The organism is Sporosarcina sp. Y1011, from assembly GCF_057669885.1.
Map to the genome: position 1 here is coordinate 57,672 of NZ_JBYHFP010000004.1, position 115,343 is coordinate 173,014.

111 protein-coding genes, 4 pseudogenes, 2 riboswitches and 1 other annotated feature (1 of these 118 only partly in view) are annotated in these 115,343 nt (G+C 40.7%); of the genes and pseudogenes, 19 read left to right on the forward strand and 96 right to left on the reverse strand.

Annotated features, from left to right (window positions below; genetic code table 11):
* The 3 genes from AC25Y5_RS06430 to AC25Y5_RS06440 form a co-directional block, all read left to right on the forward strand.
* Window positions 1-13, forward strand: partial view of an N-acetyltransferase family protein gene (locus AC25Y5_RS06430; protein WP_488139607.1) — the 3' end only. It extends 485 nt beyond the left edge of the window; 13 of the gene's 498 nt are visible here — the last part of the coding sequence; its start codon lies off the left edge, out of view; its stop codon occupies window positions 11-13.
* Between the two features lie 53 nt (window positions 14-66).
* Window positions 67-270 (forward strand): hypothetical protein, encoded by a 204-nt coding sequence (locus AC25Y5_RS06435; protein ID WP_488139608.1) that lies wholly within the window; start codon window positions 67-69, stop codon window positions 268-270.
* Window positions 271-946: 676 nt separating this feature from the next.
* Window positions 947-1,069, forward strand: a complete 123-nt coding sequence (locus AC25Y5_RS06440; protein ID WP_488139609.1) for a hypothetical protein — start codon at window positions 947-949, stop codon at window positions 1,067-1,069.
* A gap of 1,183 nt (window positions 1,070-2,252) precedes the next feature.
* On the opposite strand, the gene AC25Y5_RS06445 is transcribed toward AC25Y5_RS06440, so the two are convergent.
* From AC25Y5_RS06445 to parE, 3 genes are all read right to left on the reverse strand, one after another.
* Window positions 2,253-3,464 (reverse strand): MFS transporter, encoded by a 1,212-nt coding sequence (locus AC25Y5_RS06445; protein ID WP_488139610.1) that lies wholly within the window; start codon window positions 3,462-3,464, stop codon window positions 2,253-2,255.
* A 117-nt stretch (window positions 3,465-3,581) separates the two neighbouring features.
* Window positions 3,582-6,011, reverse strand: coding sequence for a DNA topoisomerase IV subunit A (gene parC / locus AC25Y5_RS06450; protein ID WP_488139611.1), 2,430 nt, complete (start codon window positions 6,009-6,011; stop codon window positions 3,582-3,584).
* Window positions 6,008-7,984 carry a DNA topoisomerase IV subunit B gene (gene parE, locus AC25Y5_RS06455; protein WP_488139612.1) on the reverse strand — a complete coding sequence of 659 codons (1,977 nt, stop codon included), beginning with the start codon at window positions 7,982-7,984 and terminating at the stop codon, window positions 6,008-6,010. The genes parC and parE overlap by 4 nt, the downstream gene beginning before the upstream one ends.
* Before the next feature lie 305 nt (window positions 7,985-8,289).
* Between parE and plsY the strand changes: the two genes are divergently transcribed.
* Both plsY and AC25Y5_RS06465 read left to right on the forward strand, forming a co-directional pair.
* On the forward strand, window positions 8,290-8,892 hold the full coding sequence (plsY, locus tag AC25Y5_RS06460; RefSeq protein WP_482102563.1) for a glycerol-3-phosphate 1-O-acyltransferase PlsY: 603 nt from the start codon (window positions 8,290-8,292) through the stop codon (window positions 8,890-8,892).
* A gap of 38 nt (window positions 8,893-8,930) precedes the next feature.
* A complete protein-coding gene (locus AC25Y5_RS06465; protein WP_482102562.1) occupies window positions 8,931-9,224 on the forward strand; it encodes a HesB/YadR/YfhF family protein in 294 nt (97 codons plus the stop codon).
* Between the two features lie 23 nt (window positions 9,225-9,247).
* On the opposite strand, the gene AC25Y5_RS06470 is transcribed toward AC25Y5_RS06465, so the two are convergent.
* The 13 genes from AC25Y5_RS06470 to acnA all read right to left on the reverse strand — a co-directional run bounded on the left by AC25Y5_RS06470 (window position 9,248) and on the right by acnA (window position 25,154).
* Window positions 9,248-10,723 (reverse strand): AMP-binding protein, encoded by a 1,476-nt coding sequence (locus AC25Y5_RS06470; protein ID WP_488139613.1) that lies wholly within the window; start codon window positions 10,721-10,723, stop codon window positions 9,248-9,250.
* Window positions 10,724-10,745: 22 nt separating this feature from the next.
* A complete protein-coding gene (gene fabG, locus AC25Y5_RS06475; protein ID WP_488139614.1) occupies window positions 10,746-11,486 on the reverse strand; it encodes a 3-oxoacyl-ACP reductase FabG in 741 nt (246 codons plus the stop codon).
* On the reverse strand, window positions 11,483-12,382 hold the full coding sequence (phaZ, locus tag AC25Y5_RS06480; RefSeq protein ID WP_488139615.1) for an intracellular short-chain-length polyhydroxyalkanoate depolymerase: 900 nt from the start codon (window positions 12,380-12,382) through the stop codon (window positions 11,483-11,485). The genes fabG and phaZ overlap by 4 nt, the downstream gene beginning before the upstream one ends.
* A gap of 13 nt (window positions 12,383-12,395) precedes the next feature.
* Window positions 12,396-13,406, reverse strand: coding sequence for a 3-oxoacyl-ACP synthase (locus AC25Y5_RS06485; protein ID WP_488139616.1), 1,011 nt, complete (start codon window positions 13,404-13,406; stop codon window positions 12,396-12,398).
* Window positions 13,406-14,410, reverse strand: a complete 1,005-nt coding sequence (locus AC25Y5_RS06490; protein WP_488139617.1) for a branched-chain amino acid ABC transporter permease — start codon at window positions 14,408-14,410, stop codon at window positions 13,406-13,408. The genes AC25Y5_RS06485 and AC25Y5_RS06490 overlap by 1 nt, the downstream gene beginning before the upstream one ends.
* 4 nt (window positions 14,411-14,414) lie before the next feature.
* Window positions 14,415-15,275, reverse strand: a complete 861-nt coding sequence (locus tag AC25Y5_RS06495) for a branched-chain amino acid ABC transporter permease (protein WP_482102556.1) — start codon at window positions 15,273-15,275, stop codon at window positions 14,415-14,417.
* Window positions 15,276-15,287: 12 nt separating this feature from the next.
* A complete protein-coding gene (locus tag AC25Y5_RS06500) occupies window positions 15,288-15,995 on the reverse strand; it encodes an ABC transporter ATP-binding protein (protein ID WP_482102555.1) in 708 nt (235 codons plus the stop codon).
* Window positions 15,973-16,746, reverse strand: a complete 774-nt coding sequence (locus AC25Y5_RS06505) for an ABC transporter ATP-binding protein (RefSeq protein WP_488139618.1) — start codon at window positions 16,744-16,746, stop codon at window positions 15,973-15,975. The genes AC25Y5_RS06500 and AC25Y5_RS06505 overlap by 23 nt, the downstream gene beginning before the upstream one ends.
* 97 nt (window positions 16,747-16,843) lie before the next feature.
* Entirely contained in the window at window positions 16,844-18,091 is a 1,248-nt protein-coding gene (locus AC25Y5_RS06510; protein ID WP_488139619.1) for a substrate-binding domain-containing protein, read from the reverse strand.
* Window positions 18,092-18,252: 161 nt separating this feature from the next.
* Entirely contained in the window at window positions 18,253-21,348 is a 3,096-nt protein-coding gene (locus AC25Y5_RS06515; RefSeq protein ID WP_488139620.1) for an AfsR/SARP family transcriptional regulator, read from the reverse strand.
* A gap of 234 nt (window positions 21,349-21,582) precedes the next feature.
* Complete coding sequence (locus AC25Y5_RS06520) at window positions 21,583-21,894, reverse strand: hypothetical protein (protein ID WP_488139621.1); 312 nt, start codon at window positions 21,892-21,894, stop codon at window positions 21,583-21,585.
* Complete coding sequence (locus AC25Y5_RS06525; RefSeq protein WP_482102550.1) at window positions 21,894-22,319, reverse strand: acyl-CoA thioesterase; 426 nt, start codon at window positions 22,317-22,319, stop codon at window positions 21,894-21,896. The genes AC25Y5_RS06520 and AC25Y5_RS06525 overlap by 1 nt, the downstream gene beginning before the upstream one ends.
* A gap of 120 nt (window positions 22,320-22,439) precedes the next feature.
* Complete coding sequence (acnA, locus tag AC25Y5_RS06530; RefSeq protein ID WP_482106165.1) at window positions 22,440-25,154, reverse strand: aconitate hydratase AcnA; 2,715 nt, start codon at window positions 25,152-25,154, stop codon at window positions 22,440-22,442.
* Window positions 25,155-25,709: 555 nt separating this feature from the next.
* Here acnA and AC25Y5_RS06535 point away from each other — a divergent pair.
* Window positions 25,710-25,964 carry a GlsB/YeaQ/YmgE family stress response membrane protein gene (locus tag AC25Y5_RS06535; protein ID WP_482102548.1) on the forward strand — a complete coding sequence of 85 codons (255 nt, stop codon included), beginning with the start codon at window positions 25,710-25,712 and terminating at the stop codon, window positions 25,962-25,964.
* Window positions 25,965-26,017: 53 nt separating this feature from the next.
* Here AC25Y5_RS06535 and AC25Y5_RS06540 read toward each other — a convergent pair whose 3' ends face one another.
* On the reverse strand, window positions 26,018-26,689 hold the full coding sequence (locus AC25Y5_RS06540; protein WP_482106166.1) for a lytic transglycosylase domain-containing protein: 672 nt from the start codon (window positions 26,687-26,689) through the stop codon (window positions 26,018-26,020).
* Between the two features lie 37 nt (window positions 26,690-26,726).
* Complete coding sequence (locus tag AC25Y5_RS06545) at window positions 26,727-27,320, reverse strand: SCO family protein (RefSeq protein ID WP_488139622.1); 594 nt, start codon at window positions 27,318-27,320, stop codon at window positions 26,727-26,729.
* A gap of 358 nt (window positions 27,321-27,678) precedes the next feature.
* Here AC25Y5_RS06545 and AC25Y5_RS06550 point away from each other — a divergent pair, with 358 nt between their 5' ends.
* Window positions 27,679-28,086 carry a DUF2621 family protein gene (locus tag AC25Y5_RS06550; RefSeq protein ID WP_488139824.1) on the forward strand — a complete coding sequence of 136 codons (408 nt, stop codon included), beginning with the start codon at window positions 27,679-27,681 and terminating at the stop codon, window positions 28,084-28,086.
* Window positions 28,087-28,137: 51 nt separating this feature from the next.
* On the opposite strand, the gene AC25Y5_RS06555 is transcribed toward AC25Y5_RS06550, so the two are convergent.
* The 4 genes from AC25Y5_RS06555 to AC25Y5_RS06570 form a co-directional block, all read right to left on the reverse strand.
* Window positions 28,138-28,644, reverse strand: a complete 507-nt coding sequence (locus AC25Y5_RS06555) for a CcdC family protein (RefSeq protein ID WP_488139623.1) — start codon at window positions 28,642-28,644, stop codon at window positions 28,138-28,140.
* 73 nt (window positions 28,645-28,717) lie between these two features.
* A complete protein-coding gene (locus AC25Y5_RS06560) occupies window positions 28,718-29,428 on the reverse strand; it encodes a cytochrome c biogenesis CcdA family protein (RefSeq protein ID WP_482106169.1) in 711 nt (236 codons plus the stop codon).
* A gap of 174 nt (window positions 29,429-29,602) precedes the next feature.
* Window positions 29,603-31,390 carry an ABC transporter ATP-binding protein gene (locus tag AC25Y5_RS06565; RefSeq protein ID WP_488139624.1) on the reverse strand — a complete coding sequence of 596 codons (1,788 nt, stop codon included), beginning with the start codon at window positions 31,388-31,390 and terminating at the stop codon, window positions 29,603-29,605.
* Window positions 31,390-33,144, reverse strand: coding sequence for an ABC transporter transmembrane domain-containing protein (locus AC25Y5_RS06570; protein WP_488139625.1), 1,755 nt, complete (start codon window positions 33,142-33,144; stop codon window positions 31,390-31,392). The genes AC25Y5_RS06565 and AC25Y5_RS06570 overlap by 1 nt, the downstream gene beginning before the upstream one ends.
* 190 nt (window positions 33,145-33,334) lie before the next feature.
* Between AC25Y5_RS06570 and AC25Y5_RS06575 the strand changes: the two genes are divergently transcribed.
* Window positions 33,335-33,793: a DUF4362 domain-containing protein gene (locus AC25Y5_RS06575; protein WP_488139626.1), complete on the forward strand. Its 459-nt coding sequence runs from the start codon at window positions 33,335-33,337 to the stop codon at window positions 33,791-33,793.
* Between the two features lie 6 nt (window positions 33,794-33,799).
* On the opposite strand, the gene AC25Y5_RS06580 is transcribed toward AC25Y5_RS06575, so the two are convergent.
* From AC25Y5_RS06580 to AC25Y5_RS06595, 4 genes are all read right to left on the reverse strand, one after another.
* A complete protein-coding gene (locus AC25Y5_RS06580) occupies window positions 33,800-34,135 on the reverse strand; it encodes a YolD-like family protein (RefSeq protein WP_488139627.1) in 336 nt (111 codons plus the stop codon).
* A gap of 77 nt (window positions 34,136-34,212) precedes the next feature.
* The gene (locus AC25Y5_RS06585) at window positions 34,213-35,469 is read right to left on the reverse strand and encodes a Y-family DNA polymerase (RefSeq protein ID WP_488139628.1); all 1,257 of its coding nucleotides are present in this window, start codon (window positions 35,467-35,469) and stop codon (window positions 34,213-34,215) included.
* 246 nt (window positions 35,470-35,715) lie between these two features.
* Window positions 35,716-36,501 carry an SDR family NAD(P)-dependent oxidoreductase gene (locus AC25Y5_RS06590; RefSeq protein WP_488139629.1) on the reverse strand — a complete coding sequence of 262 codons (786 nt, stop codon included), beginning with the start codon at window positions 36,499-36,501 and terminating at the stop codon, window positions 35,716-35,718.
* The gene (locus tag AC25Y5_RS06595; RefSeq protein WP_488139630.1) at window positions 36,455-37,399 is read right to left on the reverse strand and encodes an MBL fold metallo-hydrolase; all 945 of its coding nucleotides are present in this window, start codon (window positions 37,397-37,399) and stop codon (window positions 36,455-36,457) included. Before AC25Y5_RS06595 ends, AC25Y5_RS06590 begins: the two co-directional genes overlap by 47 nt.
* 169 nt (window positions 37,400-37,568) lie before the next feature.
* Between AC25Y5_RS06595 and AC25Y5_RS06600 the strand changes: the two genes are divergently transcribed.
* The 3 genes from AC25Y5_RS06600 to proC all read left to right on the forward strand — a co-directional run bounded on the left by AC25Y5_RS06600 (window position 37,569) and on the right by proC (window position 41,029).
* Window positions 37,569-38,708: an SPFH domain-containing protein gene (locus AC25Y5_RS06600; protein WP_488139631.1), complete on the forward strand. Its 1,140-nt coding sequence runs from the start codon at window positions 37,569-37,571 to the stop codon at window positions 38,706-38,708.
* Between the two features lie 24 nt (window positions 38,709-38,732).
* Complete coding sequence (locus tag AC25Y5_RS06605; protein ID WP_488139632.1) at window positions 38,733-39,854, forward strand: hypothetical protein; 1,122 nt, start codon at window positions 38,733-38,735, stop codon at window positions 39,852-39,854.
* Between the two features lie 70 nt (window positions 39,855-39,924).
* Window positions 39,925-40,138, forward strand: a binding site (T-box leader).
* An 81-nt stretch (window positions 40,139-40,219) separates the two neighbouring features.
* Window positions 40,220-41,029 carry a pyrroline-5-carboxylate reductase gene (gene proC / locus AC25Y5_RS06610; RefSeq protein ID WP_482102536.1) on the forward strand — a complete coding sequence of 270 codons (810 nt, stop codon included), beginning with the start codon at window positions 40,220-40,222 and terminating at the stop codon, window positions 41,027-41,029.
* A 236-nt stretch (window positions 41,030-41,265) separates the two neighbouring features.
* Here proC and AC25Y5_RS06615 read toward each other — a convergent pair whose 3' ends face one another.
* Entirely contained in the window at window positions 41,266-42,081 is an 816-nt protein-coding gene (locus AC25Y5_RS06615) for an aminoglycoside adenylyltransferase domain-containing protein (RefSeq protein ID WP_488139633.1), read from the reverse strand.
* A gap of 544 nt (window positions 42,082-42,625) precedes the next feature.
* Between AC25Y5_RS06615 and namA the strand changes: the two genes are divergently transcribed.
* Window positions 42,626-43,645, forward strand: coding sequence for an NADPH dehydrogenase NamA (namA, locus tag AC25Y5_RS06620; RefSeq protein WP_488139634.1), 1,020 nt, complete (start codon window positions 42,626-42,628; stop codon window positions 43,643-43,645).
* Between the two features lie 167 nt (window positions 43,646-43,812).
* On the opposite strand, the gene norA is transcribed toward namA, so the two are convergent.
* From norA to mce, 7 genes are all read right to left on the reverse strand, one after another.
* Complete coding sequence (gene norA, locus AC25Y5_RS06625; RefSeq protein ID WP_488139635.1) at window positions 43,813-44,976, reverse strand: multidrug efflux MFS transporter NorA; 1,164 nt, start codon at window positions 44,974-44,976, stop codon at window positions 43,813-43,815.
* 234 nt (window positions 44,977-45,210) lie between these two features.
* Entirely contained in the window at window positions 45,211-46,149 is a 939-nt protein-coding gene (gene rnz / locus AC25Y5_RS06630; RefSeq protein ID WP_488139636.1) for a ribonuclease Z, read from the reverse strand.
* A 16-nt stretch (window positions 46,150-46,165) separates the two neighbouring features.
* Window positions 46,166-47,350: a DNA polymerase IV gene (locus tag AC25Y5_RS06635; protein ID WP_488139637.1), complete on the reverse strand. Its 1,185-nt coding sequence runs from the start codon at window positions 47,348-47,350 to the stop codon at window positions 46,166-46,168.
* 74 nt (window positions 47,351-47,424) lie between these two features.
* Entirely contained in the window at window positions 47,425-47,901 is a 477-nt protein-coding gene (locus tag AC25Y5_RS06640; RefSeq protein ID WP_488139638.1) for a chemotaxis protein CheW, read from the reverse strand.
* A gap of 17 nt (window positions 47,902-47,918) precedes the next feature.
* On the reverse strand, window positions 47,919-49,040 hold the full coding sequence (locus tag AC25Y5_RS06645; RefSeq protein ID WP_488139639.1) for a M20/M25/M40 family metallo-hydrolase: 1,122 nt from the start codon (window positions 49,038-49,040) through the stop codon (window positions 47,919-47,921).
* A 13-nt stretch (window positions 49,041-49,053) separates the two neighbouring features.
* Window positions 49,054-50,601 (reverse strand): acyl-CoA carboxylase subunit beta, encoded by a 1,548-nt coding sequence (locus tag AC25Y5_RS06650; protein ID WP_488139640.1) that lies wholly within the window; start codon window positions 50,599-50,601, stop codon window positions 49,054-49,056.
* A gap of 4 nt (window positions 50,602-50,605) precedes the next feature.
* Window positions 50,606-51,016 (reverse strand): methylmalonyl-CoA epimerase, encoded by a 411-nt coding sequence (gene mce / locus AC25Y5_RS06655; protein ID WP_488139641.1) that lies wholly within the window; start codon window positions 51,014-51,016, stop codon window positions 50,606-50,608.
* A gap of 110 nt (window positions 51,017-51,126) precedes the next feature.
* Between mce and prli42 the strand changes: the two genes are divergently transcribed.
* Entirely contained in the window at window positions 51,127-51,222 is a 96-nt protein-coding gene (prli42, locus tag AC25Y5_RS06660) for a stressosome-associated protein Prli42 (protein ID WP_482102526.1), read from the forward strand.
* A gap of 126 nt (window positions 51,223-51,348) precedes the next feature.
* On the opposite strand, the gene AC25Y5_RS06665 is transcribed toward prli42, so the two are convergent.
* The 14 genes and pseudogenes from AC25Y5_RS06665 to AC25Y5_RS06730 form a co-directional block, all read right to left on the reverse strand.
* Window positions 51,349-51,789 carry a BrxA/BrxB family bacilliredoxin gene (locus AC25Y5_RS06665; RefSeq protein ID WP_482102525.1) on the reverse strand — a complete coding sequence of 147 codons (441 nt, stop codon included), beginning with the start codon at window positions 51,787-51,789 and terminating at the stop codon, window positions 51,349-51,351.
* A gap of 66 nt (window positions 51,790-51,855) precedes the next feature.
* Window positions 51,856-52,893 (reverse strand): methylmalonyl Co-A mutase-associated GTPase MeaB, encoded by a 1,038-nt coding sequence (meaB, locus tag AC25Y5_RS06670; RefSeq protein ID WP_488139825.1) that lies wholly within the window; start codon window positions 52,891-52,893, stop codon window positions 51,856-51,858.
* Between the two features lie 41 nt (window positions 52,894-52,934).
* Complete coding sequence (gene scpA, locus AC25Y5_RS06675; protein WP_488139642.1) at window positions 52,935-55,094, reverse strand: methylmalonyl-CoA mutase; 2,160 nt, start codon at window positions 55,092-55,094, stop codon at window positions 52,935-52,937.
* Window positions 55,081-56,763, reverse strand: coding sequence for a methylmalonyl-CoA mutase family protein (locus tag AC25Y5_RS06680; RefSeq protein WP_488139643.1), 1,683 nt, complete (start codon window positions 56,761-56,763; stop codon window positions 55,081-55,083). The genes scpA and AC25Y5_RS06680 overlap by 14 nt, the downstream gene beginning before the upstream one ends.
* A 127-nt stretch (window positions 56,764-56,890) precedes the next feature.
* A complete protein-coding gene (locus AC25Y5_RS06685; protein ID WP_488139644.1) occupies window positions 56,891-58,207 on the reverse strand; it encodes a dihydrolipoamide acetyltransferase family protein in 1,317 nt (438 codons plus the stop codon).
* A gap of 20 nt (window positions 58,208-58,227) precedes the next feature.
* Window positions 58,228-59,211: an alpha-ketoacid dehydrogenase subunit beta gene (locus tag AC25Y5_RS06690; protein WP_482102521.1), complete on the reverse strand. Its 984-nt coding sequence runs from the start codon at window positions 59,209-59,211 to the stop codon at window positions 58,228-58,230.
* Window positions 59,211-60,218, reverse strand: a complete 1,008-nt coding sequence (locus AC25Y5_RS06695; protein WP_482102520.1) for a thiamine pyrophosphate-dependent dehydrogenase E1 component subunit alpha — start codon at window positions 60,216-60,218, stop codon at window positions 59,211-59,213. The genes AC25Y5_RS06690 and AC25Y5_RS06695 overlap by 1 nt, the downstream gene beginning before the upstream one ends.
* A gap of 16 nt (window positions 60,219-60,234) precedes the next feature.
* The gene (lpdA, locus tag AC25Y5_RS06700) at window positions 60,235-61,662 is read right to left on the reverse strand and encodes a dihydrolipoyl dehydrogenase (protein WP_488139645.1); all 1,428 of its coding nucleotides are present in this window, start codon (window positions 61,660-61,662) and stop codon (window positions 60,235-60,237) included.
* A 28-nt stretch (window positions 61,663-61,690) separates the two neighbouring features.
* Window positions 61,691-62,791, reverse strand: a complete 1,101-nt coding sequence (gene buk / locus AC25Y5_RS06705) for a butyrate kinase (protein ID WP_488139646.1) — start codon at window positions 62,789-62,791, stop codon at window positions 61,691-61,693.
* Between the two features lie 57 nt (window positions 62,792-62,848).
* On the reverse strand, window positions 62,849-63,943 hold the full coding sequence (locus AC25Y5_RS06710; RefSeq protein WP_488139647.1) for a Leu/Phe/Val dehydrogenase: 1,095 nt from the start codon (window positions 63,941-63,943) through the stop codon (window positions 62,849-62,851).
* A gap of 37 nt (window positions 63,944-63,980) precedes the next feature.
* On the reverse strand, window positions 63,981-64,883 hold the full coding sequence (gene yqiS, locus AC25Y5_RS06715) for a phosphate butyryltransferase (protein WP_488139826.1): 903 nt from the start codon (window positions 64,881-64,883) through the stop codon (window positions 63,981-63,983).
* Window positions 64,884-64,919: 36 nt separating this feature from the next.
* On the reverse strand, window positions 64,920-65,930 hold the full coding sequence (locus AC25Y5_RS06720) for a sigma-54 interaction domain-containing protein (RefSeq protein ID WP_488139827.1): 1,011 nt from the start codon (window positions 65,928-65,930) through the stop codon (window positions 64,920-64,922).
* Window positions 65,907-66,266: pseudogene (locus AC25Y5_RS06725) on the reverse strand (PAS domain S-box protein); the annotation flags it as partial. The pseudogene AC25Y5_RS06725 and the gene AC25Y5_RS06720, both read right to left, overlap by 24 nt.
* A 51-nt stretch (window positions 66,267-66,317) precedes the next feature.
* Window positions 66,318-66,890: pseudogene (locus AC25Y5_RS06730) on the reverse strand (PAS domain-containing protein); the annotation flags it as partial.
* Between the two features lie 202 nt (window positions 66,891-67,092).
* Between AC25Y5_RS06730 and AC25Y5_RS06735 the strand changes: the two are divergent.
* Window positions 67,093-67,329 carry a DUF2627 domain-containing protein gene (locus AC25Y5_RS06735; protein WP_482102515.1) on the forward strand — a complete coding sequence of 79 codons (237 nt, stop codon included), beginning with the start codon at window positions 67,093-67,095 and terminating at the stop codon, window positions 67,327-67,329.
* A gap of 61 nt (window positions 67,330-67,390) precedes the next feature.
* On the opposite strand, the gene AC25Y5_RS06740 is transcribed toward AC25Y5_RS06735, so the two are convergent.
* From AC25Y5_RS06740 to AC25Y5_RS06860, 25 genes are all read right to left on the reverse strand, one after another.
* Window positions 67,391-68,110: a glycerophosphodiester phosphodiesterase gene (locus AC25Y5_RS06740; RefSeq protein ID WP_488139648.1), complete on the reverse strand. Its 720-nt coding sequence runs from the start codon at window positions 68,108-68,110 to the stop codon at window positions 67,391-67,393.
* Window positions 68,103-69,665 carry a flagellar assembly protein A gene (locus tag AC25Y5_RS06745; protein WP_488139649.1) on the reverse strand — a complete coding sequence of 521 codons (1,563 nt, stop codon included), beginning with the start codon at window positions 69,663-69,665 and terminating at the stop codon, window positions 68,103-68,105. Before AC25Y5_RS06745 ends, AC25Y5_RS06740 begins: the two co-directional genes overlap by 8 nt.
* A 146-nt stretch (window positions 69,666-69,811) precedes the next feature.
* Window positions 69,812-70,603, reverse strand: coding sequence for a sporulation transcription factor Spo0A (gene spo0A / locus AC25Y5_RS06750; RefSeq protein WP_482103089.1), 792 nt, complete (start codon window positions 70,601-70,603; stop codon window positions 69,812-69,814).
* Window positions 70,604-70,844: 241 nt separating this feature from the next.
* Window positions 70,845-71,813: a SpoIVB peptidase S55 domain-containing protein gene (locus AC25Y5_RS06755; RefSeq protein ID WP_488139650.1), complete on the reverse strand. Its 969-nt coding sequence runs from the start codon at window positions 71,811-71,813 to the stop codon at window positions 70,845-70,847.
* A 175-nt stretch (window positions 71,814-71,988) separates the two neighbouring features.
* Window positions 71,989-73,686 carry a DNA repair protein RecN gene (recN, locus tag AC25Y5_RS06760; protein WP_488139651.1) on the reverse strand — a complete coding sequence of 566 codons (1,698 nt, stop codon included), beginning with the start codon at window positions 73,684-73,686 and terminating at the stop codon, window positions 71,989-71,991.
* Between the two features lie 15 nt (window positions 73,687-73,701).
* On the reverse strand, window positions 73,702-74,151 hold the full coding sequence (gene ahrC / locus AC25Y5_RS06765) for a transcriptional regulator AhrC/ArgR (protein ID WP_482103086.1): 450 nt from the start codon (window positions 74,149-74,151) through the stop codon (window positions 73,702-73,704).
* 124 nt (window positions 74,152-74,275) lie between these two features.
* Complete coding sequence (locus AC25Y5_RS06770; protein WP_482103085.1) at window positions 74,276-75,097, reverse strand: TlyA family RNA methyltransferase; 822 nt, start codon at window positions 75,095-75,097, stop codon at window positions 74,276-74,278.
* Window positions 75,094-76,995 carry a 1-deoxy-D-xylulose-5-phosphate synthase gene (gene dxs, locus AC25Y5_RS06775; RefSeq protein WP_488139652.1) on the reverse strand — a complete coding sequence of 634 codons (1,902 nt, stop codon included), beginning with the start codon at window positions 76,993-76,995 and terminating at the stop codon, window positions 75,094-75,096. Before dxs ends, AC25Y5_RS06770 begins: the two co-directional genes overlap by 4 nt.
* A 96-nt stretch (window positions 76,996-77,091) precedes the next feature.
* Window positions 77,092-77,976: a polyprenyl synthetase family protein gene (locus tag AC25Y5_RS06780; RefSeq protein ID WP_488139653.1), complete on the reverse strand. Its 885-nt coding sequence runs from the start codon at window positions 77,974-77,976 to the stop codon at window positions 77,092-77,094.
* On the reverse strand, window positions 77,969-78,211 hold the full coding sequence (locus AC25Y5_RS06785; protein ID WP_482103083.1) for an exodeoxyribonuclease VII small subunit: 243 nt from the start codon (window positions 78,209-78,211) through the stop codon (window positions 77,969-77,971). Before AC25Y5_RS06785 ends, AC25Y5_RS06780 begins: the two co-directional genes overlap by 8 nt.
* Window positions 78,212-79,567, reverse strand: coding sequence for an exodeoxyribonuclease VII large subunit (xseA, locus tag AC25Y5_RS06790; RefSeq protein ID WP_488139654.1), 1,356 nt, complete (start codon window positions 79,565-79,567; stop codon window positions 78,212-78,214).
* A gap of 76 nt (window positions 79,568-79,643) precedes the next feature.
* Window positions 79,644-80,516: a bifunctional methylenetetrahydrofolate dehydrogenase/methenyltetrahydrofolate cyclohydrolase FolD gene (folD, locus tag AC25Y5_RS06795; protein WP_482105523.1), complete on the reverse strand. Its 873-nt coding sequence runs from the start codon at window positions 80,514-80,516 to the stop codon at window positions 79,644-79,646.
* 23 nt (window positions 80,517-80,539) lie between these two features.
* Window positions 80,540-80,920, reverse strand: a complete 381-nt coding sequence (nusB, locus tag AC25Y5_RS06800) for a transcription antitermination factor NusB (RefSeq protein WP_488139655.1) — start codon at window positions 80,918-80,920, stop codon at window positions 80,540-80,542.
* Between the two features lie 115 nt (window positions 80,921-81,035).
* The gene (locus AC25Y5_RS06805; RefSeq protein ID WP_488139656.1) at window positions 81,036-81,437 is read right to left on the reverse strand and encodes an Asp23/Gls24 family envelope stress response protein; all 402 of its coding nucleotides are present in this window, start codon (window positions 81,435-81,437) and stop codon (window positions 81,036-81,038) included.
* Between the two features lie 17 nt (window positions 81,438-81,454).
* Window positions 81,455-82,801, reverse strand: coding sequence for an acetyl-CoA carboxylase biotin carboxylase subunit (gene accC, locus AC25Y5_RS06810; protein WP_488139657.1), 1,347 nt, complete (start codon window positions 82,799-82,801; stop codon window positions 81,455-81,457).
* A 14-nt stretch (window positions 82,802-82,815) separates the two neighbouring features.
* Window positions 82,816-83,316, reverse strand: a complete 501-nt coding sequence (accB, locus tag AC25Y5_RS06815; RefSeq protein ID WP_488139658.1) for an acetyl-CoA carboxylase biotin carboxyl carrier protein — start codon at window positions 83,314-83,316, stop codon at window positions 82,816-82,818.
* A 247-nt stretch (window positions 83,317-83,563) separates the two neighbouring features.
* On the reverse strand, window positions 83,564-84,112 hold the full coding sequence (locus tag AC25Y5_RS06820; RefSeq protein ID WP_488139659.1) for a SpoIIIAH-like family protein: 549 nt from the start codon (window positions 84,110-84,112) through the stop codon (window positions 83,564-83,566).
* Window positions 84,099-84,569 (reverse strand): hypothetical protein, encoded by a 471-nt coding sequence (locus AC25Y5_RS06825; protein WP_488139660.1) that lies wholly within the window; start codon window positions 84,567-84,569, stop codon window positions 84,099-84,101. The genes AC25Y5_RS06820 and AC25Y5_RS06825 overlap by 14 nt, the downstream gene beginning before the upstream one ends.
* A gap of 197 nt (window positions 84,570-84,766) precedes the next feature.
* Window positions 84,767-85,666 (reverse strand): stage III sporulation protein AE, encoded by a 900-nt coding sequence (locus AC25Y5_RS06830; protein WP_488139661.1) that lies wholly within the window; start codon window positions 85,664-85,666, stop codon window positions 84,767-84,769.
* Window positions 85,667-85,682: 16 nt separating this feature from the next.
* Complete coding sequence (locus AC25Y5_RS06835; protein WP_488139662.1) at window positions 85,683-86,081, reverse strand: hypothetical protein; 399 nt, start codon at window positions 86,079-86,081, stop codon at window positions 85,683-85,685.
* Window positions 86,060-86,269: a SpoIIIAC/SpoIIIAD family protein gene (locus tag AC25Y5_RS06840; RefSeq protein ID WP_482103072.1), complete on the reverse strand. Its 210-nt coding sequence runs from the start codon at window positions 86,267-86,269 to the stop codon at window positions 86,060-86,062. The genes AC25Y5_RS06835 and AC25Y5_RS06840 overlap by 22 nt, the downstream gene beginning before the upstream one ends.
* A 119-nt stretch (window positions 86,270-86,388) precedes the next feature.
* Window positions 86,389-86,946 carry an elongation factor P gene (gene efp, locus AC25Y5_RS06845; protein ID WP_482103071.1) on the reverse strand — a complete coding sequence of 186 codons (558 nt, stop codon included), beginning with the start codon at window positions 86,944-86,946 and terminating at the stop codon, window positions 86,389-86,391.
* Window positions 86,947-86,971: 25 nt separating this feature from the next.
* Window positions 86,972-88,030 carry a M24 family metallopeptidase gene (locus tag AC25Y5_RS06850; RefSeq protein WP_488139663.1) on the reverse strand — a complete coding sequence of 353 codons (1,059 nt, stop codon included), beginning with the start codon at window positions 88,028-88,030 and terminating at the stop codon, window positions 86,972-86,974.
* A gap of 4 nt (window positions 88,031-88,034) precedes the next feature.
* Window positions 88,035-88,475 (reverse strand): type II 3-dehydroquinate dehydratase, encoded by a 441-nt coding sequence (gene aroQ, locus AC25Y5_RS06855; RefSeq protein ID WP_488139828.1) that lies wholly within the window; start codon window positions 88,473-88,475, stop codon window positions 88,035-88,037.
* A gap of 62 nt (window positions 88,476-88,537) precedes the next feature.
* Window positions 88,538-88,966: a hypothetical protein gene (locus AC25Y5_RS06860; RefSeq protein WP_488139664.1), complete on the reverse strand. Its 429-nt coding sequence runs from the start codon at window positions 88,964-88,966 to the stop codon at window positions 88,538-88,540.
* Between the two features lie 129 nt (window positions 88,967-89,095).
* Between AC25Y5_RS06860 and AC25Y5_RS06865 the strand changes: the two genes are divergently transcribed.
* The gene (locus AC25Y5_RS06865; RefSeq protein WP_488139665.1) at window positions 89,096-90,058 is read left to right on the forward strand and encodes a DUF1385 domain-containing protein; all 963 of its coding nucleotides are present in this window, start codon (window positions 89,096-89,098) and stop codon (window positions 90,056-90,058) included.
* A gap of 44 nt (window positions 90,059-90,102) precedes the next feature.
* Here AC25Y5_RS06865 and AC25Y5_RS06870 read toward each other — a convergent pair whose 3' ends face one another.
* Both AC25Y5_RS06870 and AC25Y5_RS06875 read right to left on the reverse strand, forming a co-directional pair.
* Window positions 90,103-92,664, reverse strand: coding sequence for a vitamin B12-dependent ribonucleotide reductase (locus AC25Y5_RS06870; protein WP_488139666.1), 2,562 nt, complete (start codon window positions 92,662-92,664; stop codon window positions 90,103-90,105).
* A gap of 205 nt (window positions 92,665-92,869) precedes the next feature.
* Window positions 92,870-93,706, reverse strand: coding sequence for a lipoate--protein ligase family protein (locus AC25Y5_RS06875; RefSeq protein ID WP_488139667.1), 837 nt, complete (start codon window positions 93,704-93,706; stop codon window positions 92,870-92,872).
* A 161-nt stretch (window positions 93,707-93,867) separates the two neighbouring features.
* On the opposite strand from AC25Y5_RS06875, the gene AC25Y5_RS06880 reads away from it, so the two are divergent.
* Together AC25Y5_RS06880 and AC25Y5_RS06885 are read left to right on the forward strand one after the other, a co-directional pair.
* The gene (locus AC25Y5_RS06880) at window positions 93,868-94,185 is read left to right on the forward strand and encodes a rhodanese-like domain-containing protein (RefSeq protein ID WP_482103121.1); all 318 of its coding nucleotides are present in this window, start codon (window positions 93,868-93,870) and stop codon (window positions 94,183-94,185) included.
* A 124-nt stretch (window positions 94,186-94,309) separates the two neighbouring features.
* Window positions 94,310-94,513 (forward strand): hypothetical protein, encoded by a 204-nt coding sequence (locus AC25Y5_RS06885; RefSeq protein ID WP_488139668.1) that lies wholly within the window; start codon window positions 94,310-94,312, stop codon window positions 94,511-94,513.
* A gap of 140 nt (window positions 94,514-94,653) precedes the next feature.
* Here the strand turns inward: AC25Y5_RS06885 and gcvPB are convergent, their stop codons facing one another.
* From gcvPB to AC25Y5_RS06955, 14 genes and pseudogenes are all read right to left on the reverse strand, one after another.
* Window positions 94,654-96,114, reverse strand: a complete 1,461-nt coding sequence (gene gcvPB / locus AC25Y5_RS06890) for an aminomethyl-transferring glycine dehydrogenase subunit GcvPB (RefSeq protein ID WP_482105515.1) — start codon at window positions 96,112-96,114, stop codon at window positions 94,654-94,656.
* Window positions 96,107-97,453 carry an aminomethyl-transferring glycine dehydrogenase subunit GcvPA gene (gene gcvPA, locus AC25Y5_RS06895; protein ID WP_482103064.1) on the reverse strand — a complete coding sequence of 449 codons (1,347 nt, stop codon included), beginning with the start codon at window positions 97,451-97,453 and terminating at the stop codon, window positions 96,107-96,109. The genes gcvPB and gcvPA overlap by 8 nt, the downstream gene beginning before the upstream one ends.
* Before the next feature lie 34 nt (window positions 97,454-97,487).
* On the reverse strand, window positions 97,488-98,585 hold the full coding sequence (gcvT, locus tag AC25Y5_RS06900) for a glycine cleavage system aminomethyltransferase GcvT (protein ID WP_488139669.1): 1,098 nt from the start codon (window positions 98,583-98,585) through the stop codon (window positions 97,488-97,490).
* Window positions 98,586-98,641: 56 nt separating this feature from the next.
* Window positions 98,642-98,719, reverse strand: a riboswitch (glycine riboswitch).
* 1 nt (window position 98,720) lies between these two features.
* Window positions 98,721-98,812: riboswitch (glycine riboswitch) on the reverse strand.
* Between the two features lie 225 nt (window positions 98,813-99,037).
* The gene (locus AC25Y5_RS06905; protein ID WP_488139670.1) at window positions 99,038-99,553 is read right to left on the reverse strand and encodes a shikimate kinase; all 516 of its coding nucleotides are present in this window, start codon (window positions 99,551-99,553) and stop codon (window positions 99,038-99,040) included.
* A gap of 30 nt (window positions 99,554-99,583) precedes the next feature.
* The gene (locus AC25Y5_RS06910) at window positions 99,584-99,763 is read right to left on the reverse strand and encodes a hypothetical protein (RefSeq protein ID WP_488139671.1); all 180 of its coding nucleotides are present in this window, start codon (window positions 99,761-99,763) and stop codon (window positions 99,584-99,586) included.
* Window positions 99,744-100,193 carry a competence type IV pilus minor pilin ComGF gene (gene comGF, locus AC25Y5_RS06915; protein WP_488139672.1) on the reverse strand — a complete coding sequence of 150 codons (450 nt, stop codon included), beginning with the start codon at window positions 100,191-100,193 and terminating at the stop codon, window positions 99,744-99,746. The genes AC25Y5_RS06910 and comGF overlap by 20 nt, the downstream gene beginning before the upstream one ends.
* On the reverse strand, window positions 100,178-100,477 hold the full coding sequence (locus AC25Y5_RS06920) for a hypothetical protein (RefSeq protein ID WP_488139673.1): 300 nt from the start codon (window positions 100,475-100,477) through the stop codon (window positions 100,178-100,180). Before AC25Y5_RS06920 ends, comGF begins: the two co-directional genes overlap by 16 nt.
* On the reverse strand, window positions 100,470-100,934 hold the full coding sequence (locus AC25Y5_RS06925) for a prepilin-type N-terminal cleavage/methylation domain-containing protein (RefSeq protein ID WP_488139674.1): 465 nt from the start codon (window positions 100,932-100,934) through the stop codon (window positions 100,470-100,472). The genes AC25Y5_RS06920 and AC25Y5_RS06925 overlap by 8 nt, the downstream gene beginning before the upstream one ends.
* Complete coding sequence (comGC, locus tag AC25Y5_RS06930) at window positions 100,927-101,193, reverse strand: competence type IV pilus major pilin ComGC (protein WP_488139675.1); 267 nt, start codon at window positions 101,191-101,193, stop codon at window positions 100,927-100,929. Before comGC ends, AC25Y5_RS06925 begins: the two co-directional genes overlap by 8 nt.
* Before the next feature lie 346 nt (window positions 101,194-101,539).
* Window positions 101,540-101,686, reverse strand: a complete 147-nt coding sequence (locus tag AC25Y5_RS06935; RefSeq protein ID WP_172372269.1) for a hypothetical protein — start codon at window positions 101,684-101,686, stop codon at window positions 101,540-101,542.
* Between the two features lie 427 nt (window positions 101,687-102,113).
* Entirely contained in the window at window positions 102,114-103,595 is a 1,482-nt protein-coding gene (locus AC25Y5_RS06940; RefSeq protein ID WP_488139676.1) for an aldehyde dehydrogenase family protein, read from the reverse strand.
* Between the two features lie 164 nt (window positions 103,596-103,759).
* Window positions 103,760-104,377: pseudogene (locus tag AC25Y5_RS06945) on the reverse strand (MBL fold metallo-hydrolase); the annotation flags it as partial.
* 147 nt (window positions 104,378-104,524) lie between these two features.
* Window positions 104,525-105,769 (reverse strand): YeeE/YedE family protein, encoded by a 1,245-nt coding sequence (locus AC25Y5_RS06950; protein ID WP_488139677.1) that lies wholly within the window; start codon window positions 105,767-105,769, stop codon window positions 104,525-104,527.
* Between the two features lie 390 nt (window positions 105,770-106,159).
* Window positions 106,160-106,369: a DUF4181 domain-containing protein gene (locus AC25Y5_RS06955; protein ID WP_488139829.1), complete on the reverse strand. Its 210-nt coding sequence runs from the start codon at window positions 106,367-106,369 to the stop codon at window positions 106,160-106,162.
* A gap of 947 nt (window positions 106,370-107,316) precedes the next feature.
* On the opposite strand from AC25Y5_RS06955, the gene gloB reads away from it, so the two are divergent.
* Both gloB and gloA read left to right on the forward strand, forming a co-directional pair.
* A complete protein-coding gene (gene gloB / locus AC25Y5_RS06960; protein WP_488139678.1) occupies window positions 107,317-108,018 on the forward strand; it encodes a hydroxyacylglutathione hydrolase in 702 nt (233 codons plus the stop codon).
* Window positions 108,019-108,754: 736 nt separating this feature from the next.
* A complete protein-coding gene (gloA, locus tag AC25Y5_RS06965) occupies window positions 108,755-109,135 on the forward strand; it encodes a lactoylglutathione lyase (RefSeq protein ID WP_488139679.1) in 381 nt (126 codons plus the stop codon).
* Between the two features lie 83 nt (window positions 109,136-109,218).
* Here the strand turns inward: gloA and AC25Y5_RS06970 are convergent.
* The 7 genes and pseudogenes from AC25Y5_RS06970 to AC25Y5_RS07000 all read right to left on the reverse strand — a co-directional run.
* Window positions 109,219-109,503 (reverse strand): annotated as a pseudogene (locus tag AC25Y5_RS06970) (23S rRNA (uracil(1939)-C(5))-methyltransferase RlmD); the annotation flags it as partial.
* 867 nt (window positions 109,504-110,370) lie between these two features.
* Entirely contained in the window at window positions 110,371-110,616 is a 246-nt protein-coding gene (locus AC25Y5_RS06975; RefSeq protein WP_488139680.1) for a YhjD family protein, read from the reverse strand.
* 308 nt (window positions 110,617-110,924) lie between these two features.
* Window positions 110,925-111,116, reverse strand: coding sequence for a hypothetical protein (locus AC25Y5_RS06980; RefSeq protein ID WP_488139681.1), 192 nt, complete (start codon window positions 111,114-111,116; stop codon window positions 110,925-110,927).
* A 1,083-nt stretch (window positions 111,117-112,199) separates the two neighbouring features.
* A complete protein-coding gene (locus tag AC25Y5_RS06985) occupies window positions 112,200-112,382 on the reverse strand; it encodes a hypothetical protein (RefSeq protein WP_488139682.1) in 183 nt (60 codons plus the stop codon).
* Window positions 112,383-112,396: 14 nt separating this feature from the next.
* Window positions 112,397-112,627: a DEAD/DEAH box helicase family protein gene (locus AC25Y5_RS06990; RefSeq protein ID WP_488139683.1), complete on the reverse strand. Its 231-nt coding sequence runs from the start codon at window positions 112,625-112,627 to the stop codon at window positions 112,397-112,399.
* 188 nt (window positions 112,628-112,815) lie between these two features.
* Window positions 112,816-113,016, reverse strand: a complete 201-nt coding sequence (locus AC25Y5_RS06995) for a hypothetical protein (RefSeq protein ID WP_488139684.1) — start codon at window positions 113,014-113,016, stop codon at window positions 112,816-112,818.
* Window positions 113,017-113,201: 185 nt separating this feature from the next.
* Entirely contained in the window at window positions 113,202-114,641 is a 1,440-nt protein-coding gene (locus tag AC25Y5_RS07000; RefSeq protein ID WP_488139830.1) for an MFS transporter, read from the reverse strand.
* Window positions 114,642-115,343 lie beyond the last annotated feature (702 nt).

Sequence of the window (115,343 nt, forward strand, 5' to 3'; positions counted from 1 at the left end):
TTTGTTTCTATGAATAATTAATAGTGATATGTGTCCGGAAATAAACAATCCGGGTAGTGCTAGTAAATGACTGAACTATCAAATGTAAATAATATATTTTTGTACAAGCTAGATAAAGATGAAATTAACCTCAAAGAACAAGAATTCAAAAAAGTGAAGATCGATTTTTCGATAAAGAGCGGGAAGGTAGTATTGCCGATACCGATTCGCGAGACGCTTAGAGAGGGGATTATCAAGGAATTTCTTGTATTAGGCGATATGTTTGATTGAAGAAGGGCAGTGGACAATCGTTAGTAGCTTTAGGTGGACAACATTTGATTTGCCAAACCGGCTGTTACACAAACTGCAGGAGATTACTAAGGAAAAAGACCTATAAATGAGTGAATATTTAGAAATAATTCTGCGGGAGAAGCTGGAAAGGGAAGGCATATGTAATATTATTAGACATCAACATTTTTCAATAGAAAAATTTATCGGACTGATTACACTGTATCTTCTGAAAACATAGTGTTATACTACAACTTACAAGAATGGGTAAGTGTAACAATCACATTTGAAAGGGGGTGGTTAAATAAGATCTGAAGCGATGACAGAGGTTTACACATCTGATTGAATCCTTGAAGCCTGTCCGATTATGAATCATTTATGGACACGCCGGGATGAACATGCAGCGTTAAAATTGGCGAATAAAGTACTAGAAAAAGATTATTTTCGATTGCTTGCATTGTAAAGCGAAGAGAAAATAGTTGCCCTTTTCCATACTGGAAAACCAATCGATCTAATTAAAACAAAAGGTCTAGTGATTCCGAGCTTAGTATTAATTATTGATGTTGTAAATCCACTCTTTTATAAGAGTCGGGGATGTCGGTGAGATAGGAAATTTTATTCTAAGAAAAAATATTGAGCTTGCTTATGGTCTTGCTTAAATAATTGGGAGGCAGTATATATGTGGATTATTACCCTATACGCAGAAGTTAGAATTAGAATGTTTGAATTCGATACGGAAAAAGAAGCAAAAGAAGTTTATAAGAATATGAAAGGCAACAAATATCTTTCGTATATTGTTTAAAAACATTCTTTGCTTACCGTAGATGGAAAAGAGCTTAAGCTGTTTATTTATAGTCGAATTTCGTTAAGCTCGAAATAATTTGAATTAGTTTCATCTTGACGCTTTTGCGTAGATTTATTGTTTAGGGTAAACGCCCGCAGAGTGGACTGTCCACTGTGAAGGAAAATAAGCAATTTATTATACCTTCAAAAAATAGTTCCTACTTAAAAGATTCATGTATATAAAAACCTCCTAAATAAATTGGTTTATCAGTATATTTCTCAGTACATCACTTTCCCAAGTGATGTACTTTTTTGGATTAATAATCGTGATTTTGCGTAGAAGATTTTGGATTTAGAAGGGGAACCAAGTATTCTGTAAACGAACGTTAATTGGCTTTTATCAAAATAAATAACGCTAAAGGACAAATACCACAACTTAAGCAGCAACCATCCGTAATAGGCTTCATGTTTTGAAGGCAACGAGTGCAGTTGGAATATGGAACGATTCTTGTTCAGAATGTTAGCTAGCAAAGCTGAATTAGAACGAGACAACGTTAGCGAAAGAACGGAATATGAATTGACGGTAGCTTGAACAAGGGGAAATAATAAGGTAAACCGAAAAGGTTGAATAAAAAAAGATCGTTCTCGCCAAGAAAATCTGAGAACTACTTATTAGCTGTTTGTCTTCCTACAAAAGGGGGGAATGTTCAAGAATGGACCCCTTTTCATTTAAAAATATTTTAGTTTACATAATATAAATTATCGGAAGTTGCGTATCATTATATAAGTATACTTGAAACAGTGAGATAAAACGAAAAATAGTGTATTATTTATTAATATTAGCATTTCTTGCAATTGATGAAAAACCTCTAAAAATATAGATATATTGATTTGTGTATTTATAATTCCAGTAATACTTACAATCGTGTTTGGTCCTATAAAATGATTAGCTCTGTTGTTCACTAATTCAAATACAATAAATTAATAACCACGTGTCCGGTTTTAGCTATTAGCAATAAAGCCATTCTTCAACTAAAATTTATAATGATCTTATTTCCTGCATTACGACCATCTGAACTTTCGGTTGTTTCTAATCCTAATTTAGACATATATGAAGTTATTTCAACTTAATCAGCTTCATTTGAGTAGTAAATTCATCGAATTACTAACCTCTATATAAAACAGAAAAAAACCGCAAAAAGTTAGTTACATACTTTTTGCGGCTGTTCTAATATGATATTTCTTTTTTTCATCTGGATAAAGAATATTCCCGTCAAACTTAAGCTAATAACTCCGAAAACAATCACCATCGACTGCAATCCAATAATATCTAGGAACGCGCCCGCTGTCAGTAAAACTACCTGGAACATAACCCGTTCCAACATATTACGGAATGAGAAAAATCGACCATGGTACTCTTTTGGCATTTGTTTTTGGAAAATGACCATTGCTGTTGGGAAAAAACAACCTAGAGCGAATCCTAGCACTGCAAAAGCACTTAATACAATAACCAAACTCTCTGTAAAATAAAGCATGAATTCTGCTACCGCTACCAAGGATGCGAAGGAAAATAGGATTGTCGTCGTTCGCCATTTATGAGATATGTATTTAACAGCAACCGTTCCGACCATGAATGCTATCCCTTCAAATGTATAAATAAGTCCTTTAATAGATGAAGATTCCTGTATTTCACTAATGTTAATAACGATTAAATTAAACGATCCAAGAAATAGCAATGGAATCAGTGTCATTATGAGCGTCATCCCAACCGCGGGATATGCTTTCAACACAGGAAATACTTCCATGAATCCACCTTTGTTCCCAACCGATTTAACCTCGGTCTCTGTTCCCTTCCCTTCATCAATCCGAAGCATCATAGTGAATAATAGAAGTCCTCCATAGGCTATCATCGATATCCAGTAAAGCGACGCGAGCGACCAATAAACGAGCATTAACCCAGCTAAAGCGGTTCCAAGAACTCGAGAAATCGTTGCAACGTTCATGTGCCAGCCATTCATAGACAGTAAATCATCATCTTTAACAACAAGCGGAATGGTCGCCTGCAGTGCAGGAAAGTAGAAAGTAGCAGATAGTTGAATACTAATCATAAATGCAACCATCCACCAAACAGATCCAGTTGAAATCGCGATGAGCATAAAGATTACACTGAGTAAACGGCCTGCTCCTGATATGAGAAGTACAGTTTTTTTCCTCGACTGGTCAATAACTTTACCAGCAAGTGGCCCTGCAATAATTCCTGCGAGTAGACCAACCGACATTATTAAGGCTTTAACAAAATCAGAAGGAATTTTTTCTTGCATAAACTCAAGATTACCGATAATCCCCGTCCATAATCCTAAACCAGCAATCATTTCTCCTGTTAATATAATCCAAATATTTCGATTTTTCCACATACACTATCCCCGTTCTCCTATTGATAGTCAATCAGACATTTATTTCGCTTATCGAATATTTTACGTTAGGGCAAATTAAAAGTCATGGGGAAAAACTCCCATGACTTTTAAAGTATTTTATTCGATTTCAGCTTTAGGGTCTTTATAAATAATTGTTATGTTTCCATCTTTTTTCTCATCTACTATGCTACTACCATTTGAATAACGGTCGACAGGTCGCAATGATCCCGCTACGATAGGAATTTTACTACCCTTTTCCGTTGTCAAAACAATAATTTCATCATTTTTCACCAATAAGGCCCCGATAACCCGGTATGGATTTGACTTTAGCTCTTTAAGAACAACAACACCACGTTGTGCCCTTGAAGCACTTTCAAGCTCTTTCAAGCCCATTCTTTTCACACTACCGCGCTGTGTTGCAATTAAAACAGAAGATCCGTCATCTTGATTGATTTCCATTGCAACAAGCTTATCAGCCTCTTTAAGGTTAATGCCACGCACTCCGGCAGTCCTTATGCCTGTTACAGATAACTCAGTAAGAGGAAAACGAAGAGCGTATGCCTGTTCTGTGAATAGAATGACATCCTCGTCTCCTTTGACAAGTCTCGCATCAATCATTACATCATCTTTTTTAATCCCCATCGCTTTAAATGTTCTGGAATAGCGTTGGACTTTGAAATCGACAAGTTTTGATTGTTTGATTAACCCATTTTGAGATGCTGTTACAATTAACGCTTCTTGATCGAAACTCTCAAGGCCAATTGCAGCAACAATCGTTTCATTCTGCCCAAGTGGAATGATACTTGAGATATGTTGCCCAAGATCTTTCCATTTAATATCTGGCAGCTCATAAACGGGCTGATATAGATAGTTCCCAGCTGATGTGAACAGCAAAAGATGATGTTGCGTGTTCATTGGCGCTTCTAATAGCGTGTAATCAGATTCTTTCATCTCGTGTCCCGAGCCGTTTGAAGCGCTATGAGAACGAACGCTCGTGCGCTTTATATAGCCGTCTTTCGAAACCGACACAATCACTTCTTCGCTTGGTACAAGAATGTCTAAATCGACTTTAATTTCTTCGATTTTTTCCTCAATTACAGAACGTCGCGGTTCAGCAAACTTTTTTCGGATTTCAAGAAGTTCTTTTTTAATGACAGCAGATAGCTTTTTATCACTTTTTAAAATTGCATCGAGCTTATCAATCAGTTTCCGAAGTTCGGTATCTTCTTGCTGCAACTCAGTAATGTCAGTATTCGTTAGTTTGTAAAGCTGTAGCGAAACAATTGCTTCAGCTTGTACTTCAGAGAATTCGAATTTCGAAATAATATTGTTTTTTGCATCGCGTTTATCTTTTGATGCACGTATCGCTATTATCACTTCATCCAAAATTGATAGAGCTTTCATAAGCCCTTCTACGATATGTAGCCGGTCTTGTGCGCGTCCTATATCAAATCGAGATCTACGTGTAATAACTTCTTTCTGATGTCCTATATAGGCGTCCAATAGCATTGGTAACGACATTAACGTTGGTCTGCGCCCAGAGATAGCAATCATATTAAAGTTGTACGTCACTTGCAAGTCTGTATTTTTTAGTAAGTATTGTAAAATAGCGTTGCCATCGATATCTTTTTTCAACTCGATAACAATCCGAAGACCTGTCCGGTCCGATTCGTCCCTGACATCCGCGATTCCGTCTAGCTTACGATCCAGACGTAGCTCGTCCATTTTCTTGACCATATTCGCTTTGTTGACGTCATATGGAATTTCCGTCACAACGATTTGCGATTTACCACCTTTTAACGGTTCGATGAACGATTTCGATCGAATGATGAAACGTCCTTTTCCGGTTTCATAGGCTGTTTTAATACCGCTCGTCCCTTGAATCGTACCGCCAGTCGGGAAATCAGGTCCTTTTATAACCGTCATTAATTCATCAACCGTAACGTTCGGATTGTCTATACGCATTAGGACTGCGTCAAGCGATTCGTGAAGTGCGTGTGGCGGGATATCCGTTGCATAGCCTGCGGAAATGCCTGTTGAACCATTGACGAGCAAGTTTGGGTATCTTGCCGGTAAGACAGTTGGTTCAGGTTCAGTTTCATCGAAGTTTGGTATGAAATCGACTGTATCTTTTCCAAGGTCTCGCATCATTTCACCCGAAATAGCAGAAAGACGTGCTTCTGTATACCGCATGGCAGCCGCAGAATCACCATCTACTGAACCGTTATTCCCTTGCATTTCAACTAACATATGACGCAATTTCCAATCTTGGCTCATCCGCACCATCGCTTCATAGACGGATGTGTCGCCATGGGGATGATAGTTCCCGATGACATTTCCGACCGTCTTTGCTGATTTACGGAATGCTTTTTCATACGTATTTCCCTCATGAAACATTGCATATAAAATACGCCGCTGAACAGGTTTTAAACCATCGCGCGCGTCCGGCAGTGCCCGGTCCTGGATGATGTACTTACTATATCTCCCGAATCGGTCACCGATTACTTCTTCCAACGGTAGGTCTTGGAAACGTTCCGTTAGTGTCATTCAAAATCCCCCTCGACATGTAAAAATTCATTATCCAAAATATTATGGTCTTCTTCCATACCAAAATCGACATTGTCTTCAATCCAGCGTCGCCTAGGCTCTACCTTATCACCCATAAGTGTCGTCACACGTCGCTCAACTATAGCACTGTCTTCAATAGTTACCCGAATCAATGTACGTGTTCCTGGGTCCATAGTCGTTTCCCATAACTGATCGGCATTCATTTCCCCAAGTCCTTTGTATCGTTGCAGCATATACCCTTTGCCTACTTTTTCTATCGCTTTTTCAAGTTCGGTGCCTTCCGTCCATGCGTATGCAAATTTTTCGCTCTTCCCTGTCCCTTTAAATACTTTGTAAAGTGGTGGCAAAGCGATGTATACTTTTCCAGCTTCAATCAGCGGTTTCATGTAACGGTAGAAGAATGTCAGTAACAGTACCTGAATATGAGCCCCATCTGTATCTGCATCTGTCATGATGATAACTTTATCGTAAGCGATGTCTGCGACTTCGAAGTCAGAACCTACGCCGCCTCCAATTGCATGAATGATCAGATTGATCTCTTCGTTTTTCATAATATCTTCCAGTTTCGCTTTTTCAGTGTTGAGCACTTTACCACGCAGTGGAAGAATAGCCTGAAAAACTCGGTCTCGTCCTTGTTTTGCTGAACCGCCGGCCGAGTCCCCTTCGACAAGATATAATTCATTCTTCGCAGCGTTTCTGGATTGTGCAGGTGTCAGTTTACCTGATAGAAGTGTTTCCGATCTTTTTCTTTTCTTACCTGAACGCGCATCTTCCCGTGCTTTTCTTGCCGCCTCACGTGCCTGGTGCGCACGGATTGCTTTACGAACAAGGGATGCACTTAAATCAGCATTTTCTTCAAGAAAATAAAGGAGCTTCTGAGATACAATTGAATCCGTGATACCACGTGCTTCACTCGTACCAAGCTTGCCTTTCGTCTGCCCTTCGAATTGTAAAATCTCTTCCGGGATACGTACCGACACAATTGCGGCTATTCCTTCACGAATATCCGAGCCTTCAAGGTTTTTATCTTTCTCTTTCAACAATCCGGTTTTTCTCGCATATTCATTAAATACTCGAGTCATTCCTGTCTTTGCCCCTGTTTCATGTGTTCCACCGTCTTTGGTACGGACGTTGTTGACAAATGATAGGATTGTTTCCGAATAACCGTCACTGAATTGGAATGCAAACTCGACTTCTATTCCATCTGACTCACCTTCCAAATAAGCGACCTCATGTAGAACATCTTTCTCTTCGTTTAAATAAGTGATAAAAGCCTCAATTCCGGTTTCATATTGGAAGATATCGTGTTTGTCCGTACCTTCTTCCTTTATCTCAATTTTCAAGCCCTTTAACAGAAACGCGGACTCCCGTAAGCGCTCACTAATGGTTTCATAATGATATTTTAAAGTTGAGAATATGGTCGCGTCTGGTTTAAAATGGATAAGCGTCCCTTTTTCACGTGTTGTTCCGATTTGTTCAAGCGTTGTAGACGGTTTTCCGCCTTTTTCAAAGCGTTGAAGAAATTTCTTTCCGTCACGAAAAATGGTCACTTCCAATTTCTCAGATAGAGCGTTTACAACAGATGCACCAACTCCATGAAGTCCGCCACTCGTTTTGTAACCGCCTTGACCAAACTTTCCTCCTGCATGAAGAACTGTCAAAATAACTTCCGTCGTTGGTTTTCCAGAAGAGTGTATCCCCGTTGGCATACCACGCCCGTAGTCGCGTACACTGACACTGCCATCTGTATGAAGTGTCACGTCAATCTCATTACCAAACCCAGCTAGCGCTTCATCTACCGCGTTATCCACAATTTCATAGACAAGGTGATGAAGCCCGCGAGAATCGGTAGATCCGATGTACATACCGGGACGTTTTCTTACAGCATCTAGGCCTTCAAGTATATGGATTGAATCATCATCATACGTATAGTTTTCTTGTTTTTTCGTCAAAATACAACCTCCATCAAACGAATGTTCTCTTTTATATGATCGTACCGCTTCCTTTAAAGGTTGTCAAATCAACGTTTTCAGAAGCTTGCTCAATTAATTGTATAGAAGAAAGCATTTTATTGCAATGAAGACAGGAAATTGTTAGTTACGGAAATCGGCTGTTTGAGACCCGGAAATTCGAAATCTGACTGCACCTCTTAACTTGGCTTGCCAATTCTCTACTCTCCACATGAAGCCCATTGTCGCAACTTCACGCTTCTGCTAAACTAGGTCTATACATAGACAAATTAAAAAAGGAGTACACAATGGAACTTATCATACTTTTAGTAATTGCTTATTTAATCGGCTCAATCCCTTCAGCACTCTGGGTCGGGAAACTTTTTTACAAAACGGACATCCGGCAACTAGGCAGCGGGAATTTAGGTGGCACGAATACCTTCCGTGTACTCGGTAAAACAGCGGGACTTACCGTAACAATTCTCGATATTTTAAAAGGGACGGTAGCTGCACTGTTACCACTACTCCCTGTTTTCGACAGCATTACAGTCCATCCTCTTATTCCGGGAATACTTGCGGTTGTGGGGCATATGTATCCCGTTTTCGCTCATTTCAAAGGTGGCAAAGCTGTCGCGACATCCGGCGGTGTGCTGCTTGCTTACGAATGGCCCGTTTTTATCCTTGTGCTCGTAACGTTTTTCATCGCTTTGAAAGTAACGAAAATGGTGTCCTTATCGTCAATGATTATATCTGTGGTAGGCTTTTTATACAGCATTTTTTACTACTTCCGAACAGGTGATATTTATCTAATGGTAATGATTGGTCTATTCGGTGCCTTCATCTTCTATAGACATCGAGCGAATATTGGCCGGATCAAGGCTGGAACCGAGCCAAAAGTGAAGTGGTTATAATACAATGAAAGCAGAAACGGAAAAGGTTGGTGTTTCCAATGAAGATTATTTTGTCGAACGAAGCGCTATTATGGTTTAAAGAAGAGATGGAAGTTGAACCTGGTGATGCCATCCGTTTTTTTGCAAGATATGGAGGATCCAGTTCACTACAACCGGGATTTTCCCTCGGCGTGACAAAAGAACAACCTGACGAAGTGGCAGTTGAAACGGAGCACGGCAGTGTACGCTACTATATTGAAAGCCGTGACAAATGGTATTTCACTGAACATGACTTGCATGTCAAAGTAGATCCTAAACTGCATGAACTTATTTATTTGTACGAAAAAGCGTGAAGGCATAATGCCTCACGCTTTTATTATTTTCCAACCATCTCTTGTAGTATTTTTTTATTAATTTTTCCGACGTGTGTTTTAGGCAATTCTTTTAGCTCAATTACTTTTTTGGGGATTTTATATAATCCAAGAAACTTTTTACAGTGCATGGTAATGTCGTCACAATCGAAAGGGTATCCGTCTGCCATGATGATAAATGCAACGATGATTTCACCCCATAAGTCATCCTTTACCCCGACGACAGCTACCTCTTTGACCCCATCAAACAGGACGAGGCATTGTTCGACTTCCTGTGGATAAACGTTTTCTCCACCTGTAATAATAGTATCTTTTTTTCTTCCGACAATATAGGTGTAGCCATCACTATCGCATTTGGCAAGGTCACCCGTACGCAGCCATCCCTCAACTAACGTTTCAGCCGTTGCTGTCGGATTCCGCCAATAATAACTGAAAACATGTGGCCCTTTTATAAATAATTCCCCGACTTCATCTATACCACAAGGCTTCATCTCTTCATTCAATACTTTTGTGGAATTGAATAGCATGCTCCTACCAACAGATCCTATTTTCAGACAAGCTTCTTCGCTTCGGATGTAAAAATTATTTGGGCCTGCTTCCGTAAGTCCGTACCCTTCTTTGAATTTTAAACCTTTCTCATGAAATGCATGATAAATCGTCTGTGGGCAAGGAGCACCGCCAGATAAAAACACTTTCATAGTAGGAAAAGAAGACTGTCGGAAATAGGGTGTGAGGATCATAGACTGATACATCGTCGGCACGAAAAGTGAAATTGTTGCAGCGTATGTATCAGTTGCGCTCAAGGCTTCCTCTGCATCGAATGAGTTACCGACAATTACCGTGCCGCCAGCCATGAGAATAGGTATGCTAAGTGCATTCATGCCTCCGGTGTGAAAAAGTGGCATATAATTTATCGTTATATCCTCTTCTGTTAATCCCCAGCTGACAATAGTGTTCAGCGCATTCCAATTGACAGCGTCAGCTGAAAGGACGACTCCTTTTGAAACCCCTGTTGTCCCTCCTGTATAGATCATCATCCATGGGTCTTCACCTATCAGCTGTTCTACCTTGAAATCTTGATAGTCTATAGCGTCAATGGAGATTAGTGGAACAGAATTAGGAAAACGCATTTCATCAATTACCGTTTTAAACTGCTCATGGTACAGAAGTATGGAGGGGGAGCAATCAGTAAGCAGGGTGACGAGTTCAAAACGACTAAGCCGCCAATTTAGTGGGACATACAGTAAACCTGTCATTTCACATGCAAATAGAATGGCGAACAACTCTGAGCTATTCGGCGCAATAATTGCGATACGTTCCCCTTTTTTATATCCTTGTCGTTTGAAATAAGATGCCCAATGAACAATTCGCTGTTGAAGCATTGCGTACGTCCAGCTATCTCCAGTATGGACGTCTACAAGTGCAGTCCGATTAGGAGAAAGAGCGGCTCTTTTCATGATCCATCCACGGTTTGTGAACATACGTCTCCGCCCCCTTCGTTTTTCACATCATAATACCGCCGTCGACATGCAAGATGTGACCGTGTATATAATCGGATTCTTCACTTGCAAGAAATAGATAGGCGTTCGCAATATCACGAGGTTTACCTAATCGACGCAATGATGTGGCGGCCTTCATTTCATCAAGAACCTTTTCCGGCATCTTACTGACCATTGCAGTCGCAGTGAATCCGGGGGCTACGGCGTTGACATTAATGCCTTTTCGCCCGAACTCCTTGGCCCAAGTTTTTGTCATTCCAACAATTGCCGCCTTTGTAGCGGCATAATTTGTTTGCCCGAAGTTACCATAGATACCACTCACCGAAGATGTATTAATGATTTTTCCTGATTGATTTGTGATCATATGTGGGATAACAGCTTGTGTGCAATTAAAAACACCTGTCAAGTTAACGTCAAGTACACGTTGGAAATCTTCCAGCTCCATTTTGACAAGTGTCGCGTCTCGTGTAATGCCGGCGTTATTGACCAATATATCAATCTGACCAAAACGTTCTAGCGTATTTTCTACCAATTGTGTCACACTCGTGCGATTTACGACATCGACTGGCAGAAAGGTCACGTCCAGACCTTTTTCTGTAAATTCCGCTTCTCGTTCTACTCCAATTGTCTCATCAAAATCCGCCATTATAACGTGTGCTCCTTCTTGCGCAAAACGTTCACATGCTGCTAGGCCAATCCCGTTTGCACCACCTGTAATGATAGCTGTTTTTCCATCTAATCTCATGTAGTCATCTCCCACTCCAAATATTTTTCAATCGTTTCCTTCAGGTTCTCCAAATCATCAATTAGCGGCGAATGGCCTACGTTGTCCAACTGGATATACGTCGCGTTGTCCCCAAGGTCCTCTTCAATTTCACGAGTCATCTGTTCCGTCACAACAAGATCTCGATTTCCTCTTAAAATGAGTACTGGAATTGTTAGGTCTTTTGCTTGATTTGTTCCCTCATGTAAACCGTTATGATGACCGCTAATATTAAATGTGTTCAATGCATGATAGACATCTGCCAGGTTTTGTTGTGTTAGCATATCATCGACATACTGTTCATATTTTTCTTCGTCTGGTTTGTTATGTGTATAAATTAAAGCGTTCCAAACCGCTTTCAAACCTTCGCGGTTGTTGGTGTCATATAAGTGTTGAATTGCTACTGTTTTACCTACGTCTTGTGCGACTTCTTCAATGGTCATTAAACGCCGCCTTAAGTCTGGACTGCCGTCTCTCTTTGTCCCGAAAAATGGGTAACCCCGGGTAGAAGCTGAAGCAAGCAGGACGAGTTTATCGCAATATCCGGGAAAGTCCGCTTCAAACTGCATACAGACTGCTCCACCCGTCGACCAGCCAACTAATGAGAAGTCTTTCAATTCAAGCGCATCGACAAAGCCTTTCAAGTCATCTGAAAAATCTTTAATACTTGTAACTCGGTTGGTATAAGAAGATTCACCGAATCCACGAAGGTCCAGTGCATAGACTTTGTACTTCTCGTCTAACACATCCATGAGAATATCCCAATGCTTTGACGAAGTCATATTTCCATGCACAAGAATGACTATCTTTTCACCGCCAGGTCTTTCCCGAAAAGCAATTTGTTCATTATTTAGAAGTGTAACCTTTTGAAGTTCCATCCACTTCACCCCTTTACTGTTTCCCCCATTTTACAGTGACTGCTCCCCAAGCGTAGCCGATTCCAGCACTAACAAGAACAGCAATATCCCCATCTGTCAATTTGCCTTCTTGTTCAGCTAGTTCGAGTGATAGGATTTGGTCTATTTGCCCGATATGGCCATATTCGTGTAAATAGATTGAGTCATCTTCATGAATACCCAGTTCTTGTATAATGAAGTCATGAGCGGATTTTTTCATATGCAATATAGCTAAGTAGCCGATTTGGTCTTCCGAATAGCCACTCTTTTCAAGTGAAGTACGAATCACTTTCAGGAAGTTTTGCATCGACTTTTTTTCGAGACGTGCTTTCATTCCAACCGGATCGAGTACATCAAGACGATAGAGACCGTTTTGTAAGTCTTCGGGCGTCAAAGGCGTTTTTGTTCCTCCAATCGGTACAACAACATCTTCCGAAAAGGAACCATCTGTCATAATGTCTGATTCCAAAATGACGTTTTCAAGATGGTTCCGTTTTAATATCATTGCAGCACCCCCCGCACCAAGGTTAAACATGAAACGTGTGCGTCTATTCGAATAATCGATAAAATCACTATTTCGATATCCACCAGCTAAAAGGACCATCTCGATGGAGGGATCGGCTTCCATCATACTTTTCGCGATTTTCATAGCTGTAATGGTTGTTCCGCACCGTTGTGCTACATCGAAACCCCATGCATGATAAGCGCCAATCTCCTCTTGAATTTTAATTGCTGCGGTCCATAGTGGATATTCTTTATGCTCTTCCCCGATATAAATGATCAAATCGATGTGTTTTGGATCAATATTACCTTTCCTTAATGCTTCTTGTGCAGCCCAAATTCCCATCGCAACTGTATGATCATTCGCTCCTGGGATCGACTTTTGCGTGATTCCCATTTTCTTTTTGACTATATCGACGGGCAATCCAGATTGGTCTGAGATTTCTTCGGCAGTCATTTTAGTTTCAGGAATATACACACCTATACTAACGATTCCAACGACCATCACAAGACCTCCTTTTTGCCTGCGTTTATTGTAGTTTGTGACTTGCGTGTATTACGCTTCCATAGTTTTTCGCGTATCGTACCGACAACACCTCTCGGGAAAAAGATGACCGCAATTATATAGACGATTCCGAAGAAAATAATCCATCTTTCGAAAATCGGATAGTCTTTTGCAAGTCCCGATAAATAGTGTTGTGTCAATTCGATAATTCCTGCTCCAAGAATTGGCCCTATAAGTGTTCCAACGCCACCGATAATCGTCATAAGAAGGGCATCAAGCGTTATATCCATTGTGAGAACACTTGTATTTACGAAACGAAGTGATATTGCATAGAACGAGCCTGCAAGACTTGCAACGACACCTGCAACTACAGAAGCGATTACTTTATAATGTAACGTATTGAATCCGAGTGACTTCGTTCGCTGTTCGTTTTCTCTAACGGCGACGAGGACCCTGCCAAGTGGAGAATTGACAAATCTCCGCAAGAAAATATAAACGAGAACTAGAAAAAGTAACACAACAAAGTAAAACATCATTCGATCTTTGAAAAAATCGGGCGCTTTAAACGTGAAACCATCATTGCCATGGGTCACGGTTCGCCACTTTTCCGCTAGGACTAGAAATAATCCAGAAACGGCCAATGTAAGCATCGCAAAGAAATGACTTTTCAAGCGTAATGTCAATAATCCAATAAAAAAACTAACGATACCCGCTAGAATCATACCTGCAGCAACCGACAGGATAAATACGCCCATTGTTGGCTCGATATTTTTCAGCATAACAGCTGTCGTGTATGCACCCATTCCGAAGAACATTGCATGACCAAACGAAACGATACCTGTATACCCGAGTAAGATGTCATAACTCATAGCTAGAATTGAGAAGATGAAGATTTGAGTCAGCAAAATCGTCCACGTTCTCGATTCAGACACGAATGGGAAGGCTACAAGAGCTAAGACAATGATTACGAGAAATAGGTTGTTCCACTGATATTTTCTCTTCATGCCGTCACCCCTTTGCTGTGAAAAGACCTTGCGGACGGAATATCAATACAATCGCCATTAGGATCATATTAACCGCAAGTGATAAAGCCGGTACGTAATACGCCATATAACTTCCCGCGAGTCCGACAAGAATAGCGGCAAGGAGTGAACCTGGAAAACTTCCCATGCCACCTATAACAACAACGATGAACGCTAAAATTGCAAATTCCATCCCCATTTCTGCATAGATAACACCTGAATAAGGAGCCATCAGCGCTCCGCCCAATGCAGCAAGTGCCGCACCAGTCATAAAGACGAGGAGGAATACACGTTTAATGTTAATGCCGAGTGCTTGCACCATGTCTTTATTGAGAACGCCTGCACGTACGATAAGTCCGATTTTTGTTTTCTTCAATATGAACTGAAATGCACCAAAGATAAGAAAACCAACAAGGATTATGAATATACGGTATTTAATTAGAAGGATATCTCCGAATTCCCAACTACCTGCCAAATAAGGAGGTACCTTTGCGGCAATCTGGTTCGGTCCAAAGACAACTTTCAACATTTCAGTAAGAACAAGCATGAAGCCCAGGGTAATGAGTATTTGCTGGACATGGTTGCCATAAACGGGTGTAATGATAATCTTTTCAGTAATGAAACCAAGAACGATTCCCGTAGCAATTGCACCTAAAATACCAATAAAAAAACTTCCGGAAATTCCATAAAACCAGACACTGGAAAACGCTCCCCACGCAAACAAGCCACCATGTGCAAAATTGAGGACGCTCATTAATCCGAAAATCAATGTTAGTCCGGAGGCTAGAAGAAAGATAAGCATGCCCGTTGCCAAGCCATTGACCGTCAAGTTAATTAGCAATTCCATCGCACAGCCCCCTTATCCTATTCCTAAATATTTTCTTTTTACTTCTTCGTTATGGACGAGTTCTTTCATCAGACCGGAATGGACTGTTTTTCCGTCGTCTATGAGTGTGTATGTATCTCCGATGCGACTCGCCATCATGAAATTTTGCTCGACAAGGATAATCGTCGTACTTTTTTTCATTTCTGTAATGGCTTCCATCACTTTTTCAATAACAATCGGTGCCAACCCTTTGGAAGGTTCATCTATTAGTAGCAACTTGCTGTCATTAACGAAAGCTCTTGCCATCGCGAGCATTTGTTTTTGACCACCTGATAAATGCCCTCCATCCTTTTTCCAAAAGGTTTTTAAATCAGGGAAAAGCTTCAGAACATATTCCTGTCTTTCTAAAGCTGCATCATCTTCCTTTTTCATCGCAACTTTGATGTTTTCCTCTACTGTCAAATCTCCGAAAATGCCTTGGTCCTCTGGAACGTAACCAATGCCTAGATTTGCAATTTCAAACGTCGCTTTTTTTGTTATGTTTTTTTCATTAAATGTGACTGAGCCCTTTGAAGCTTGCGTTAGTCCCATTATTGTTTTTAACGTAGTCGTTTTACCAGCACCGTTTCGGCCAAGCAAAACACTAACTTCTCCCACCGGAGCTTCAAACGAAATACCTTGAAGGATGTGGTATTGTCCGATGTACGTGTGAATCTCTTCAACCTTCAGTAAGGGGTTCATCGTAAAGCCCTCCCAAGTAAGCATTTTGGACTTGTTCGTTATCCATAATTTCCTGCGGACTTCCATCTGCCAACAGCTTGCCGTTAAATAGCACCATAATGGAATCGGAAAGATCGAGAATCATATCCATTTTATGTTCGATTAGTAAAATCGTTTTCTGACCTGTGCCTTTTATTTGACGGATAACATCCAAAATTGCAGGCACTTCTTCCAAAGACATGCCGGCGGTCGGTTCATCAAGAAGAAGCACTTCAGTGTCTAGTGCGAGTAGCATGGCTATCTCCAATTTCCGCTTTTCGCCGTGGGACAGTTGGCTCGCAATCGCATATTCTTTTCCAGTTAAGAGGACAAGATGTAACAGCTCGTATGCTTTTTCAGTTAATTTCGGATAACTGGTGAAGTGGCGCAACAACTGATACCTTATTTTCTCCTTCGATTGAACCGCGAGGCGAACATTTTCCAAAACCGTCAAGTTTGGAAAAACGTTTGTAATTTGGAAAGAACGGCCGAGCCCTTTCCGTGTTCTTGAAACCGCGGATGATTTAGACAGGGGTTCGCCTTTGTAATAAACCTCTCCTTCGGTCGCTTTCAATTCCCCACTAATCAAATTGAAAAACGTCGTTTTCCCTGCACCATTTGGACCAATAATTGACTTGAAATGATTTGCAGGCATTTCAAAATTCACATGGTCTATAGCTATATGACCACCGAAACGAATCGTCAAATTTTCCGTTCTTAGAATCGGCTCCATACATTTAGCCCCCTTTCATCTGTCCCTCTCCATCTGATGAAACTCGTTCATCAGATGGAGAGGGACAGATCCGTTTAACTGGACTGTCCCGTTTACTTTATTTATCATTCATAATTGGTGGCTCGGTTTCATCCGGCGTAAGTTCTCGGATTAGAACAGGTACTGGATAATCGACTCCCTCTTGCTTTTCAAGTTTTATGGAATAGAGTGTTTGCAATGCTTGATGATCTTCTTCTCTAAATGTCATCGTTCCTTTTGGCGTTTCGAATGACATACCTTCCATCAGTCCAATCAACGTTTCACCATCAGCGTCTCCACTGGATTTTTTCAATGCTTCAACGATTGCAATGGCCGCTGACATCCCTCCAGGCGTAAATAAGTCAGGAACTTCACCGTTGAACCGTTCTTTATGCTCTTTGACTAGCCAGTCGTTCACTTCATTATTCGGAAGCGTGTGATAGTAAACTGTGAAACCCTCCATGCCTACAAGCGGTTCCATAATCGAAAGTGCGGCAATGTCAGGTGCGCCTGTTGAAATTTTGATGCCTTTTTCCTGCATCTTCAAATCGGAAATCTGATTCCACGGGGAGTTTGCGCCTGCCCAGACGACAAACATGTAATCCGGTTTTGCTTCAACAATTTTTTGCAAATTGGATGTGAAATCTGTTGCTGCGGGATCTGCAAATTCTTCAATAATCACTTCAGCTCCTAGGTCTTCAGCAGCCTTTTTGAAAGCGGCTACTCCGTCCCAGCCGAATGAATAATCTGGAGCGAATGTTGCAATTTTGACGCCTGGTTTTGCAATGGCGGCAGCACCAGCTACGGCATCTTGAGATGAGTTACGAGCCGTTCTAAAAATGAACGGATTGAACTCAGAACCTGTAATACTATCTGCAACTGCAGGTTCGACAATCATGATTTTTTCGTATTCTTCCGCAAGAGGTAAAACAGCCAGTGTATCTCCTGAACTCGAAGAGCCAACAATGAAGTCCACTTCGTCATCCTCTAGCAATTTCGTTGCCTTTTGAACAGCAACTTCTGGTTTCGTTTCCGTATCTTCAAAAACAACTTCAATTTTCTTACCCGCTACTTCCATCGTGCCATCCGTCGCGTACTCTAATCCAAGTTCAAAGCCACGTTGTGTCTGTTTTCCATACGACTCTAGTGCACCCGTTAAGGAGGCAAGCACTCCGACTTTGATGGTTCCAACTTCCTCTACTTTTTTATCGCCTCCGTCACCCGGTGTGTCCGTTGTACCTGTTGAACTACCGCCGTCCTTGCTACAAGCCGAACTAAAAACCAACATAAGGGCAAGTAATGAAACCAACCAAGCTCTCCTTTTCATGAATAAACCCCTTTCTCTTATCGTTTGTAAACGCTTTCTAACTAACTATTACTCTACAAAATGGCAGTTACAAACCAGTTACAGGAACAAAAGCGCAAGCACTTTTTAAAGTCAACAAGTATAAGACAAAAAAAGGGATCGTCCACTTTAAGGACGTCCCCCTACAATTCATTCATAATCATCCTGTACATCTGTTCTGTCGTCTCCATCGGCTCGATATCCAGCTCATCCTTCAAAACCACCCTACATTTTTTATACCACTTAATGGATTGTGATCTATTTTGGAGCTGGTAATGGGCAAACATGAGGAGTCTGTATGCTTCTTCCCAAGTTTCATCAATACGCAGCAGTTTTTCTGCCCAGTATACAGTTTTACCGAAATCACGGAGCCGTGTATATGTTTGTGCGATTCGCTCAATCACATTGATATAGCGCTGTTCCGCCTGTTCACGTTCATCAGAAATCCAACCAATCGTTAGCTTCTCTTCGAATAACGGACCTTTATAGAGCGCGGCCGCTTTTAATAGTTGTTCAATAGCAATTAAAGGAAGACGTTCCGATACGCCGATTTCTGCATATTTTCTAAATTTATCCAAGTCCGTTCTGATTTCTGCATCTGGATTCAATCGATACATCGTCTGTTTACGAACGATAAAATAGGGATTTCCTCTTGCGCTACGATGCGGCTCTAACACTTTCAACAATGCATTCAACGCCACTTTGAAGTCTCTATCTGCACTTTTTTCATCAGATGTATCCCAAAGTTCACGCATGATTTCTTCTTTCGTGACAAATCTTTCCCGATTCAATAGTAAGTAAACAAAAAGTTCTTTGGCCTTATCTCTTTGCCAATTACGGTCGTTTACTTCTTCGATTCCTAGATGAAGATTAAACGGACCCAATAACCAAACTTCGATTTTGTATCCCGGGTGATTTGAAACGTCTGTTAAATTCAAGTGGCGAAGAATTTGTTGAATTTCATCATGATTACTGTTGTCACTTCCAGCCTTAATAAAGAGAGGATAGATCGATTGCCTATCAAAAGGTGAAAAGAGTGTTTCGCTCATCAAGAAAAAGAGATAGTTAGAGTTTATGCAAAGCTCGGAAAATGATTTTGCATGCTCTGAAAATCGGTCAACATCTTCCGTTTTATCATATATACACATGAGCCAAAACGATGTAACCATTTCGCCGTAAGTGTCTCCACATTCCTTAAAAAGGCGATTCGCGATGATTGAATGCTCCAGCGACTCCTTATAATTGCCGGCGTAATAATGAACAATCGAAAGTCCAATTCGAATAAGGCTTGAAAGCCAACTGTCGTAAACTTTTTCAGTCTCGCGCAAGCCTGCATCTCCAAAACGAATCGCTTCCGCAAATAAGCCTTGCCGAGCTTTTATTAAAGATAGTCCTAAATAAGGTTCCGCTTTCCCTCTTGATACTCGGAGCTCATCCATTCCATGTATTGCTTGTATATAATGGTGCTCAGGTATGTGTAATTCAGAGGAATCATGGATTGTGGTTGCATGCCCCATCCGGATTCGACCAACCGCTTCAACAAAACCAGATTTCCCCCTTTCTCCAACCTCAATGCCTTTTGACGCACTATCCATGGCCAACTTAGCTTGACCCATCAAAGAATAAATAAGGGATAAAAGTACGTCTGTTTCTCTATGTGAATCTGGCAAGAACGAATCGTCTGTAATTCGGTCTGTAAGAATCGCTTCGGCTTCCCTTAACTTCCCGGTTCGCAGTAAAATCCTTGCGTCCAGATTTCCTTCACGAAGAACTTTTTCATCTATTTCTTCATTTTCCACCCAAATTGCAGCATCTACAGCTTTCCCTAGATTTACAAGATTCTCCGCGAATTGCCGTTTTAATCTTTCCATATCGTTGAAATTTGTCTTTACACTTCTTTGGCCGAAAGAAATAGCCTCGCGTAAATAAGGCTCTGCCAGTCCGGGCTGGATTGTGTCCAAATAAATATGAGCAATTCCGGCATTTGCCCGACTTTGGTAATGAGCGTCATCATTTACTTTAGCTAGTTGTAGACAAGCCTCGTAAGCCTGTCTTGCCTTTTCATAGAACGCGCGATATCGATGGGCTTCTCCTTCATAATAATGAAGAGTATAATAAGAATCTCGCAATGTTTTCGGAAGTTCTTTAATCGTATCAAGAAGCCAGTCGAACTGACCTAGTTTCACTAATGCGATACCTGTGTCTGCTAATTTTTGAGCAATAAATAAATCATCTTTGCTTTTAATGGCATGGTGAATAGCCTGGACAGGATTATTTTCTGAACTGTAATAGTCCGCTGCTTTTTTTTGTAAGAATATAAAACGATTAGAATCCAACGGCTCCCATTTTGCTTCAAGAAATTGTTGAAATAAAGCATGATAACGGTATGTGCCATCTTCTCCTAAAGATTGTATAAAGACATGTCGCCCTGCAAGTTCTTGAAGTACTGAAGCCGCCTCTGCTCCGTAAAATTCTTTCACTAGGAGCTCGGAAAAAACAGGGAAAATGGAAAAAGCCAAAAGCCATTCTCTATGTTCTAACGCCATATTTTTAAATACTTCTTCCGATAAATAAGAAAATAAATCATGCAATGCGAGCTTCATCGCTGTTATGGAAGGGATTTCAGACTCTATCATATGCACCGCCACGAGATTGACCGCTATCGCCCATCCCTCAGTTAATTGGACGATGTTTTCCGTTTCTTCTTCCGTTAACACTTTGTTATAATAATCCTCGTAGAATACCGCAATTTCTTCATCAGAAAAAACGAAATCATTCTCCGTGATTTCACATAGTTGCGCGGTCATTTTTAACTTGATAAGACTTGACCATTTGGGACGGGTCCGAGTTGCGATGATTAAGTGAATATGAGGTGGAAGGAATTCAATGATTTTTTCCATCATATAAGTGATGTGGAAGACATGATCTACATGATGAAAGTCGTCGATGACAATCGAAAATGGTTCACCAATTTCGCAAATTTCATTTATAAATAAAGTAAGCCATCTATTAATGTCCTCCTCTTTCGGGTACATCGAAGGGCTTTCCCAATCGTCGAACGAATGACCGAAATTCGGAATTGTGCGCTGAATACTGTGAATCAGATAAGTGATAAAAGGTAGGATATCATCATCCTCTTCGGTAACGCTATACCATGAATGAATGGACCGGGTATCTTTGAAGTAAGAAGATAAGCCTGAACTTTTTCCAAATCCTGCCCCACTATGTAATAATGTCAATTTTACTCGTTCGGACGTTTTCATTTTTTTTATGAAGGAAGATCTTCGCATGTATGTTGAGGTTGGAATTGGAGGAATTAATTTTGATTGAAGCACGGGAGTATAGGTCATCTGTTTATCACCTTCCAATTATTTCTTTTCTATAAGTTTAGCATACTAATGTTCTGAATTGGGTGATAGTTCTTGTCGGAAAGAATCATAATTCAATAGAAAAAAGCGCGAAGGCTCAATGCCTCACGCTTTTTTGTTTAGATCAAACCGTTCTAACTGTTCAAACAGTCCTTCGTTTAGTAAAATGTCCCGTTCATGCTTACCGAACAGGTCAAAATGAGGGTAGTCTTTGCGCATATCAATCCATTCCGGCTTCAAACCATATTGTTTTCCCCATTCAACAAGTTTGTCCATATCTGCACAGCCTGCCTTTGTTACTGTTTTGCATCCCGGAAAGCGTTCATCGAGCCAGTAATGGGTTAAAAACGCCATTTCCCCTTCGCTGACTGCTTTTTTCCATGCCTGTAGTTCAGCTCGTCTAATTCCAAATGCCATTAGTCTTTGCACCGCTTAATTTCTGTATATAAAGCATCCCACTCTGGAGCGATTTTCTTTAAGGAAACTGGACGGAATGATTCTTTTTTCACGACGACATGTTCGGATTTTGCTGTTGCTGAAATTGTCCCGTCTTCATGAAGGATTTCATAGCCGTAGGTAGTACGCAACCTTCCGTGTGACTCTACCCACGTCCGTACAGTCGCTTTTTGACCGTATTTCATCGCAGCCTTATATTGAATGGATAAGTCCGTCACTGGCGATAAGAAGCCATCCGCCTCGAGTTGTGCGTATGTATAGCCCAAGTCCTCGATCAGTTTCGTGCGTCCAATTTCCATCCATACTAAATAGTTCGCATGATAGACGATTCCCATCTGATCCGTCTCGGCATATCTGATTTCAATTTCTTTTTCACTGATAAACATTACCATCACCTCACTACCTATTATACAAAAGCAAGTCTGAAAAAGCTGTCCCGAGATTGCAACAATTTTACAACAAAAAAAGGTGCCCGAATAAATCGGACACCTTCCTATTTATTGAAATTAGTTCGCCTTCATTTTATCACGAAGAACCATTTGTAGGATTCCGCCATGACGATAGTAATCAACTTCGACATCTGAGTCGAAACGCGCTAGTACGTCGAATTCTTTGACAGAACCATTTTTCGCTGTTGCTGTCACTTTCAGAATATCGCGTGGTTTAACGCCTTCAGCGATGTTAACACTGATTTCCTCTTCGCCAGTAAGACCAAGTGTTTCAGCACTTTCGCCTTTCATGAATTGAAGTGGTAGAACACCCATCATAACAAGGTTTGAACGGTGAATACGTTCGTAGCTTTCAGCGATAACTGTGCGGATACCTAGAAGTGAAGTACCTTTTGCAGCCCAGTCACGTGAAGAACCCATTCCGTAGTCTTTACCTGTGATGATAGCAAGTCCTGTGCCTTCTTCTTGATACTTCATAGCAGCATCATAAATTGGCATAATTTCTTTTGTAGGCCAGTAAGTCGTAAATCCGCCTTCTGTTCCTTTTGCAATCTGGTTACGAATACGGATGTTAGCGAATGTACCACGCATCATCACTTCATGGTTACCACGGCGTGAACCGTAAGAGTTGAAGAAACGAGGGCTTACGCCATTTTCAATCAAGTATTTACCAGCTGGCGTATCTTTACCGATTGCGCCCGCAGGAGAAATGTGATCCGTCGTAATTGAATCGCCAAATTTACCAATGACACGAAGCCCTGAAAGTGCTTGAATGTCAGCTGGCTCTGTTGCCAGACCTTCAAAGAACGGTGGATTTTGGATGTAAGTTGAGTTTTCATCAAAATCATATAGTGAATCATCAGTTGTTTCAATTGCATTCCACGCTTCGTTCTCAGTGAATACACGCGCATATTCTTTACGGAATAATTCAGGCGTAACTGTTGCTTTAACAACTGCTTGAATTTCTTCCGTAGTTGGCCAAATATCTTTGAAGAAGACATCAAAGCCGTCTTTGTCTTTACCAATTGGCTCTTTTTCGAAGTCGATATCGACTGTTCCAGCAAGTGCATAAGCAACAACAAGTGGCGGTGAAGCCAAGTAGTTTGCTTTCACAAGTGGGTGAATACGTCCTTCAAAGTTACGGTTACCAGAAAGAACTGAAGACATTAGCATATCGTTGCCCATGACCGCTTTTTCAATTTCAGGTAGTAGTGGCCCAGAGTTACCGATACATGTTGTACAACCGTACCCAACAGTATTAAATCCAATTTGATCCAAGAATACATTAAGACCTGAATCTTCCAGGTAGCCTGTAACGACTTTTGAACCTGGTGCAAGTGATGTTTTCACATAAGCAGGAGGTGTAAGCCCTTTTTCAACTGCTTTTTTCGCCACAAGTCCAGCACCTAACATAACATATGGGTTAGAAGTGTTTGTACATGAAGTGATTGCTGCGATTGCAAGGTCACCGGTTTTGATTTCGACAGAACGTCCGTCTGCGAATTCAATAGTAGCTGTTTTCTTCAACTCTTTTGGTGATAGACCAAAACCTTGGTTCCCTTCAGGTGCAACAACTGCTTCGTTGAATGAGCTTTGCATTTCTGTAAGAGGAATCAAATCTTGTGGACGTTTCGGTCCAGCAAGGTTAGCAGCAATACCAGAAAGATCGATTTCTACAACATCAGTGTATGTTGGTTCTTCATTCTCTACAGTGAAGAACATATCATTTTCTACTAGGTATTGCTTAACTACTGCAATGTCGCTTTCTTCACGGCCTGTTAAGCGCATATAATCTAGTGCTTCTTCATCTACTGGGAAGAATCCACACGTTGCACCGTATTCAGGTGCCATGTTTGCAATTGTTGCACGGTCTGCAAGTGGTAAGTGTGCAACGCCAGGTCCGAAGAACTCAACGAATTTACCAACTACACCGTGTTCACGAAGTGTTTGTGTCACTTTAAGTGCAAGGTCAGTTGCTGTTGTTCCGTTTGGAAGTTGACCAACAAGTTTTACACCAATAACTTCTGGAATCGGGAAGTATGAAGGCTGTCCAAGCATGCCTGCTTCAGCTTCAATACCACCGACACCCCATCCTAGAACACCTATACCGTTGATCATCGTCGTGTGAGAGTCTGTTCCAACAAGTGTGTCAGGGTAGGTTTCGAATGTACCATCTTCGTTTTCAACTGCATGAACAACGTTTGCCAAGTACTCAAGGTTAACTTGGTGGACAATACCTGTTGCTGGTGGGACTGCACGGTAGTTATCGTATGCTTTTTGTGCCCAGCTTAAAAATTGGTAACGTTCTGCGTTGCGTTCAAATTCAAGTTCCATGTTTAAGTTAAGTGCTTCTGCCGTTCCGTAACGGTCAACTTGCACGGAGTGGTCAATAACAAGGTCAACTGGAATTTCAGGGTTGATTTTGTTAGGGTCACCGCCCATAGCTGCCATTGCCGAACGAAGTGATGCAAGGTCTACGACAACAGGTACACCTGTAAAGTCTTGAAGAATAACACGTGACGGTTTGAAAGGTACTTCTGCATCAGCGTCTGCATCTTTCCCCCATTTCGCCAAGTTTTCAACATGATTGTCTTTGATGACATATCCGTCGTGTTGACGCAGGACGGATTCAAGTAATACTTTAATCGAGTAAGGTAGATTGGAAACTTTAGCGATGCCGGCTTCTTCGAGTGCAGCAAGACGATAATAGTTATACGTCTTTCCATTCAGGTCGAATGATGTTCGGCTGTTATGCAAATTGCTTTTTGCCATTGTTGAATTCCTCCTTTTATCTTAAAAAACTGCTGAAAAGGCTGTAAATAAGCGTCTTTTCTCTACTTCATCATATAATACCTACACACATAAGTAAAATACATTAACTTTATAGTCTATCATAAGTTAATGTTATGACCCTTTTGTTCTTGCAAAAACGCTTCATACATGAAAATAGATTCTAGATTCCTCCCCATAAAAATATTGTATGGTTTGTTAAATCCTTCATTTCACCAAAGTGCAGATGCCCATTGTATGAATGAAATTGACTGTTCGTGTCGATGCTAACTCTTCCTAACATACATACCCTATTTCAATCCTTTTGGAACTCTCTTTGCAAAAAAAATAGCTGGCTGCCGGTGTGCTAATATAGGTCCCCCAGGTAACACTACGTCATTTTAAAAACACGCTTTATGCTATTGTTCTACATTAATCCTCAAAAATTCTCAAAAAAATTGGTAATTTATTTCTTCTTGATGTTTAGGGTATTGTAATAAAGGTTATTACAAATACTGTAGAGGTAATCATAAATCACTAAAAAGGAGATGGACAGTTATGAGTTTCATTTGGTTTTTAATTATTGGTGGTATCATCGGTTGGTTAGCAGGTATGATTTTAGGGAAAGATATCCCAGGCGGAATCATTGGTAATATTATTGCCGGAATCGTCGGCGCATGGATTGGTGGAATGCTTCTAGGGGAATGGGGTCCAAGGGTTTCTGACTTCTATATTGTTCCAGCCATCATCGGAGCACTTATCCTTGTATTCATTGTGAGCCTAATCATGAAATCAATGCGTAAAGCTTCTTAAATCTAAGAAATAGACACTAAAAAGATGGACCCCATTCGTGGCGGTCCATCTTTTTATTCACTTTTTTCCATTTCAATTCGCTGGGCTTCAAATTCATCAAAGAACCAAAGAACATCCTCGACGTATTTGTCACTACGGTTATAGTTGAAAATTGCTTTTTCAAATTCCCCATCCGCTGCTCCACTCTTTGATAAGTAGTTAGCGGCACTATAAATTGCATCTTCCAAATCATATGGATCGGCAATGCCATCATTATTTGCGTCAACGCCATATCCACCATATTTTTTTATCACAACTGGATTAATTTTATCTTTTTCAGGAATTTCTCCCTTTCCAAGGTCTCCACATCCCGGGTAAGTCCAACCGACGAACGTACAAGGCATAAACTGCATATGTCCTTCAGCACCGACGGGTGACAGTAATGGATCCATCGTAGAAAACTTCGTTTCAATCCTATGGTGCGCTGCAAGTAACGTCCAGGGAATACCGTAAACTTCTGCTGCTTCTTTGTAGACTGGTATGTACTCTCCCGGTATTTCGTTAGCCGTGCGACGGTCTTGCATATCCAGCAATGCGCTAGCGGACTTCTTTATGATATCCGGATTTTTCAGACCTGTCCAAATGATAGCTGTTAGCGTGAAGACTGTAACAGCAATAGGGACAAGTAAGATAATGAACATTGCTTTCGCCTTCAAGGATATTCTTTTGTTTTTTCGCTTCTTCATCTCTTCACACCTTTAGTTACAGCCTTGCATTATCGAATTATGCACCTGCTTTATTTAGTGCTTTAATGTCTTTGACGATTTGATCGAATGGCACTTCTGTCATTCCGTTATATGATTTCACAACTTCCCCTTGTTGATTGACGAGGGAAAAAGTAACTGCGTGCATTACCTGGTCCGAATCGGGAATATCTGCAACAAGCGTTTTGAATGATTTTGCTGCGAAGTCAGTGATTTCCTCTTGTTTATAGCCCGTCAGCATTTCCCATCTACTCTGATCTCGGACATCATACGCATCAACGTATTCTTGCATAGCTTCTGGAGTATCAACTGCAGGATCAATACTGAATGATACAATCTTGTAGTCATCAACGCCTTCATCCCCAAGTTGGTTATCAAGCTCCGCCATGTTCATCATCATCGGTGGGCAGGCACTCGTACATTCGGTGAAAACGAATTGTGCTATCCAAACATTCCCTTTCAAATCATCCAATGAAACCTGTTCATTTTGTTGATTCGTAAATTCAAAAGGTGCAACTTTATAATTGTGATCTTCTTTGAAACCACCACCGGTACACGCACTCAAAATGACCGTGACTAGTAACATATAAATCAACAATAACTTTTTACTCATTTTATATCCTCCATTATTTATTGATACGTTTATCATATCGGAAGTATAGGGTTCAAACAAGCATGTGATGTTTGAACCCTCGTCGAACCTATGACGGTTTTGTGAAGTTAACTTCATCGTTGACGACCAGAAGTTTCGATTCGAATCGGAGCAAGGGATAATGCTTGTCATCTTTAGTAATTCATTCATCGAAATAGACTAGTCCTGTTGCATTTTATATTCGTTTTTTACCAAGTCAATCACCTCCTTTCATCCGAAATAGAAGAAAGGAATACATTGTCCGTGTGTTTTTTCACGGATGCTCTTATAATGGTAAATAGAACGGAAGAGGTGAAGATTGTTGCAACAAGACTTATTTATGTGGTTCATCATTTTCTGGTGCGTTGTTCTCATTGGACTTTTCGGTATCGGCGGTTTCTTCATGTTCCGAAAGTTTTTAAAAGTGTTTCCGAAAGCGGATGGCAAGTCTACACTCGACTGGGAAGAACATTACGTGGAGAGCTCTCTTCACCTATGGAATGATAAAGCTAAACTCTTACTGAATGAGCTGGTCGTCCCAGTACCGGAATTATTCCGGCCGGTAGCGAAACAAAAAATCGCAGGAAAAATCGGTGAAATTGCACTTGAGGAAAATGCAAAAGCAATTGATACCGATCTAATTATCCGTGGATATATACAAGCGACACCGAAACGCGACCATAAATTCCTGCGCAAGAAATTGGCTGAAATGAAGTTCGATTTAGCCCCGTACGAACATCTTTTTTAGTCGAATAAAAACGTTAGGCGCTGAAGCCTAGACGGCAAAAGGTGTCCGCATTTAACTGCGGACACCTTTTATGTGTTTATATTTAGTCAGCATACCTATCCGCCATGGAACAATCATTCCAAATGCTAGGATCCAGAACATTCCGCCCAGTTCACCTACGTCAATGGTACTGCTAAGAAGCAGTTTCCCAACAAGTCGGATAATGAGCAACCCTAGCAGTATAAATAGGAAGGTTTTGGATCGCTTCATATAAATATCGTCATCTCTACGTTCAAAATGCGTTGTCTTTATGAGGATAATCGAGAATAGTAGCCCAACAAAGATGGCCTCGAATATTTGAGGCAACGACACTCTGAATTCCTCGAATATGAACATCAGTGCACCCGTTGACATAAAAAGGGGTGGCAAGATGATTTTCATCGGCGTTACAGGCCTTTTCGCCGCTTTCGTTCTGACAATCAGCGCCATTGTCCCCATGAATAGTGCAAGTATGGTTGAACCGGTTATGAGATAAACCGAGGGTACCTTTGTAAAAACGGTTTCAATTAATTCGTTCATTGTATTTCCTCCAACCGACGCTTCAGTTATTCCATCCATTCATTCATTGAATGAACTGATTTGCTTTTTCAACTTAAAAACCTTGGAAGTCGCCAAATATTGGGCTTAATATGCTTGTTAAATATGTCAATCCATCGAAGAACAACAAAATTCCGAAAGCAATCATGATGATGCCTCCAATTTTCATTATTAGGCCACTGCGTTTTCGAATCCATCCAAGACGTGTGACAAAGAACGATAAGACAAAGAAAGGTATTGCAAAACCTAACACGTACATTAACATATAAATGACGCCCGACCCCGGATTTGTCGCAGCAAGTCCCATGATTACTCCAATTATTGGTCCCGAACATGGTGTCCAGCCAGCAGCAAATGCAAGCCCTATCACTGTGCTTCCTAAGTAACCCGAAGGACGGTTTTTAAATTGCAATCTCTTTTCTCCCATAAGGAATTTGGGTGTAAATATACCAGCAATCATCAATCCAAACAAGACCATAAAGATTGCTCCAACTTGTCTTAGTATTTGTTGGTTTTCTTGGAAAAATGTCCCAACAAGCGATGTAGCAAAACCAAGTACAACAAAAATTATCGAAAATCCGATTAAAAAGAATAGTGTATGTAGCATGCCGTTTCTGTTCATACGTTTCGAATCCGATTTTAAATCATCTAGTGACATGCCCGTAATATATGATATGAATGCTGGATATAACGGTAATGTACACGGTGATATGAAACTTAAAAAACCAGCGCCGAAAGCGAGAAATAAATTTATGTCTGTTCCCACATTATTCTCTCCCCTTCATTTTTCTTTCTTAATCTTATCAAAAATAACATTAAACTTCGCCTATTCTGTCTGTGAACAGTTTATGACTTTTAAAGGGTCGTTTGTCTACATTCTATATTCTATGCAAAAAAAAGCTTGCAACGCCAGTAAAAAGCGTATGCAAGCTTGATTTTTTCAGATAACATCTTCCAAAATATTATTTTGAAGAAGATACATTTTATGGTATAGACCTTTTTGTCCGAGTAATTCTTGGTGTGTTCCGCGCTCTATGATTTCCCCCTTATGAAGGACGAGAATCAGTTCAGCATCTTGAATAGTACTGAGTCTGTGGGCAATAGCAATTGTTGTACGTCCTTTCCTCATCTTTTCAAGACTTGTCTGTATTGCCACTTCTGTTTCTGTATCAATGTTGGCAGTCGCCTCATCGAGAACAAGGATTTTGGGATTCGTTGCTATTGTCCGCGCAAATGCGACGAGCTGGCGCTGCCCACTTGAATACGTAGAACCGCGTTCCGTCACTTTTTGCGAGTACTTTTCCGGTAGTTTTTCTATGAACTCATTGGCCTGAACAAATTCTGCAGCCGCTCTTACCTCTTCTGATGTCATATTTTTATTATGCAAACGGATATTACTTTTGATATCTCCATAGAAAAGGAACGGATCTTGCAAGACAAGACCTGTCTTCTTCCGTAGTTCTTCTTTTGGAAATTCTTTCAATGAAACATCATCGATATAAATATCACCACGTTCATATTCATAAAAACGCATCAGTAAGTTGATAATGGAGCTTTTTCCGCTTCCAGTATGGCCAACGAGTGCAACGGTCTCTCCCGCATTCGCAGTGAATGAGATATTTTTTAATACATCAGTTTGTCCATCATATGAAAAAGATACATCACGGAATTCGATTTTACCATCTTGAATTACGGCTTGTTTACCATCGTTCTGTTCCGGTTCTATATCCGGATCATCCATTAATTTAAATACACGGGACGCCGCAACCATTGCTTGCTGAAAAATGGATAATCTTTGCATCACTTGTTGGACGGGCTGGAATAAACGACGAATCAATGTCGTAAATGCATATAAAACACCTACTTCAACAGGGCTTGCCAGTGATATAAATCCGAAATAACCGAGTACAAAGACGATTGCTCCTGCATACAGCAGATCGATTGCCGGACCGAGCAGGATGCCGTCAAATTTAATGTTACGCATTCCTGCACGGTAATGTTTTTCGTTGATGTCGTCAAACTCAACTTCTAGACGTTCTTCCTGCCTAAATGCTTGAATCATCCCCATGCCGGATAATGATTCGGCTATTTTAGCATTCAGCTGACTCAACCGTTCACGGATGTCTTGATAGAAATCCGCACTATATCTCCTATAAATGACGATGACCGTTAAGAAGAGTGGCAACAATAACAGGGATATTAGTGCAAGCTTTGCATCAAGTGAAAATAGGGCAATGTAAACGCCGAGAAGCACAAAAATGGCTTGTAAAAACGTAACAATGACACTGACGAACATTTCTTTGATGGCTTCCGTGTCATTTGTTACACGCGAAACAATACTTCCAGCAGGCGTTTTATCAAAATAACGCATTCCAAGGCTTTGCACTTTTGAAAACACATCGATTCGCATCTGCTGAATAATTTTTAACGCAATATCTTGGAATCGAATCAGTTGGAAATAGGACACGACGACCATAAACACTTGGATACCTATATAAACTAGCGCAATGTTCATTATTTCTGTTCTTGGGAAGTTCATCGTCGCTAAATGATTATCGATAAATCTTTGGATTATCAAAGGTCCGACTATACTGCCAGTGACTGTCAAAACGAGTAGGATTAGCGCAAATATAATGCTCTTTTTATGAGGAATGATATATCTCAACAATCTCTTTAAGACAAACCATTGATCTTTTGCCGTTAGTTTCGGTTGTTTTTCTTCTGACATTATTCCTCCCCCCCCTGTTCGACAAGTACTTCAAGTTGTTGCAAGTCATACATTTCTTTATATCTTCCAGCCAGATCGATTAATTCTTCGTGTGTTCCAGCTTCGACAATTGCTCCTTCATCCATGACGATAATTTTATGTGCATGTTGGATGGCACTTAGTCGATGTGAAGTAATAATTGTAGTTTCGTTCGTACGTGTTTGTTTGAGCGAGTATAAAATTGCTTCTTCCGTTTGGGCATCGACAGCTGATAAAGAATCATCCAAAAGTAGCAATTCCGGTTCCATAATTAATGCACGTGCAATGGAAACCCGTTGTTTTTGACCTCCAGACAGAGAGACCCCACGTTCTCCTACTATCGTTTCATACCCTTCTGTAAACCCTAAAATATCTTCATGGATATGCGCGAGTTGCGCAGCATGATGAATTCTATCGGGTGCTATTCTTGGATTTATGAAAGCAATATTTTCAGCAAGTGTCGTTGAGAAAAGGAAGTGGTCTTGCGGTACATAACCGATTGACTCTCTTAAACGTTGCTGTTTATATTGATTAATAGGTTTGTCTCCATAAATGATGCTTCCTTTATACCCTTCAAACTCTCTTAACAGTAATTTCAGGATTGCCGTTTTACCTGATCCCGTTTTACCGACAATTCCCATTGTTTCACCCCGTTTTAATGTGAAGTGAACATTACGCAGAGCCGCCCGCTCATCACCTGGGAATTTAAACTCATCTATATCGAAATGCAAATCGCCTTCGGGTCTTCTATCAATTGCACCAGGCAAATCTTTAATTTCAGGCGATACAGATAATAGTTCTGTAATTCGGCTGTAAGATGCATTACCTCTCTCTACGATATTAAAGAGGAAGCCAAATGCAAGCATTGGCCAGACCAGAAGGCCGAGGTAGGCACTGAACGCTACCATGTCACCGATTGACATGTCCCCTGCAATGATAAATTTCGTTCCAAAATAGAAAGACAGAATGTATGAAACCGCGAATATGCCCGTAATTGTCGGATCGAATAATGCATCCACTTTAGCGACACGCATATTTTTACTGACAACATCAGTAGACAATTTGGTGAAATCCTCAATATCTTCGTTTTTTTGTCCGAATGTCTTAATGACTTTGATACCCGATATACTTTCCTGTGTCTTGTCATTCAAATTTGAAAATGCTTCTTGGGAAAATCTGAATCGCTTGCGTAGCAATCTACCATAATAGCTAGTCAGGAAGATCATGAATGGCAACGGAATGAGTGCAATTAGTGTCAGTTTCCAATGGATGGTGATTGCCATTGTTAAAATGACGAATCCGCCCGTCGCAATGGAATCGACCAGTGTCAAAATCCCCATACCCGCCGTTTGCTGCACGGCATTTACATCATTTGTTGCATGAGCCATTAGGTCTCCTACACGTCTTTTTTGGTAGAAGGATGGTGACATTCTTGTAAAATGATTGAACAATTTTTCACGCATCGTCCGCGACAACAATACAGCAGAACCAAAAATCATGACACGCCAATAATAGCGCGCTATGTACATGAGAATGCCGGAAATTGCTAGGATAACAAGCCATCTTGTGAGCCCGGCGGTTGTTAACGAACTCTCTGTAATGTCATCGACGATAATCCCAATAATCTTCGGTGGCAACAGTTGCAATATTGAGACGAAAATAAGCGCCGAAACCCCTAAAAGATATTGCTTCTTCCGCTGTTTGAAAAACCAGCCGAGCTGAACTAAAACCTTCACACTACTCCCCCTATTTTACTATAAAATTGAACCTTTGATTAGTTTAGCAAATGTCTGGACAATAAAAAAGGTCCGAGGTATAAATAATTCGAATTCGGAAATAGTTTTGTTGGTAAGATACGGATAAGCCATGCCATTTGCTCATATAATTACGAAGTATCGTCATTTGACTTTGAGGAGGAACTTAAATATGGGGACAGTAAATAACAAATTACTAGCATTGCTAATTATGCTACTAGGCACAGCAGTTTGTTCAGCCTGTTCGTACAATAGCGAAAAAGCGGTGCGTAATGGTGATGTTGTCAATATGCATGGACCTGTCTATAACTACCCCGTATTTGAAGCTTTTTTGGAAAGTATAGAGTCTAAGAAATCCGATGTAGTCCGTATTGCAAATTACTCACTTGAAGGAGACCCGACTTTATACAATCTGTCCTACAACGGCTCCTCGATTGCCTTAGAGATTAACCGTTCAAAAAATAAAAATAGAGGAAACAATCCTACTAAAACAAACATGACATGTACAAATCTAATTGAAAAGGACGGTCAGCAATTATTTGTCTACACGCTTACTGGATGCGATTCGTCTGACGAAAGTTTTACAATTTTAAGTGTAGCGAAAGAGCATGTGGACGAACATGAACACTAAGTATGGCTAATTAAGGTCGATTGTCTCGATTCCGACAATCGTATTCAGAGATATTTTTTGCAGCTTGGAGTTATCCTCTATATAAATAACTTGTAGCCGAGTATCCAACCTTTTCAAGATACCCGTCGTGTCAGTAAATAATCCATTCTCCCACGTTCTGATACGGACTTCGCAACGCGCTTGATAAGCAATATCTAACTGCTGTTGAAATTCCTGGAGCGACCATTCGTCAATATTGGGCTTTCGTTCATAGTTGTCTTCTCTCATCCAGTCACGTAACTCTGTCAAGTGTTCTGTCAACATCATCGCTGTCCATTTGATGCGTCCACGATCACGAATCAAAAAAATCACTCCTTTTTTCGGATAAATAAGTTCAACAATGTATAAATGAATTACACGTTAAAAATGAGGCAACCCTTTTATTTAAAATGCCCACCAATCAGTTTCTCCCGTTCAACCGTTGTTCCTGCATCTGTGTAAGAGACCGCACGCAGAACAGCATTCGTTCCATATTTATTTCGGAGCGAATCACTCACTCCACCGAGTTGTCGGGTGCGCCATTTGTTTTCATCGAACAGACTGAGCTGCATGGAATACTCTTCCTCTAACTTTGTTAGACTTAGTGATAATTGCCGAATGGGTCGGCCATCATGAAATTCATCATGCAATGCCGTACACACCCGATAAATTTCCATTGTGTCATTCGTTGCTTCATGTATCGAGCGTGAACGGCTAAAACCGCCGCCTAGTACTTGTTTTGAATAGCCTACAGACAAATGAATCGTGCGTCCTGCTCTACCCGATTCCCTCGCCCGCATCGCTACATCCTCACACATTTCAAGAATGATTGTGATTACATCTTCCCGTAAGATGTAATCACGATAGAGAATCTGCCCTTTGCCGTAACTCTCTTGCCCTTCAACAAGTGGCGGAGCCCCCAAATCAGATAAATCGATGCCGTGTGCATGGTAATACAATTGATTGCCCATGACGCCGAATTTTTTTTCAAGTCTTTCGAGCGGGGCATGAGCAAGGTCACCGACCGTGAATAGCCCCATTCCATTTAATGTCTTTTCAATTCTACTGCCAATCCCCCACATGCGGCTTAGCGGTGCGACGGGCCATAACTTGGCAGGTACATCTTCATACGTCCAATGCGCAACACCCGTCTTTTTCGCTTCGATGTCGAGAGCGAGCTTTGACATTATCATATTTGGACCGATGCCGCACGCAGAGTGTATCTGGAATTGATCAATGAGATCATCCTGTATCCGCCTCACAGTTTCTTCGAGCGGGCCCCATAGCCGTTCGGTTCCGCTGAGGTCAATGAAACTTTCATCGATGCTGTACACATGGATTGCCTCTTTAGGAACATAATTGTTCAGCAGCCGGGTGATTTCCATTGATACATCGATAAAAAAACCCATTTTCGGTTCGATTAGATGGATTGCGGGGTCATCGGGTATTTCAAATAGCCGCATACCAGTCCGCACGCCAAATTGTTTTTTTAATGGTGGAGATGCTGCAAGCACGATACCACCTTTCCGCTCTTTATTGCCGATGATGGCAATCGGCACTTCCATAACATCAAGCCCTTCCATTGCGGCAGCACAACTGGCGTAAAAGCTACGCATGTCGAGGCAGACAATTTTCCGATTTGGTAAATGTTCATACATATCAAACTCCCCCCCGCACAGAACATATGTTCTTATTTATATTATAGCCCTAACTGTAACTCATATACAATGGAATATTTATGCACGCACTTTGTTCCTTTCATTTTTCCCACAGCAAAAAAGCCGGCAGGTAGCCAGCTTTTAATAACATACATCGCTTTTCACTTAGGTATTCATAAAATTTCCGACCTGTGGATAAACTACTAAATGATATTTCACGTCCAGATTCCAGAACGGTGCATTTTCTCATTTTTTCATAAAGTACTTTCGGCCCAGTCTTTCGACAACTGACGGTGCAACAGCATAAATTTTACTAGTGATGCCCATATACCAAGGTAAATTCACATCGCGGACAGATTTCCCCAATGTTTTAATCACCGCATCGGCAACAGCTTCCACCGTCAACAAATGTCTGCCGAGCGATGTTCGGTAAGCACCTGTTTCATCCGCAAGTTCAAGAAAAGGTGTGTCAATCGGACCCGGATTAATAGTGGTGACCTGAATACCGAATGAAGCTACCTCCATACGAAGTGCATTCGTATAGCCAATAATTGCGTGTTTTGTTGCAGCGTAAACGGATGCTTTCGGGGTAGCAACTTTCCCCGCCTGTGAACCAAGATAAATAAGATGGCCGCTCCGGCGCTCCCTCATGCCGGGCAATAAAAGCTTTGTCAGTTGCATCGGTGCGATGACATTGACGGTCATCATGTTTTGAATCGCTTCATCGGAAGTCTCGTGTGCAAAACTGAACGTACCCATGCCCGCTGAAAAAATGACAGCATCCGGAGATCCAATCTGCGTCATTAAATGTTCGATGTCGTCTTTTTTTGTTAAATCTGCCGGTATCACTTGTGCGCCTTCAAGTCGCAACTTCTCTAAAATGGCAAGTGATCTTCCCGTTGCCCATACTTCATATCCCTCTGCCAAAAGCCGCTTCGATAATGCATAACCGACACCGCTCGTAGCACCTGTAATCAAAACCATTTTACGCTTGCTCATATTGGAGAATTCCGTTTTCATCTCGTTTTTCATGAACAAGTCCCTTTTCAAAAAGGTAATCGGTTTGGCCTATTGTTTCTGATAGCGTAAGACCAAGCTCTTTTTCATAGACGGATGGGAATAATTCGCGCGTCAATTCGAAAATTGTACGTTGGCCTTTATCCATCATTGCAAGCACCTTCATCGCCCGTTCGTGCTGTCTTACGAAACGGCCTTCAATAAGCTCGTGAGCATTGCGCACTTCATCACCATGACCGGTATATATGATATCAACGGGTAAAGTAAGAATGCGTTTCAACGACTCGTTATACTGCAACAAAGAGCGTGGACGGCCATGCTCAGGATTAAGCGGCGGCTCGATAAGCGGATTTGAAGAAACTTTTTCAAGCACCAAATCTCCGCCAATCATTGTTCTATTCTCTTCATCCCACAATACGATATGGCTTTGCGCATGACCTGGTGTTTCCATAACCATCCAGCCGGCATGCCCAGGCAGCGCATCTCCTTCAGCAAGCGTCATGTCGAGTGGACGTTCTCCCATAAGCGCGACAGACCTTTTCATCTTCTTAACCCAGCCAAGGTACTGTTCAGGTACGCCTTCTTCGATAAGTCGCTCTAGATAAAATGCATCATGATAGCGGGAGAAAGCTTCATCCCGTTTGAGCCATAAATCATTGTAGGTATGGCCTAAGACTTTTGCGTTATCAAATGCGTCAATCCAACCAGCGTGATCTGGATGATGATGTGTCAAAATGACCTGTTCAATATCATTGAATGAGTAACCGGCTTCCTTGATGCCCTGTTTCAATGCTTCATATGCTTCAGGGGTTTTCGGCCCCGCATCGACGAGTGACAGCGTATCTCCTTTTATAAGAAAAGCATTTACATCGCCTACTGCGAACGGTGTTGGAATAACAATCTTGTGTATCATATAAAAATCCCCTTTATAAGATGAATGAGTATTCAGTACAGTGTACCTTTTTTATGAGTTGACGTCATCTTTTGAATCTATCCTCTACCAAGATGGTAAAAATGCTATAATCACTTTATGTATTCTCGTGTTAATTTACTAAAGTATGAATGATTAGGAGGACGTATGTATGGGTTTATTCGGATTTTTCAAGAGTCAATTTATAGAAGTCATTGAATGGACGGATCAAAACGCAAATACAATGGTTTACCGTTTCCCTGTTCACAATAACGAAATAAAAATGGGTGCAGAATTAACCGTTCGGGAATCACAAGTCGCAATTTTCGTCAATGAAGGCGAAATTGCAGATGTATTTGGACCAGGACGTCATCTATTATACACACAAAACATGCCCATAATGACGAAATTGAAGTCATGGAAACATGGATTTAACTCCCCTTTTAAAGCGGAAGTATATTTTGTTAATACAAAACAATTTATCAATCAAAAATGGGGCACGTCGAATCCAATCATGATGCGTGATTCCGAATTTGGAGTCATTCGATTGCGGGGATATGGTATTTACTCGTATAAGGTATCCGACCCCGTTGTTTTCTTAAAAGAACTTTTTGGTACGAACGCATCCTATGATACGAGCAGCATTGAAGGACAGTTAAAAAAGATGGTGCTATCAGGGCTTACAGACCTCTTCGCAGAATCAAATATCGCTGCCCTTGACCTGGCGATGAACTACGACGAGCTTAGTGACAAAGGCAAAGAGAAAATGGAACAACGATTCAGTTCATTCGGATTTGAAATTACTTCATTATATATTGAAAACCTATCACTTCCTGAAGAAGTTGAAAAAGTGTTGGATCGAAAAACGTCCATGGGTGTCATAGGAGACATGAATCAGTATCAACAATACCAAGCCGCAGAAGCCATAAGGGAAGCCGCGCGGAATGAAGGCGGTTTAGCTAGTGCGGGTGCAGGAATTGGCGCAGGTGCTGCACTTGGAAGTGTTATGGCGAATGCCTTCCCGGCCAATCAACAGCAAACAAGTTCCCCTAATACTACGCAAACAGAAAAGAAGATTTGTCCGCATTGTCAGACACTTATTAATAAGAATGCGAAGTTTTGCGGCGAATGCGGTAAATCCGTGTTTATGCATCAAGTACCATGTACGAGTTGCAATGCACTCATAAATGAAGATGCAAAGTTTTGCGATGAATGCGGTACAAAACAGCTGACTGAAAAAACATGTGTAAAATGTGGCAAGGTAAATGGTCCAAATGCCAAGTTTTGTGGTGACTGTGGCGAAGACCTTTAACTCTGATGCAAAAGAGGTGTTCCTATGACGGACTTAACAAATAATCAAGATTTGGAATCGATCAAAACTGAACTGACGACGGTAAATAAATGTTCTTCCTGTGGAGGTAACACGTTATTTGAACCGAAAAGTGGAAATCTGAAATGTCCGTTTTGCGGAAGCGAAAAGGAAATCGACCAGTCTTGGGAAAATAGTATTGAACACGACTTCTTAGAGGCATTAGAAAAAGAAAATCACAGCTGGGACGATGAAAAACGTGTTTTTAAATGTGAAAACTGTGGTGCCGAAACACTTTTAGATAAAGATAAAGTGGCCGATTTCTGCTCATTTTGCGGGTCTTCTCATATTGCAATAAGTGAACACCATGCGGGCATGAAACCAGCATTGGTACTCCCCTTTAAAATCGCGAGAGATGATGCAGTTGAAAAATTCAAGATATGGATGAAAAAGAGATATTTTGCTCCATCTAAGCTAGTGCAATCGTATAAAATGGATACCATTGCGGGAGCATACATCCCGTACTGGACTTTTGATGCCCAGACGGATTCTTCTTTCATCGTCCAGATTGGCACGTATTATTACGTAACGGAAATACGGACCGTATTTGAAGATGGCAAGTCCAAACAAGTATCGGAACAGGTAAGGAAAACCCAATGGCGTACGGAACACGGGCACTACAGCGAATTCTTTGACGATGTTTTGGTGAAAGCATCACGTAATGTAGCAAGTGGCCTTATTGATAAGATTGAACCCTTTCAGTTAAATGGACTCCTCGACTATAAAACAGAATATTTATCCGGTTTTTTAGCAGAAAGGTACTCGATTCCATTGAAGGATGGCTGGAATGATGCAAAAAATAGTATTGACGCCGGTATTAAGAATGGAATACATGGACAAGTATATGGTGATGTTGTCAATATTGTAAGTGTTTCCACTAACTATGACAACATTACTTACAAACATATTCTATTACCTATTTGGATTTCTTCGTTCCAGTTCAACAATAAAATCTACCGCTTCCTCGTTAACGGACAAACCGGTAAAGTTAGTGGGCAATCGCCGATAAGCGCCGTAAAAGTATCGATTTCCGTCATAGTGATCTTAGCAATTATATTCATAATCTACTTGCTCTACACGATAAGCTAAATATTTTATTGCATAAAATGATAGTTGACTTTCTTCTGTCGGCATGCAATAATCGGACTAATTCAAGTACATATAGGCGTTGAAGAAGATAAGTAATTGCGGTAATGGAGAACAGAAAATGTGGTCACTGACTGAAAGCCACCCTCCCTCTCCCGCTTTGAACCTCCTTCCGAGCTGCTGTGGAAACACAGGCGTGCCTTTCGCGTTAAGAAAGAACGAGATGTACCGGTTTATAATCGGTAAATTTAGGTGGTACCGCGGAAACATGTGTTTTCGTCCTTATTTAGTAGGGGCGAGAGCGCATTTTTTTTGCGTCTGTCAAAGGAACTTATGCTGTTATTAACGGAATGAAAGAGGTAATTCAGATGAAAACGATTGTATTTATAGGAGCCGGATCGATGGCGGAAGCCGTTATTTCCGGTATTGTGGAGCAAGGTGCTGTAATACCTCAAAATGTTTACGTCATGAACAGATCGGACGATGAAAGACTAATTTCGCTGCACAATAAATATGGAATCTCGATTGTTAGCAAGGACAAAGAAGCGCTGAAAAATGCAGATCTCATTGTACTTGCGACAAAACCAAAAGACATCTACCAAGTGATGGCAGACACACTTCCCCATTTGGCTGAAAAGACAGCGGTTTTATCGGTCATTGCAGGTGTTTCAATACAAACAATCGAGACAGGTCTCGGTTTTAGACCAATCGCGCGCTCTATGCCCAATACATCTGCTACAATCGGAAAATCAGCCAGTGGTATCGCGTGGAATAGTGCGGTTAGCGATGCGTTAAAAATACATATACTCGGTCTTCTCAATTCAATTGGGATGGTGAGAGAAGTCGAAGAAGATGACCTACATGCAGTCACTGCTCTTTCCGGAAGCGGCCCGGCGTATGTCTATTATTTAGCGGAAGCACTTGAAGAAGCGGCAATCAGCAAGGGTCTTACAAAAGAAGTAGCACGTGCGCTTATTATCCAGACTATTGAAGGAGCTGCGGCGATGTTGAAAGAAACAAGTGCGGAACCCGCGGAACTGCGCGAAAACGTGACAAGTCCAGGCGGCACAACGCAAGCAGGATTAGAAGCTTTGGAAAAAGGTCTATTTAAAGAAACGGTTGCGGACTGCATTAGTCAGGCAGAGAGGCGTTCGCGTGAGCTTGGAGCAATGTCTTGAAGTTACTCAATTTGTAATAAACAGTAGAACGTCAAACTCGAATAATAGGTTACTATTTAAAGTGACTATTTTTCGAGTTATCGTTCAAGTAAACAAAACATGTATTCGTTAAAATACTACCATCTTCATGGTAAGTTATAGTTCTATCAATATCGAAAAACACAATTTTGTAAGCCATAATAATCCCCTATAGTAGTAGCAAATTAATAGATAAAAAATACTCATATTAAATCGCACTATGCTTTTCGGATTAAGCTACTGTTGCAGTAACGAATGATATACTTCGAAAATCTTAAAGCCATATCAATCCTCTGCTCATCAGAAGTGAAAAATTCGCTCCCCACACCTTTTCGAACATTTATTGCCTCTTTAATTATCTGATGCCATTCCCCTGGTAAATGCAGCAATCCATACTCACCAGCACCAAGTTTGGATATAATGCTATGTTCCTTTAAGGTGTAATATTGACGCAACAAGCCGAGAACGGACCACTCAATTTCAAAATCAATCACTTCAGAAGGTAGTTGAAGTAACTGCTCAATTGAACCCTCAATACTTTGAATCCGTTTGGCCCGATTCGTATTCATATTGTCACTTACATAGGTTATCAGATCCTGTGAGTCAACTTCAATTCTAAGCTCTCTCGGTTCTGGACCTATCATGTTAATTCCATGCTTTTTCAATATCCACCAAGTAATGGAGTTGAAATACGCACCATAACTCAATTTACCATCGTTATAGTAAGGAATAATGGTATCGGCAGCTTGTAGGTTACCAATACCCCCCCACATAATATAGATTCCATCCATTTCCGGTTTTTGATAGTTGCTGGTTATTATACTATGGACTTCAGCTAATACTTCCACTTCCTCCCCTGACAAACGGCGATTTGTAATTGCAATAAAATCAATATCACTTGAATCATTTACGTAGGCATTCAGAGCAATTGATCCTTGGATATAAAATCCTTCGAGTGTATTTGGTAAAAGTTCGTTAAATAATGCTATATAATCGTTTAGAACGGTTTGTACAACAACAGGTATTTCCCCCATCAGGCTCTCCCCCATATATAAAATGAATGTAACTATACTTCATACAATAGCGGCAGCTAGTACGGCGATTCTTATTTACTATGTTTATAATGAAAATCATCTCCATTTTTCGTCACACCAAAAACTTCATTTTCTATTGAATATAAAATCGCTGCGTTGCCTGTAGTTTCTATACGATAAAAGAACGTTTACGGGTTACTACTTTACTATTATTAGTTAGACGAGCAGTATGAAAGAAAGTTCAAATTACTACCAAAGCTGATTTTATACTAGAAAAGCGCCAAATCCCTATTTTTCTCAAAACTTAAATCCTTTCAATTTCTAACTTTACATACATACACATAGAGGTTTAAACGTTAGTCTATTAAACTTCACCATAGAGTAGAAAGACTAATGTGATTTTTCTCTTTAACTTCATAATCACCTTATCAATTGATTCGCTAATTGAACAAAAGAGATTTAAATCTGTTTAAGACGGCTGAACTGTCTTAACATCTCGTCTTTGTTATACTAGTCGTGTTAATCATTTAGGAGGTATGTAAACATGGCAAAGTTATTTGAACCATTTAAATTACGTGACGTTGAATTTAAAAACCGTATCGTTATGTCGCCGATGTGCATGTATTCGAGCCATAACGAAGATGGAATGATTGAGGATTGGCATAAGACGCATTACACCACACGCGCTGTCGGTCAAGTTGGTCTTATCATTGTTGAAGCAACAGCAGTTCAACCTGAGGGACGTATTTCTGCGCAAGATCTAGGTATTTGGAGTGACAATCATATTAAAGGTTTGGGAGAAACAGTCCGTCTCATGCAGCAATACGGTACGAAAGTAGGAATCCAGCTTGCACATGCTGGACGTAAAGCGACAGTTGACGGCGATATTTATGCTCCATCTGCAATTGCCTACAATGAAAAATATAAAACACCTGTCGAAATGACCGTGGACGATATTAAAACGACCATACAAGCATTCAAAGATGGCGCTTTACGCGCGAAAAAAGCTGGATTTGATGTTATCGAACTTCATGGTGCACATGGCTATCTCATTAATGAGTTCCTGTCACCCCTTTCCAATAAGCGTACAGATGAATATGGTGGATCGCTAGAAAACCGTTATCGCTTCTTGAAAGAAATTATTGATGAAGTACGTGCCGTTTGGGATGGCCCACTTATTGTTCGTATTTCTGCACATGATTATAGTGATGGTGGCATGACACCCGAAATATACGTGAAAATGGCGAAGTGGATGAAATTGCAAGGAGTGGATCTGATTGATGTCAGCTCTGGGGCGCTCGTACCAGCAGCGATTGATGTATTCCCTGGTTACCAAGTGAAGTTCTCTGAAACAATCAAAGAAGGTGCCGAAATATCAACAGGCGCGGTTGGTCTAATCACGACAGGAATCCAAGCAGAAGAAATATTGAAAAATGGACGAGCTGATTTGATCTTACTTGCCCGTGAATTATTACGGGATCCGTACTGGGCTTATACCGCGGCAAAAGAATTGGGCGAGGAAATTAAAGCACCAAAGCAATATGAGCGCGGTTGGAAATTTTAACTAGTGAATAACCGAAAACCCGTGAAGGATCTTTAGACACAACAAAAAGATGGAAGAGCCAATTATGGCCATTCCATCTTTTTTTCCTGAAATTCCACTTACGAAAAACTGTGTTTTAGTGAGTGTAGTAATACATGTGAAATGTTTCATACTTCATTGTGGAGAAATCAAAACATGATATGTTTCGGTTTCTTCCAAAAAAGAGCGATAATAGTGCCGATCAATAGGACAATCGCTGCAAAGTAGTAAGGATAGTTCAAGTTTATGTCAAATAGCACACCCCCGATTATCGGACCGAAAATATTACCTAGACTTGTGAAAGTAGAATTCATACCACCGACAAAGCCTTGTTCGTTACCCGCTATTTTTGATAAATAAGAAGTAACCGCTGGGCGTATTAAATCAAAGCCGACAAATAGAACGAATGTTGTTAGTAGAATGGAGAAATATGAACTGACATACGTCATTAATAACACAAGTATTGTTGAAATTGCTAAACTATAGCGAATTACATTGATTTCACCCATGTTTTTTACTAACCGATCAAACAATAAGACCTGCGCAACAGCCCCGACAATCCCACTTCCTGTAATGACGATAGCGATGTCTTTTGGCGTGAAGCCAAATTTGTGGTCGACGAATAGGCTGAATAACGATTCGAAGGCTGCGAGGCCAAAGGACAAGACAAAGATTATTATAAATGCTATAAGATACATCGGTATGAAAATGCGGCTTAACCCAGTCTTTTGCTCTGGCGTCGGTACTTCTTCATCTGCACGTTCAGGCTCTTTCAATAGAGCGATTGAAAGAATAGCTGCAAATACCCCTAATACACCTGCCGAATAGAAAGGAACCCGCGTGCCGATTTCGGCTAAAAAACCGCCTATCCCGGGTCCAATGATAAAGCCTGTACTTATGGCAGCTGACATATAACCGAGTGCTTTTGATCTGTTTGTACTTGTTGTAATATCTGCAATGAAGGCTGTCACCGCAGGCATGATGAACGCCGCACTGATTCCACCAAGCATGCGTGAAATGAAGAGGACTTCGATTGATTTTCCCATTCCGAATAAAAACTCCGAAAAGCCAAATATGAATAAGCCCACCACAATCATAATTTTTCGACCGTATTTATCAACCCATCGACCTGAGATTGGCGAGAAGATAAGCTGCGTAATCGCAAATGCCGCAACCATGTAGCCCACAACTGAACCGCTGATTTCCAGCTCATTCATTATCGTCGGTAATACTGGAATAACGAGTCCAATACCTAAAAAGGCAATAAATAAGTTCATTAATAGAATAGCTAATACGCCTTTTTTGTTTTTCATATAGTAAACTCCTCTAACTCTCGACTAGGTGAATTGCGTCGAAATATAAACAATACTGACTCTCTCACGAGTATAACATCATTCATATTATAATTAATATGATTTCTTAAGTCTATTGAAATTGCTCTGCTAAAACATTTAACAGAAATCTAAAGGGACGAAATAGCCCGACTGAACCCTGCATATATTTCATTTTTCTATCCATTACGAATTAGTTTCATCAGGATTCTAATTTCACTCTCTAAAAACTTCCCCATCTCTCCACTCGAATCGAGAAAAGTCCTCAGCGATATATAGGTTTGGGAATATTGCCGTACCTTGTTTAAGCAGCTGTGCCACATCGCTTGCCATAAATCGCGCACTAATATGATTGGCGATAAGTGTTTTTGCTCTCGCTTCTTTTGCTGTAATAGCGGCATCACCAATCGTCGAATGACCATATTCTGTTGCCAAGTTTCCAGTCCCATTATCGAAAGTAGCTTCGTGAATTAAAATATCCGTATCCTGCGCTAGTTCAACGGCAGCGGCGCAATAGCTGGTATCTCCGAGAATGGCAACCGTAAATCCTTTTTGGGGGTCGCCAGTGACTTCTGAACTAGAAACGATTCGTCCATCATCCAATGTCACATCTTCTCCATCTTTTAGCTGCTTCAACTGCGGACCATTTGGAACTCCCGCTTCTTTCGCTTTTTCAATTAGTAATTTTCCTGGAAGTGGTTTTTGCTCAATTCTGTAACCAAAGCACGGAATAATATGTTGTAAGTTCTTTGTAGTAATACGATAGTTAGCATCTTCAAATACCAGACCCTCACTAACTTCATGGATGTGCAACTCGTAATTTAAATGGGTATTTGTAACGCGCAACGTTGTCTTGAGCCATTCGTTAAGTCCAGGTGGCCCATATATATCAAGTTTTTCCTTACCTCCAAGAAACGAACGGGAGCCAATTAAACCGGGCAACCCAAATATATGATCACCGTGTAAATGCGTAATGAATATTTTGCTGATTTTTCTTGGTTTCAGAGAAGTATGTAAAATCTGATGCTGTGTCGCTTCCCCACAGTCAAAGAGCCAATAACCTTCTCCTTCAGCGGATAAATTCAATATGACTGCTGATGTATTACGCATTTTTGAAGGCATACCCGCGCCTGTTCCTAGAAATTGCAGTTCCATAATATATGTCCTCCTTTCATTTAAAGCCCCGTTTTACAGTTCCAGGACCAAACTTTTGTTCCAATTGTGATAATAATGTATCCATTGTCTCTTCTTTCGCATGTTTTTCATAGTTATAAATCGATAGTTGCTCATGCAGTTCATTCATTAGAATTACGTTTGTAACAGTAATTCCAAGAAGACGAACCGGCTCCCCGTCCCAATGTTTTATAAACAAATCAGTCGCCTCTTTGAAAATGTCCTGTTCTTTATAAAGAGGATTGAGGACAGTCCGGCTCCGTGTTTGATTATGCCAGTCGGCTGTACGAATTTGAATCATAACTACCGTCCCAGCAAGTTGCCGATTGTCGAGGCGGACTGCAACTTTTTCCGCCAGCCATTTGAAAACTTTTAAGCATTCGTCCAAGTCTGTTTCATCCACAGGCAATGTAGTTGAACTGCCTACACTTTTTCGTTCTTCAGCTGCTTCTGGGTCTACAGGCCGCTCATCAATACCATTTGCACGATTGTGAAGACGGATTCCTTGCTTACCAAGGGAAGACTTGACAGTGAGTTCATCGATTTTCGCGAGATCGCCAATCGTATAAATACCTAGAGTATTCAATTTCTTCTCTGTACTCTCCCCAATTCCATGCATGTCAATAACGGGTAGAGGCCATAGAATCGATTCAATTTGTCGTTTCCTTAAAATCGTAACACCCATCGGCTTTTTCATATCCGATGCTGTCTTTGCTAAGAACTTATTCGGTGCAATACCAATTGAACAGGGTAGATCGAGCTCTTGTAAAATACGCTGTTGCATGGACATAGCAATATTTACGGCATCAGTCAAACCACCGATTGCTGTAATGTCAATATACGCCTCATCTATTGACACCGGTTCGACAAGGTCCGTATACGTTCTGAGCAATTCAAAAACCGCAGAAGAAGCGGTTCGATATTTTTCAAAGTCAGGTGGAATTATTACGAGATCCGGGCAAAGCCTTTTCGCCTCACCGACAGTCATTGTCGTGTAAACACCGAACGCTCTCGCTTCGTAAGAGCACGTCACGAGAATGCCTCTCCTTGCTTTCGGATTACCAGCGACAGCGAGTGGTATTCCTATCAACGAAGGGTCGTGCGCTTGTTCGACGGATGCGAAAAAACTATTCATATCAAGATGAAGAATAACTTTTGCCCGTGATGCACCAACCGTTGTCACGACACTTCCCCTCCTTTACTTTTAGTGTAATTATAATGCAAAAACCGGACAGAAGACACTGTCCGGTTTGCATACTACTCTTCTAGTGCCAATTGCGCTTCTACATAGTCACTGATTTCATCCATACCAGCCAGAGTTTTGGATAGAATCTCCGGATTGACAACAGTAATCATCCGGTTCTCCAAATTTGCAACTGACGTGAAGTAAGGTGTTCGTGAATAAGCCATGAGAGCCGAAGATGTCAAAGCACTTCCAGGGATATCAAGAATTTCTTTTGCATCCAGAACGAGTAACCCCATGAATAAACTGCCGGTCTGAACGACGACGACGCGGGCGTCCTCTCGTCCTTGTGCACTTTTTCCATATAAAATTTGTTCGAAGTCCAGAATCGGAACAAGTTCCCCTCGAATCCGCATAAGGCCCAGCATAAAGTTGGGTAGGTGAGGAATCGGATTCACATGCTCAAGTCGCTCGATAGACACGACCGCCTCAATGGAAATCGCATATTCTTCATTACCGCATTGAACGATGACCGCTTTCAAGTCACTCATGTGGTAAGCCCCCTCTATTATGCAGTCGCTGTTACACGTACGATTTCAAGCAAAAGTTCTGTCAGTTTGTTCAATTCATCAACTGGCATGCGTTCATTTTTTGTATGAATTTCTTCATAACCGACGGATAATGTGACTGTGGGAATACCTGCACCGTTGAATACATTACCGTCACTTCCACCACCGCTTGTCATTAGTTCCGGTGTCAATCCAATATTCTGAATGGCTGTTATCGCTGTTTGCACGACTTGTGCGTCTTCTTCAAAACTGAAGCCAGGATACATGAGTACAACTTCCGTTTCAGCTTTTCCGCCCATCAGCTCAGCAGTTTGTTCAAACGTCCGCACCATATGCTCCGTTTGTTCATTCAGCTTGTCTGGATTGATGGACCTTGCTTCTGCTAAAATATGAACTTCATCACAGACGATATTCGTTGCTTGCCCGCCTTCGAAGCGTCCAATATTAGCTGTCGTTTCCGAATCAATTCGACCAAGTGACATTGCAGCGATCGATTTGGCCGCAATGTTAATAGCCGAGACGCCTTTTTCAGGAGCAACGCCAGCATGTGCCGTTTTTCCATGGATTGTTGTCCGTAATTTTGCCTGGTATGGTGCAGCAGTTACAATGCCGCCCACTTTTTGATCGCTGTCAACAGCGTAGCCAAACTTAGCTTTAATTACTGACATGTCCAACTCTTTCGCACCAACAAGGCCGCTTTCTTCACCAGCTGTAATAACAAACTGAATATCGCCATGTGGCTGACCACTTTCTTTTAATGTACGCGCCATTTCAAAAAGTGCAGCAATCCCCGCTTTATCATCCGCGCCAAGAATTGTTGTACCATCCGAATAAATATATCCGTCCTCGCGTAATTCAGGTTTAATTCCCTGACCTGGTACAACGGTGTCCATATGACAAGTGAAATAAATCGGTTCAATTCCTTCAGCTGTCCGATTCATTGTCGCAATTAGATTACCTGCTCCATGTCCAGTACGATCGTCAGAATCATCCTCTTCAACGTCGAATCCAAGTTCCAGCATTTTATTTGTTAATACATCTGCAATTTGACGTTCGTCTTTTGTTTCCGAATCTATTTGAACTAATTCCAAAAATTCGTCTAATAGTCTTTGTTTATTCATCCAAAACATCTCCCTATAGCGGTATATTACCATGTTTCTTGTACGGTCTAGTTTCTTGTTTGTTGCGCATCATGTCGAGTGCTTGTAATAGTTTAATGCGGGTTTCACGCGGATCAATAACGTCATCGACCATACCGTGGGATGCTGCAACGTACGGATTTGAGAACTTCTCACGATACTCTTCAATCTTCTCTGCACGCATCGCTTCGGGATCGTCGCTGTTAGCGATTTCTCTTGCGAAGATGATATTTGCCGCCCCTTGTGCGCCCATAACTGCAATTTCAGCGTTTGGCCATGCATAGACTAGATCTGCTCCAATTGACTTTGAATTCAATGCAACATAAGCTCCGCCAAATGCTTTACGCAGAATAACTGTGATTTTTGGAACTGTTGCTTCTGAATAGGCGTACAGTATTTTGGCACCGTGTCGAATTATACCACCATGCTCTTGTTTGATGCCCGGGAAGAAACCCGTAACGTCTTCAAACGTAATGAGTGGAATATTGAATGAGTCACAGAAGCGTATGAAACGGGCAATCTTATCGGATGAATCAATATCCAGCCCGCCAGCCATCACTTTAGGCTGATTACAAACAAGGCCAACAGGTTCTCCTTTCATGCGAGCCAAACCGACGACAGCATTTCTTGCGAATTCTGCTTGAACTTCCATAAAGGAATCTGCATCAACGACTTGTTCAACGACCCTTCGTACGTCATATGGCCTGATTGTTTCATACGGCACAACATCTGCTAAATCTGCACGGTAATCATCTACTTCATCATACTCCGCAACTGGTGGTTTTTCATTATTATTTTGTGGTAAATAGGCAAGTAATTTTCTAACGCTCTCAAGTACCGTCTTCTCATCTTTACCACGGAAATGCGCATTACCGCTAATCGTATTATGTACCTTAGAACCACCCAAATCTTCAGATGAAATTTTTTCACCCGTAACCGTTTCAATTACTTTCGGTCCCGTAATGAACATCTGACTTGTTTCGTCCGTCATGAAAACAAAGTCCGTAATGGCAGGCGAATAAACAGCACCCCCTGCACAAGGTCCAAGAATCACAGAAATTTGCGGTATAACACCTGAATATATAGCGTTACGGTAGAATATTTCTCCGTAACCGTCAAGTGAGACGACACCTTCTTGAATACGCGCTCCGCCTGAATCATTCAAGCCAATGAATGGTGCACCATTCTTTGCAGCGAGGTCCATCACATTAGCAATTTTCATCGCATGCATTTCACCTAGTGCCCCACCAAAAACAGTGAAATCCTGTGAAAATAAATAAATGGGTCTACCGTTAATTTTACCGTAGCCCGTGACAACGCCGTCCCCAGGTCCCACTTGCTTGTCCATTCCAAAATCCCGTGTACGGTGTACAACAAAAGGATTCAATTCAACAAATGAACCTGGATCCAGAAGCAAATCAATTCGTTCCCTGGCAGTCAATTTCCCTTTTTCATGTTGTTTAGCAATTCGTTCGTCTCCGCCACCTAGTTCAATTACCCTTTTTTTATCATATAACTCATTTATTTTATCATAAATATCCATCTTTTCAGTCCCCTTTACCGCTTTTATCGCATAGTTCATACAAAACTCCGAACGATGATTTAGGATGAAGGAATGCCACTTCTGCTCCACCGGCACCAGGTTTGGGTGCTTCTTGCAGTAATTGGACACCTTTTTCTCGCAGCTCGGCCATTCTAGTTCGTATATCTGTAACCCCAAATGCAATATGATGGACCCCTTCACCGCGTTTTTCGATGAATTTAGCAATTGGCCCGTCTTCCCCGAGTGGTTCGAGTAATTCAAGTTTGATATTTCCAGCATCTATAAATGCGACACGAACTTTCTGACTTGTGACTTCTTCGATAGCCAATAGTGAAAGTCCGAGCGTATGTATATAATAGTCAATAGATGCCTCAATACTCTTCACAGCGATTCCAACATGATCTACTTTTTGCATAATGATTCCCCCTTCTCCTATTGTACATTTTACCTCATTAAATGAACAGATGTTGTGGAATTCAGTATTTCTGTTAAAATAGAAGTATAAAGCTTAAGGAGTTTTGTCTGATGTCTAATCGTAAAGTACAGAAAGTCGTTGTCTTAGTGATGGTTGGAGCAATGGTCGCTTCCACTCTCGCATTTGGTTTAAGCATGATTATGTAATAACAAAACAGTCCGCATGTGCAGCTAGCACGTACGGACTGTTTTTTTGTTTGCAAATTTAAAAACATATACTGTTAATGACTTTTACTATAGCGGTTTCACGTTAAGACGTGCTACTCTCTATTTTTACAGTTCTTCGCAGTATTCTTCGAACTGGCTTTGCAGGTTTGCCACGACAGACATTGGATCATGTCCTTCAATTTCATAACGACCAACCTCAGCCACCATTTTTCCATCTTTCATTAAAACGAATGACGGTGAAGAGGGCAAGTGATCATCTCCGAAAAGCATGCGTGCTTGAGCAGTCGCTTCTTTGTCTTGTCCTGCAAACACAGTTACTAAGTGATCCGGACGTTTGTCATAATGCACTGAATGTGCAGCCGCTGGACGTGCGATACCGCCTGCACAACCACAAACTGAGTTCACCATAACAAGTGTCGTACCGGGACGTTTAAAAGCATCTTCAACAAGCTCAGGTGTTGTCAATTGCTCATATCCGCTCGCTTCCATCTCAGAACGTGCTGTTTTAAGGATATCATTCATATAAAGATCAAAATTCATATTCATGTATAATCAAACCCCTTTCTATTTTCTTCTATATCATAGCAGGTGAAAACGGTTCCTGCAAAAAGTCTAGCTTTCGAACAACTTTTCAACAGCGACCGATACTGTAAGACTTCCGCCAAGCAATGCTTTCTCAAGTTCAGCGACTTCCTCTTTTTTACCGGGCTGAGCAAAAAAAGTATCGATAAGACGGTCTTTAATCATGGAACGGAACCAGTCTTTCGTTTGTCCCTGCCTACGCCCATCCCAAAATCCAGCTTCATCCATTGTATCTTTAAATAAATTTATCGTCTTCCATACTTCTTCAAGTCCTGTATTTACAGTTGAGGAAACAGGCAATGCCGTAGATGTCCAGCCTGGTGAAGCCGGTTGAAGAAAATGTAGGATTTGACGGTATTCTCGTACGGTCTTTTTCGCCAGCCTCAGATTGTCTCCGTCCGCTTTATGTACGACAACACCATCTGCCAACTCCATAATCCCTTTTTTCATCCCTTGCAATTCATCTCCCGCCCCCGTAAGTACGAGCAACATGAAATAATCGACCATTCCGCGAACGACCGTTTCACTCTGGCCAACACCAACTGTTTCAATCAAGATAACCTCATAGCCGGCCGCTTCACAAAGGAGCATCGTTTCACGCGATTTTTTGTGTACGCCGCCCAGTGTCCCAGCTGTTGGAGAAGGCCGAATGAAAGCATTTGGATGCCTAGCGAGTTCTTCCATACGTGTTTTATCACCCAAAATACTGCCGCCTGTTACAGTGGAACTTGGATCGATCGCAAGTACCGCAACTTTATACCCCTGATTCGCAAGCATCAGTCCGAATGCTTCGATAAATGTACTTTTCCCTGCACCCGGAACACCTGTGATTCCAATTCTTATGCTGTTACCCGTTTTCGGTAGCAGGTCTAACAGAAGTTGCTGCCCCGCCACTTTATCATCCCAAGTTATACTTTCAAGAAGTGTAATTCCTTTTGCTAAATGAAGCCGAGAACCATTTGATATCCTTTCCGATAACTCATCGATCGGAATAACGCGCTCTTTCTTTACAAATCGCTTTCGCGCCGTTGCTGCCATGCCGTCATGTGAGGATGTAATTCCGTCCATCACATTTAGAGCGCTGTCATCAAGTAACCGGTTTTTGTCTTTCAATCCGCCACTTCCTCGTAGCCAAGCCTGCGATAGATTTCTTCAATTACTTTCTGCGCAGCAACTGGAATGACTGTGCCCGGACCGAAAATTGCGGCTGCTCCATTTTCACGTAAGAATGCATAATCTTGTGCGGGAATAACGCCACCGACAACAATCAGAATATCCTCCCGTCCAATTTTAGCGAGTTCCTCACGAAGTGTGGGTACAAGTGTTTTATGCCCGGCAGCAAGCGAGCTCACCCCAATAACATGCACATCATTTTCAGCGGCTTGCAATGCAGTCTCTTCTGGTGTTTGGAAAAGAGGTCCAATGTCAACATCAAAACCAAGGTCCGCGAAGGAAGAAGCGATTACTTTCGCACCTCGATCATGACCGTCTTGTCCCATTTTCGCGATAAGGATACGCGGACGACGACCTTCGTTTTCCAGAAAATCCTCAGCCATCATTTTCACTTCTTCGATTTCCTCAGTATTCGAGAAGTTCGAACTGTATACACCACTCACGGAACGAATCACCGCCTTATGTCTGCCCGATACTATTTCAATCGCGTCTGAAATTTCACCGATAGTCGCACGTGCACGTGCCGCTTTAACCGCACAATCAAGAAGATTGCCGTTACCGCTACGTGCGATTTCTGTCAACTCATTGAGATAATTAGTAACTTCTTCATTGTCGCGAGCTTCTTTCATCAAGTTAATACGATCAATTTGCTTTTGGCGAACGAGCGTATTATCAATGTCCAAAATATCGATAGGATCTTCTGTCTCTAGACGGTACTTATTCACCCCGATAATTGACTCTGCACGTGAATCGATTTGCGCCTGACGTTTTGCTGCTGCTTCTTCGATTTTCATCTTCGGAAGACCAGTTTCAATCGCTTTCGCCATTCCGCCTAGCTCCTCAATTTCTTCAATTAGTTCCCATGCTTTGTCCATCAACTCGTCTGTCAGTTTTTCAACATAATACGAGCCGCCCCATGGATCGATTACTTTTGTCATCATCGTCTCTTCTTGCAGGAACAATTGCGTATTTCGCGCAATACGAGCAGAGAAATCCGTCGGCAAAGCAATTGCTTCGTCTAGCGCATTTGTATGAAGTGATTGGGTATGTCCCATCGCAGCAGCATTCGCCTCAATCAATGTGCGAGTTATATTATTGAACGGATCCTGTTCAGTCAAGCTCCAACCAGACGTCTGAGAGTGCGTGCGTAGAGCAAGCGATTTCGGGTTTTCCGGTTCAAACGTCTGCATCATTTGTGCCCACATTTTACGTGCAGCACGCATTTTTGCAACTTCCATGTAATAATTCATGCCGACTGCCCAAAAAAACGACAACCTCGGTGCGAATGAATCAATATCAATGCCCGCTTTCAAACCTGTACGAACATATTCAAGCCCATCCGCAAGCGTATAGGCAAGCTCGATATCGGCCGTTGCACCAGCTTCCTGCATATGATAGCCCGAAATTGATATTGAGTTGAATTTCGGCATATTGTTAGATGTATATTCAAAAATATCTGCAATGATTTTCATTGACATATCAGGAGGGAAAATATATGTATTCCTTACCATATATTCTTTCAAAATGTCATTTTGGATTGTACCAGCAAGTTTGTCAGCCGACACACCTTGTTCTTCAGCTGCTACGATGTAAAATGCCATAATTGGCAGCACTGCGCCATTCATCGTCATCGATACGGACATCTGATCCAACGGAATGCCGTCAAATAAGATTTTCATATCCTCTACCGAATCAATAGCAACTCCTGCTTTTCCGACATCTCCCGTAACGCGCGAGTGATCGGAGTCGTAGCCGCGGTGAGTCGCAAGGTCGAACGCTACAGATAACCCTTTCTGACCCATTGCCAGATTTCGACGATAAAATGCATTGCTTTCCTCAGCAGTCGAAAATCCGGCGTATTGGCGAACTGTCCATGGTCTTGAAACGAACATCGTCGGGTAGGGACCTCTGGTATTTGGCGCGATACCAGGTAAATCAGTTAAATGGTTAAGGTTTTCGGTATCTTTATCTGTATAGAGCGTTTTGACATCGATTCCTTCGTTTGTTCTGAAAACCTTTCCTGCCCGAGCTGTTATTTCAATCGAATTACTCGAAGTATGCTGCAAATCTACTTTGTTGAAATCAGGCTTGTTCATTAATCGCGCCTCCTTTCAATTTGTCGTTGATGGCTATTAGTTTTTCCACTTTATCTTGACCTGCGAAAACAAAACCATTTAAACCTGCATTCATCCACTTCTCGGCAAGAGCAGCATCATACTTTCCTGCTGCATCTAACACAAGATGTTGTGGACTTCCTGCCAGTAATTGGTCCATTACAGTTTCAGTGAGAATAGATGTTGCACAGACGACTGCATAGGCTGGTTTTTCATGCTTAAGCCATTCAATTGCTTGTTGTGCATTATCAAATGCAGGACTCCACTTAGTGCGCATTCCACCTGTTGCTAAAAACCCGCTGACAAAATCCGCACGCGGTTTGAAATCTTTCAAGTTACCAAACGTCAACAATGCAATGTTTGTTTCATCCTCATTTTGCTCGGCAGCTAGCTTCTCGAAAGGCTCTGCAAGACGTCCTTCAAGTTGGATTCCCTCCCAATCAGTGAAGTTTGTATCTGTTAATTCCGCGTAAACATTCGTCCCGATCAACGACTTTTTCCCGTTTGCCACTTCAGCTCTACGCTCTTCAAGTAACATTTCAAGTCGTCCACTAGTGATAAATGCATCATAACCGCCTACAGACTCCATTTCCAAAAAGAGCGCCCAAGATTTATCAACAAGTTCTGAAGTCAACGTTTCAATAAAATAGGATCCACCTGATGGATCAATCACTTTATCGACATGCGTTTCTTCTTTTATAACCAGTTGTATATTACGTGCCAAGCGAACAGAACTGCTCGTCGGTCCAGTAATTATATTATGTGGATGAACCGTGATGACGTCAGCACCGCCAAGTACAGCAGCAAACGCTTCATTCCCAGCACGCAATACGTTCACATACGGATCTAGTTTTGAATAGGAACGTAAGGATGTTGTCGCGATAACCGGGACATACGGTGCTTCCTGGACGTTATAAGCGGAACAAATTGCTTTCCAAAGAATACGGAATGCACGAAACTTTGCAATTTCCATGAAGAAATGAGTGTCAACTGCAAAGCGAACAAAGAAGTCCTCAGCAAAAGAACTAAAGTTATCCACTTTTGAAGCCTGTTCCGCAATAGATGATAGTACTAATGCAAGTTCAGTTATTGTATCAGCACCTTTGTGATGTACCGCCCACATATCTGCTCCACTGGTCAAAACATTTGTAAAATCTACTGGAGTGCTCCAGTTCTTTACCACAATCGCTCCTTTAACTGATGTCCGATCCGTTTTCGGTACAAGTGAAAAGACATTCAAAAACATGTCATTCTGATTGGTATTTGTGATGAAAACTGGATATTCCACCATGAGTTTTGCAATTTCAATAAGAGAAGAGTCATCCCATTGTAGTGGACTTGTACCATCATAAACAATCGCTTCATTACCTCGTTTAATAGACTCTTTCAGATCAGCAACGAACTGTTTGCCATCCTTTGCATATTGCTGCTGCGCAACTACCCAGCCTGTATCTATTTTTGGAGCACGATTTGAGCGTGTATGTTCCGAAAGGTTTTCTAGTGTATAAAGTGGCTGCAGGTCGATACCTTCAATTGTTTTTGTAATAAGTGATTCAAAAGGCTTGCCTTTCATTGATTGAATAGAGACATTTTTCCATTGTTCAAACCCAGTTTCTTTAAATGTTGTTTTTTTCATGGTATGTATTGTCATATTGGACGCTTGCGCTTCCCCCCTTTAAATTGCTACTATTCCCTAGTTTAACCGATAATGCCCATTGTTGAAAGTTAAAATAAACCCCGGCTCCGTGATTTATACGGTCCGGGGTTTATAGATTTGATCAATAAACAGATGTATTTTCAGCAGTTACATTTTCAAGAATCTCTTTTACACGAGCAAGGAATCGGCCGCAAACAAGACCATCCAGAACACGGTGATCGAGTGATAGACATAAGTTAACCATATCACGTACACCAATCATGCCGCCATCCATGACTACTGGACGTTTAACGATTGATTCGACTTGTAGGATAGCTGCTTGCGGGTGGTTGATGATTCCCATTGACTGAACAGAACCGAATGAACCGGTATTGTTAACTGTGAATGTTCCACCTTGCATCTCAGATGATTTCAATTTACCTGAACGTACTTTTCCCGCAAGTTCTTGAATATCACGCCCAATGCCTTTGATTGATTTCTCATCCGCGTTGTTGATGACGGGCACATAAAGAGAATCTTCCGTCGCCACTGCGATGGAAATATTAATATCTTTTTTTTGAATGATTTTGTCGCCTGCCCACATTGAATTCATCATCGGGAATTCTTTCAATGCTTGTGATACTGCTTTGACGAAGAATGCGAAATATGTCAAGTTGAAGCCTTCTTTTTTCTTGAAATCATTTTTCAATGAATCTCGGTATTGGACGAGGCTCGTCACATCGACCTCAATCATCATCCAAGCGTGTGGTGCTTCATGTTTCGAACGCAACATATTGTTTGCGATCGCACGGCGTACGCCTGTAACAGGGATTTCGATGTCTCCTACTGCAACAGGAACATTGACTGGCTCAGCTTCTATTGGTGCAGTTGTCGTCTGTGTAGAGGGTGAAGAAGCAATTTCTTCCACAACAGGTGCTGCAGAAACTGCTGGTGCTGTCGGGATAGTGCCACTTTCGATAATTGCGAGCAAGTCTTTACGCGTGATGCGGCCGTCTTTTCCTGAACCTTCCACAAGTGACAAGTCGATACCATTATCTTGAGAAAGACGGAGTACTGCTGGAGAATAACGTCCTGCTGCTGCCCCTTTATCCCGATTCAAAGATGAAGTTGGTTTTTGGGAACCCACTGCTGGCATTTCGTTCGCAGGTTCCGCTTTAGCTGGAACAGCCTCTATTGCAACTTCGGCAGTATTTCCGCCTTCCGTTTCAATTGTACAAACGAGGGCTCCAACCGCAAGTGTTTCACCTTCTTGTGCGATTAATTCTTTAATGACACCAGTGAATGAAGAAGGTACTTCTGCTGTTACTTTGTCTGTATTTACTTCTGCGAGTGAATCGTATTTGTTTACTGTATCACCCGGTTTTACCAACCATTTCTCGATTGTGCCTTCTGTCACACTTTCACCGAGTTGTGGCATTAGTATATTTTCAATAGCCAATTGAGTTACCTCCTTCCCAATTAAAATTCAGCAAGCTCACGCGCTGCCTTTTCTACTTTGTCTGGATTGACCATGAAGAATTTCTCCATTGTCGGTGCATAAGGCATTGCCGGAATATCAGGTCCAGCAAGTCGTTTAATCGGCGCATCAAGCTCAAATAGGCAGTTTTCAGCAATGATTGCTGCAACTTCTCCCATAATGCTTCCCTCTTTGTTGTCTTCTGTAACTAAAAGGACTTTACCTGTTTTTGAAGCTGCTTCAATAATTCCTTCTTGGTCGAGCGGATAAACTGTACGAAGATCAAGAATATGTGTCGAAATCCCATCTTCCGCCAGACGTTCCGCTGCTTGTAAAGCAAAGTGAACACATAATCCGTAGGTGATGATAGTGATATCATCACCTTCACGTTTTACATCTGCTTTTCCGATTGGCAATACATAATCATCTGTTGGTACTTCGCCTTTAATCAAACGATAAGCACGTTTATGTTCAAAGAACAATACCGGATCTTCATCACGGATTGCTGCTTTCAAAAGTCCTTTTGCATCATATGGTGTTGAAGGAATAACAATTTTCAATCCAGGTGTACTTGCGAACATCGACTCAACAGATTGCGAGTGATAAAGTGCTCCATGGATTCCTCCTCCAAATGGTGCACGAATCACAATCGGACACGACCAGTCGTTGTTTGAACGGTAACGAATTTTTGCCGCTTCCGAAACAATCTGGTTAACTGCAGGCATGATGAAATCAGCAAATTGCATTTCTGCTATTGGGCGTAAGCCGTACATTGCTGCACCGATTCCGACACCTGCAATCGCAGATTCCGCAAGCGGTGTATCAAGTGCACGGTACTCTCCGAATTGATCGTACAGACCAGCCGTCGCTTTAAAAACGCCGCCTTTACGCCCAACATCTTCACCGAGAACGAAAACGCGATCATCACGTTCCATTTCTTCTTTCATTGCAAGTGTAATTGCATCGATATAAGACATAACAGCCATTATTCGTTCCCCCCAACTTCAGCATACACATGGAGTAGCGCAGATTCAGGTTCAGCGTACGCAGCGTTTTCCGCATAATCGGTTGCTTCGTTCACTTCTTTCATAATGCGTTCTTCCATTTCCTTTTCAAGTACATCAGTGAGTATGCCAGCTTCTTTCAAATAAACTGCAAACATTGGAATCGGATCAAGTTTCTTTTCATTTGCGAGCTCTTCAGCATCACGGTATTGGCGTTGATCATCATCTGAAGAGTGAGCAGTTAAACGATAACAGATTGTCTCCACAAGACTTGGACCTTCTCCCCGACGTGCACGATCTGCTGCTTCTTTAACAACTTTGTACACTTCAAGCGGATCGGTTCCGTCAACCGTAATACCAGGCATTCCGTAACCGATTGCACGGTCAGAAACATTTTCACAAGCAAGCTGTTTTTCAACTGGAACGGAAATTGCATATTTATTGTTTTCAACCATGATCACTGTTGGAAGTTTATGAACACCTGCAAAGTTCATGCCTTCATGGAAATCTCCTTGATTGGATGAACCTTCTCCAAGTGTAACAAACGTGATGAAATCTTCTTTTTTCATCTTCGCAGCTAGTGCTACGCCGACTGCATGTGGCAATTGTGTCGTAACAGGAGATGACCCTGTCAATATACGATTTTTGCGCTGACCGAAGTGACCAGGCATTTGACGGCCACCAGAATTCGGGTCTTCCGCTTTTGCGAATGCAGACAGCATTAAATCTTTCGGAGTCATTCCAAAATGTAAGACAACTCCCATATCACGGTAGTATGGTGCAATCCAATCTATTTCATTATTAAGTGCGAAAGCTGCCCCTACTTGTGCTGCTTCCTGTCCTTGACACGAAATAACGAATGGAATTTTCCCTGCACGATTGAGAAGCCACATACGTTCATCAATCCGACGGGCCATTAGCATCGTTTCAAAAATTTGCATTACTTCATCATTCGATAAACCAAGTTCTTCATGACGCGATTTCACCATTTCTAAAATCCCCCTTTTACATATGGATTGCTTTTCCGTCAACAGCTAAAGCTGCTTCGCCCATTACTTCAGAAAGTGATGGGTGCGGATGAATCGTACTTGCCACTTCCCATGGGGTCGCATCAAGGACCATTGCAAGTCCAGCTTCAGATATTAAATCGGTAACGTGTGCTCCAATCATATGGACACCTAGGATATCGTCCGTCTTTTTATCTGCAATAATTTTAACGAAGCCATCAGAATTACCATTAACAAGTGCTTTTCCGATCGCCATGAATGGGAACTTCCCAACTTTAACATCGAAGCCTTGTTCTTTCGCCTGTTTTTCCGTTATGCCGACGCTTGATGCTTCAGGACTGGAGTAAATACAGCGCGATATTTTTGTATAATCAATCGCTTCGTTTTTCAAACCTGCGATATGTTCGACAGCCGCTATCCCTTCATGAGAAGCGACATGTGCTAACTGAAGTCCACCGATAACGTCCCCGATGGCATATATATGATGTTCTTTCGTCTGGAAAGTCGGTCTAGTCTTAATAAAACCATTTACAATTTCAATTTCCGTATTATCAAGACCTATTCCTTCAACATTCGCTTGGCGTCCCACAGAAACAAGCATTTTTTCAGCTGTGAATGAAGTTGTTTCTCCCTTCATCTCTGCTGAAATCGTAACGGACTCTTTTGCTTTAACGAGTGTTTCAGGAAGCACTTTGGCACTTGTTGCAAATGTAATTCCTTTTTTCGTCAATAACTTTTTCATTTCTTTCGAAATATCATCGTCTTCAGTCGGAATAATTCTGTCTGCATACTCGAGGACAGTGACTTGAACACCGAAATCATTTAGCATAGAAGCCCATTCGATACCGATAACTCCGCCACCGACAATGATGATTGATTTCGGAAGTGCCTCCATAGCAAGTGCACCGTCCGAAGACATAACCTGAGTTTCATCGATTTCTAAACCTTGTAAGGTACGTGGTCTTGAACCCGTTGCAATGATTAAGTTTTTTAGAATTAGCATTTCATTTTCGTCACCATTGTTCATTTCGACCGAAATCGTACCGGGCATTGGTGAGAAGATTGATGGACCAAGCATTCTACCAAGTCCGTCAAATACATCAATTTTCCCTTTCTTCATCAATGCCGTCACACCACCATGTAACTGCTTGACGATATCATCTTTCCGTGCTTGTACGCGACCGAAATCGAGTGATACGTCTGTTACATTAACGCCGAAATCAGCCGTGTGGTTTTTAGCTGTATTGAAAACTTCTGCACTTTTTAATAATGCTTTACTTGGAATGCAACCTTTGTGCAGACATGTACCGCCGAGTTTTCCTTTTTCAACAAGTGCTGTTTTGAGCCCTAGTTGAGCGGCGCGAATAGCGGCGACGTAGCCACCTGTTCCGCCTCCCAATATAACTACATCATATTCTCTAGCCATTGTAGATGGCCTCCCTCTCAACGCCCCGTCAAGACGGGTAAATTTTAGCTGTCTCTTCACCGGTTAATACACGTAATGCGCCCTCAGCAAGTGCTTGTAGTTCATCTTCCCCGGCGTAAATAACTATATCTGAAATCCAGTCGATTCTCTTAGTAATATCCTTAACAAATCCTTTGCCATAAGCAAGTCCCCCCGTAAGGATGATTGCATCGACTTTGCCATGAAGGACAGTAGCAGCACTTCCAATTTCCTTAGCGACTTGATATGCCATCGCTCCGTAAACTAGTTTTGCTTTTTCATCGCCGTCTTCGATTTGTTTTTCCACACGAACAGCATCATTCGTCCCGAGATAGCCAACGAGACCACCTTGCCCTACAATTTTCTTCATCATTTCATGGCGGAAATACTCCCCCGAATAACATAATTCGACGAGATCACCCGCAGGAACTGTTCCCGCTCGTTCTGGGCTGAATGGTCCATCTCCATGCAATCCATTGTTCACATCAACCACTTTGCCGAACTCGTGCACACCGACTGTAATGCCACCGCCCATATGTGCCACGATTAAGCGGAGAGAACCGTACTCTTTACCGACCTGTTTTGCATAGCGCCTTGCAACCGCCTTTTGGTTTAACGCATGGAATATGGATTTTCGATTTATTTTCGAAAATCCAGAAATTCGCGCAATCGGTTCAAGTTCATCAACAACAACGGGGTCAACTATAAATGCAGGAATGTTTAGCCCGGATGCGATTTCACTAGCGATGATGCCACCAAGATTCGATGCATGCTGCCCGGAAAACCCTTTTTTCAAATCAACTAGCATTGCTTTATTAACCGAATAAGTGCCACCTTCGATCGGGCGTAAAAGACCGCCACGACCGCAAATAGCAGATAGTTTTGAAATGCTAATTCCTTCTTTTCGTAAAGATTCAAGTATGGCTGCTTTTCGAAAATCATATTGAGCAATGATGGAAGGATACTGTGCAATTTCTTCAGGAGAATGACTTATCGAACTCTCCATCAGCTGTTTTCCGCCTTCAAAGACGCCTATTTTAGTTGATGTAGATCCTGGATTAATAACCAGTATTCGGTGTAAGTTCTCAATCACAAGTTGTCCTCCTTCCATATCGGCTCTCTTAATTATATTTCTGAAACTATTCAAAAACGAAGAATCCAGTTAGGATTACCGTTTTGATAGGACGTTTTTTTCATTTTGCAAGAAAGTACTTCTTGTATTGGCAACACGCGCGATACGCTCTTCCGCCATGCGGTCAGCAGCAACATACGTTGGAATATTATCGCGTTTTGAGATAGCGAAAATTTTCCCGATTACGTCGTAGATTCCCTCGACACGTTTTAATGCACGTTCACGGTTATAACCATCAAGCTCATCTGCAACGTTGATAACACCGCCTGAATTGATAACGTAGTCAGGTGCATAAACAATACCCAATTCGTGAATTAAGTCGCCATGACGCGGTTCTTTTAATTGATTGTTTGCAGATCCTGCAATAACTTTTACTTTCAATTGTGGAATCGTCTCATCATTAATGATTGCACCCAGTGCACACGGTGCGAATATGTCTGCTTCTTGAGAGTAGATTTCATTGATGCCAACTGCAGTTGCACCAAATGCATCAACTGCACGCTGAACGGCTTCTTCGTTGATATCCGTGATAATCAGTTTTGCGCCTTCTTCATGCAAGTACTCACAAAGTGCATATGCAACGTTACCTACACCTTGTACTGCTACTGTTTTACCAGCTAGTGAGTCGCTTCCAAATGCTTCTTTTGCTGCCGCTTTCATGCCATGGTAAATACCGAAAGCTGTGACAGGTGAAGGATTACCTGATGATCCTGATCCAGCAGAAGTACCTGTAACATAATCTGTTTCTAGATTGATCAAGTCCATATCCGCTTCAGTAGTTCCCACATCTTCTGCAGTGATATAACGACCGTTCAAACCTTCAATGTATCGACCGAAAGCACGGAACATTTCATCGTTTTTGTCTGTTTTTGGATTCCCTATGATAACAGTTTTTCCGCCGCCTAGATTCAAGCCCGCAGCTGCATTTTTATAAGTCATACCACGCGCAAGACGAAGCGCATCTTCAATCGCTTCTTCTTCACTTGCATATGTCCACATCCGTGTTCCACCAAGTGCCGGTCCAAGTGTCGTATCGTGTATAGCGATAATTGCTTTCAGTCCTGAAACTTTATCCTGACAAATAACGAGTTGCTCATAGTCTTGGTTTTCCATATATTTAAAAATTTCCATTGTAAATTCCTCCTAAAGGTATCGTTCAATTTTTATTTTATTTTGCGGAAAGGATTGCCAGTGCAAGTGAATACAATTTACTTTCAGCACTGTCTGCCCTTGATGTAAGGACTATCGGTGCTTTTGCTCCCTGGATAATTGCGCCTACTTTTGCATTCGCGAAATACATTAGCGATTTGTAAAGAATATTTCCTGCTTCGATAGTTGGAACGACGAGAATATCCGCCTTTCCTGCTGTAATGCCCGTAATTCCTTTATGCGCTGCAGCCTTCTCAGAAATTGCGTTATCAAGCGCAAGTGGCCCATCGACAATACAACCCGTGATTTGTCCACGTCTGTTCATAATGACCAGAGATGCTGCGTCCGTCGTCGGTATCATTGCCGGATTAACTGTTTCGATTGCGGCAAGTGGAGCAACGATAGGTTCCTGGACCCCGCATGCATGTGCAGTAGCGACGGCATTCCGGATAATTTGCGCTTTTGCTTCTAAGTCCGGTTCAATATTCATCGCTGCATCCGTAATAAATAGAAGTCGGTCAAAGCCGGGAACTTCAAAAGCTGCGACATGCGACAATATCTTACCTGTTCTAAGCCCGTATTCACTATTCAGTACAGCTTTAAGTATGGCGGATGTTGCCAAATTACCTTTCATCAAAACAGTCGCACTTCCACTTGAAACCGCTTTCACAGCAAGAGTTGCCGCGTGATTGCTGTCCTCAGCATGAATAATACTTACATTCGTATTATCTGACAACTGGGGAAAATAAGTTCGAATCATAGACTTAAGTGTTTTTTCGTCATCGAAAAGTACAAAAGATGCAAGTTCTCTTTCAAGAGCAGTACTTACCGCTTGTAGAACTTCCAAATCTGCAGCTGATGCAACCGCAACGATCGAATCATTCTTCAATTTTGCATTGACGATTAGTGAGTCGAGCGTAATCATGGTCACGCCTCCTTTGACTTAACATAACGCCTGTTAAACAAGGCTGAACTTTTCAAGTTTGTAATAAAGCGATCGAAGAGAAATACCAAGTCTGTTTGCTGTTAACGATTTGTTCCCATCATTTTCTCGGAGCGCTGTCTCAAGAATAGATTTTTCATATTCATCCATTATAGAAGCGAGCGTGCTTGATTCTGAGAGTGTCTCTTCCTGCTCTTTATGCCCCCGAGATGACAATGACTTAACTATATCTTCTAATCCAATAATGGACTCTCCAGACTCCATATAAATCATAGCCCGACTTAAAACATTTTCAAGTTCTCGGACGTTCCCCGGCCAATCATAACGCAAAAGCCTTTCCTGTGCATCAACCGTAATCTTTTCGAGATTCATTCCAAATTCTTGGTTTAGCTTTACTAGCAAATGGCCAATGATATAAGGTATATCATTTTTACGGGAACGAAGCGGTGCAATCTGAATTGAAATCCGGTTCAATATATAATAGAGCTCTTCATTGAATTTACCTTCATGCATTGCTTTTTCCAAGTTTTTTGAAGTTGCCGCAATAACACGAACGGATAATCGGATTGGGATTGTCCCACCATATTTATATACCGTCCCATTCTTCAAGTAGTTTAGCAATCGTACTTGAGCCGGAAGTGATAGATCGGCCACCTCATCCAGGAATAATGTGCCTTGTTCAGACTCTTTAAAAAGTCCATGTGTACTTTCTACATATCCGAAGTCGGAAGTGCCTGATTCCTGTCCAAATAACTCCATCTCTAAACTGACTGGGTCCATGGCTGCACAATTTACCCGGACGAACTTTTTGAAACGCCTTTCGCTAGCACTATGAATGGCATGTGCAAACAACTCTTTCCCTGTACCAATTTCTCCACGGAGAAGGACGGGAACATCCGATTTAGCGGCCAATTTTGCTTGCTCAATCGATATGCTAATATCAATTGATGTGCCATAAATATCTTCAAAGGTATAAGTTGATTCGAGTTTTCTAATGATTGTTCGTGCACGGTCTAGTTCTTTCATCAAATTACGCATTTCGGTTATGTCGTGAATTACACCGACACTCCCTTTTACTTGGTGATCAACAATGATTGGTGCAACATTGACAATTACTTCACGATTATTTTCACCTATACGCATATTGACTCCACGAACCGGTTTCCTTGACTTAAGTACTTTCATATGAATACTTTCACCTTCGTTAATATCCGCATTCGCGGGTTTGCCAATGACCTCATCTCTTGAAAGACCAGTGATTCGCGAATAAGCAGGATTAACGAGAATTCCATACCCTTTATCATCGACAACCGAAATCGCATCGTCGCTAGAATGAATAATCGCTTCAAGCATCGTTTTCATTTTATTCAAATCCGTAATTTCTTCTGCAAGAGCAACGACTTCTGTTATGTCTTTAAAAACAGCAAAAGCGCCAACTTTGTTCCCCGTGGAATCAAATAGAGGGAAACGAGAAGTAACAATTTTTAAACCGTTACCTAGAATCAGTTCCTTATTCAATTCTGCTCTTCCCGAATTAAACACTCTCGGAAGTTCAGACGTCGGGACGACTTCCTTTATTGGTAAGCCAATAGCTTCTTCAATTGGAAAATCAATCATCTTTGAAGCTCTTTTATTGAAAAAGTCAACTTTCCCTGCTCCATCGATGCCGATCATGCCCTCTTCAATCGAATCAAAAATCAATCGCTGTTTATGCATCTCCGTATGAATCCGCTTAATATATGTATCGTTTTCCTCAAGAAGCTTCACAAGAAGATTCGCGACAGAACCAGGTATTAGTACGGTGTGGGCGGGTCTCGCATTTAACAGCTCAGTGAATACAGATTTTTCACCGGTTACATCGAAAATGATATGCAAGTCGTCGTTCAAGTGACTTTTCCAATCCTTTCCATATGCGATACCTAGTTTTTTAGCACGAATAATTCCTGGTGCTTGTTCATCCGTATCAATGATTGCGTTTACATTCATGAAATCTAAATTTTGGAGAAGGTCCAGTATTATCAATCCGCCTGTCCCCGCCCCGACAATGAGGACGTTTTGCAAGGATATTCATTCTCCTTTTTTAAACCATGCAATCTTTTGCATTTACAACTACATCATACATGAAAGCACGGTTCTTGACAATAAAATATGAGCAGGTAAAATTGTATTTGTTAAGGAGTTGTCTTATATGGCACGTCTAGCAGCATTTATCGTGTTGCTTATCCCCGGACTATTTGCAGCCGGCGGTATTAAGCTTATGCGAGATTCTATATTTGGTGTTTTATTCAATCCGTTTCCGTCCATAATGCTTCAATTCATTGTAGGGTTTTTATTATTCGGAGGAGGTCTGTGGTTTTTTGCAGGTTTCCTATTGCGCCGCGACCGAAGAAAAGGACGAGTGCAAGGACGATTCAAACAAGAGTAAGAACAGCAGTGGTTTATGGAGAATCAACAAAATTAAATGGATTGAGACAGATTTATTTGTCTCAATCCATTTTTTTACTTTTCAGACGATCTGGATAATCTGTAATCCAGCCATCAATGTACGGAGGCGGATTTAAAACGATGGGTTCTATTCCGGTGATGCCATATACCCTGATTTTCTTCCCGGATAGAATTAGATTGTTTAAATAGGGTTCTTTCAATAATCGTTTATGTAAATGGAATCCATCCGCGTATGTATATTGTTCCAGATTACTCCAATCCACAACTTTTTTACGTAAAAGATAAGCCGTTTCCATTTGGGAATTAATTTTTTTCACCATTTCTAATAACTCGTAGTCAAATGACGAGATGTGGACTTCTTCAACATGAGTAACGATATCGAGAATTTGTTTGATAAATTCTGGACGTTCCGAAACCGTTTCTTTCAACTCGACGTTAAGTGCTAAATGATGGCTTTGGCAAAATGACACTACTTCAATTAATGTGGGGATTTTGTGTCCTACAAATAAACGAGTGTATTTTCTCCCCACCCGGATTCGCTTCACTTCCACACCTGTCATGGATGAAATTGATCGACGAATTCCTGCAAGTCTTGATAGTACTAGGTCATGGATAACAAATAGAACGCCGTCTTCAGTCACTTGCACATCCAATTCGATACCATCAGCACCTTGTACGACAGCTAATTCAAATGCTTTCATTGTGTTTTCAAAGCGGGCACCTGAAGCACCTCGATGCGCAAAGATAGATGGCTTAGACATTTAGCACACCATCTTCTATTGTAAAAACACCTTTAGTAGTACCGTGAAGTATGGAAGACTTAGATCCGATTTCAATTATGGTTCCTGAATAGGCTTCCTTTGTTACTTCGATTTGTCCGGGAACTGCGAGCTTAATTTTACGTAATTCGAGTTGAATCTCTTTATCAAGGTGTAAAATGCTTTCTTTGTTCGATTTAATCGTCTCTGTCAGTTTCAAGTATGCGTCTGCTCGCGTGCCCTTCAAATCTTTCTGAACCCCTTCTATTAGCGAGACGTTATGTTCAAGTTTAGCGACAACTTCTTGACGTTCTTTCAACTCTTTTGCCATTTCTTGAATTATTATATAGATTTCATCTTTATCGATTCCTTTTGAACGAAGAACGGTTTTCCGTTCATGGTTGTTTCCTGCAAAAGCACATTCAATTTTATAAAGCGCTTCGATTACACCTCCAATTATTTTCCCTTTGTTGTTGTCGACAAATACATAATCAGCAGTAACTTCCGTTCCTAGCAGATATAGACCTACATGAATTTCTTCCCCATATAACTTACAGTTATTTGCATGCTTTATAAAGATATTTCCTTTTGCTTCGACAATGGTCATTCCTCCGCCGAACACACCGCCTTTTATGTAAATATCCCCATCACTCGACTGAATTTCCTTCGCATTTGTGATTCCTTCATTTCCTTCTATAGCAATGCTGCCCGTCGCGTTAATCGAATAACCTGCATTGACAGTTCCATAAACTTTAACTGCACCGTCAAATGTAATCGAACCCGTTTCAGGACCAACATCCCCATTTACGATTAGCTGTTTCCCTACACCAATAACACCGCCAATGCTTTCGAGAGCCCCGCCGTGCGCTGCCCGCAGAACGAATTTACCCATTTCTTGCACTTCAGTCACTGATTTCTTATCATAGGCTAGCTGCTTCTCTTCTCCTTTTTGAGCTGGCAGAGGGTTCCCTAAAATATCACAACCATCGATACCTTCTTGCGCTGGAATTTTTTCGCCAAGCCAATCGTCTTTAACAATAGGAGTAACAAAATTCATCTCGAAATAATCGGCAATACCATCTTCACGAATGACTGGCCTTCTTTCAGGAATTTCTATGTATGTAATGACCGAATCTGCACCTTTTTGTGGCTGCCTTCCAACAGCCGCCGTAATTGGCTCACCCGGTTTAAATGGTTCATTTAGTAATACTTTTTTTCCGTATATGATTCCAGCCTCATCAATCACACTTTCAGCTGCTTTAAGAATAGATAGTTTATTTTCTTCGTATTCTTTCACTGACAAATTTATGTATAGTTGGGCTGTCATCTTATCAGTTGAAAGGGCCACTTCAATTGCAGGCAACCAACTGCCAATAATATATTCTCCTTCAGGATTCGCTAGTGCTTTCCGTAACGTTGTAAACGAATTAAGTTTTAGCTGTGGATGGTCACGCGTTATTTCATCGAATGATTTAAGTGGAAAACCATTCTTCTTTGTACGCAATATTACTTTTTCCTCTACTACCGAAAGATCAAAGTAATCATTTTGAATCAACATAGAAGTTTCATCCTTTCTCTATTTATCATTATAAAGAATTATTACTAGATTTGTTGGAATAGTTCGTCTTAAACGACAAAGAATACCCGCCCTGGAACATTGATTCCGATGAGCAGGTATAACTATTGGTCAATTTTATTACTTACTCAGCTCGCCATATGTTCAAGTCGAATCTTATCGGCAATCATTGCGATGAACTCTGAATTAGTGGGTTTACTTTTCAAGTGGTGCACAGTATAACCAAACATTTTGGATATTACATCATAGTTTCCGCGGTTCCATGCTACTTCTATTGCGTGACGAATTGCCCGCTCGACCCGGGAAGCAGTCGTATTGTACTTTTTAGCAATCTCCGGATAAAGCACTTTTGTTACAGACCCTAGTAAATCCACGTCAGTGTATACCATTTGAATCGCCTCACGAATAAATGCATAGCCTTTAATATGAGCAGGCACACCAATTTCTTTGATAATTGCTGTAATTGTTGTATCCAAGACTTTTTGACTTACAGCTCCAGACGTAACTTCCCCAACGGATTGAGTTTGTGGAGCAATGGGTTTCCTCGTTCCTGCTACTTGGAAAATTTGGTTAGCTAGTCTATCAAATTCAAATGGTTTAAGCATAAAATAGGAAGCGCCAAGACTTGCCGCTTGTGTCATAACATCTTCCTGGCCAAATGCGGTAAGCATGATAATATGCAAATCAGCAATTTTTGCATTGCCACTTAACGTTTCAAGCACTGCAATACCATCAAGATGTGGCATAATGATATCAAGTAATAGGACATCCGGCGTTTTTTCTTCTAACATTGTTAAGCATACTTTACCGTTATGTGCCGTCCAAATTACTTCTATTTCGGGGTGCCTTTCAAAATATGCCACCATCGTTTTCACAAGTTCCTTGTTATCGTCAGCAATCGCTACCTTCAGTTTATCCATTCTCATTTCCCCCTTGTACTATTATGACGGCTTCGTTCCCTAAATATTAACAACTAAATGTTAACTGCACAAGGGAATTTTCGACGAATAGTGAAACAAACCTCTATTTTTCAGTGTAAATGAACCTTCTGGCATATGCTTTCCCCATATTTCGACGCATTCTTATGTTTTCTGAATTTTCGTCAAAAAACTTTTACCCGACTGCAAAAAAAAGGTCAACCAGAAACTGGTTGACCTTTTTTTACTTTTCACCAATTCTCATCTTTTCCAAAAAAAGAGCCGCTCCTTTTTTAGGGTCGTCGACAAACATATGCGTTACAGCACCTGCAAATTTGCCATTCTGAATAACAGGGCTTCCACTCATTCCCTGTAAGATTCCGCCAGTAGCTTTTAGTAATTTTTCATCTGTTAAAATGAAATGGAACTGATCTTGTTCAACTTCAGTAATGCTAATGGAAAATGACTCGACTGCTGTTCCTTTAATGGTCGTGTAAATTTCAGCCGGTCCTACTTCCACTTCACTGGAATGCATAATCTGTAGAGGTTTGGCCAACACTTCCTTATATGTGCTGTTCCACGATCCGAATATTCCGTATATCCCATTTATTCGAATCGAGCCTAACATATCTTTGTCATCTACAATCGTCGAGATCTTATAGCCCGGAATACCCGGTACACTTTTTTTAATCTGATCGATTTCCGAAAGATAAATCGATCCTGATTTAAAAGAAGGCGGTGTTTTCAAGGCACTATCAATAATCTGATGACCTAGAGCGCCGTATGTTCCATTGTTCTGGTCGACATAAGTCAGGGTTCCTGTTCCTTCCGTCCGATCTTTTAGGAATGGAAGGAGACGTTTTATCGCCTCGCCATCTGCTAGGATTTGGAGCTCATTACCACCTCGGATGACATGTAAAACGACTTCCTTCTTACTACGCATTGACGATGAGGATTTTTCGAATTCGCGTAAGGAACCAATTATTACACCTTCTATTTGTCCGATTAGATCACCTGCCTTCAACCAATTATCCTTCCTAATCATGACATCATTCGTGATATACACTCCAGACAAATCCATTTTAATACCGATTGATTGCCCCATGGGTATCAACGATTCGTCTTTTGCGAATGCCGCATCTGTCGTGAATGGCATGAAAAGAAAAAGCACAGACAACGAAACGGCTAACTTGAACTGTCTACTCCATCCCATATTTCACCTCCCTAAATAAGATACTGTTGGTATGGTCGTTCAGAGGAATCTTATGAAAGGGTAAATCAAGCAAAAATGAAAATCAACTTCCTTTTTGGTCCTACTAATAAGTAGTGCTGGGAAATTTTAAAAAATAACCAAGAAACACGCATAATGTATTATGCGTGTTTCTTGGTTATCTAAACGACTTTTTACGTTCGACAGCTAATTTTAACAACTCTTCTGCATGGCTCAATGTTAAAGGAGTTATTTCTGCGCCAGATAACATTCTGGACATTTCTTCCGTTCTATCCGATTCAATAACATTTTGGACTTCAGTTCTAGTTCTGTCACTTTTTACATCTTTTTTAATAAGGTAATGGTAATCAGCCATAGCGGCAACTTGTGGTAAATGTGAAATACAAAGTACTTGAGAATGGGTAGCAATCATGGCAATTTTCTCCGCAATCGCTTGAGCAACACGTCCACTTACACCTGTGTCTACTTCGTCAAAAATAAGTGAAGTTACTCCTTGATGTTGTGAAAAAATCGTTTTCAAAGCCAACATGATACGTGAAATTTCACCTCCAGAGGCAACCTTAACTAATGGTTTCAGTGGCTCACCCACATTCGTCGAAATAAGAAATGCCACATCGTCATATCCGTTTGAATCAAAAGTACCAGGCAATTTTCTTGTAATATCCACTTTGAAAGATGCTTTTCCCATATGTAGTTGTTGTAGCTGTTCCATAATCGCTTTTTCTAAATGATGGGAATAATTTAGGCGAATAATTGATAGTTCTTCCGCTTCAACTTCCAGGTCTTTCAATAGTTGATCAAGTTTTTCCTGTTCTGCCGCAAGTCGTTCATCCCTGCTTACTAAATCTTCTAGATCATCAGCTATTTTATCGCGATACAATAATATATCTTCAATTGTCTTACCATATTTTCTTTTAAGTGAGGTATGAAGGGCTAGACGCTCTTCAACTATTTCGAGTCTTGCAGGATCAAATTCCATATCATCAAGTATGTTTTTTAATTCATGTGACGTATCTTGCAGTGAATAGAAACTTGATGCAATTATTTCCGCATGGGGTTTCAATGTTATATCTACTGAAGCTGCATCTTCGATATCACTCATAGCTGATCCAACCCAATCTAGTGCATGCGTGTCTCCGCTAATTGAAACGTATGCAGTATTCAGTCGCTCATATAATCGAGTATAATTTTGAAGTTTTTGTTTCTCGGCTTCAAGTTTATCCTCTTCACCAATTATGAGGGTTGCTGCATCAATTTCTTTTAATTGAAATGAATACAGATCAATACGCTGTGCAACTTGTTGTTCATTTTCGTCCGCCTTTTCAAGCTTTCGTTTCAGTTTTCGATAGCTTTCAAATATCTCAGAATAATTTACATAAGCAAGTTCGAATTCTTCTCCCGCAAAATGATCGAGTAAATGAATATGTCTTCTTTCATGCATCAATTCCTGATTTTCATGTTGCCCATGAATGTCAATCAATTGCGAACCTATTTCTCTCAAAATAGCAATGGTTACGAGTTTTCCATTGACACGGCAAACTGTTTTTCCGTTCGAATTGAGGTCACGCCGCAAAATGACAATGCCGTCTTGGACGTCAATGCCGAAATCAGCTAACTTACCGATAATTGGATGATCATTATCTTCAATTGTAAAAAGCCCTTCCAACTCAGCTTTTGTCGAACCATGGCGGATAAACTCCTGCGATCCTCTTCCACCCGCCAGCAGTTGCACAGCATCGATAATAATTGATTTCCCTGCACCTGTTTCCCCAGTCAATACAGTTAAACCTTCGTTGAAAGTAACTTCTAGGTTTTCTATGATTGCGAAGTTTTTAATGGAGATTTCACTTAACAATTACCATCACCTCTTTCAAAGCATAGCCAGTAGTTTTTCCTTCACTTTTTCTGTCAGAGATTCATCCCGGCAAATTATTAAACATGTATCATCGCCACAAATCGTTCCCAGTATTTCATCCCAACTAAGATGGTCCATTAATGACCCGACAGCTTGGGCATTTCCAGGTAATGTTTTCAAAATGATAAAATGTCCTGCACTGTCAATGCTAACAAATGCATCTGTTAACATGCGGTGGAGTTTCTGTTCCGTGTTGTACTTATGTACGGCTGGAAGGCTGTATTTATAACTACCGTCGGATAAAGGAACTTTAATTAAATGCATTTCTTTTATATCACGCGAAACGGTCGCTTGTGTCACAGCCACTCCAGCAGCTTTTAAGCTGTCTACAAGTTGGTCTTGCGTTTCTATTTCAAAGTTCGAGATAATATCCCGAATGCGAATTTGTCTATGCCCTTTATTCATGCCAATCACTCCCATACCCAATAATTATATTCTAATTTGTACTGTAACACCGAAATTTTTAAGCAACAAGTATAGAGGAATGTCTCTTCGCTTCAGATAGGAAAAGTGCGCAAATAGATGCGCACTAGTGTAGCTCTTTGTAAGCCTCTTCAATAAGCTTATCAAAGTCAACTGCGTCAAAATTTGTCACTGGGTTTTCCTCAGAAGTTAAGTGAAATAGGAACTCAATATTCCCTTCGCCGCCAGTAACGGGCGAATATGAGATTCCACGGAGACTAAATCCTTCGTTTATGGATGCTTCAGCAATTTTTTTCAACACTTCTTGATGAACAGACTTTTCTCTGACAACGCCTTTTTTTCCTACTTTCCCTTTTCCTGCTTCAAATTGTGGCTTCACAAGTACCATAACGTCACCGCCATCAGCAATGATTCGTTTCAAAGCGGGTAGGATAAGTGTTAATGATATAAAAGAAACATCGATAGTAGCAAATTGCGGTATCCCTTGGGTGAAAAGATCCGGTGTTGCATGCCTGAAATTTGTTCTCTCCATAACCGTTACACGTGGGTCTTGACGTATCTTCCACGCAAGTTGATTGTAACCAACATCAAGTGCGTAGCAATGTGCAGCACCGTTTTGAAGTGCACAATCTGTAAAACCACCCGTCGATGATCCGATGTCAAGTATAATTTTATCCAACACATCGACATCGAACTGCTCAAGTGCTTTTTCAAGTTTTAATCCGCCTCGGCTCACATATTTCAATTTCGAGCCTTTGACCACAAGTGGGGCGTCAATTGCAATTTTTTCCCCTGGTTTATCTAATCTAGTTTCAGCAGAAAAGACGATGCCCGCCATAATCGAGCGCTTTGCCTGTTCCCTTGTTTCGAAGAGACCACGCTCAACTAATAGTACGTCAACCCGCTCTTTTGTTGTACGATTTGTCATACTTGTTCCCTTTCCACTCCACACTCTTTGACGAAGTTTAACATATTATCAACCAGGTGATCAGTTGTCATACCGATTTCAGCAAGCAATTCATCAACGTTACCGTGTTCAATGAATTGGTCTGGAATACCCATCCGTCGAATCGGTACGCCAGTTTGTTGTGTGTCATGAGCATATTCAATAACAGCACTTCCGAAACCGCCCGCAAGGACAGCTTCTTCAACTGTCATGATTGGTATACCAGTAGCAAAAAGACCATCCAGCATTACATTATCAAGCGGTTTGATGAATCTCGCGTTAATAACTTTCACATGGATTCCTTTGGCGAATAACAATTCGGCCGCTTCGAGCGCCATCGGAATTGAGGTACCGAATGTCAATATAGCTGCATCATGTCCTTCACGTAATACTTCCCACGTACCGATAGGGATTGGACGTAGTGTTTCATCCATTAAGACGCCGTGACCATTTCCTCTTGGATAACGCATTACAATTGGACCTTCGTCATAATCAATAGCGGTTTTCACCATATGCTGTCCTTCGTTTTCATCTTTTGGCATCATAATAACCAAGTTTGGCATATGTCTAAGGAAAGCAATATCGAAGACACCCTGATGCGTTTCACCATCCGCACCAACAAGACCTGCACGGTCAATTCCGATAAAGACGTTCAGATTCTGCCTTGAAATATCATGAAGTACCTGGTCATAAGCTCGTTGCATGAATGTCGAATAAATTGCAAGAAATGGCTTCATGCCTTGTGTAGCGAGACCAGCCGCCATTGTAGTTGCATGTTGTTCAGCAATGCCGACATCGAAGAATCGATCTGGAAATTCTGCAGCAAACGATTCCAATTTCGAGCCAACAGGCATCGCTGGTGTTATTGTAACGATACGTCTGTCTTCACGAGCAATGTTCCGAACTGTTTCTGCTACTAATCCGCTCCATGAAGGTGCAATTGAGACAGATTTTACAAAATCACCTGTTTCAATTTTATACGGTCCAGTACCATGCCATGTACCGATTTTATCATCTTCAGCTGGACTATACCCCTTGCCTTTTTTCGTAATAACGTGAAGTAGTACTGGCCCTTCCATTTTCTTCGCATATTGAATATTGCGTTCAAGGTCATTGAAATCATGTCCATCAATCGGACCAAGATATGTGAAGCCGAGTTCTTCAAAAAAGACACCAGAGACAAGTAGGTATTTCAGACTATCTTTAACTCGCTCCGCAGCTGCAGCAAGTTTACCACCAACAGCGGGAATTTTCTTCAGTATATATTCCAACTCATCTTTTGCTGAGTTATATTTGCCCGCAGTCCTCAATTTCCCAAGGACCGTATGAAGTGCACCGACATTCGGCGCAATTGACATTTCGTTGTCATTTAAAATAACAATCATATTGGTTTTTGAATCTCCAATATGATTAAGCGCTTCAAGTGCCATTCCACCTGTCAGCGCACCATCACCGATGACTGGTATCACATAATTCGATTCACCTTTTACGTCCCTCGCCGCTGCCATTCCCATAGCCGCAGAAAGCGAAGTAGAACTGTGACCTGTTTCCCACACATCATGCTCGCTCTCAATCATTTTTGGGAATCCGCAAAGGCCTTTGTATTGCCGAAGTGTGTCGAAATCGCATGCGCGTCCAGTTAGTATTTTATGAACATACGCCTGATGGCCGACATCCCAGATGATTTTATCATTTGGACTATCAAATAACCGATGCAACATAATCGTTAGTTCGACAACTCCAAGATTCGGACCGATATGACCACCGGTAACAGATAGCTTTTCAATTAGAAACTTCCGGATTTCTCCCGCTAATTCTGTCAACTGTTCTTTGTTGAGTTTTTTTATAAAAGATGGACTAGTAATTTCAGTGAGTTCCATCATCATCACACACCTTCACAAATTAATTGCCTCGAATGTTACTGCTAAGAACCCATTATATCAAGTAAGACGTCCAGTACAACAATTACGGTCATTTCAAGATTTTCTTTCGACGATATAATCTGCGAATAATCCGAGAAGTGGTTGATCTACTTTCAAAAATGAAAGAGATTGTTTTGCTACCTGATGGTGTTCAGCAAGTCGTACAATAGCACCATCCAAACCGAGCAATGACGGATATGTCGACTTATCACTTATCGTGTCGCTACCCGCAGTCTTCCCTAGTTCTTCTGTCGTAGAAGTAACATCTAAAATATCGTCCTGTATTTGAAAAGCAAGGCCTATGTTAAATGCATACTTTTTCAATTGTGCTGATTTTTCATCAGATAATCCTGCAAGTATTGCCCCAGCTTCAATGCAAAATGACAACAAAGCACCCGTTTTGTTGATATGAATGGTTTCGAGTTCGGATATAGATAAAGCTTTTTTCTCCCCTTCAATATCAAGCACTTGACCGCCGACCATACCTCTTGCTCCAGATGCATCCGAAAGTAAACGGACGATTTGAAGAGCGTTTTCGGCACTAGTAACTGTAAGACGAGATAGACTTCCAAACGCAAGGGCCTGAAGCGCATCTCCTGCAAGAACTGCTACAGCCTCCCCGTAAACAACATGATTCGTCGGTTTTCCACGTCTGAAATCATCATTATCCATGCAAGGTAAATCATCATGGATTAGGGAATAAGTATGTAACAATTCAACTGCGCATGCAACCGTCAAAGCATCTTCTGATTTGGCACCTAAATCTTCTAGCGTGGCTAGGACGAGGAGTGGCCGGATTCGTTTCCCGCCGGCATTAATTGAATAGGCCATCGAGGATTTTAAAGTTTCTGATACTGTCATTGAGTCAATCATAATATTTAGCTTACCTTCAATAACCGGGAGCTTTTCTGTGATAAATTGTTGTAGTTTCTCATTCATTTGAATCGCTTCCTTTTGCCGGATTGAATTCCGTTTCGTTTCCATCTTTGTCAATAATAGAGATTAGTTGTTTTTCAGCATCCTGTAGTTTACCATGGCAAAAACCAGAAAGTTCCATTCCTCTTTTATACAGTGTGATGGCATCTTCAAGGGGTACATCGCCTGTCTCGAGTTTCTGGACCACCTCTTCTAATTTCAACATCGCTTCTTCAAAGCGGATTGACTCTTTTTCCAATTATATTTCCTCCCCATCGCTTATCTTAATTGATTGGATTGTCGCTTCCGCCGTACCATCATGCAAACGAATCCGAATTTCTTTCCCAACTTCCAGTAATTCAGCAGAATTGATGACCTCGCTGTTTTTATAAACAATTGAATAGCCTCGTTCCATAATCGTTAGTGGATTCAGCGCCTGCAACATTCGTACAGATGCGTGAAAACGCTCACTTCTCATGCGTAGGTTTTGTTGTACACTTCTTGTGAGACGTTCAGTTACTACCGTTATGTCCCGGTAACCTTCTTTAATTCGCTGATCCGGGGAATAAGTGGAAAGCAGGGCACTCAATCTTTGGTATCGCGATGTTCGAGAGCTTGTTATATCGTTACCACTTCTAAGCAGTCTTCCTTCAAACCCAATTAATCTCTCAGTAAACGGACGATATAATCGCTCTGGAAATTGAAGTGGATAGGAATTTTGTAAACTTGTTAAACGTTTGCGCTCATTTTTAATTTGATTGGATAAGGAATTATAAATTGACCTCTTACGATCCAATAGCCTTTCAAACAACTCTTCTCGCGCCGGTACGGCCATCTCGGCAGCCGCAGTTGGGGTAGGTGCCCTTTTGTCCGACACGAAGTCAGCAATTGTTGTATCCGTCTCATGTCCAACAGCACTAATAACCGGTAAACGGCAAGAAAATATTGCCCGTGCAACTGACTCTTCATTGAATGCCCATAAATCTTCAATTGAACCGCCGCCTCTTCCCACGATAAGGACATCGAGAGAACCATAATTATCCGCTTGTTGAATTGATTTGATGATGGAAGGCGCTGCTTGCGGCCCTTGTACTACCGCGGGAAATAATATGATTTCAGCAAGTGGATAACGCCGTTCAATCGTGGAGCAGATATCTTGAATCGCTGCGCCTGTTTGTGCTGTAACCACACCGATTTTATTTGGATAGAGTGGAAGTGGTTTTTTCCATCTTGCATCGAAAAGACCTTCTTTACCTAGGTTTTCTTTCAATTGTTCAAAGGCAAGATATAATGCTCCGATGCCATCAGGTTGCATGGATTGTACATACAATTGATAATTTCCGCTCGTTTCAAAAACAGTTACGTCACCTGTAATGAGAACATTCATACCGTTTTCAGGTTTGAACTTAAGTCCAGCTGCGCTAGAACGGAACATCGCTGACTGAATTCGGCTTTTTTCGTCTTTTAAAGTAAAGTAGATATGACCGCTCGGATGGCTTTTAACATTCGATAGTTCTCCTTTGACAAAGACATTTCGCAAATGAGGGTCTGCATCAAACTTTCGTTTAATATATTTTGTTAATGCTTGTACAGACAAGTGTGGATCTCCGGCCAACAGTCCCGCCTCCCCGATTATTGACGTATAGAGACGCTGTCTTTTCGATGAAAAACAGCGTCCGTCCGGTTTTTTATTATTTTTGTGAGTGTCTACCTTCTTCATATGCTTTTTCAGCACTGTGAAGAGTGTTTTTTAGAAGCATGGTAATTGTCATTGGACCTACCCCGCCAGGTACCGGTGTTATAGCAGAAGCTTTCGTTATTGCTGATTCAAAATCGACATCTCCGCAAAGTTTTCCGTTCTCATCACGGTTCATGCCTACATCAATAACGACAGCACCGTCTTTTATATGCTCTTCTGTAATGAATTTTGTCTTTCCAATTGCGACGATTAGAATATCCGCCTGTTTTGTAAAGGATGCTAAATCCTTTGTTTTAGAATGGCAGTATGTGACTGTGGCATCGCGTTGCAACAGTAATTGACCCATCGGTTTCCCCACTATATTGCTACGTCCAACAATAACTGCATGCTTGCCGCTAATTTCAGTGCCTGTCCGCTCAAGAAGTTTAATGATCCCGTATGGTGTGCATGACAGAAATGCTTTTTGACCAATTATCATTTTCCCAACATTTTCCGGGTGGAATCCATCAACGTCCTTTGTAGGATCGATGGCACGAATAACGAGGTTCTCATCGATATGGTCAGGTAATGGTAATTGAACAAGGATGCCATGAATAGAATTATCATTGTTTAGTCTAATAACGTGATTAAGTAACTCCTCTTCGGATACCGTAGCGGGAAGTTCAATTAATTCCGATTTCATGCCCGCTTCCAGACTCGATTTCTGCTTGTTTCTAACGTATGTACGGGAAGCTTGGTTTTCACCGACTAAGACTACCGCTAGGCCTGGCTGACAGCCATTTGCCCTAAGTGTAGTCACTCTTTGCTTTATTTCTTCCCTGATTTCCTTACCAATTGCTGTTCCATCAATCCGTTTGTCAGTCATCATGGTTCCTCCAAACAATCCAATTATTTTTCTTCGAATTTCGATAGTACGCCATTTACAAATCGGCCTGATTTTTCATCGCCAAATGTTTTACAAAGTTCTATTGCTTCATTTATTACAACCCTGTGTGGTACTTCTTCATTGTATAGCAGCTCATAGACAGCGATTCGTAAAACGGTCCGTTCGATTTTAGGGAGGCGGTCCAATGACCAATTTTCCAACTTTTCCGTAAGGACTTCATCAATCTCTTCCTTATTCTCTACAGTACCACGAACAATTTGTTCATAAAACCGGTTCACCGGTTCTTCAATAATGTAAGTGATTGCCTCATTTATACTCAGTTCTGTATTATCAAGCTGAAAAAGTGTTTGTACGGCTTTTTCGCGTGCTTCTCGTCGTTTCATAATATTATTCTCCTCCACTACCGTATCTCTAGGGCATTATCATAGCATAAGTTGGTTGTCCAGATACAGTAAGACAATTTGAAAAGCATCATCCGATAGAATGATGCTTTTCAGATCATACGGTTTCGGTTCCAGCTTCAAGCTGAATCCCTGTAATATGAACATTGACTTCTGTTGTTTCAAGGGAAGTCATGTGGAATATTGCATGACGTATTTGTTTTTGAATTTCCAATGCGATTGCGGGTAAAGAATAGCCATACTCGACAACACAATGAACATCGATCATCAAACCTTTTTCAGTCCATTCCGTTTTGACTCCCTTACCATGATTCACTTTTCCAAACTTCTCTGCAACCCCTGTTGCGAAGTTTCCTCTTGTGTATGCAACGCCTTTTATTTCTGTCGTCGCAATACCAATAATTACTTCAAGAACTTCAGGAGCAAGATGGACGTGTCCAAGCTCACTGCTTCCCGATGGAGCCAATCCAACCAATGTTGGAATTGTATTAACAGACATCCAGATTCTCCTCTCCGTTAGTTCATAATTGTGTACTTTTCAAGGAATTTTGTATCGAAATCGCCAGACTTGAAAACTTCGTTATCCATTAGGTTCAAATGGAATGGGATGGTTGTATCTACGCCTTCGATGATGAATTCATCGAGTGCTCGTTTCATCCTTGCTACAGCTTCCTCCCTAGTGTCCGCATGAACAATCAGCTTCGCAACCATAGAATCGTAATATGGTGGAATGGAATAACCTGTATACATCGCCGAGTCTACCCGAACACCAAAACCGCCCGGAGGCATATACATCGTAACCTTACCTGGTGAGGGCATAAAGTTTTTCGATGGGTTTTCTGCATTAATACGACACTCAATAGACCAGCCGTTGATTTTAATATCAGTTTGACGATAGACCAATTTTTCACCTGATGCAATTTTAAGTTGTTGCTGAACTAAATCGATACCCGTAATCATTTCTGTTATCGTATGTTCTACTTGTATACGAGTATTCATTTCCATGAAATAGAACTTTTGATTGATATGATCAAAAATAAATTCAACCGTACCTGCACCTCTATAATTCACGGCTTCCGCCGCTTTGACAGCTGCTTCCCCTAAAGAGTGACGAAGTTCAGGTGTCAGCGCTGGTGAAGGTGCTTCTTCTAATAACTTCTGCATTCTACGCTGAATGGAACAATCCCGCTCACCTAGATGAATCGTGTTACCGTATTTGTCGGCGAGTATCTGAACTTCAACATGACGGAAAACTTCAATGAATTTTTCAAGATAGACACCGGGATTACCGAAAGCAGCAGCAGCTTCTTTTTGTGTAATTTTGATTCCACTTACCAGCTCTTCAGCATCCCTCGCAACACGAATCCCTTTACCGCCTCCGCCTGCTGTTGCTTTGATGATGACCGGAAAACCAATTTCATCAGCGATCCGGAGGCCTTCTTGCTCATCAGCTACGATTCCCGTTGAACCCGGAACAATCGGAACGCCTGCACTCCTCATCGTTTCACGAGCTACGTCTTTCGTTCCCATCCTCGAAATTGAATCTGCGGTCGGACCTATAAATTCGATATTGACCTCTTCACAAAGTTCCGCGAAACTTGCATTTTCCGCCAGAAAACCATATCCCGGGTGAATGCCATCACATCCTGTGAGTTTTGCGATACTGATAATATTGGAAAAGTTTAGATAACTATCTTTAGATAACTTTGGTCCGATACAATAAGCTTCATCAGCCAATTCAACATGCAGAGCATCCTGATCAGCTTCAGAATAAACTGCAACTGTCTTCATGCCAAGCTCTTTACAAGCTCGGATTATACGAACTGCAATTTCACCACGGTTTGCAATCAACACTTTCTTCATACGTTACTCCCCCTTCAATTAGCTTTTACGAGGAAGAGGGGCTGGCCATATTCAACGAGTTGCCCGTCTTTTACGAGAATCTCAACAATTTCCCCAGAAACTTCCGCTTCAATTTCATTGAATAACTTCATTGCTTCTACGATACAAACGATTGATTCAGCTTTCACCTTATCGCCAATCTGTACATATGCTGATACTTCCGGTGAAGATGCAGAATAGAAAGTACCAACCATTGGTGAAATAACTTTGGTCAATGATGAATCGTCCGATTGTGTTGCAACTTCAGAAGCAATTGGCGACTCCTCTGGAAGTAAACTTACCTCTACTACTGGTTGCGCCGGTTTTTCAGCAACTACTTGCTGAGCAGGTTGTGCTGCTTCAACTACTGAAGTGGAATGCTTAGTACTTCCTTTTTTTAATTCCAGTTTTGCACCATCTAATTCATAAGAAAATTTTTCAATTGAAGATTGATCAATTAGTTTAATAATTTCACGGATTTCTTGAATTTTTAGCATGATCGATTCTCCTGACTCCATTTTAATACGTTCCATATCTATTTTAGACGTTTTCACGTCATATTGAAATAGATAAAGGTCATTTCCCTCAAAGTTTGAGGTTTAAGATCAAAAGCTGAGGTCATCTTCCAGCAACGAAAAAGATTAATTGGAACACAGAGAGTGCCTGGAAACGCACAGTTATGCGGCATTGTATATTGATTTAGCAAAAAAAAAAGACCCTATCCAGGGCCTTCAATTTGTTAGGTTATTCCGAGTCGCCAGTGAAAGAAACTTGAACGACCCTGGCATCTTTCCAACTTGTCATGACGAAATGGGTAATCTCTTCTGCCATTTGTGCTGATTGACCTTCCGAAGAAAGGACAGTGATTTTTACATCACCATCTTGATTGTGTACGAATGCTTCAGGATACCCCAACGCTTTAATTTGTAATTCCATGAGCGCTTCGGCAGATTCTTGTTTTGATAGCATGGCCATCTCATCGAACACTTCGTTTTTTTGTTCTGCTGTATACTCTGAAGATGTCATTTTAGTCAATAACTGATCCTCCATTTTACTTCGCTCATTGCGAACTTCCATCCGCATTTCCTCAAAGAGCAAGGCTTCAGCAAATACGGGCGTCGTTTTATCTGTACCATCAGCTTCCTCGTTCAAATTAATGGCTTTGTCCGAGTCCTTAAAAATGGTGATCCCGTCGAACGGCATCGGCGCTTTTTCTTTGATGTAATAGATCGAGATGACTGCAACCAGGCTTAGCAATGTCAAAAACCATACTGTTCTTTTATTCGTTTTCATTAGTGTTCCCCCTTTTCTCCATTTCAACGATGACGATTCGGTATTCGGGTAGCTGAAGTACGGTAGACAAGATCTTGGATAGTTCGTTTTTCATCTTGAAATCTTCCGCGCCTTCTGCAACGACTAGAATGCCTTGCAACTGATTTCCTTTTGTAGTCGATGCTTTGGATATTGAAAAGTAATCGGATAGCGGATTGGCAGATTCTCCACCATCATAATGGGGGTAGAGTAAAACTTCCCCTATTCCCTCAGTTCTCATAAGCGCCTCTTCTAATGCTGCATATTCCCGGCTCTCCTCCTTTTTTTCCTTCCCCCCCCCGATGACATCAAGACTGGAATTGATGAAAATGATGACCAGGAGAACAATCGTCCCGAGGAGGACAGTATGGATTTTCCTTTTTGGTTTTTGCATATCATCACCATTTCCGTTCATTGAGCCGGTTGTACGACCTGTCATCAATGATTCATTTTATGCAGTTTCACGAGAGGCTATGACCAATTATTGTGAAGATTGATTGAATCATCCAGATACCAATTGCAAGTTTAATAATCGGTAGGAATTTCTCTTCTGTTTCGTTTGAAAATAATAACAAGATTGTTGCAGATAATAGTGTGATCAGCAGAATTCCAGTTAAAAAGACTCCATTTCCAGCCTCATTTCATCGTAGTAATCAACTTTACAAGGATAATTGAAAATAGTGCCGTGTAGATAAATGCAAAAGCAATAAGAAAAGAGATTGCACATAACACGAATAACGTCCGCCCGATATCATCCAAAATACCCGTGATATCTTCATTCGCAAATGGTTCAATGAGAGCCGCAGTCCATCTATAAAAGAATGCAGTGATTAATGTTTTGAATGACGGAATAAGCGCCACTGTCCAAATTGCAGATATTAGCCATCCTCCTGCAAAAACACTTGCTCCCGATGAATAGCGGCCGATTGTCCCCATACTATCAGTCATGAAAGAGCCGATAAGTGGAACGTTTTGACGAATGAGTTCTTTAATAGGCTCACTCGCCAAACCCGTAAGCGCCCAAGACATCGTGCCTCCCACCGTGATAAAAATTGAATAAGCTGCAACTACTGCTGATACCGCTCCTAGAAGGCTCGTCCGAATTAAATCCGCCATTTTTGTAAAAGGAACGGGTGGGAGTATTCTGGAAACTAAATCTAATATCAATGCTGCAGTCAAAAGAGGAATCAGAATACGTTCTGTCAAAACGATTGCACCATTTGCAAATAGTAGCATTGCCGGTTGGAAATTCAACATACTGAATGCTCCGCCTGCAGCGATCATACTTGCTGTCAAAATCGGATAAATAGAAATGAACATCATTGATATGGAATGCGCAATATCCCGAATAAGATTTAAATGTTCAAAGGCTGGCTGCAAAGCTACCGTTATTACAATGAATATGAGAATCATCCTCGTCCATTTCGTAAACGTAGGGAATAGGAAATCAACTAGCAAAGCCATAAATGCAGAGATGATGACGATGACAAAGCTTGATAATACGGTTCCGAGTAGCGTTTCTATAAAAGAGATCATGGATGGCCCCGTCCGTTCATTTTGTGATGAGTTTTAATAGTAAATCTATTAGTTTGGATGTCTGTTCCATCCAAAGAGTAAGTATTGCAATCTTTACGGCGAAATGAGCGATTGCCGCTAATGAACCGTAACCTGCTTCAGCGATATGTTTTGCAATGAGCTCAGATAATAAAAAGAGAATGGCGCTGCCAATCAGTAACTTTGCAAATGGTTCCGGTAACGGTTCAAAAAGAGTTAAAAAGTAGATGACGAATGGGAAAACAATGTTGAGAAATATATGAAATAAAAAATAGAGAAAAATAGATGTATACAACAACGGCTGTAATTTGGGTACAGTAAATGAAATGAGGAGGAGAATTAGGAAGACGACAATGGTCTGGACTAAAGTCAGCATCAGACCGACATGGACAACCACTGGAAAAACTCCGTAATTTCCGAGAAGAAAATCCTTAGGAAGCGGAGCATTTCAGCAGTGATGTAAATATAAGCGATGAAAAACAAGAAGAAAGAAAATTCCTTTCTGCCAGTCTGCTCGAAAAAAATATGCAGAAAACCGATGACTAATCCGATACCGGCAACTCGTAGCAAATCATTTAGTTCCATCCGGTGTTCCCCCCATTGCAACATCCTATGTGCTAGGGGTTCAATATATGTAAAAAAGTCATGCCACCCATTTGGGTAGCATGACTTTTTGGATTCTTCTATTGACTTAGTGTGTTTCTTTATGCTCTAGAAACGTATTCAGATTCTACTGTGTTGATGATTAGTTTGTCGCCGGTGTTGACGAAGAATGGCACTTGTACGACGACACCTGTTTCCATTTTAGCCGGCTTAGATCCACCACTTGCTGTGTCTCCTTTAATACCTGGCTCCGTTTCAGCTACTTCTAAAACGACTGTTACCGGCAATTCAACGCCAAGTACCTCATCTTTAAAGAGAATGATATGAACTTCCATGTTCTCTTTCAAAAACTTCAATTCGTCTTCAATTTGTTTTTCAGGAAGTTCAATTTGCTCGTAAGATTCATTATCCATAAAGATATGTTCGTCTCCATTTGCGTACAAGTATTGCATACGGCGGTTATCGATTTGTGCTCTAGCAACTTTTTCTCCGGCACGGAATGTTTTTTCATTGACGTTACCTGAACGTAGGTTGCGCAGTTTTGAACGTACGAAAGCTGCACCTTTTCCTGGTTTAACGTGTTGGAAGTCCATTACACGCCAAATGTCTCCGTCAAATTCAATTGTTAATCCTGTTTTAAAGTCGTTTACTGAAATCATAGTATTTCCTCCAATGGATGATAGATTATAAGATAAGTAGTTCTTTCGTTGAGTGCGTCAAACGTTCGTTGCCGTCAACGGTTATGATGATGTCATCTTCAATACGTACGCCACCGATTCCAGGTAAATATATCCCAGGCTCTACAGTTACAGTCATATTGGGTTCCAGAATCAATTCAGATCGATAAGATAGTGCGGGTCCTTCATGAACTTCCAGACCTATACCATGTCCTGTAGAATGTCCAAATGCTTCGCCATAGCCCATAGACTTAATATAATCGCGAGCAATCGCATCCGCTTCTATTCCTGTCATACCCGGTTTAATCTCTTTTAAAGCAAGTTCTTGTGCTGCTAAAGTCACTTCATAGATTTCTTTTAGTTTTGCTGAAGGTTCACCTACAGCAACAGTACGTGTAATGTCTGAAATATAACCTTCATACAACGCACCGAAGTCTAACGTGATAAAGTCACCCGAATTGATTACTTTATTTGTTGCTACGCCATGGGGCAATGCTCCGCGCAAACCGGAAGCAACAATAATAGAGAATGAAGACGACGTAGCTCCTTGACTTCGCATGGAAAACTCTAGCTCATTCGATACTTCCAACTCTGTGAGACCCGGTTTGATAAAACCGCAAATATGTGTGAATGCGTCATCCGCAATCTTAGCCGCTTTTTTCAAAATGATAAGCTCGTCTTCCGTTTTCACCATACGTAGTTTTTCAACAAGACCCGAGACTGGTTTCAGCTCCGCATCAACTTTTTCATTGTAAAGCTCATAAAGACCGAATGATACATTATCTTTTTCGAAACCGATAGTACGAAGTTTCATTTTTTTCGCCTGGATCGCTACTTCTTCTATGATTGTTGCCGTATGCTGGACGATACGGTAACCTTGAATCTCTTTTTCCGCCTGTTCCGTATAACGAAAATCTGTGATGAATACTGCATCATCAGCCGAGATTAGCGCAAGCCCAGCGGTACCTGTGAATCCTGTCATATAACGACGGTTGAATTCGTTTGTGATTAGCAGTGCATCAATGCCATGTTCGATTAACAGTTCCCGTATTTTTGTCAATTTCACAGTTTCATACCCCTTTTCCCCGGAGAAGAAATGCTTGAAAGGCCAGTTGATATCCGTCAGTGCCAAATCCAGTTAACTGACCGATACAGACCGGTGCAATGACAGACTTCTCTCTAAACGGCTCTCGGCTATGTATGTTTGATATATGGATCTCAATGACAGGCACATCGACAGATGCGATTGCATCACGTAGAGCAATGCTATAGTGTGTAAACGCTCCAGGATTAAAAATAATGCCATCAAGACTGGTGTCACCAGCTTCGTGGATCTTATCGACTAGAGCACCCTCCCAGTTCGATTGGAAGAATGATAGTTCAACATCATGGAGCGACGCAGCCTTGTCTAGTTTACTTTCAACATCTGCTAATGTTTCAGCACCGTAAATACCTGGCTCCCTACTACCAAGCCTGTTTAGATTGGGTCCGTTTAGAATAAGTAACTTCACTGCCACACCATTCCCTTCACCGTTATCTTTCCCATTTTAGCATATCGTTCTTTTGTAGCAACTCATTTCACACTTTCATCCGAAAATTTCTTCATAAATACAGCCGTTCCTGTGATAAATCTGAACACTATGGCCATTAACGCTAGGTAAGGTATAGATATCGATTTTATTGCAGCTATAGGACTTTGCGGTGAACCAATTGTCCATTCAACCGCAAAAACAACAATAAACCCTAGAATTAACGCGGTTATAGACGGGGGAATTGATGTTGTGAATGACACGACGAAATATAGAATGGCAAATAACAATGTAAGAGCCATGAAAAGCAAAATCCATTTTATTGAATAATGAGCTGATTCGAATATCTGCCATTTTTTTGCCCAGCCGATAGGTGACCAATTAATGAAATTGAATAATTGCAGGAACTTTAGAGCTATCGTTGTGATTAAGGCTCCGATTAGTGCAGTCCATAACAAAGTAATATTCATCATAGATATCCCTCCTATACAAAGTGTCGGGAGGTTTAGAACTTTTTAAACATCATTATGGAGTGTAACTTTATTTTTTAGTATAATGAGTTAATAGTATTCGTTGAATTAAAAGAAAGTGGGGCTAAATATATGAAAAAAGAACAACAGCCTCCTACTTACGGGGGTCAAGCACTAGTTGAAGGTGTTATGTTTGCCGGAAAAAATCATACAATCTCTGCAATTAGGCGAAAGGACGATACAATCGATTATTTCCACCTTCCAAAGGAAAAGAGTAATACTCTGATAATAATGAAGAAAATCCCATTTATTCGTGGGTTTGTTGCATTAATTGAATCTGCTGGAATCGGGTCACGGCATTTAACGTTTTCCAGTGACCGCTACGATATTATGCCAGGCGAAGAAATTGTTTCACAAAAAGAAGAAACCTCCAAATTGGCAATGGTTCTTGGAGTCGCAGCTGTCGGAGTCTTATCTTTATTATTTGGGAAGTTCCTCTTTACACTGATTCCCGTCTTTCTAGCACAAGCACTACAATTTGTTGCACCAGGAAAAACAGCACAAATTTTGCTTGAAAGTCTATTTAAGCTCATTTTACTTTTGACCTATATTTCACTTATTTCTATGACACCGCTCATTAAGAGGGTATTCCAGTACCATGGTGCAGAGCATAAAGTTATCAACACATATGAAAATAACTTGCCAATGACAGTTGAAAATGTTCAGTCACAATCTAGACTCCATTTTCGTTGCGGCAGCAGTTTTATGCTGTTTACGGTAATTGTTGGTATGTTTGTTTATTTCCTTGTACCGGCCGATCCATTTTGGTTTCGGATTGTAAATAGAATTCTACTCATCCCAGTCGTTCTCTGCATTTCCTTTGAAGTCCTGCAAATAACAAATTCGCTCCGAAATTTTCCTATCTTGAAGTATTTAGGCTATCCCGGTTTGTGGCTTCAACTATTGACAACGAAAGACCCTGATGACAAGCAAGTGGAAATTGCAATTGCATCGTTTGAGAAATTATTGCAACTAGAAGAGCATGGTATTGATGCAATGGAACTTGAAGCAGAGACTGTTCCTGTAATTATGTAAAAGCGGAAGCTGCCGATTATGGCCGCTTCCGCTTTTACACTGCTTTATAAACCGCATTTTAATTGGGCATTACAGTTCGTACATGTATTACAGCCGCCCATTTCTTCGACTGTACCTGTTCTACATACAGGACAAGTATCACCGACTTCGGATCCAATTGTAACGTTTGTCGAACGCAGATCTTGTATTGTATTGACAAGAACAACTTTACGCTGTTCAACTACTTCTTCAACATAGTCGGAATCCATTTCATTCTCTTCAGCTTTTAAGGTCAGGACTTGCGCATCTCGGCTACCATCCACATAGACAGTCCCGCCTTTTGCTCCGCCCTTATAGAGACGCTCATAAACACTTTCAACTTGTTTAACAGTATACCCCCGTGGCGCATTGACCGTTTTAGAAATTGAACTGTCAATCCAACGTTGGATGATGCACTGTACATCTGCATGCGCTTCAGGCGCAAGAGCCATCGAAGAGATAAACCATTCCGGTAAGTTTTCCGGATCTGCAGCTGGATTACTCTTCAAATATTCTTCTACTATTTCAGCTTTCACCTCGATGAATTTACCAAGACGCCCGCTGCGGTAATAAGAAAAGGAAAAGTATGGTTCTAACCCAGTACTAACGCCAACCATCGTTCCAGTAGATCCAGTTGGTGCAACAGTTAATAAATGGGAGTTTCTAATACCGTGTTCCAAAATAGACTCGCGAATATCTTCCGGCATTTTTTTCATAAAACCTGTATTGATGAACGCATTGCGCAGGGCTAACGTTTCCTCATCTGTCTTACCGATAAGGAATGGGAAACTTCCCTTCTCCTTTGCAAGTTCGATTGATTCACGATAAGCAGATGTTGCTATTGTTTCAAATACGTTGTCGACAAGGTCGTTGCCTTCAAGAGAACCGTATTCTTTTTCGCAATAGATCAACAGGTCAGCAAGCCCCATGACGCCGAGCCCAACACGACGTTCGCCGAGTGCTTGTACTTTGTTTTCTGCTAGGAAATATGGCGTTGCATCGATAACATTATCCTGCATTCGAACACCAATACGAACTATTTCTTTTAATTTTTCGTAGTTTACTGTTTTTGTCTCTTTATTTGCGACTTCCGCAAGGTTTACAGCAGCTAAATTGCAAACGCTGTAAGGTGCAAGTGGTTGTTCACCACATGGGTTCGTGGCTACAACTTGCTGCCCGTAAGCTTTGGCATTCGTTTCATTGTTGGCATTGTCGATGAAGAAAATACCGGGTTCAGCGGCGTACGTTGCACAGATGTTAATAAGATCCCAAAGTGCACGTGCTTTGATTGTTCGGTATACACGAACTGCAAACCCTTGACGCTCCCATTCACGGACATCGCCGACTTTATGCCATTCTTCGTTGTATGTAGCCATTTCTTCCGGCGAGTACTTTTCAACAGCTGGGAAGCGCAGGTCATAATCTGCGTTCTGTTCAACTGCTTTCATGAAATCATCTGTCAATGTGACTGAAATATTTGCACCTGTGAGGAATTCCGCATTTTGTACGGAATAGGTTCCCCCATCACGCAATTTCGTTTCAGCATCTTTCAAGATTGCATCATTGAATCCACCCATACCAGGAATCGTCCGATAGTTCATTATCCCTTGGTACATCGCTTCTTCTTGAGCTGTAAGCGGTTTGAATTTCAGTTTTTCATTTGCTAACTTTTTTATCAATTCATCTTCGGTAGTTTCCACAAGGTAACGGAGGATTCTAGGATTCTGCATTTTTGAGATGATGAATTCGTAAATATCAGGATGCCAATCTGCTAACATGATCATCTGTGCACCACGTCTAGATCCACCTTGTTCGACAAGATGTGTCAATTTAGCTATATCATCGAGCCAAGAAACCGACCCGGATGATTTACCGTTGACGCCGCGTGCAAGTGTGTTACGTGGTCGTAGTGTGGAACCATTTGTCCCAACACCACCACCGCGACTCATGATCTCCATCACTTGTTTGCGGTGATCAGAAATACCTTCACGAGAGTCAGCCACGAAAGGCATAACATAACAGTTGAAGAAAGTCACTTCAGTATCTGAACCAGCTCCGTATAGAACACGTCCAGCAGGAATGAAATTCAATTTCGACAATTGATTGTAGAACTGATCGAACGATTCTTTTCGTCTTGCTTCTGTCGTTTCAACCGAGGCAAGTCCTGTCGCATTACGTTTGGCAATTTGCTCATAAAAAACTTCAAGTGGCTTTTCTAGAACTTCTATCGGTCTTGTAATGATACCTTTTTCCTGCTCAAATGGATTGTCGATCGCTGAACGAAAATCTTTTTCAATCCATATATCTGCTTTTCCACTTTTTTTATCAATTGCAGTGATAAAGCCAAGTCCACGTGCCGGGAATTTCGGATCTTCCTTAACCGTTAGGACGACGAAATCACCAACTTTGAGTGTTTCCTTTTCCGTATCCTTAAACGAATATCTGTCAATCATGACAAGCCGGGATACCCCTTTATGTTCGATATGCATATCTGCTGTAATTGGATGCACTTGCGGGAATTTAGAGATATCCGCATTCAGTTGTGCTTTGTCCAAAATAGGTTCCTGGTGTTTTGAAACAATGACCATTAACGCATCCCTCCTTATGGGATATATTCAAAAAACCAACATGAATTTTTCCGAAGAACACTACATGTTGTGTTAATTATAATACCTAATATACTACATATTGAAACCTGCTTCAATAAAATAGTTTTTACACTAAAATCCAAATGCTTAATTTACGCACTTCGGAACGCTTAATTCTCGATAAATAGCACCAAAGTTACAGATGTTATTTTCTATATGTCCAGTCATCATTCGCATATTTCTTCCGCTCAATTTCCATTACGAACTCGATTTGCTGTTCTGTTAATTCTAATGGTACAAGTTCCATATCAAGCGCTGATTCGAAACCTTTTGAAAATGCATCTGTACATTCCTCAATTGAAACAGAACGGTTTATCAGTTTATCTATCGCTACCGCTTTTTCTGGCAAACTCATACGCATTTGTTCGCGGTGTTCTTCCGTTTTAAAGTTAAAGAGAGAAACCAGTTTGTCCACATCAAGACTTAAAAGTATCGCACCGTGCTGTAAAATGACACCTTTCTGTCTTGTCTGCGCGCTTCCAGCAACTTTCTTCCCCTCAACAACAAGTTCATACCAACTTGGTGTGTCAAAGCAGACTGCACTTCTCGGTTTCTTTAAATCATTGTTCTGTTGTTCAGTTTTAGGAACTGAAAATGATGCATCTAAGCCTAAGTTACGGAACCCTTCAAGCAAACCGCCCGAGATAACACGATACGCTTCTGTTACCGTTTCAGGCATTTCGGGATAACTTTCACTAACAATAACGCTGTATGTAAGTTCGTGCTCATGAAGGACACCTCTGCCCCCCGTTGGACGTCGAACGAATCCAAGTCCATTTTTTTTCACTTCATCCATATCTATTTCTCTTTCGACATTTTGAAAGTAACCAATTGATAACGTAGCGGGTTCCCATTCATAAAATCGAAGTACTGGGCCGATTTCCCCTTTGCTATGCCATTCTAGCAGTGCCTCATCCAAAGCCATATTGAACGAAGCACGACATTTTCCTGAATTAATGAAGTGCCAAACCTTTTTTTTCATTCGAATTCTCCCTCCACAACGAATTTCATTTTATCATTCCCATTGAACAAGTGCCACTCAATCTTTATAATGATAAGGTAGAGAGAAAGGGGAAATTTGTTTTGAACTATTATATCCTAGGGGCCGTTGCTCTTATCGTAATCATTTATTTTGTTGTGACGATGCAACGTCTTAAGAAAGCTGTTACAAACTTGACGCAAGAGCAATTTATCGAAGGTTATCGGAAAGCACAACTAATCGATGTGCGTGAGCCCAAGGATTATGATGCTGGTCATATTCTGGGAGCGCGTAATATTCCGTACTCTCAATTCCGTCAGCGACATAAAGAAATCCGGTCGGACAAGCCCGTTTACTTATACGATCAAAACGGTGGAAAAAGCGCACGTGGAGCCTTACTTCTAAGGAAAAAAGGATATGATCAACTCTTCCACCTGCAAGGCGGTTTCCGTCAATGGACAGGTAAAGTGAAAAGTAAGTAAAAAATAAAGTTCTTCCCCTTGGGAGGAGCTTTTTTCAATACTAGAGTATGGAATGAAGCAGCATATGTCATTAAAGAAAACGATTAACTGAGTTCTTTTTCCCAGTACGCTAGACGGCACTCGCATGCGTGTGGGGTCGTTCATTGCAAATAACACCCCCCAATTAACCCAAGCGAGTAATCCTCCACTCAGCAATGCTACAGGCCGTTTCAACCGCGCTAATGAAGACCAATTGGACGAAACAATAATCCTTACGAATCAGGGACTTACAGAAACAGCGCAAGCTCTTTACAACAGTTATGCAGACGTTGAATGGGAGAAGTGCTAAACCTCGATTTACTCAAGTTATTCCACCACTGACAATGACAATTCTTCTGGCTAGATTTCCCTTTTATAAACCTCCACTTGCTCTAAATACGCCCACGACAAAAAGGCACAACAGGATTTGCTGTGCCTTTTGTCGATTACTTATTGTTTTATATAGCGCAAAACAGGATTACGTGCCGCCTTCGTTTCATCAAGACGATTGATAACTGTTGTATGCGGAGCATTTTGTACGATTTCTGGATTTTCTTCGACTTCTTTTGCAATTTGGATAAGAGCGTCACAGAAAGCGTCAAGTGTTTCTTTTGACTCTGTTTCTGTAGGCTCAATCATCATGCCTTCCTCAACGTTAAGCGGGAAGTAAATTGTTGGCGGGTGATAGCCAAAGTCAAGCAAACGTTTTGCCATATCAAGCGTGCGCACGCCAAGTTTCTTTTGACGGCGACCCGACAGTACGAATTCGTGTTTACAATGTCGGTTATATGGAAGGTCGAAATAAGGCTCCAATAAGCGCATCATATAGTTTGCATTCAATACAGCATTTTCCGTAACTGCTTTCAAGCCGTCCGGGCCCATAGAACGAATATACGTGTATGCACGTAAATAGATTCCGAAGTTACCATAGAACGGTTTAACACGACCGATTGATTGCGGTAAATTGTATTCAAACGTATAAACCTCATCTTTTTTCACAAGAACTGGTTTCGGCAGGTAAGGAATAAGATCCTTCTTCACACCCACTGGACCTGAACCTGGTCCACCACCACCATGAGGACCTGTGAATGTTTTGTGCAAGTTCAAGTGAACTGCATCAAAGCCCATGTCGCCGGGGCGTGCTTTAGACATAACTGCATTCAGGTTTGCACCGTCATAATAGAGTTTTCCTCCAGCAGCGTGAACAATCTCAGCCATTTCAAGAATTTCTTCTTCAAATAGACCTAGTGTATTCGGGTTCGTCAGCATAAGTGCTGCCGTGTCATCTCCTACATGTCGTTTCAGGTCCTCAAGATCAACAAGTCCGTCTTCACCCGATTTTACTGTAACCGTATCGAAACCGGCAACTGTAGCTGAAGCTGGATTAGTACCGTGTGCCGAATCCGGAACAAGTACTTTCGTACGTTTGAAGTCACCGTTTGCTTCATGGTAAGCACGGATCATCATAAGAGCCGTCCATTCACCGTGCGCTCCCGCTGCTGGCTGAAGAGTCACTTCGTCCATACCCGTAATTTCTACAAGATGCTCTTGCAGGTCATACATTACTTCCAGTGCACCTTGAACAGTCGACTCATCTTGCAGTGGGTGAATATTTGCGAATCCAGGATAACGAGCAACGGATTCGTTGATTTTCGGATTATATTTCATTGTACATGATCCAAGCGGATAGAATCCGGAATCAATCCCGTGGTTACGATTCGAAAGTGCTGTGTAATGACGCATAATATCAAGTTCGGAAACTTCCGGAAGTTCTGCAACTTCCTCGCGAACAAATCCTTTTGGCAATAAGCCGGAAAGGTCAAGTTCAGGCACATCCAGTTCAGGAAGACTATAGCCTATCCGTCCTTCTCTAGTAAGTTCAAATATTAATGCCTGGTTATCTTTATGCATGAAGGGCCTCCATTTCCTGCACAAGTGCATCGATTTCTTCTTTCGTACGCTGTTCAGTCACAGCGATTAGAGCATGGTTTGCAAATTCAGGATACGTCAAACCTAAGTCATAGCCGCCGATTATCCCTTTTGTAAATAATGTTGTATTCACTTCTTTAACAGACTGTTTGCAATCAACGACAATTTCGTTAAAATGCGATCCACTAAATTTAACTTCAAACCCGGCTTTTTCAAATGCTTCCTTCGCATAACGTGTTTTGACAATGTTCTGATATGCAATTTCTTGCGCGCCTATTTTCCCAAGTGCAGTCATCGCAACAGAAGCTGCAAGTGCATTCAGGGCTTGGTTCGAACAGATGTTAGACGTCGCTTTATCACGACGGATATGCTGCTCTCGTGCTTGAAGTGTCAAAACGTAACCTCTGCGGCCCTCATCATCCGTCGTTTCTCCAACAAGACGCCCAGGTACTTTTCGCATCAACTTTTTCGTCACTGCGAAATAGCCACAATGTGGTCCGCCGAAAGATTCTGGAATGCCGAACGGCTGTGCATCTCCTACCGTGATGTCAGCGCCTAGCTTGCCAGGTGGCGTCAGTATTCCAAGTGCAAGTGGATTTGATGATACAACGTACAATCCGCCTTTAGCGTGTGTAATTTCCCCGATTTTTTGAATGTCTTCGATTTGACCGAAGAAGTTCGGGTATTGAACTAAAACAGCGGCTGTATTCTCGTCTATCAATTCTTCCAGCATCGCCATATCTGTTACGCCATCTTTTTGTGGAATCGTGACCACTTCGATATTTTGACCTGATGCATAGGAAAGCACTACATCACGAGATTCCGGATTAACCGTCTCGGAAACAAGAAGTTTCTTCCGACGCGTATGTCCAGATGCAAGCGTTCCCGCTTCTGCAAGAGCCGTTCCGCCATCGTACATAGATGAGTTTGCAAGATCCATACCAGTCAGCTCACAAATCATTGTTTGGAACTCAAAAATCGCTTGCAACTCACCTTGCGAAATTTCCGGTTGGTAAGGCGTATAAGCCGTATAGAACTCAGAACGCGAAATAACATGGTCAACAATGATTGGTTTGTAATGATCATAAACCCCTGCACCTAAGAATGATGCATATGTGCGCGCATCCGCATTTTTCGACGCAAGTTTTGACAGTTCTTTTGTTAATGAAGTTTCAGATTTCGCTTTTTTAATATTGTATTCGCCTTTAAATCGGACCTTTTCAGGAATGTCCGCAAAAAGTTCATCTATGGATGAAATACCAATTGTTTTCATCATTTCAGCGCGATCAGTTTCAGTCATAGGAATATAACGATGCTGCATGTCCTCTTAACCCCTTTTCATAATGTTAGTATGATTAGCGTTTATAAAATGGTGTAGCAATAATTACAGCTTTCAAACGTTTATTTCGAATTTCTATTTCAACTTCAGTTCCTTCAGCGGTATGCTCACGATTCAAAAGCGCAAAACCTATATTCTTTTTAAGTGTTGGTGATTGTGTACCCGTCGTGACTTCACCGATTTGTTCTTCACCGAGGAATACTTTGTAACCAGTACGTGGAATCCCTTTATCAATCATTTCCAAACCGATAAGTTTACGCGGTACACCATTCTCTTTTTGTGCAGATAAAGCTTCTTTCCCATGGAAATCTGCTTCTTTATTTACTTTGACTACAAAACCTACACCCGCTTCAAGTGGTGAGATATCTTTTGACAATTCTTGTCCATATAACGGTAAACCCGCTTCGAAACGAAGTGTATCACGTGCTCCAAGACCCGCTGGTACGACGCCTTCACTTTCGCCTGCTTTCAGGATAGCAGACCATAGTTCAACAATCTCTTCCGGTGATCCATAAATTTCAAAACCATCTTCTCCAGTGTATCCTGTACGGGATACAAGCACTTTCTGACCCGAAATCTCGACATTTTCCTTGAAACGGAAAGGCTTAATGTCTTCAAGCGGCTCGTTTGTCAACTTCTGAAGGACTTCCTGCGCTATTGGTCCTTGCAAAGCTAGAAGTGCATAGGAAGATGATACATTTTCAATTTTAACATCATCAGTCACGTAACTGTTCATCCACTCGAGATCTTTGTCGATATTTGACGCGTTGACAACAAGCAGATAGTCGTTTTCACCACGTTTGTAAATTAGAAGGTCGTCTACAGTTCCGCCATCTTCATAACACATAGCGGTATATTGCGCTTGTCCATCTTTAAGTTTCGAAACATCGTTCGTAACCATTTTTTGCAAATAAGGAAGAGAACCTTCCCCACTTACAAGCACTTCACCCATATGGGATACATCAAATAATCCTGCTTTCGTACGTACAGCTTCGTGTTCCGCTTTTATACTCGAGAATTGAACAGGCAATTCCCAACCACCAAAATCGATTGTTTTCCCGCCATACTCAGCATAGCTATCAAAAAGGACGGTACGTTGTAAAGTTTCTGACATAATTCATTCCCCCTTGGAAAATTGATAAAAAAGGACAGAGGTCCCCTAAGAAGAGAACCTCTGTCCTTGTACCTGAAAGTTTGACCTTACGGCTTTCCTCGTTGGTGGCCGATTATCCGGCACTCTCCAGAGATGCGTCCTGTATGAGTCTTGTTACCTGAGAGATTCATAACATAAGTTACTTGCTCCTTCGGCGACGCCTTTGCGTGCTCTCCTCATACAATCATTCGCGCTATTCAATTGAAATGAAAATGAATAAGATTCGGACAACTATTGTCCTTTCGCCTTATATCTTAACATTTCATCCATGTAAGTGCAATGCTTTTTAATTGACTGTCGTTTTAACGAACATTGTTGCCTTTATAACCAAAAACGTTCGTGTATTTCTTTGAAAATTAAACTTTCTGCTAACTATAGTTTTAAAAATCTAATCAACAGCTGATTTCCACTTATTACTTTTCCCCTTTAAGACGGCCAATTTGAAAAGCAATATAATCTACAATATCTCTTAACGAACGCTTTTCAGTTTCCACTTTAAAATGGGCACTTTGTAAGTAAAAAGGTTTTCGCGCATTAAATAAACCTTCAAGATCACTGCGGCTAGACCTTTGCACAATTGGACGATTCCGGTCGGTTGATATTCGACGCCATATGTCACGAAATGGAGCATTAAGGAAAAAGACAAGTCCCGTCTCACGCATGACTTCCCTATTTTCCTTTCTCATCGCTACACCTCCACCCGTTGCAATGATACAATATTCATCACGAAATGAGCGAAGAAACTCCGTTTCCAAATTACGGAAATACTCCTCGCCGTGCAGTTCAAATATTTGCGGAATCGACAAACCTGTCATCTTTACGATTTCATTATCCATATCGTAAAAGGGCATTCTTGTTGCATAACTAAGCCGTTTGCCGATTGCACTTTTTCCACATCCCATAAACCCAACTAAATATACTTTCTTCATCTCATCACCCATTTGGCAGAACGAATATGCTTATCCGCTCCGTTTCATTGTCCTCACCGTTTCGTTCTCATAGTACGTCTCAAGCGAATCGTAATTCCTTTGTAGACTATCATGCCATGAAACGAGGGAGAAAAGAAAGAGACTGACGAAAAATAATAAAATAATTGTTGCTGCAAGCATGGCTCCATTTTCATTCTGGATATAATCCAACCGCAAACCCCCTTACTTTTACTGAACCGTTAAGCAGTAATACATGAACAGTTAAAGTCATACCGTCATAAGTGAATCTCACTGACTGAACTCCCGTAATCAATGGGACATGTCCTTCTCCGTTAACTAGTTTTCTAATGGCAGTCCCACTTTGACCTATGTTTATCCTCCCACGGCTTGTGACAAGACGAAAAGTAGTTCCTTCATAAAGCAATTGAATTTCACTAACATCTGAAAGCAATTTTTGCATATCCAGTGAAAACAGTTCCCACTCTGTGGAAGAGGTGTCAAAGAACTTTTCCTCTATTGGCTCTTTCCAAAAAAAGAACAAAATAAATAAATGAAGAAAAATAGACAATACAGTTAGTTGGAGAATGCTTTCTAGGAACGTATAGCCCTTTTCGTCACGTACCTTTAGGTATTTACGCATTTATCGTACACCTTATCAATAATTTCATATGACACACAGACAGCTTGTCCATTAATGGACCACTTATAATCGATTTCTTCAATCCTCCGGACACCTTCCAATAAACCATATGCTTTAAAATAGATAGCGCCTTGTAATGCAGTTTCCGAAGCATACATTGCCGCCTTTTTTAACTGTAGTTTGGAAGTTGCGAAAGTGGAGAAAGGAAGAAGTGTGCCAAATATCACAATTACAATAGTCAATGTCAGTATCGTTTCCGGCCAAGAATAGCCCCCTTCATTCATAAATAATCATCCTTCCACGCTGAAATTGTAGCCGTATTTCAATCACACCTGAACTTGTCGAGAATGCAAGTGTGCCAGCTTTAATAATATCTCCGTTTGCATGAAACCCCACTTTCGATGATGTACTACTGCTTAGATAATGCATGCCTTCAGGAAATACATTCCTTGCAATTACTTTTCCACTTAGTTCAGAAGTAGTAAATTCAGATCCGGAATGTTTGAACTCCAATTGGGTTATTACAGAATTCGCCATGGAATAGGCTTGCATGTCTTGCACTGACGCAATAAATACTTGAAGGGCATCATCTTCTGATTTCACTCGAATCCATTGATCCCCGATAGGTAAAATGATTGCTGTCATAATTGACAGGACAGCTAATACAAGAATCATTTCAAGGAACGTGAATCCACTTTCCTTAGTTGCCTCCACCGTCTGCTTCTGAACCTGCCTACCCACCCACTTTATCTACTTTTCCGTCCACTATAACTAAAAGAGTACCGTCTGGACACTGCGCAGCTCCCGGTAAATATTCTTCTTCAGTTAAATCACTCATAGTAGGCACGTGTTTTTTGTCCATTTTATAAGCCTCAACCTGGCCTTGTACCATTTTGATGTAAGCTGCGCAGCCTTTTTCATCAATTGACTTAGAATGTTTTGTGACATTTGGAATGGCAATGAGAATGAGAACCGAGATGATTAATAATACAATCATCATTTCAATGAATAGAGGTGTGAACGTCTACATTTAAAACAGCCATCCTCTTATATAGAAGGTGGCTGTTTTTTTATATGTACTAAAAAAAAGCAGATAATAATTATTAACGGGTTCGGTTGGTGAGGAGAAAGGTGCAATTAACAACGTAAATAACAGGTTAATCAGCATATATTTCAACAGTGAAATAGCTATATAAAAAACAAGTAAAAACGCTCAAATCTGAGCGTTTTTTGGTGAAATATTTTACTATCCTTCTTGAACTAAAGCACCCGTTTGTTGAATAAACTCTGGTTATAATCTCATTTCTATTAAAGTAAGACAATTAAAATTATAAAACCAAATCTGTCTACTTTAATATATATTTCTTTAATATACTTGGGTTTACGAACCTTATTGAAACTACCTCCCCACAATCCAAACAGACAGTTAGTTCTTTTTCAAACTCTGGTACTTTTACAAATGAATTTCCACCACAGTTTTTGCATTTTTGCATTTCATATCCCCCCTTGTTAAAAGTTAGTTATCTTTCATTACCTAATAAATTCCACATAAACGAGCATTAATCCTTCTTGAAGTAACCTGCTTCGTTAGTTGAATAACATTATTTCGCAATCTTCAATATACTTTAGCATAGATTTCTCAACTTCCTTCTATATTTTTCTTTCCAATATCCAATTAGTAAGTGTTTTAACAACGAAATTAACAAAGGCACATATATTTATGCGCTGCTGTTAATTCCTGTGCCAATTGTGGTTCCAATTCATCAATAAAAAGCAACTAAATGTTGATGCAACAACAAAAACAGGGACACCAATTCATATGTGAATTGTGTCCCTGAACTCTGTGTTTTTTAATGTTTTCTCCCCATCAACCGAACCCGTTAGTAATTTCACGTTTGCTTTTTTATTTTTCGAATTTAATTAAAACATACCATTGGTTCCTTCGCCTAAGTTAATGATAATATTTTTAGTTTGCGTGTAAGAATTCAGAATCATTTTATGAGTCTCTCGACCTATACCTGATTTTTTAACTCCGCCGAACGGGGTATGAGCAAAAAACAAGTGTTGTGCATTAAGCATCATTCGTCCTGTCTCTACGCCTTTTGCGACACGAATACCCGTATTTAAGTTACTCGTGAACACTGCTCCACCAAGACCATATTCGGAATCATTCGCTAGTTCAATGACCTCTTCTTCCGTTTTAAACTTAATCACCGTTGCGACAGGTCCAAAGATTTCTTCTTGAGAGACTCTCATGTCATTTGTAGCCTCTAACAAGGTAGGTTTTGTGAAATTCCCTTTGGAAAGTTCTCCGTCAGTTATTCTTTTTCCGCCAGTCAGAACTTTTGCCCCTTCTTTTTCCCCGATTTCAATGTATTCCAATACTTTGTTTAACTGGTTTTCGTTAATTTGTGCACCCATCTGTGTGCCTTCTTCCCACGGAAGACCAACTTTCACATTTTCAAATTTATCTACTAACGCTGCAATGAATTTGTCATAAATACCTTCTTGAACAAAAATTCGGCTTCCTGCTGAACATACTTGACCTTGGTTAAATAAAATCCCCATCGCAGCACCAGAGAGTGCTTGTTCAAAATTTGCGTCATCGAAGATGATATTTGCCGATTTACCACCGAGTTCGAGGGTAGCTGGAATCAATCGTTCAGCTGCTGCTTTCGCCACTGTTTGTCCTACTTCAGTTGAGCCAGTAAAAGCAAGTTTTGCAAAGCCTTCGTGGTTTAACATATAATCGCCAGAGTAAGAACCTCTACCTGTGATAAGGTTGAAGACGCCAGGAGGCAAGACTTGATCCAAAATTTTAGCGAATTCTAATACACTAAGAGATGTAGTAGATGATGGGTGGAACACAATCGTATTTCCAGCAGCAAGTGCAGGTGCGATTTTCCATGCCGCCATAAGCAGCGGGAAGTTCCATGGTACAATTTGTCCCACAACACCGATAGGTTCTTGAAGTGTAATTGTAATAAGCTCATCTGTTAACTCTTTTGCTGTACCGTCTTCAGAACGAATGACGCCTGCAAAGTAGCGGAAGTGATCAATTGATAATGGAACATCAGCATTCATCGTTTCACGAAGAGGCTTTCCGTTATCTAGCGTTTCTACAAGTGCAAGTTTCTCTTTGTTTTCTTCCATTAAATCAGCGATTTTAAGTAATAAATTACTTCTTTCTTCTACACCGATTTTCTTCCATGTTTTAAAAGCTTCTGTTGCAGCAACTACTGCTGCGTCAACATCTTCATGAGTAGCGTCAATGAATGTCGCTAATTTCTCTCCATTACTTGGGTTAATCGCATCTAATTTTTTACCTTCTGAACCGTTCGTCCATTCACCGTTGATGTATAACTTGTATTCCGAATCAATCAAATTTTTAATATTTGTCATGATGGTATCCCCACTTTAGATGTATTTTTGGTAACGAATTCATTATATTGCTTTTTTTTACATAATTCAATGAACTAAAGCACCCGTTAGCACAACAACAACAACAACAACAAAGTTTACATAGATTATTGTTAGAAAACTACCTAACGGTTCAAATAAAAGGCTTAAAACTGTATATTAAAAACATTAAATTTATGAATTCCTGTACCAAACTTAGTAAGTTTATTTTCTCTTAAAAACTTAACTGCAATTTTTACCTATTCTAAAATTTTTGGTTCAAGCCCTAAAGTGTTATGTGATCCGTAAATCATTGAAACATTTGGTATCTCTGAAATCCTTTCCAATGAATTGACTAAATCCACAGGGCTTGTTGATGGGTAAAAAGCGTATATTGGGGTTTCATCATATAGTAAATCCCCTGTAAATAGATAACCATTTGTTTCATCAAAAACAGATATATGTCCAGGAGTATGATAAATAATTAATGTCCTATTCCCTAAATTAAATACATCTCCGTATTTTAACAAACCTGTTGGTTCCCCTTAAAATGGTCGAGATGTGTCAAGATTAAAAATTTTCGGTATAGGTAATGTTATATCTCTACTTACTCCTTTTCGTATCTGTTCGATCGATAAGTCTTTTATCCCGTTGATTAACCAATCTCTATCTCCGTCGTGGATATAGATTTCTTCAAATTCGCCATGACTTCCTATATGGTCTGTGTGAACATGTGTTGTAATAACTTCAATCGGTAAAGCAGTTAATTGGTCTGTAATTCTTTCCCCATAAAACTTCATTAATATCGTGTGTTTATCATATACTATTTTTCCATTATAAGGGGGCTGATCACTGTCACTTCCAGGTTTTTGTCGAAAGGAAAATAAAAAGGCTAGAACCGTCATCGGTTCTAGCCTTTTTATTTGTGTACGCTAACAGAATAAATCTGATTTCTTCGGGTTGGTCATACCAAACAAAGGGCGGATAAACAATGCTAATCCCGTTCCTAACATTGCCATAATAGCCCAAACCCAGCCGTGTAAGCTAAATGATGCAATCCCGCCGAAGTATGCGCCGATATTACAACCGAATGCGAGGCGAGAGCCGTATCCCATCAAGAGTCCACCGACAATCGCTGCAGATGCAACGCCAGGCTTAACCTTTTTTGGCTTAAAATTCCCTTGGGCTGTTGCTGAGATAAATGCACCTAAGATAATACCAAAGTTCATTACGCTTGTTGAATCGGCTAAAACAGATTGATTCAATGCTTCACCGGCGGCTCCTGTAAAGTAACCCCAGCTAGCCACGTCAACACCGACGAAATCTAAAGCTTTACCACCCCATAGAGCAAATGCAGACGTAATTCCCCATGGTTGACCACGTACGGAAAGAACAGCAGCATTTAAAACTGCTAGTACAATACCTGCACCAACTAATGGCCAAGCCCCACGGAAGAACCGTTTTACCCCTGTTGTAGTAGCAAGTGGTTTCATCATTGGTGGCTTTCTTTTTTTCGCGAACCGCGCCAACGCGAAATAAATCAGTGCGAAGAGTGCCAATTGTACGATCCAAGCACCAGAGAATCCGAGACCAGTCGATTCAGCAAGAGAAAATGGCTCGAGCGATGGCGTTCCCATCCAAAATGGAAGATGATACGCACCTAATGTTGATCCAGCGATAAAAGCAATTAGTGTGAGGATCATCGACGATCCACCACCACCAAGATTATATAATGTTCCTGAAGCACAGCCATTTCCTAGCTGCATCCCAATTCCGAACATAAATGCACCAAAGATAACGCTCAATCCAACTGGAGAAACATAGCCCGTAGGAGTAACCCCAGTAAAACTGAATCCAGTAGCTAAAATGATTGCAAATAATGTGGAGGCAACGGCAAGCATAACCATATGTGATTGAATACCTTGCACATTACCGACAGACATCAGTCTTCGAAAGGCTGATGTAAACCCAAATCGGGCATGAAGTAATGTTGCACCAAGCGCCAAACCTAGAATATATAAGACTCCTTGAATCCAGTCGGCCGTACCGACAATCGCAATAAGTAACACAATTGCTGCAAGAATTCCTCCACTCAACAGAGGTTTTTGTACTGGATTTAGCTCCGTTATAACGGTTGTTGGACTGAAATTAAATCGCTTTACTGTTGTTTGTTCCATCTATATACCCCATCTCAGATTAACTTACTTGGCATTAATACTATCGTATTTTGATAGAAATGTAAATGGATGGGTCGGAGGGCTGGGGCGGTGCCTGTAGTCAAGCTCCCTAAAAATGAACAAGTAGAAAATTCGATCTAAATATTTTAGTCATTTCAACTAAATATTTTTGTTAAACTCTTCTGCCATATTTTGAATTCAGCAAAAAAGGTGCTTCTCCTTCTTTAAGGATGGCACTCGTTAGTTGAATAAGAACAACGACTCTAATTCAAGAATCTCGCCCGATTCTTGAATTACCCTCTTCTAATAAAAGTTATACAATCGATTCATCGACATAAATAACTTGAAAGACTAGGGTAGATAACCTTCCGAGAAATAGATAACTAAAAACTAAGCAAGAAACATCGAAGCACCAAAAAGTTGATAATAATACGACTTTTCTTCCCGATTAAACGTCCAGAGCTCCAATCCTCTGATTACTTGAACAGTGAAAAAATGTACAGCAATAAGTTTTGGAATGAAGGTCCGAGAAAAATTCGCTGGATCAGCAAGATTTATATAAACAATTGCAATGACTGTGAATGCAACGATTGAGGTAATTTCTGTTTTTCGAAAATGTGCCTAACCCTTAGTCTTAAAAAACACTTTGCGGTTTCCCCCTTCCGTAAAAAGACAATAAAAATAACACGTTTCATTCAATGGCTGAATGAAACGTGTTTTGTGTAGTTTAATACAGCATAAATTGATTCAGTACATATCTTAGGTAAACAATGGATCAAACGTTTACTTGAACCGTCTGAAATTGGTAAAACTGCAGTATTCTAAGCCTCTGAAGGCGCTGGTGCTATTACAGGTGAATCCATTCCTGTAACTGGTGGTATGTAATCAGCTTCAAAAAAATTGTTACAAACAAAGGCATCCGAATCTGGATGCCTTTTTGATTTTAAAATATAAATTCACTCTAGTATTCGCGACTATTAAGGAAATGAAAAGAAACTTCTCTATTCCTAATTCACACTACAACTCCAACCACGCAACACACTCTACGTGGCTTGATTGGTAATCGCAGATATATGGATGTAGTAGTGTGTACCTAAATTAGTGAATTACCATGTCTTTATGCAATAAATCCTATAATGAAAATTGTTGTACCAATTTGGTTGCATTATCTCTATTATCATTCTAAAAGTAAAATGTCCAAAAACAATTCTTTAATACCGGAATTATCACTTCTGAGTAATACGGAAATTCAACACCAATGGTTGAATGGCCATAATAATAACTTCATTAGTATTTTTTCACTAATGAATTTAGACTTTTCCATGCAATTGTTTCGAGAATACAAAGAATTCAAAACACCTATGGTTCATTAAAAGAAGTTGACAAGATTAAGGATTGAATTACAGACAGAGAAGGTTGATCTCCTCCATGTATATTAATAATCTCCATGTTATGATAGTGAGGTAAACCAAAACTTGTCAGCGGAAGGAGGAAAAACTAGTCTCCAAGCCGCAAATCAGATATATGAAAAGAGGAGGAATCGTAAGGTGATTATTCATCCAATCAAAGCCTTTGCTGATAATTACATATGGTGCATTCAAGAAGAAACAGAGGCAGTTGTGGTTGATCCGGGAAAAGCGAATGGTGTCCTTGATTACCTCGAAGAAAAGCAGCTTCGCTTGGCGGCCATTCTTTTAACGCATAAGCATGAAGACCATATCGGCGGGGTACTGGAGATTATGGCGAGACATCCAGAAAGTCAGATTTATGGACCGAAAGAAACGGAGGCCTTGGCGAATCGTGTTGTAGAGGAAGGGGACACCTTTAACTTGTTGGGCCAAACTTTTCAAGTCTCCGAAACGGGGGGGCATACACATGGCCATATCAGTTTTTTAATGGGAAATAATCTCTTTTGCGGGGATGCCTTGTTTTCAGCAGGATGCGGTCGAGTTTTTACCGGTGATTACGAAGCTCAATATGAAACCTTGCAGAAATTTAAACGCTTGGATGATGATATAAATATTTATCCTGGTCACGAGTATACCGAAATTAATTTACGTTTTGCATACGACATGCAGCCGGATAATGAAAAAGTTTCCAAAGTATTGGAAGAAGTCCGTGAATTGCGTGCAAAAGGAGAGCCAACACTCCCGACAACGATCGGCAGGGAGAAGGAAATTAACCTCTTTCTGCAAGTGGAAACATTGGAGGACTTTATCGAATTGCGCAACGCCCGTGATGACTTCTAAGGGGATTCGAGTCGGAGTGTAGAAAAGGAGTTCAAAACAATTACTGGGTTGCTTTTTGCAGAATGATAAATAGCGAATAATCAGTGCCTGGCACAACCCAAAATTTGTTAAGCTCTTTCGACAGGATTCGAGTTGTGACAGGCACTTTAAAAATATTCTTCAATAATCGGGCCAGATTGTTGAAGTAGTTTACCCAATTACCTTTTTCAGAGAAAAGTTTAGTTTAGGATTAATAACGATGAACGGTATCATAAATAGGAAGAGTGGTTTATTCAACAAAAGGGCGCAGTTGTAGAAGACCAAGCTTTAGTAAATAACTATTTTTTGAATAAACTGTATTTTCCGACGGAAGGATGCAGTAACTAAACATTAAAAGTAATCAACCTTATTTACATTGAACGACGACACCCCCATGATACCACCTTATCTATTCTGTATCATCTTGGCAGTATTATTAAAGAGCCTTTCCATTTAGAAAGGCTCTTACTCACTGTACATCCCTTATTTATCTTTTCTTACGAGTAGTGAACAGCACTCCACGTGAATGACCTGCTCCTAACGTCGTATCATTTTCTAATAACGCGATAGATACTTATAATTTATGTCGGAATTAAGATACTGTTTTAAATCAGTAACAACCATTTTAAATAACAATTAACTTTATTCAATCGAATCAAATGTACTTATATAGTATCTATGATAAGATAAAATCAATAAAATTACGGAGGATGATAAAATGGACCAAGTGCTCGTTGAAATTTGTTTACGTGTTAGAGACATTGATGCTACTTTAGATTTTTATACTGAGCTTTTTGATTTTGAAGTAGCCAGTCGCAGAGAATTCCCTGAAGATAAATTTGATTTAATCTATCTAAATTCACCAGGTTCTTCAGTACAAATAGAACTTACTTACAATTATGATGCAGATCCATATGTTATAGGAAATGGTTTCAGTCATTTAGGCGTAACAGTAAATGATTTAGAAGAAATGCATAAAGTTTGTAAAGCTTCTTCTTATGAGACAGGTGAATTGAGAGGACTTTCAGGTGAAACACCTTCTTACTTCTTTGTTACTGACCCTGACGGCTATAGAATCGAAGTAAAGCGTAAGAAATAAAACGTTCCAAATACAAAATTGATTGTAAAAAGATTTAACCCTCGACCCTTTAATTACAAAATAGAGAAACGAGGGTTAGGCTTTTATTTTAATGTCGTGTCATTTCTCGTTAGGCGAGTGACTGTTTCAATATGACTCGAATGCGGGAACACATCCACCGGCTGAACTTCCTGCGTGCGATATCCGCCATCTTCGAGTATGCGTAAATCCCGTGCCAATGTTCCTGGATTACAAGAGACATAGACAACGCATTTCGGTTTATATTCCAAGATCGTCTTCAATAATTCCTCATCACATCCTTTGCGTGGTGGATTGACAACTAACACAACGAAACGTTAACCATCTGCATACCATTTCGGGATTATAGATTATCGGCTTCACGGAATAGGAACTTGCCAGGTTGTTCTTGGTTTCACTCAGGGACCATGCTACTAACTAAGTTTTTCAACATTAGAAACGTTACTTAGAATCGAATTATAGTAATAGCAAATTGTTAAAAAACCTCAAAAAATACATATTAGTAATCGATTAAATAAAATATTTCCTAAACATCTTTATGGATCAAGTTCAACGAGTTGTTAAACTAAAGACGTAATTTGGTCCACAATGATCATTTCACCAAAAACCTGGTCTTTTACTGATGGCAGATAGCTTCTTTTGTCGTACGTGAAACAAGTTCATATCCAAAAAGATTTTCTAAATATATTCGCTAAACTTTCTGATGACGTTACGGTGATTTCTTCAGTACCCATTCCAAGAAATGCGATGTTATTCTATAAAATTCCGGCACCTCGTCATCACTATATTTAATAAGAGGCGTAAACCCTCAGTATCTTCAAAATGGATTGCATCACGTCCTGTATACTTAGTCAACTCCCCGTGTTTCCATCGAGCAATTCATTTCTATCCAATAGAGCGAGCTGTCATAAGATGGAACGAGTATCCCAATTCTTGAAATGGCATTCGTTACTCGTTTCGTACTTCCTACCACCGGAATATGAAAGTTAATTCTGTTCCGTTACTGCCAGTTAAATCTCCATAGAAAAAATAGTACATACTCGGATCATCTTGATTGACCGTTCTTACAATCTACGAAGTTGAGTGCTTTTACATAAAACTGATTATTTTTTGGCCTTTCTGCTTAATCATCGAAATATCATGACGGCCCGCTATTTTGTTCATCTAAGTTCCCTTCCTATCCGGAATAAACTCTGGACGAAACCCTCTATCCACTGTCATTTCTCATTCACAAGCTCTTCAGTCATTGCTAAGCGCTCACTCATCAACTCTTCAGTTCGATTACGTAGAGTGACATTTAAGTATTTCCGATGGTCCTGATATCCTTTATAGATAAATACGTAATCGGTGAATGTTACATCAGTCTTTCCCTTGATGACTTTCATGTTATTTCTGTCCAGATAGATGGATGTCTTTTCCAGTTCAACCTGGATGCTTTTTAGAGTTTCGTTAATTAATTTCAAATACGGGCCCTTTTCGAATATTGCCCAATCACATTCTAATAGTAGATTCCACAGTTATCTGAAGTCAATAGGCCGTGATATTTTATTTTGTTTAGATTATCCGTTTACAGACGGGTCGCTTTCTGAATATCATACGCAAATGAATCATGTATTAACTGTTTTCCCATACAGTAGCTGTCCACGTAACATCCCTAATGGGAATTGATCTAGTAGATTCCCCAGATACCTGAAGTCGATAGGTCGTGATAGTTTATTTTGTTTAGATTATCTGTTTAGAAGAAATCAATATAAAGCATTAATTTTACTTATTACTTATCGAATTCATTATCTTTTACCCACTCATTCAGCCACTCAATTTCACCCTGCGATAAATAACGTTCTTTCTCTTCTTCTCTTTCTTCTACAAGCTGCCAATTTACCTCTTCCCACTCCCGAATAACCTTTACTGCTTTTTCTTTTTCCAATTGCTGTCTAGTTTTGAATGGTATTATTTCAGCCATATTTACCACCTCGTCCGATCTAATATGTTCCTTCAATAATAAAGGTTTCAATCGAAAGAATCAAAAAGCCCAAACTATTCTAGTCTGGACAATCTTGATATCACATCTAATTTCCGTTTCTAATATTTCTATTCCCTCTTTCAGTAACGCTATCCGTTAGCCATACATGTAGCGCAAAATCAGCGCTACACCACATAGGATGAAAATGTGTGCAGTACGGGTTATTGGATACTATGGCTAGCAAAGAGGGTCAATGAACTATGGTGCCATAGAGCCCATCCATTAGTCTGACTCCAACGACCACGGTGCATCACAAACTGTCGCACCCAATACGGGTAGACTCATGGGAGATTATTCCTACTCTGGTTACTGCACCAGCCTTGCCTATATTCTCTGAAGAATGGAGCTGATTCTTGGTTTACCTTTCAATTCAACAGTATCCTTCTCAAGGCTCAGTGTTTTTTTAAAACTTTTTCTGAGCTTTTTTTTATGCCCTATTATCGATAATAAGAGTTTTTTTATGTTCATGGGATTTCAAGAAGATACTGAAGAAGAAGGAGGCGTTAAAACGGAACACCACAAATTCAAAACTTAATTCCGACTTCCTACTTTAATACAACTGCGACCGCAGCACCAATTATTGGATTAGTTGCTACAGCAGTTATGGCGATTGGATCAATACTCTATTTAAATAGATACTTGAATAGAAGAAACCTTGATATATAAGGTTAGACGCTCTAAAAAACATCCTCCTGGAAGTAAATGCAGTGGGCTATTGGATTTATATGGTGTATGGACAACCCACTGTGTAAAACATTTTCATGACATGCACTATTGTAAAGTTTTACTTTTTCGAAATGAGGTTCCCAATCTTCTTTTTCTCTATATACACTGAATCTGAATAAAAACAAAATATGTTTACTTTAAACTTACTATTACTCCGATGTCTACAGTCATGACAAGTAGCCTCTTTGCAGTTGATTTAACTGCAAAGAGGCTTCTTGTTTAAAATTTTTCCAAAGATATTGAGAATGGTCGATTAGATCTATAAATTATTTCATTCCACCCACAGGATCCAGCCTATTACACATGTATATTCATAATGCAAATGCTTAATTCTTTTGTTTCAATTAACTTTGTATTAATTTCACCCAATTGATCACTATCGTAAGTGAAGCTATATTTGGATAAATCTATATTGTAAATCCCTTTAAAATGCTCTGTCAGTTGTTCAATCGATTTCTCAACACCTAAGCGAATTGGCACAGATGGCACTACGATCATGAGTTTTGTAAAACCATTTCTTGATGTAATTCTAAGATTGTTTTTAAATACACATATGTTTTACCTGTACCTGTCTCCATTTCAACTGAAAAATCATTACTTAATATTTGACTATTTGCAAATAGCTCATTCTGCATTTGCACTTCATTTAAATTTTCTAGCAGTCGCTTTCCTTCAATTATATCTGGATTACGAATGGTATCATTCGTTTCATCTAGCTTTTTCATTTTACGAGTCCCTGCATAAATCCCAGGTATTTGTTTAGGTAAACCATTAAACAGCGCCTTTGTTGCATCAATTGCTAATTGTTAATGTAGAAGGTCTTCCTTAAATTCAAATTGAATCTTATTCATATATATTCCCCTCCTACAAGAACTCTACAGTGTATGTTTTTTCGGTTTTCCTTTATTACGCTCTACATCTCTCCAAACGCACTATCTCGGAAAATGAATTTTATTGGTGACGGGTCAAGTAAAGCTACCTGTTCTATTAAATTCGTCGTCACGTTCTCCCCTAAGCATACTAAATAGCTTTCCGCAAATAAATACGTTCTCTTACCAATTACTTCAAGCTTTTCAACTGATGATGATAACGGGACATCTCGTTGACGTAACATTATCTAATTATGTGCTAACTCTATAATGGTATGGAGCAACGATGCCTATCACTCAAGTATATATTATCGTTAGTGCTCCACGTCCATATAGGCTAAAATAGTAGAAACCTATTTAAAACCGTTATTTATTTAATAACTCCAACTTTACTATAATCTGAAACTACCTCATATCCATTTTCATGTGTTCAGGTTCCTCTATTAAGATCAACCAATTTTTTAGTGATGACCTTCTCAGCTGAAAGCTCGGGTGCCTTTTTCCCCTCGCCGTCATGAATTGTTAACATTATGAGGATTAATGACGGAATAGCAAAAGCCAAGTTTACCAATATTCCTGCGGCAGCTGCCATTCCTATATTTCCAGTTACTACGATAACACCATAAACTGCTGTTGAAATCGCTATTCCAAATGAAGTGCCAAGTGAGCTGCCCATTTTGTAAATCCCTGAAGCAACTCCAACTTTATCTTCTGGAATATTTACCACAGCGGTATCAATAGATGGAGTTGCGTACAACCCAAGTCCAATACCTGCAAGCAAGAAACCTAAAAAGACAGTGATTATATAGGCTAAATCAGGCAAGAATGTTAACGCTGTTAAACTAATTCCAAGAGGCGTAATGATTGCGGCTGCAATCATTGGTTTTCTTGCACCTACTTTTTGCAGTATTTTCTCACCTACACGAATCATTATGAGCACAGCTACTAAGTTACCAATGGTTAATAAACCTGTTTGAAAAGCTGAAAAACCTCTCGCCAATTGCACATACGTATTCGCAACGACAACTGTTCCGGCAATTCCACTTTGTAAAAAGTTGGAGGTTACTGCCCCGGTATATGCTTTGGACTTGAATAAAGAAAAATCGATGAATTTATTTGTTTTCTTTATTTCAACTAGAAAGAATATAGCGCTTCCAACTACAGTTACACTCATTAAAGCGATTGTAAGCGGACTGGTCCAACCAAACTCATGCCCTCGTGTAATTGTTACATTTAATACCAGCATAACAAAAATAAAAATGAGAAGGCCAGCATAATCAAATTTGGATTTGATTGATTCTTCAGCCTTGCTTTCTGAGATATCTTTTAGTAGGTACATCGAAACTAAAGAGATTACAATTGAAAGGACGAAAATCCATCTCCATCCCATATATGTAGCTATGGCACCGCCCACTAATGTACAAGCGCCGGCGCCACCCCATGATCCGAATGACCAATAACTAAGAGCTCGCTGTCTGTCTGCTCCATCGAAATATGCATTAACTAAAGCAATAGTTGCGGGCATAATACATGCTGCAGAAATACCCTGGATGATACGCCCAGCGATTAAGAGTGGAGCAGCATGTGCAAAAACAATACATAAAGAGCCGATAATATTTAAAATTAATCCTAAAAAAGTTAGTTTCTTACGCCCTGCTCTATCTGAAATTCCGCCAGCAACAACAATAAACATACCTGAAAATAGGGAAGTTATACTAATCGCAATACTTAGGGTTCCTAATGATATCCCTAAATCTGCTTGAATTGCTGGAATTATATTTACCATTGACAGAGCAAAAAGCCAAAACGTTAGGACAGCTAATACGATGCCTATAATCATTTTATTTGAACCTTGCTTTCTTGCTTCCATTTCCATTGCAATCCTCCTATAATTTCGTCTATGTTCTTCTGTCGATATTTATCTGGGGAGGTGCTACTAGTTTTTTTCAGATAGAAAGCGCTGAGTGTTCCAATCTTTACTCCCGATTTTTTTGATCTAGGATTTGCTTTTAGGGTTAAGGTATAGCCTGTTTGATCGATGCTTCAGCGGTCCGTGTTGTTCTGTTGATCCTACAGGGAGAATAGGTATTTTATCCTCGGTACTAGCTTCATACTCTTGCTATGTCATTTGGTCCATCATATTTTTGTTCATCTCTGTTCCTCCCTATTCATAAATTATTTGTTGGTGTTGGTGTTGGTATTTACGCCAAGCTATGTGCCCGTTTTAACTAGGTAGAACTCAACATGCACTACCTTCAAAATATTTGGCAAGCATTGACGGTTAGGCCCCAACATTTATATTTTGATACTTAAAAACCGGATTTTGTAAGGATAGGATTTATAACATAGTAGAAATACAATATTTTGAGCAATTGGTCTGAAACTGGACAGGAAATATATTCTGAATATTGGGATTAGTCTTCAACTTGTTTATTACGATACAGCTTAATGTCTCTTTTAACAATTGGAAGATAAGGCTAAACATTAAAGGCGGAAGAACATTTGTATGTGCATGATGCACAATAAGTAAGTAATACTAAAACTTTGATGTGGTTTGTTACGTATTCCAGAT

What these genes read in the sequence shown, in the direction of transcription:
- prli42 (WP_482102526.1), top strand. Translation starts at nt 51,127, where the DNA reads ATGTCTAATCGTAAAGTACAGAAAGTCGTTGTCTTAGTGATGGTTGGA.
- gcvPA (WP_482103064.1), bottom strand. Translation starts at nt 97,453, where the DNA reads ATGCAGCATCGTTATATTCCTATGACTGAAACTGATCGCGCTGAAATG.
- AC25Y5_RS06575 (WP_488139626.1), top strand. Translation starts at nt 33,335, where the DNA reads ATGGGGACAGTAAATAACAAATTACTAGCATTGCTAATTATGCTACTA.
- AC25Y5_RS06525 (WP_482102550.1), bottom strand. Translation starts at nt 22,319, where the DNA reads ATGTTTATCAGTGAAAAAGAAATTGAAATCAGATATGCCGAGACGGAT.
- folD (WP_482105523.1), bottom strand. Translation starts at nt 80,516, where the DNA reads ATGACTGACAAACGGATTGATGGAACAGCAATTGGTAAGGAAATCAGG.
- AC25Y5_RS06640 (WP_488139638.1), bottom strand. Translation starts at nt 47,901, where the DNA reads ATGAGTGACTTGAAAGCGGTCATCGTTCAATGCGGTAATGAAGAATAT.
- AC25Y5_RS06820 (WP_488139659.1), bottom strand. Translation starts at nt 84,112, where the DNA reads ATGAAAACGAATAAAAGAACAGTATGGTTTTTGACATTGCTAAGCCTG.
- ahrC (WP_482103086.1), bottom strand. Translation starts at nt 74,151, where the DNA reads ATGAATAAAGGGCATAGACAAATTCGCATTCGGGATATTATCTCGAAC.
- AC25Y5_RS06680 (WP_488139643.1), bottom strand. Translation starts at nt 56,763, where the DNA reads ATGACAATACATACCATGAAAAAAACAACATTTAAAGAAACTGGGTTT.
- accC (WP_488139657.1), bottom strand. Translation starts at nt 82,801, where the DNA reads ATGAAGAAAGTGTTGATTGCAAACCGTGGTGAAATTGCAGTTCGTATA.
- gcvPB (WP_482105515.1), bottom strand. Translation starts at nt 96,114, where the DNA reads ATGCATAAAGATAACCAGGCATTAATATTTGAACTTACTAGAGAAGGA.
- AC25Y5_RS06825 (WP_488139660.1), bottom strand. Translation starts at nt 84,569, where the DNA reads ATGACAGGTCGTACAACCGGCTCAATGAACGGAAATGGTGATGATATG.
- AC25Y5_RS06605 (WP_488139632.1), top strand. Translation starts at nt 38,733, where the DNA reads ATGACGGACTTAACAAATAATCAAGATTTGGAATCGATCAAAACTGAA.
- AC25Y5_RS06505 (WP_488139618.1), bottom strand. Translation starts at nt 16,746, where the DNA reads ATGGAGCCGATTCTAAGAACGGAAAATTTGACGATTCGTTTCGGTGGT.
- AC25Y5_RS06500 (WP_482102555.1), bottom strand. Translation starts at nt 15,995, where the DNA reads ATGAACCCCTTACTGAAGGTTGAAGAGATTCACACGTACATCGGACAA.
- accB (WP_488139658.1), bottom strand. Translation starts at nt 83,316, where the DNA reads ATGCTAAAAATTCAAGAAATCCGTGAAATTATTAAACTAATTGATCAA.
- AC25Y5_RS06600 (WP_488139631.1), top strand. Translation starts at nt 37,569, where the DNA reads ATGGGTTTATTCGGATTTTTCAAGAGTCAATTTATAGAAGTCATTGAA.
- dxs (WP_488139652.1), bottom strand. Translation starts at nt 76,995, where the DNA reads ATGGAACTCACTGAAATTACTAGTCCATCTTTTATAAAAAAACTCAAC.
- gloA (WP_488139679.1), top strand. Translation starts at nt 108,755, where the DNA reads ATGGACCAAGTGCTCGTTGAAATTTGTTTACGTGTTAGAGACATTGAT.
- buk (WP_488139646.1), bottom strand. Translation starts at nt 62,791, where the DNA reads ATGGAAGGAGGACAACTTGTGATTGAGAACTTACACCGAATACTGGTT.
- AC25Y5_RS06665 (WP_482102525.1), bottom strand. Translation starts at nt 51,789, where the DNA reads ATGAATATGAATTTTGATCTTTATATGAATGATATCCTTAAAACAGCA.
- acnA (WP_482106165.1), bottom strand. Translation starts at nt 25,154, where the DNA reads ATGGCAAAAAGCAATTTGCATAACAGCCGAACATCATTCGACCTGAAT.
- AC25Y5_RS06690 (WP_482102521.1), bottom strand. Translation starts at nt 59,211, where the DNA reads ATGGCTGTTATGTCTTATATCGATGCAATTACACTTGCAATGAAAGAA.
- AC25Y5_RS07000 (WP_488139830.1), bottom strand. Translation starts at nt 114,641, where the DNA reads ATGGAAGCAAGAAAGCAAGGTTCAAATAAAATGATTATAGGCATCGTA.
- lpdA (WP_488139645.1), bottom strand. Translation starts at nt 61,662, where the DNA reads ATGGCTAGAGAATATGATGTAGTTATATTGGGAGGCGGAACAGGTGGC.
- AC25Y5_RS06470 (WP_488139613.1), bottom strand. Translation starts at nt 10,723, where the DNA reads ATGTTCACAAACCGTGGATGGATCATGAAAAGAGCCGCTCTTTCTCCT.
- AC25Y5_RS06555 (WP_488139623.1), bottom strand. Translation starts at nt 28,644, where the DNA reads ATGAACGAATTAATTGAAACCGTTTTTACAAAGGTACCCTCGGTTTAT.
- AC25Y5_RS06880 (WP_482103121.1), top strand. Translation starts at nt 93,868, where the DNA reads ATGCAACGTCTTAAGAAAGCTGTTACAAACTTGACGCAAGAGCAATTT.
- AC25Y5_RS06735 (WP_482102515.1), top strand. Translation starts at nt 67,093, where the DNA reads ATGGCACGTCTAGCAGCATTTATCGTGTTGCTTATCCCCGGACTATTT.
- gcvT (WP_488139669.1), bottom strand. Translation starts at nt 98,585, where the DNA reads ATGTCAGAAACTTTACAACGTACCGTCCTTTTTGATAGCTATGCTGAG.
- AC25Y5_RS06840 (WP_482103072.1), bottom strand. Translation starts at nt 86,269, where the DNA reads ATGGAACTAAATGATTTGCTACGAGTTGCCGGTATCGGATTAGTCATC.
- AC25Y5_RS06590 (WP_488139629.1), bottom strand. Translation starts at nt 36,501, where the DNA reads ATGAAAAACGAGATGAAAACGGAATTCTCCAATATGAGCAAGCGTAAA.
- fabG (WP_488139614.1), bottom strand. Translation starts at nt 11,486, where the DNA reads ATGAGATTAGATGGAAAAACAGCTATCATTACAGGTGGTGCAAACGGG.
- AC25Y5_RS06435 (WP_488139608.1), top strand. Translation starts at nt 67, where the DNA reads ATGACTGAACTATCAAATGTAAATAATATATTTTTGTACAAGCTAGAT.
- AC25Y5_RS06490 (WP_488139617.1), bottom strand. Translation starts at nt 14,410, where the DNA reads ATGAAGAGAAAATATCAGTGGAACAACCTATTTCTCGTAATCATTGTC.
- AC25Y5_RS06545 (WP_488139622.1), bottom strand. Translation starts at nt 27,320, where the DNA reads ATGAGTAAAAAGTTATTGTTGATTTATATGTTACTAGTCACGGTCATT.
- AC25Y5_RS06950 (WP_488139677.1), bottom strand. Translation starts at nt 105,769, where the DNA reads ATGGAACAAACAACAGTAAAGCGATTTAATTTCAGTCCAACAACCGTT.
- AC25Y5_RS06650 (WP_488139640.1), bottom strand. Translation starts at nt 50,601, where the DNA reads ATGGATATTTATGATAAAATAAATGAGTTATATGATAAAAAAAGGGTA.
- AC25Y5_RS06485 (WP_488139616.1), bottom strand. Translation starts at nt 13,406, where the DNA reads ATGGTCGTTGGAATCGTTAGTATAGGTGTGTATATTCCTGAAACTAAA.
- scpA (WP_488139642.1), bottom strand. Translation starts at nt 55,094, where the DNA reads ATGAACAAGCCTGATTTCAACAAAGTAGATTTGCAGCATACTTCGAGT.
- AC25Y5_RS06645 (WP_488139639.1), bottom strand. Translation starts at nt 49,040, where the DNA reads ATGAATAAACAAAGACTATTAGACGAATTTTTGGAATTAGTTCAAATA.
- AC25Y5_RS06995 (WP_488139684.1), bottom strand. Translation starts at nt 113,016, where the DNA reads ATGTTACGTCAACGAGATGTCCCGTTATCATCATCAGTTGAAAAGCTT.
- plsY (WP_482102563.1), top strand. Translation starts at nt 8,290, where the DNA reads ATGGAACTTATCATACTTTTAGTAATTGCTTATTTAATCGGCTCAATC.
- AC25Y5_RS06905 (WP_488139670.1), bottom strand. Translation starts at nt 99,553, where the DNA reads ATGAAGAAAGTATATTTAGTTGGGTTTATGGGATGTGGAAAAAGTGCA.
- AC25Y5_RS06445 (WP_488139610.1), bottom strand. Translation starts at nt 3,464, where the DNA reads ATGTGGAAAAATCGAAATATTTGGATTATATTAACAGGAGAAATGATT.
- AC25Y5_RS06935 (WP_172372269.1), bottom strand. Translation starts at nt 101,686, where the DNA reads ATGCAAAAATGCAAAAACTGTGGTGGAAATTCATTTGTAAAAGTACCA.
- nusB (WP_488139655.1), bottom strand. Translation starts at nt 80,920, where the DNA reads ATGAAACGACGAGAAGCACGCGAAAAAGCCGTACAAACACTTTTTCAG.
- AC25Y5_RS06710 (WP_488139647.1), bottom strand. Translation starts at nt 63,943, where the DNA reads ATGGAAATTTTTAAATATATGGAAAACCAAGACTATGAGCAACTCGTT.
- spo0A (WP_482103089.1), bottom strand. Translation starts at nt 70,603, where the DNA reads ATGGATAAACTGAAGGTAGCGATTGCTGACGATAACAAGGAACTTGTG.
- AC25Y5_RS06990 (WP_488139683.1), bottom strand. Translation starts at nt 112,627, where the DNA reads ATGAAAAAGCTAGATGAAACGAATGATACCATTCGTAATCCAGATATA.
- namA (WP_488139634.1), top strand. Translation starts at nt 42,626, where the DNA reads ATGGCAAAGTTATTTGAACCATTTAAATTACGTGACGTTGAATTTAAA.
- AC25Y5_RS06770 (WP_482103085.1), bottom strand. Translation starts at nt 75,097, where the DNA reads ATGACAAATCGTACAACAAAAGAGCGGGTTGACGTACTATTAGTTGAG.
- AC25Y5_RS06830 (WP_488139661.1), bottom strand. Translation starts at nt 85,666, where the DNA reads ATGATCTCTTTTATAGAAACGCTACTCGGAACCGTATTATCAAGCTTT.
- rnz (WP_488139636.1), bottom strand. Translation starts at nt 46,149, where the DNA reads ATGGAACTGCAATTTCTAGGAACAGGCGCGGGTATGCCTTCAAAAATG.
- mce (WP_488139641.1), bottom strand. Translation starts at nt 51,016, where the DNA reads ATGCAAAAAGTAGATCATGTTGGAATCGCTGTGAAGAGTATTGAGGCA.
- AC25Y5_RS06885 (WP_488139668.1), top strand. Translation starts at nt 94,310, where the DNA reads ATGCGTGTGGGGTCGTTCATTGCAAATAACACCCCCCAATTAACCCAA.
- phaZ (WP_488139615.1), bottom strand. Translation starts at nt 12,382, where the DNA reads ATGGAACTTCAAAAGGTTACACTTCTAAATAATGAACAAATTGCTTTT.
- AC25Y5_RS06595 (WP_488139630.1), bottom strand. Translation starts at nt 37,399, where the DNA reads ATGATACACAAGATTGTTATTCCAACACCGTTCGCAGTAGGCGATGTA.
- AC25Y5_RS06565 (WP_488139624.1), bottom strand. Translation starts at nt 31,390, where the DNA reads ATGTCAGAAGAAAAACAACCGAAACTAACGGCAAAAGATCAATGGTTT.
- AC25Y5_RS06465 (WP_482102562.1), top strand. Translation starts at nt 8,931, where the DNA reads ATGAAGATTATTTTGTCGAACGAAGCGCTATTATGGTTTAAAGAAGAG.
- parC (WP_488139611.1), bottom strand. Translation starts at nt 6,011, where the DNA reads ATGACACTAACGGAACGTTTCCAAGACCTACCGTTGGAAGAAGTAATC.
- proC (WP_482102536.1), top strand. Translation starts at nt 40,220, where the DNA reads ATGAAAACGATTGTATTTATAGGAGCCGGATCGATGGCGGAAGCCGTT.
- AC25Y5_RS06440 (WP_488139609.1), top strand. Translation starts at nt 947, where the DNA reads ATGTGGATTATTACCCTATACGCAGAAGTTAGAATTAGAATGTTTGAA.
- AC25Y5_RS06550 (WP_488139824.1), top strand. Translation starts at nt 27,679, where the DNA reads ATGTGGTTCATCATTTTCTGGTGCGTTGTTCTCATTGGACTTTTCGGT.
- AC25Y5_RS06520 (WP_488139621.1), bottom strand. Translation starts at nt 21,894, where the DNA reads ATGGCATTTGGAATTAGACGAGCTGAACTACAGGCATGGAAAAAAGCA.
- AC25Y5_RS06980 (WP_488139681.1), bottom strand. Translation starts at nt 111,116, where the DNA reads ATGGCTGAAATAATACCATTCAAAACTAGACAGCAATTGGAAAAAGAA.
- AC25Y5_RS06780 (WP_488139653.1), bottom strand. Translation starts at nt 77,976, where the DNA reads ATGAATGAGAAACTACAACAATTTATCACAGAAAAGCTCCCGGTTATT.
- AC25Y5_RS06920 (WP_488139673.1), bottom strand. Translation starts at nt 100,477, where the DNA reads ATGAATGAAGGGGGCTATTCTTGGCCGGAAACGATACTGACATTGACT.
- AC25Y5_RS06585 (WP_488139628.1), bottom strand. Translation starts at nt 35,469, where the DNA reads ATGTATGAACATTTACCAAATCGGAAAATTGTCTGCCTCGACATGCGT.
- efp (WP_482103071.1), bottom strand. Translation starts at nt 86,946, where the DNA reads ATGATTTCAGTAAACGACTTTAAAACAGGATTAACAATTGAATTTGAC.
- AC25Y5_RS06860 (WP_488139664.1), bottom strand. Translation starts at nt 88,966, where the DNA reads ATGATGAATATTACTTTGTTATGGACTGCACTAATCGGAGCCTTAATC.
- AC25Y5_RS06865 (WP_488139665.1), top strand. Translation starts at nt 89,096, where the DNA reads ATGAAAAAAGAACAACAGCCTCCTACTTACGGGGGTCAAGCACTAGTT.
- meaB (WP_488139825.1), bottom strand. Translation starts at nt 52,893, where the DNA reads ATGGACGGAATTACATCCTCACATGACGGCATGGCAGCAACGGCGCGA.
- comGF (WP_488139672.1), bottom strand. Translation starts at nt 100,193, where the DNA reads ATGCGTAAATACCTAAAGGTACGTGACGAAAAGGGCTATACGTTCCTA.
- AC25Y5_RS06755 (WP_488139650.1), bottom strand. Translation starts at nt 71,813, where the DNA reads ATGGGATGGAGTAGACAGTTCAAGTTAGCCGTTTCGTTGTCTGTGCTT.
- AC25Y5_RS06740 (WP_488139648.1), bottom strand. Translation starts at nt 68,110, where the DNA reads ATGTCTAAGCCATCTATCTTTGCGCATCGAGGTGCTTCAGGTGCCCGC.
- AC25Y5_RS06615 (WP_488139633.1), bottom strand. Translation starts at nt 42,081, where the DNA reads ATGGGGGAAATACCTGTTGTTGTACAAACCGTTCTAAACGATTATATA.
- AC25Y5_RS06805 (WP_488139656.1), bottom strand. Translation starts at nt 81,437, where the DNA reads ATGTCTGTTAATACAATTCCAACATTGGTTGGATTGGCTCCATCGGGA.
- AC25Y5_RS06695 (WP_482102520.1), bottom strand. Translation starts at nt 60,218, where the DNA reads ATGGTGAAATCGCGTCATGAAGAACTTGGTTTATCGAATGATGAAGTA.
- comGC (WP_488139675.1), bottom strand. Translation starts at nt 101,193, where the DNA reads ATGATGATTGTATTATTAATCATCTCGGTTCTCATTCTCATTGCCATT.
- AC25Y5_RS06495 (WP_482102556.1), bottom strand. Translation starts at nt 15,275, where the DNA reads ATGGAATTGCTAATTAACTTGACGGTCAATGGCTTGGCAACGGGCATG.
- AC25Y5_RS06540 (WP_482106166.1), bottom strand. Translation starts at nt 26,689, where the DNA reads ATGAAGAAGCGAAAAAACAAAAGAATATCCTTGAAGGCGAAAGCAATG.
- AC25Y5_RS06940 (WP_488139676.1), bottom strand. Translation starts at nt 103,595, where the DNA reads ATGACAAATATTAAAAATTTGATTGATTCGGAATACAAGTTATACATC.
- AC25Y5_RS06720 (WP_488139827.1), bottom strand. Translation starts at nt 65,930, where the DNA reads ATGAAAGAACTAGACCGTGCACGAACAATCATTAGAAAACTCGAATCA.
- AC25Y5_RS06510 (WP_488139619.1), bottom strand. Translation starts at nt 18,091, where the DNA reads ATGAAAAGGAGAGCTTGGTTGGTTTCATTACTTGCCCTTATGTTGGTT.
- norA (WP_488139635.1), bottom strand. Translation starts at nt 44,976, where the DNA reads ATGAAAAACAAAAAAGGCGTATTAGCTATTCTATTAATGAACTTATTT.
- AC25Y5_RS06875 (WP_488139667.1), bottom strand. Translation starts at nt 93,706, where the DNA reads ATGAAAAAAAAGGTTTGGCACTTCATTAATTCAGGAAAATGTCGTGCT.
- AC25Y5_RS06870 (WP_488139666.1), bottom strand. Translation starts at nt 92,664, where the DNA reads ATGGTCATTGTTTCAAAACACCAGGAACCTATTTTGGACAAAGCACAA.
- AC25Y5_RS06535 (WP_482102548.1), top strand. Translation starts at nt 25,710, where the DNA reads ATGAGTTTCATTTGGTTTTTAATTATTGGTGGTATCATCGGTTGGTTA.
- AC25Y5_RS06745 (WP_488139649.1), bottom strand. Translation starts at nt 69,665, where the DNA reads ATGTTGATTCAAAATGATTACTTTGATCTTTCGGTAGTAGAGGAAAAA.